This is a genomic window from Mumia spirodelae (genome assembly GCF_050632745.1).
Lineage (GTDB): Bacteria > Actinomycetota > Actinomycetes > Propionibacteriales > Nocardioidaceae > Mumia.
On record NZ_JBODSD010000004.1, the window covers coordinates 168918 to 280870 of the forward strand.

Consider the following 111953-nt stretch of genomic DNA (forward strand, 5'->3'; position numbering starts at 1 on the left):
ACGGGCATGATGTCGCCGCCCTCGAACGTCGCCTGGCCCCAGTCCTGCTCCGGGTCGCCCCACCACACCGTCGAGCCCACGAAGTCGGGGTGGAACGTGTAGATCGCCTTCATCAGCAGGGTCTCGTCGTGCCGCGCGGGCCAGTACAGCGGGTTCAGGGTCACCCCGCCGTACAGCCAGCACGTCGTGTCGCGGGTGTAGAGCGTGTTGGGCAGCGGCGGCATCAGGTACTCCTGGACGCCGGTCGACTCGCGCGCCATCGCGACGTACGGGGTCCGGTAGTCCTCGGGCAGGTCCACGGTCGCCATGCCCCCGATGAGCAGCTCGGCGAGCGGCGCCGGCTCCAGCGTCTCCAGGTAGTCCCGGGTGCTGTCGATCAGGCCCAGCCCGACCTCGTTCGGGACGATCTTGCGGTCGAGCAGCCAGTCACGCGCCGCGGGGATGGCGACCGTCTGCGCGAGCAGGTCGTGCAGCTCGACGACGTCGACGCCCCGGTTGGTGAGCTTGTTGACGAAGTCGGCATGGTCGCGCTGCGCGTTCTCGACCCACATCACGTCGTCGAACAGCAGGTCGTCGGCGTTGGTCGGGGTGAGCCGGCGGTGCGCGAGGCCGGGGCGGCACACGAGGACCTTGCGGAGCCGGCCGACCTCGGAGTGGACGCCGTACGAGGCTGAGGGTGCCGGGTCGGTCATGACGATCGCCTTTCTGGAGGACGGGTCGGAAGGTCAGAGGCTGATGCGGCCGGTCCACAGGGCCACGGCGCCGGCGATCGCCGACACCATGATGATCACGAACAGCGCGATCTCGGTGGGGCTGAACAGGCGTCGTCCGTTCTCGGTGCGCGCCTTCACGTAGAGCACGGTCGCAGGGGCGAGGATCAGCGCCGACAGGATGAGGAACTCCAGCCCGGCGGCGTCGAAGAGGAACAGCGTGTACGCCGTCGCGACGCCGGCGATGATCGTCTCCTTGCGCCGGACCCGTGAGGTCTCGCCCTCGTACGACTCCCCCGTGAGGCCGAGCTTGAGTGCGTACGCGGCCGCGAGGAAGTACGGCAGCAGCGCCAGGCTCGTACTCAGGTCGAGCATGAAGTTGAGCGCGTCCTCGATCACGAGGGTAAGCGCGAGCAGGGCCTGGACCCCGAGCGAGGTGACCACGAGCGCCGTGATCGGGGTGCCGTTGGAGTTCTCCTGCCCGAGGAAGCGGGGGAAGTCGTCGTTGCGGGCCGGGATGTACATCACCTCGGCCGCCATCAAGGTCCACGCCAGGTAGGCGCCGAGGACCGACACGATGACGGCGACGCTGATGAAGACCTCGCCCCAGTCGCCGACGACCGACTCGAAGACGCCGACCATCGACGGCTGCCGGGTGTCGGCGAGCTCCGGCTGCGGCATGACCGAGTAGCTCGACAGCGTGACCAGCGCGAACAGCGACAGGACGCTGAGGAACCCGAGCACCGTGGCGCGACCGACGTCCGAGCGCTTCTTGGCGTAGCGCGAGTAGACGCTCGCCCCCTCGATCCCGATGAACACGAACGTCGTGATGATCATCGTGTTGCGGACCTGCTCGTCGAGGTTGCCGAGGTCGCCGTAGCCGTACGCGGTCCAGTTGTCGGCGAAGACGCCCGCGTCGAAGTTGACGAACAGCACGATGATGAAGACGACGATCGGGAGGATCTTGAAGACCGTGACGATCCGGTTGATGATCGCCGCGTCGCGCACCCCGCGGGCGATGAGCGTGTGGAAGAACCACACTCCCGCCGTCCCGAGAGCCACCGCCAGGACCGTGTCGCCGTCGCCGAAGCCCTCGAAGAACGCGCCGAGGGTCGCGGTGATGAAGACCCAGTAGAAGGTGTTGCCCGCGACCGCGCTCGCCCAGAAGCCGATCGCCGAGTTGAAACCCGCGTAGTCGCCGAACCCGGCCTTGGCGTAGATGAAGACGCCGGAGTCGAGCTCGGGCTTGCGGATCGCGAGGTTCTGGAAGACGAACGCCAGCATGAGCATGCCGGTGCCGGCGATCGCCCACGCGATGAGCGAGCCGAGGATGCCGGTCGCGACGCCGAACCGCGCCGGGAGCGAGAACACCCCCGCGCCGACCATGCTCCCGACCACCATGGCGGTGAGGGTCGGAAGAGTGAGCTTGTTCGCGGTGGAGGGTGCTTCGGCCTCGGTCGCGCTCATCCGGTCTCCCTGCGTCGTGCCATCAGGGGTGACAGTAGGGGCCTGCACCGTTCGTCGCACGGCAGAATCCGGCGCGTCGCCCGAGAACCACCCTCCACGTACTCCTCGTACTGCGTAGGCGTGAGGTCCGACGGTGCGGATCGTCCTGCCGAAGGAACGCCGTCGATCGGTGCCAGATGCGAGCACCGATCGACGGCACTCCGATCGCCGTGCCGGCGAACGCCGTCATGCCGCGGGCGCGTACGCCTTGCCGCGCGCGTCGAGGAAACGGCGTACGACGAGGCCGGTGAGCCGCGCATCGGGCTCACCGCCGTCGAGCAGCGGGGCGCTCAGGAGATCGGCACCGACGTCGTCCAAGCGGTCCCGGAACCAGCCGGGAGCGAGCAGGTACGGAGAGACCACGACGCGACCGCCGTGCGGGTCCTGCCGGAGGTCCGCTACCACGGCCGCGACCTGACGCTGCGGGCCGCCGACGTGCCCGAGCGCCACTCGGGTCCCCAGCGCGGTCGCCAGCAGGCTGGCCGCGCGCTCGGTGTCACGGCGCGCGCGCGGGTCGGACGAGCCGGCGGCCGCGAGGACGACACGATCCCCCCGACGCAGTCCGGCCTGACGGAGCCGCTTCGCGAGCAGACCGGCGAGCACCGGGTCCGGTCCGAGCGCGGGCGCCGCCACGACCTCCGCGCGCCCAGCCACGGCGGCCGCGATGTCGACGTGCACGTGGTAGCCGGAGGACAGCAGCAACGGCACCACCACCGTCGGACCGGCGGTCTCCCCCACCACCTCCGCGACCTGCGGGTGCTGGACGTCGACGAAGGTCGGAGTCACGGCGAGCCCGGGCAGCGCCCCCGACACGGCGTCGACGAGTCGGCCGATCGCCGCCTGGCCGGCCGGGTCGCGGGTGCCGTGGCTGCAGGCGACCAGCGTCGTCATCGCACCGCTCCGTTCCCGAGCGCCTGGTGGTCGAGGCTGATCCGGTATCCCCGCTTCACGACCGTCTCGACGACCGGGCGGCCACCGAACGCGTCCCGCAGCCTCGCCACGGCGACCTCCGCGGTGTGCGGGTCGGTCGAGCATCCCGGCAGCACCTTGAGCAGCGCCTCGCGCGGGACCACCGCGCCGGGCACCGCCACGAGCGCACGCAGCACCGCCAACCCGCTCGGCGAGACGCCGACGACCTCGTGGTCGAGGGTCGCCGTGCGGGCCCGCAGGCGCAGGGCGCCCGCCGTGGTCGGCGTGGGCTCGTGGTCGTCGCCGAGATGCATGATCAGCGTGCGGACCAGCGACCCGAGGCGGCCCCGGTCGGGCACGAGCGGGTCGATGCCCACGACGCGCAGCGGCTCGGCCGTGACCGGACCGACCGCCGCGACGGTGAGCAGCCCGCCGCGCGCGAGCGCGACGATGTCGTCCCGTACGCCCTCCGCCAGCGCCGCGTCCAGCCACGCGGCAGCACCCGGGGCCGAGGTGAAGACGACCGCGTCGTACGCCCCCGCGGCGGCGTCGCGCACGGAGGCGGCGACGGCATCCGGATCCGGCGGAGGGCCCCAGCGGTAGACGACCAGCCCGACGGGGTGTCCCCCGGCCGCACGCAGGCGGACCTCGAGTCCGTCGTCGCCCGCGCCGTGGTGCTGGACGAAGATCCGCTGCCCGTCGACGCCCTCGGTGCACAGGAAGTCGGCGATCTCGGCCGAGGTCTCCGACTCCGCCACCCAGTCGGGGACAAGCCCGGCGGCCTGGAGGGCACCGCGGGCCTTGGGGCCGCGCGCAACCAGCCGCGTCCGCGCGAGCGCGTCGACCAGCGCCTCCCCCAGACCAGCGGCCTCGGCGGTCTCGAGCCACGAGCGGAAGCCGATCCCGGTGGTCACCACGACGACGTCGGCGGACTCCGCCACGAGCTCCCGGGTGCGCGCGAGGAGGGTGTCCTCGTCGATGTGCGACTCCACCCCGAGCGCGGACGCGACCGACACCACGGCGCCGCGCCGGCCCAGCGCGAGCGCCAGGTCGTCGGCGCGGCGCTGCGCGGTGACGAGGACGGAGGTGCCGGCGAGGACCGGGCCGAGCGGCGTCACGGGCCTGCGGAGGGCTCGACCAGCGGCGCGCAGGCGACCTCGACCGCCCCGTCGACGACGCGCGTGGCCCACACGCCGACCGTGACCGACGGGTCGTCGACCGCCGCGCCGTCCTGGAACCGGAAGCGCTGCTTGTGCATCGGCGACACCACGACAGCGACGTCGCCGACGGTGCCCACGAGGCCGCGGGCCATCACGTTGGCGCCGCTGTACGGGTCGCGGTGGCCGATCGCGTGGACCGTGTCGGCGTCGCCGGCCAGCCGGAACAGCGCGACCTGGCGGCCGCCGACGAGCGCGGCGGCCCCGCGGTCGGGGAACAGGGCGTCGAACGCGCAGACGCGTACCCACGTCGCGGTCGACACGTCGGTCACGGGAGCAGCGCTCACGAGCGGACCTCCAGGGTCGTCCCGGCGATCAGCGTCGCCCGCTCCTGCGGGCTGGCGGGTCGGCGTTGACCGCGCTCGGCGACGTAGACCAGGTCCGGGTCGGGGGTGTCGGGGCTGTTGACGAAGCTGGCGAACTTCTGCAGCTTGTCGGGATCGGCGAGAGTGGCGGCCCACTCGTCCTCGTACTTGTCGACGTGCACCGCCATCGCTGCGTCGAGATCAGCGGCGATCCCGAGACTGTCGTCGAGCACCACCGATCGTACGTGATCGATGCCGCCCTCCACCGACTCCAGCCACGGAGCGGTCCTCTGGAGCCTGTCGGCGGTGCGGATGTAGTACATGAGGAAGCGATCGATCGTCCGGACGAGCTCGTCGGTCGAGAGGTCCTCGGCGAACAGCTGTGCGTGCTTCGGGGTGAAGCCGCCGTTGCCGCCGACGTACACGTTCCAGCCCTTCTCGGTCGCGATCACGCCGACGTCCTTGCCGCGCGCCTCGGCACACTCCCGTGCACAGCCGGAGACGCCGAGCTTGAGCTTGTGGGGTGAGCGGAGCCCGCGGTAGCGCAGCTCCAGGGCGATCGCCAGGCCGACGGAGTCCTGGACCCCGAAGCGGCACCACGTCGAGCCGACGCACGACTTCACGGTGCGCAGGGACTTGCCGTACGCGTGGCCGGACTCGAACCCGGCATCGACGAGCCGCTTCCAGATCGCGGGCAGCTGCTCGATCCGCGCCCCGAACAGGTCGATCCGCTGTCCGCCGGTGATCTTCGTGTAGAGCCCGAAGTCGGCGGCGACCTGCCCGATCGCGATCAGGCCCTCTGGCGTCACCTCTCCCCCGGGGATGCGCGGGACGACGGAGTAGGTGCCGTCCTTCTGCATGTTGGCCATCACGTGGTCGTTCGTGTCCTGCAGCGCCGCCGCCTCGCCGTCGAGCACGTGCCCCGTCTCCAGCGACGCCAGGATCGAGGCCACGACCGGACGGCAGATGTCGCAGCCACGTCCGGTGCCGTGACTCGCGACGAGGTCGGAGAACGTCCGGATGCCCGTCACGCGTACGACGTCGAAGAGCTGCGCCCTGCTCATCGCGAAGTGCTCGCACAGGGCGTTCGAGGTCTCGATGCCGGCTGCGGTCAGCTCCTCGTCGAGCAGCTTCTTGACGAGCGGGAGGCACGAACCGCAGCTCGTGCCGGCCTTGGTGCAGCCCTTGAGCGCCCCGAGGTCGTGGCACGGTTCGCCGTCCTCGCCCCGCACGGCGCAGCGGATCGCTCCGGCGGTCACGTTGTTGCAGGAGCACACCGCCGCCGCGTCCGGGAGCGACCCGCCCGACACCGGCGTCACGCCGTCCGGGACCAGCCACGCCGTCGGGTCGGCGCCGAGCTCGCTGCCGACCATCGGGCGCAGGGACGCGTACGCCTCCGCGTCGCCGACGAGGATGCCCCCGAGCAGCGTCTTGGCATCGTCGGACATCACGAGCTTCTTGTAGACACCGCCGACCGGATCGGCGTACACGACCTCGAGGCTCCCCTCGGTCCCGGCGAAGGCGTCGCCGAAGCTCGCCACGTCCACGCCGAGCAGCTTCAGCTTGGTCGAGAGGTCCGCTCCGGTGAAGGTCGCGTCGCCTCCGAGCAGCCGGTCGGCGACCACCTCGGCCATCGTGTACCCGGGTCCGACGAGCCCCCAGGTGCGTCCGGCGACGTGCGCGACCTCGCCGATCGCGTACACGTCCGGGTCGTCGGTCCGGCAGGCCTCGTCGCACACCACGCCGCCACGCTCGGCGATCGTGAGACCGGCGTCGCGCGCGAGCTCGTCGCGAGGCCGCACACCCGTCGCGAACACCACCACGTCGGCGCCGATGCTCCCGCCGCCGTTCGCGAACTCCATCGCCCGCACCGTGCCGCTGCGGCCGGCGCGCACGCGTGAGGTCGCCGTCGCGGTGCGGACCTCGACACCGAGCTGCTCGATGATCCGGCGCAGCGTACGACCGCCCGCCTCGTCGACCTGCATCGGCATCAGCCAGGGCGCGAACTCGACCACGGTGGACTCCGCACCGAGCGCCTGGAGCGCCCCCGCGGCCTCGAGGCCCAGCAGGCCGCCACCCACGACGGCGCCGCGCACCGGTCGACCGAGGCGCTCCGCCCGGTCGTTCACCCATGCACGGAGCTCGGCGACGTCGTCCACGGTCCGGTAGACGAAGCAGCCCGGCGTCTCCTTGCCCTCGATCGGCGGGACCATCGCGTACGACCCGGTGGCGAGCACGAGCGCGTCGTACCCGTAGGTGCGTCCGCGCGCGGCGACCGTGCGGGCGGTGCGGTCGAGCGCCGTGACGCGGACCCCGCGGTGGAGCCGGACGCCCTCGTGCGCCCACAGCGACCCGTCGCCCAGCACGAGGTCCTCGGGGTCGCGGTCGGAGAAGAACGACGTCAGCGCGACCCGGTCGTACGGCGGCCGCGACTCCTCACCGAAGACGTCGATGGTCCACGAGCCGGTCGCGCCGCGCTCGACCAGGGCCTCGACGAGTCGGTGGGCGACCATGCCGCCACCGACGACGACGAGGCGCTTGCGGGTGTCTTCGGTGTCCATGTCGGTCACCGTAGGAACGCGGTGTTTCGGGTCCTCGTTCATAGAGTTACGCACCCTTCACAACGGGCTCACGGTCGGCCGGGACCGGCTGTGAGCCGTCCTCCCCGCCGGTCGAGCGAGCGGCGGTGGTCGAGACCCCCGGGTCCGACGCCTGCAGCCAGTCCGCGATCCCGCGGACGAGCGAGACGCACCCTCCGCACCCGGTGGTCGCCCGGGTGCTCGTCGCGAGCGCCGGCACCGAGCAGGCGCCGTCTTCCCACGCGGACACCAGGTCGCGCTTCGTGACGCCGTTGCAGCGGCACACCGTCGTGCTGCCGGGCATCGTCGTCGGCGATCCCGCCGTGGCGTCGCCGGAGCCGGCGCTCGGCGCGAGGAGCTGGAGGGGGTCGAGGGGGATGATGCCCGGCCTGCCGAGCTGCACGCTCAACGACGACGCCAGCTCGGCGGCACCGAGGCAGGTCATCCCGACCAGCGTGTCGCCGTCGACCACCACCTCGACGAACCGGCGGGCGTGCGGGTCGCTGACGGTCAGGACGCGCGCCCCGTCCGCCGTGGAGGCCTTGCGCCCCTGGGCGACGAGGCTCACCCCGGCCGCCTTGAGGCGCATCGCCGCGCCGTCGACGACGACGGGTACGGGTGCGGCCGCGGTCCCGCCGGCGAGCGCGGCCGCGAGGGCGCGGGCCTGCTCCCAGCCGGGTGCGACGAGCCCGGACACGCCCGAGGGGGTCTGCGCGCAGTCGCCGATCGCGTGGACGGCGGGGTCCGCGGGCGTGGCGAGGTCGTCGCCGACCACGACTCCGTGGGCGACGTCGAGACCCGCCGTGGCAGCCAGCGCCGTCTCGGGGACCGCCCCGCACGCGAGGACGACGAGGTCGGCCGGCAGCGTACGCCCGTCGTCGAGGACCACCGCGTCGACGTGACCACCGTGGTGGGTGACGCCGGCCAGCGACGCGTTGCCGTGGAACCCGACGCCGAGGTCCCCGACGGCCTCAGCGAGAAGGCGGCCCGGCTCCGGGTCGAGGTCCCGGTCGAGGAGATGGCCCGCGAACGAGACGACCTCGACCTTCACGCCGCGCAGGCGCAACCCGCACGCCGCCTCGACGCCGAGCGGTCCCCCGCCGACGACGACGGCACGGCGCGCGTTGAGCGCCGCAGCGGTGATGCCGCGCGCGTCGTCGACGTTGCGCAGGACGAAGACGCCTCCCGGCAGCGCCTCCCCGCGAGCCGGCCCGTCGAGCCCGGGGACGCCCGGGACGCGGGCGCGGGCGCCGGTGGCGAGGACGAGATGGTCGTACGCCACCTCTTCCGCGCCGACGTGGACCGTGCGGCTCTCGCGGTCGATCCGGTCGACCCGCGCACCGTTGCGGACGGTGACGCGGTGCGGGCGCGCGAGCGCGAGGCCGCCGAGCTCGGCCCTCCCGGCGACGAGCTCGGTGAGGAGGATCCGGTTGTACGGCTCGTACTCCTCCTCCCCCAGCAGCGTCACCGCGAACCGGCCTTCGGGGTCGGCCCGGACGAGCTCCTCGGCGAACCGGGTGCCGACCATGCCGGCGCCCACCACCACGACGCGGGTCCTGCTCGGGTGCCTCGTCATCGCACGACCTCCTCGAGATCCTCCGTACGCGGCGACGCCCCCGCGTCGGCGCGCTCCACGGTCACCGCGCAGACCTTGAACTCGGGCATCCCCGAGATCGGGTCGGTAGCAGCGTTGGTCAGGGTGTTCACGCGGCCGAGGCCGGCGAAGTGGAACGGCGCGAACACGGTGTCCGGCCGGATGTCGGCGCTGATCCGCGCCTGCGCCACCATCGAGCCGCGGCTCGAGGTGACCCGGACGTCCTCGGTCCCCTCGAGACCGAGGCGCGCGGCGAGGTGCGGGTGGAGCTCGACGTACGCCGCGGGTGCGGCGTCGCGCAGCCTCCGGACGCGCCGGGTCTGGGCGCCCGACTGGTAGTGGGCGAGCAGCCGTCCGGTGACGAGGTAGATCGGCGCGTCGTCGCGCACGCCGTCGTCCGGCCCGCTCGGGGTGACGGCGACCAGGTGCGCCCGCCCGTCGGCGTGGGCGAACCCGTCGGCGAACAGCCGCGGCGTCCCCGGGTGGTCCTCAGCCGGGCACGGCCAGTACAGCGCCTCGCCCGTGTCCAGCCGGTCGTACGAGATGCCGGCGTAGTCGGCCCTGCCGCCGGCCGAGGCGCGTCGCAGCTCCTCGAACACCTCGCGGGGCTTGGTCGGCAGCGCCACCGGCGACCCGAGCCTCTCGCCCAGGCCGGCGAGGATCTCGAGCTCGCTGCGCACCCCGCGCGGAGGCGTGAGCGCTGCGCGGCGCCGGAGGACCCGGCCCTCGAGGCTGGTCATCGTGCCCTCCTCCTCCGCCCACTGCGTCGTCGGCAGGACGAAGTCGGCGAGCACCGCGGTCTCCGACGGCACGAAGTCGGACACGACGAGCAGGTCGAGCGCGTCCAGGCGTGCGGTGACGGCGGCGGCGTCCGGTGCGCTCACGACGAGGTTGGACCCGTGGACGAGCAGGGCCCGCGGCCCTTCCTCGGTCCCGAGGCGCATCAGCAGGTCGACCGCGGGGACGCCCTTGCCCGGCAGCGAGTCGGGCGCCACCCCCCACACGGACGCGACGTGCTCGCGGGCGGCCGGGTCGTCGATCATCCGGTATCCGGGCAGCTGGTCGGACTTCTGCCCGTGCTCGCGCCCACCCTGGCCGTTGCCCTGCCCGGTGATGCAGCCGTAGCCGCTGCCGACCCGGCCGGGCAGACCGAGGCAGAGCGCGAGGTTGATCGCCGCGGTGACGGTGTCCGTCCCGTCGACGTGCTGCTCGGCTCCACGGCCGGTGAGGACGTACGCGCCCGCGCCGCCGCGGCTCGGGGAGGCTGCCGCGAGCCGGCGCGCGACCCGGCGCAGGCGTCCCTCGTCGATCCCGGTCACCGACGCGACGCGCTCGGGCCACCAGGCGGCCACGCTGCGGCGTACGTCGTCGAGGCCGCGGGTGCGCTCCGCGAGGAAGGCTTCGTCTGCCAGCCCCTCCGCGAGCACCACGTGCGTGAGGCCGAGCAGCAGGACGAGGTCCGTGCCCGGGACGAGCGGAAGGTGCTCCCCCGCGCCGTCGTCGCACAGCCGGGCCGTCGCGCTGCGGCGCGGGTCGACGACGACGAGACCGCCGCGCTCCCGCACGCCGCCGAGATGCTGCACCGCGGGCGGCATCGTGTCGGCGAGGTTGCTTCCGAGCAGCAGCACCGCGTCCGCGCCCGCGAGGTCGGTGAGCGGGAACGGCATCCCGCGGTCGATGCCGAACGCGCGGTTGCCCGCCGCCGCTGCCGACGACATGCAGAAGCGGCCGTTGTAGTCGATGAAGCGCGTCCGGAGCACCGTGCGGGCGAACTTCCCGAGCGCGTACGCCTTCTCGTTCGTCAACCCGCCGCCGCCGAAGACCGCGACGGTGTCGTGCCCGTGCGCCGCCTGGAGCGCGCGCACCCGGTCGGCGATCTCGTCGAGGGCGTCGTCCCAAGACACCTCGCGGAACGTCCCGTCCTCCTCGCGGCGCAGCGGCGCGGTCAGCCGGTCGGAGACCCGCAGCAGCTCGGCGCTGGTCCATCCCTTCTGGCACATGCCACCGCCGTTCGTCGGGAACTCCCGAGGCGAGGCAGCGAGATCGCCGCCCGCCTCGGGAGCCAGCCGCATCGCGCACTGGAGCGCGCAGTACGGGCAGTGCGTGTCCGTGGAGTCCGGCGCAGCCGTCGAGTCCGTCGCGGCGGTGGACTCCGGCGCGGCGGTCGGCGTCACACGCGCGCCTTCGTCATCGCCGCACCGGGCCGCAGGTAGAACGCCCAGGTGACCGCGAGCATCGCCGCGTACACGCCGACGTAGACGAACATCGCCGGCTCGATCGACCCCGTCGCCTCCGACGCCCACGAGTAGATGCGCGGGACGAAGAAGCCGCCGAACGCGCCGACCGCGGAGATGATCCCGATCGCGGCCGCCGCCTCGCGCTTGGCCCGCAGCGTCGCCGCCGGGTCGTCGCCGGCGTTCGCACGGAAGATCGCGGGGATCATCCGGTACGTCGAGCCGTTGCTGACGCCGGTCGCGACGAACAGCACCAGGAAGGACGCCAGGAAGAACCCGAACGACCCTGCCCGCAGCGCGAAGACGGCGGCGAGGACGCCGACGCCCATCACGACGAAGCTCGCGGCCGTCACCACAGCCCCGCCGACGCGGTCGGAGAGCCGGCCACCGAACGGCCGTGCGAGCGAGCCGACCAGCGCACCGAGGAACGCCCACGAGGTCGGGTTCACCTCGGTGAACTCCATCTTGATCAGCATCGGGAACGCAGCGGCGTACCCCATGAAGGAGCCGAACGTGCCGATGTAGAGGAAGGACATCACCCAGGTGTGCGGGCGTCGGGCCGCGGCAGCCGACGTCGAGAAGTCGGCCTGCGCGGCGCTCAGGTTGTCCATCGCCCTCCACGCGAGGAAGGCCGCGAGCAGGACCAGCGGGACCCACATGAGCCCGGCACGCCAGAGGACGAGGCCGCCTCCGGCCGTGACGACCGCGGTCACCACGAACGGCGCCTGCACCACGGCGACGCCGATGTTGCCGCCGGCGGCGTTGAGGCCGAGCGCCCAGCCCTTCTCCTTCTCGGGGAAGAAGTACGAGATGTTCGTCATCGACGAGGCGAAGTTGCCGCCGCCGAATCCCGCTGTCGCTGCCACCGCGAGCAGGACCGCGAACGGCGTGTCCGGGCGCTGGACCACGACCGCGAGCCCGATCGTCGGGATCAGCAGCAGGAGGGCCGACACGATCGTGAAGTTGCGGCCGCCGAAGAGCCCCACCGCGAACGTGTACGGCAGACGGAGCGTCGCGCCGACGAGGCTGGGCACGGCCACGAGCCAGAGCAGCTGCGAGTTCGTGAGGGAGAACCCCGCGTTGTTGAGGTTCACCGCGACGATGCTCCAGAGCATCCAGACGGAGAACCCGAGGTGCTCGGCGAGGATGGAGATGATCAGGTTGCGCCGGGCGACCGGGCGTCCGGTGGACTCCCAGAACGCGGGGTCCTCAGGGTCCCAGTGGTCGATCCAGCGGCCGGTACGCCGGCGTACCGGGGTCGTTGTCGTGGTGCCCGGAGGGGTGCCGGTGGTCGAGAGCGCCATGACGAGCTCCTGGAGGAGGTGGGGACCGGCCGGATGCCGGACACCGTGCGCCTGACGCTAGGGACGCGGTGTTTCCCCCTCGGTTCCTCTGCGGTGCCGCAGGCGTAACCGTTCACGCACAGCCTCCCGCCGAGCCGTGTGAGACGCGCCGGGACCCGGGGCGACGGCGTACGCGCCCCGGGTCCCGAACGGTCCTACGGCCTCATGCGCTGATCGCGCGGTTGCTGCCCTCGCCGTGCTGGATCTCGACCTTGCGCGGCTTCGCCCGCTCCGACACGGGGATCGTCACGCGCAGGACGCCGTCGGTGTAGCGCGCCTGGACGGCATCGGTGTCCAGCGTGTCGCCGAGGATCAGCTGCCGGCTGAACACACCCCGCGGGCGCTCCGCCGCGATCAGCTCCGCGACGCCTTCGCGAGCCGGACGGTCCGCCCGGACGGTCAGGACGTTGCGCTCCACGTCGATGTCGATCGAGCCCGGGTCGACGCCGGGAAGGTCGAGCTCGACCACGAAGGCGTCGCCCTCCCGCCAGGCGTCCATCGGCATCGCGGCCGGCCGGGCGGCAGTCCCGAAGACCTGCTGGGTCAGACGGTCGATCTCACGGAACGGGTCGGTGCGCATGAGCATGGCCATCACCTCCACAGAACCTCGTCATGCTGTCGCATGACCTCTATTTGCTGCTACAGTTTTTATATAGCGCAGGCGACACAGGGATGCAAGAGGTGACGAGCGAGATGGTGACGCGAGGGCCGGCACACGCGGTCTATGCGATCTCGGTGGCGGCCGAGCTGGCAGGCACGGCGGTGCAGAACCTGCGCGTCTACGAGCGCGAGGGACTGCTGACGCCGCAGCGCACCAGCGGCGGCACGCGCCGCTACAGCGAGGACGACGTCGTCCGCCTCCGCCGGATCGTCGCCCTCCTCGCCTCGGGGCTCAACATCGCGGGCGTGACGATGGTGCTCTCGCTGGAGGACGAGAACGCCCGCCTGCGCGCTGACATCGCAGCGGCAGACGGGCGTGACCGGTGAGGCTCAGGCCTCCAGGACGACCGGCACGATCATCGGGCGCCGCCGGTGCGCGCCCGAGACCCAGCGGCCGACCGTCCGGCGGATGACCTGCTGGAGCTGGTGCGTGTCGTACGTCCCGTCGCTGACCGCGTCCGCGAGCGCCTGCTCGATGCGCGGGACGATCTCGGTGAAGATCGAGTCGTCCTCGGCGAAGCCGCGGGCCTGGATCTCGGGGCCGCTGACCACCTTGCCGGTCGTGGAGTCGATGACCACGATGACCGAGACGAAGCCTTCCTCGCCGAGGATCCGGCGGTCCTTGAGCTCGGACTCGGTGATGTCGCCGACCGACGAGCCGTCGACGTAGACGTAGCCGCAGTCGACCTTGCCGGTCACGCGCGCGCGACCGTCCACGAGGTCCACGACGAAGCCGTCCTCGGCGATCACGACGCGGTCGTGCTCCACCCCGGTCGCCCGCGCGAGCGCGGCGTTGGCGTGCAGGTGGCGCATCTCGCCGTGCACCGGCATCACGTTGCTCGGCTTGACGATGTTGTAGCAGTAGAGGAGCTCGCCGGCCGAAGCGTGGCCGGAGACGTGGACCAGCGCGTTGCCCTTGTGCACCACGCGGGCGCCGAGCCGGATGAGCCCGTCGATCACGCGGTAGACGGCGTTCTCGTTGCCCGGGATCAGCGAGCTCGCGAGCACGACGGTGTCGCCGGGCTCGATGCGGACCGAGTCGTGCGAGTTGGCCGCGATGCGCGACAGCGCCGCCATCGGCTCGCCCTGCGACCCCGTCGAGACGAGCACGAGCTCCTCGGGGCGGTAGTCGGAGATCTTGCGCCCGTCGACGATCACGCCGTCGGGCACGTGGAGGTAGCCGAGCTCGCGGGCGATCTGCATGTTGCGGATCATCGAGCGCCCGATGTACGCGACCTTGCGGCCGTGCTTGACCGCAGCGTCGAGGATCTGCTGGACGCGGTGCACGTGCGAGGCGAAGCAGGCGGTGATGATGCGCTGCTGGCTCTGCGCGAAGACCCGGTCGAGCACCGGCGAGATGTCGCGCTCGGTGGTCGTGAAGCCGGGGACGTCGGCGTTGGTGGAGTCGGTGAGGAACAGGTCGACCCCGGCCTCGCCCAGGCGCGCGAACGCCCGGAGGTCGGTGATGCGGCCGTCGAGCGGCAGCTGGTCCATCTTGAAGTCGCCGGTGTGGATCACCAGGCCGGCCTCGGTGCGGATGGCGACCGCCAGCGCGTCCGGGATCGAGTGGTTCACGGCGACGAACTCGAGGTCGAACGGCGCGAGCGTCAGCGTGTCGTCCTCGGCCACCACGTACTTCGGCACGTCCTTGAGCCGGTGCTCGCGCAGCTTGGAGTCGACCAGCGCAAGGGTCAGCCGGGAGCCGACGAGCGGGATGTCGCCCCGCTCGCGCAGCAGGTACGGGACGCCGCCGATGTGGTCCTCGTGACCGTGGGTGAGGACGATCGCGACGATGTCGTCGAGCCGGTCCCGGATCGGCGCGAAGTCGGGAAGGATCAGGTCGACGCCGGGCTGGTGGTCCTCGGGGAAGAGGACGCCGCAGTCCACGACGAGGAGCTTGCCGGCGTGCTCGAACACGGTCATGTTGCGACCGATCTCGCCGAGGCCACCGAGCGCGATCACGCGCAGGCCGTCGGCGGGAAGCTCCGGCGGTGCGCCGAGCTCGGGGTGCGGATGGCTCATGAATCAGTCCTTCAGCAGGGAGGCGTCGCGCAGCACACGTGCCAGCTCCGCCACCTGCTCGTCGGTCGCGTCCACGTAGGGCGAACGCGTGGTCCGGTTGTCGATCACGCCGAGCAGCTGCATCGCTGCCTTCGACATGATCGCTCCCTGGGAGGTCGGTGACATGATCGCGGCGACGACGTCGAGCAGCTCCTCGTTGATCGCGCGCGCGTCCTTGAGGCGTCCGTCGTCGACCGCGCGCACCATCGAGGCGTACTGCGCGGCGGCGACGTGGCTGACGACCGACACGACGCCCGCGGCGCCCGTGACGAGCCACGCGAGGTTGAGCGCGTCGTCGCCCGAGTAGAGCGCGAGGCCGGTGTCACGCATGACCGCGGCGCCTCCGGCGAGGTCGCCGACGGCGTCCTTCACCGCGACGATGGCCTCGTGCCGGGCCACCTCCGCGTACGTCTCGGGCGAGATGCGGACGATCGCGCGACCCGGGATGTCGTACAGCATCACGGGCACGCCACCGCCGGCGTCGGCGACGGTCGTGAAGTGGCGGACGAGCCCGGCCTGCGGGGGCTTGTTGTAGTACGGCGAGACGAGGAGCATGCCGTGCGCGCCCTCGGCGGCGGCCTGGCGGGCGAGACGGGCGGAGGCCTGCGTGTCGTTGTTGCCGACACCGGCGACGACGGAGGCGCGGTCGCCCACGGCCTCGAGCACGGCGGCGAGGAGGCGCCCGTCCTCCTCAGGGTTGGTCGTCGGGGACTCACCCGTGGTGCCGCTCACGACGAGGCCGTCGGAGCCTTCGTCGACGAGGTGCGCCGCCAGCTTGGCCGCGGCGTCGAGGTCGAGGGCGCCGTCCGGGGTGAACGGCGTCACCATGGCGGTCAGCACCCGGCCGAACGGGGCCGAGGGTGTGGCGAGCGGTGAGGTCATGGGCACCACGCTACCGCCTGGGCGCCGCTGGAGTTCCGCCGGTCGAATGCGACATATCCGTCCGTCGGACCGACCGCGTCCGGACATGGAAGGTCCCGATCCTGTCCGCTCGGGGGCCCGGACAGGACCGGGACACACATGAGATCGTCCAGGGCCACCCGGGTGTTACAGCCGATCGCGATCTGTCTCATGTGATCTAGGTCACACCAGGCCTTCCCTAGACTGCGCGGCGTGAGCAGTCCCTCCGCGTTCGACCGCGACACCGCCTCCCGACCCGCGTCCGATCCCCCCTCGGAGTCACCGTCCCGTACGAGACTGGCGACCCTGACCGATCGGTGGCACACGCCGAACGCCACTCCGAACGGGGGCTACGTGCTCGCGACGATGCTGAGGGCGGTGGGTGCCGACGCCGCGTACCCCGACCCGCTCGTCGCGGCAGCGACGTACTTCAAGCCCGCGGTCGTGGGCGAGGCGACGATCACCACCGACCAGCTGCGGCGCGGGCGCCGGATCGCGACGTACGCGTCGACGCTCGCCCAGTCCGGAGGGCCGGTCACCCACCTGGTCGCGAGCTTCACCGACCGGGCGGCGACGGAGGGACCCAGCGTCGAGCTCGGCCGCGCACCTGACCTGCCCCGGCCCGAGGCCTGCCCGCCGTTCACCCCCGCGCCGGCCTTCGCCTCGGCGACGGTCGCCGAGCGCGTCGAGTACCGCTTCGTCGATCCCCCGGCCTGGGCCGGAGGTCTGCCCAGCGGCGACCCCATCGGGGAGTACTGGGTCCGCTTCACCGACGGTCGGCCGATCGACCTGTACGCCCTGGCGTTCCTGGTCGACGCGTACCCGCCTGCGGTGGCCGAGCTGGCAGAGGCGAGCGACGTCACGGTCCAGCTGACGATCCACTTCCACCGCGTGCCGACCTCGGAGTGGGTCGCGGGCCGGGTGAGCACGCGGCACCTCGTCGACGGCTACCACGAGGAGGACATGGAGCTGTGGGACGCGAGCGGCAACCTCGTCGCCCAGTCGCGTCAGCTCGTCCTGGTCACCTGAGCCGACGGACCCGCTCGTAGGTGACGACGCGGTAGCCGTCGTACGGGACCGCGTCGACCTCGCGCCACTGCGACCAGTCCACCTCGGGGAACCACGCATCGCCCTCCGGCGCCGCGTCGACGTGGGTGAGGACCATCCGGTCGGCCCGCCCGAGGGTCTGGGCGTAGATCTGCTCCCCGCCGATCACGAACACCTCGGCGTCGAGCTCGGAGGCAAGGTCGAGCGCGCCGTCGACGTCGTTGCTGACGACGACCTCGTCCGGCCCCTTCCACCCCGTGCGGCGCGTCACCACGACGGAGGTGCGGTGGGGCAACGGGCGGCCGATCGAGTCCCACGTCTTGCGCCCCATCACCAGGACGTGGCCGGTCGTCAACGCCTTGAACTGCTTGAGGTCGCCTGTCGGCGGCCAGGGCAGGCCGCCGTCGCGGCCGATCACGCCGTTGGTCCCGACGGCGGCGACGAGCGTGATGCGGGCCCGGTGACCGCCCGGCGCCTGCTCCTCGTCGTCCAGCAGGCGCTGCGTGGTGCGCTGGGTCATACGGCGATCGGGGCCTTGATGCCCGGGTGGGGGTCGTAGCCGGTGATCTTGACCGAGTCGAGCGTGAAGCCGTCGATCGAGGTCACGCCGGGGTCCAGCTCGAGCTGCGGCAGAGCGCGCGGCTCGCGCGACAGCTGCTCGCGCGCCTGGTCGAGGTGGTTCACGTAGAGGTGCGCGTCGCCCAGCGTGTGCACGAAGTCGCCGACCTCCAGGCCCGCGACCTGCGCCACCATGTGGGTCAGCAGGGCGTACGAGGCGATGTTGAACGGGACGCCGAGGAACACGTCGCCCGAGCGCTGGTAGAGCTGGCACGACAAGCGCCCCGGGCCTCCGTCGACGCCTGGCGCGACGTAGAACTGGAACATCGTGTGGCACGGCGCCAGTGCCATGTCGGGCAGGTCGGCGACGTTCCAGGCGCTCACCAGGTGGCGGCGCGAGTCGGGGTCGCGCGCGATCGCGTCGATGACGCCCTGCAGCTGGTCGACGTGCCGCCCGTCGGGGGTCGGCCAGGACCGCCACTGGTAGCCGTAGATCGGGCCCAGCTCGCCCTGGTCGTCGGCCCACTCGTCCCAGATCGAGACGCCGTTCTCCTTGAGGTAGGCCGTGTTGGTGCTGCCCGCGATGAACCACAGGAGCTCGGCGACCACCGACCGGACGTGGACCTTCTTGGTGGTGACGAGCGGGAATCCCTCGCGCAGGTCGAACCGCATCTGGTGACCGAACACGCTCAGCGTGCCGGTGCCCGTCCGGTCGTCCTTCCGGACGCCGTCGTCGAGGATCCGCTGGACGAGGTCGAGGTAGGCGCGCACCTGATCACGCTACGACACCTACCTGACAGAATCGAGCAGGTGACCACTGCCGACACCAGCGTCCGGGTCGCGTGGAGCGCCGACGCCGACGCCATCGCGACGCTCCAGGCGACGGCGTGGCGCGAGCGCTACGCCGACCTCCTCCCGCCCGAACTGATCGCTCAGATCGTGCCCGAGCTGTTCGCCGCCAAGTGGACCGCCTCGCTCGAGCGGCCCGGCGACGCGCGCAACCGCGTGCTCGTCGCGCTGGAGCACAGCACCGTCCGCGGGTTCGCCGTCACCGGTCCGTCCGCCGACGACGACGCCGACCCCGTCGCCGACGGCGAGGTCAGCGAGCTCACCGTCTCGCGCGAGCACCGGCGGGCGGGCCACGGATCACGGCTGCTGCAGGCAGCCGCGGACACGCTGCGCGCCGACCGGTTCACCCGCGCGACGATGTGGCTCGACGCGCGCGACGACGCGCTGAGGCAGTTCGTGCAGAGCACCGGCTGGGCGCCCGACGGGGCTCACCGCGAGGTCGATCCGGTCGGCGACGGCTCCGTACGGCTCAAGCAGGTGAGACTCCACACGACGCTCGGGGGCGACGATGGCTGAGACCGATCACGGGCCCGTCGGCTTCACCGTGGCTGCGGCCGACTTCTACGAGGACCTCGAGAACGACAACTCGCGGACGTTCTGGGCGGCGCACAAGGACGACTACGAGACGCTGGTGCGCCGGCCGATGCTCGCGCTGACCGCCGCGCTCGCGGACGAGTTCGGTCCGGCGAAGGTGTTCCGGCCCTACCGCGACGTGCGCTTCAGCGCCGACAAGACCCCGTACAAGACCCACCAGGGCGCGTTCGTGGCGACCTCGCCGGCGACGGGCTACTACGTCCAGATCGACGCGTCGGGGATCCGCGTCGGCGCGGGCTGGTACGACGCCAGCGCCGAGCGCAAGCACCGGTTCCGCCAGGCCGTCGACGACGGCCGCAAGGGCGCCGCGCTCCAGCGGCTGATCGACTCCCTGGTCGCCGACGGCTACGAGCTGCGCGGGGACAAGGTCAAGACGCAGCCTCGCGGCTGGTCGGCCGACCACCGCCGGATCGAGCTGCTGCGCCACAACACGCTGTCCCTGATGCGCTGGTACGGCACACCCGCCTGGATGAGCACCCCCGGGCTCGCGACGAGGGTCGCCGACGACTGGCGCACGCTCACCCCGCTCCTCGACTGGCACGCCCAGCATGTCGCCTGAGGCGACGGCGCCCACCGACCGCAGCGTCGTCGTCGACTCCCTCGGGGTCGGGCTCGCCACCGGCGCGTACGGCATCTCGTTCGGCGCGATCGGCACCGCGTCCGGGCTGACCGTCCTGCAGACCTGCGTCCTGTCGCTCCTGATGTTCAGCGGCGCGTCGCAGTTCGCCTTCGCCGGGGTCGTCGCCGCGGGCGGCAACCCGTTGACCGGCGGGGTCACGGCCGTGCTCCTCGGCAGCCGCAACATGTTCTACGGCCTCGGGCTGGCCCCCCGCCTGCGCGTCCACGGGTGGCGCCGCCTGGTCGCCGCCCAGCTGGTGATCGACGAGTCGACGGCGATGGGCGTCGCGCGCGAGAGCGACCGGCACGCACGGATCGGGTTCTACGTCACGGGGACCTCCATCTTCGTCCTCTGGAACCTCATGACGTTCGTCGGCGCCCTCGCCGGCAACGCGCTCGGCGACCCACGGACGTACGGTCTCGACGCGGCGGTCGGCGCGGCGTTCCTCGCGCTGCTGTGGCCACGCCTCACCGCGTGGCCACAGCAGCGTCTGGTCGCCGTCATCGGCGCACTCGTGGCGATCGGCACGGTGCCGCTCACACCGGCGGGCGCACCGATCATCGTCGGCGGCGCGGTCGCGGTCCTCGCGGGCCTCTGGCTGACCCGCCGGACCAGCGAGGCGGAGATCACCGAGGAGCTCGAGCACCCAGAGGACACGCATCACCACCATCCACCTCACCACGCCGAGCACCGCGAGGAGGGCACGCCGTGATCTGGTGGGCGGTGATCGCCGCGTCCGTCGCGTGCTACGGACTCAAGCTGGCAGGGCTGTCGGTGCCCGACCGCGTCCTGGAGCACCCCCTGACCGTGCGGGTGGCGGCGCTGATCCCGGTCGGGCTCCTGGGTGCCCTGGTCGCGGTCCAGGTGTTCGCCGACGGGCAGGCGCTCGTGGTCGACGCCCGGCTCGTCGGCCTCGGCGTCGCGGTGGTGCTGCTCCTCGTGCGCGCGCCGTTCCTCGTGGTGGTCGGCGCCGCGGCGCTCGCGGCCGCCCTCGTACGGCTCCTCTGAGCGGCTAGGGTTCGGACGCGTACGGGTGCGCGACGAGCGGAGCGGGCGGGATGGTCGAGACGGACGTCGTGGTCCGGCGGGGAGACGAGCGACTCCGCCGCGCCATCGCCGAGGTGTACGCGCGCAGCTTCGCGGCGGACTTCGTCGCGTTCTCGCGCGACACGGACAAGCTGGCGGACGCTTTCGAGCACATGCTGATCCCGGACCGGTTCTTCGTCGCGCTCGTGGGCGGGGAGCCCGCCGGGCTCGCCTCGCTCACCGAGGGCGACCAGACGCTGTTCGCCCCCCGCTGGCAGGAGATCCGTCGCCACCTCGGGCTGGTGCGCGGGTCGCTCTGCTACGTGGTGGTCCGCCGATGGTTCATGCGTCGCTCCGCCGACGCCCGGCCCGGCCTCGCCGAGATCGGGTTCGTCGCCACCGAGCCGGCGTACCAGGGCCGCGGTGTCGCGACCGCGCTGCTCCGCCGGCTGCTGGCGCTCCCCGGGTACCAGGAGTACGTGCTTGAGGACATCAAGGACACCAACGCCCCCGCGCTCGCCGTCTACTCCAAGCTCGGCTTCACGGTGTACAAGCGTCGCAAGGTGCGCTTCGCCCGTCGCGCGGGCTTCACCGAGCTCGTGTCGATGAAGCTCGTGCAGTAACTGCCGATCACTCCAGACCGAGCACCGCGTCGAGCCCGACGGTCACGCCCGGCCGCGCGCCCACGCCCCGGACCCCGGCGACGACACCGGGCATGAACGACTCCCGGTGCACCGAGTCGTGGCGGATCGTCAGCGTCTCCCCCACGTCGCCGAACAGCACCTCCTGGTGCGCGACCAGGCCGCGCGCACGGACGGCGTGCACGTGGATCCCCTCGACGACCGCCCCGCGCGCCCCGAGGGGGTCCGACGTGGTCGCGTCGGGCACCGGGCCGGTGCCGGCGGCCGCACGGGCCTCGGCGATCAGCTCCGCGGTGCGCGTCGCGGTTCCGGACGGCGCGTCGACCTTGTCCGGGTGGTGGAGCTCGACGACCTCGACGGACTCGTAGTACGGCGCGGCGATCTGGGCGAACCGCATCATCAGCACGGCGCCGATCGAGAAGTTCGGGACGATCAGCACACCGACGTCCGGCGAGGCGCTCGCGAGCTCGCGCACCTCCGCGATGCGGGCGTCGTCGAACCCCGACGTCCCGACGACGGCGTGGATCCCGTTCGCGAGGCAGAAGCGCAGGTTGTCCATCACGACCGACGGGCTGGTGAAGTCCACGACGACGTCGGCGCCCGCGTCGAGCAGCTGCTCGATCGGGTCATCGTGGTCGATCGCCGCGACCAGCGACAGCCCCTCGGCGGCCTCGATCGCCCGCACCGACTCCGACCCCATGCGCCCGCGCGCGCCCAGCACCCCGACCTTGATCTCGCTCATGCCCCGATCCTCTCACCGCCCGTCGCCCGCCCTCGTCCGGCAGACTGTCCACGAGACGCACTCGTCAGAAAGGCAGTCATGGCTGAACCCGGCGACACTCGCGTGGCCGTCTACCTCGACTTCGACAACATCGTGATCTCGCGGTACGACCAGGTGAACGGGCGCAACCAGTTCCAGCGCGACAAGGCGCGCGCCTTCTCGACGGCGGAGCACACCGCCGACGACGAGGTCATCGAGAAGCTCGCCCGCGCGACGGTCGACGTCGGGGCGATCATCGACTTCGCCTCGTCCTTCGGCACGCTGGTCCTCACGCGGGCGTACGCCGACTGGTCGGCTCCGGTGAACGCGGAGTACCGCGGCCAGCTCGTCAGCCGCGCCGTCGACCTGGTGCAGCTCTTCCCTGCGGCCGCGTACGGCAAGAACGGCGCCGACATCCGGCTGGCGGTGGACGCGGTCGAGGACATGTTCCGTCTGCCCGACCTCACGCACGTCGTGATCGTGGCCGGCGACTCCGACTACATCGCGCTCGCGCAGCGGTGCAAGCGGCTCGGCCGGTACGTCGTCGGCGTGGGCGTCGCCGGGTCGACGAGCAAGTCGCTGGCCGCGGCCTGCGACGAGATGGTCACGTACGACGCGCTGCCCGGCGTCGAGCCCCCTCCCCCGGCATCGGCGGCGACGGAGAAGCCGGCGAAGGCGACGCGCAAGCGCACCGCCAAGAGCACCCAGCCTGCCCCCTCGGAGGCCGCGACGGCCGACGAGGAGAGCGCCGCCTCCCCCGCCAAGAAGGCGGCCCGCAAGGCCCCGGCACGGTCGACGGTGCCGGTGTTCGCCGAGCCGGGCGCCGACGACGTGGGCGAGCCGGAGCCGGAGGACGCGCAGGAGGGGGCGACTCGGCTGCTCGAGCGCGCGCTGCGCCTCGGGCACGAGAAGGACGACGCGGACTGGCTGCACAGCTCCGCGGTCAAGAGCCAGATGAAGCGGATGGACCCGTCGTTCAACGAGAAGGCGCTCGGCTACCGCTCGTTCTCCGACTTCGTGAAGTCGCGCGACGCCGTGGCGGAGATGGACGACAGCAGCACGGCGCGCCTCGTACGCCTGCGCCCCGGACGCGGCCGCCGCTGACACCCCGCCGGACCGGCGCCGCGGTGGTAGCGTCGAACCTGTTGCATGACGTCACGGCCTCGGACCGGATCCTGACCTCGTCCTCGAGGCTTACGTTCGTCCCCAGGTCGATGTGCGCGCGACACCACCCGCACGCCGTCGCGGCGCGCACGACCGAGGGAGACACCATCATGGCTACCGGCACCGTCAAGTGGTTCAACGCCGACAAGGGCTTCGGCTTCATCGCTCCCGACGACGGGGGCGAGGACGTCTTCGCGCACTTCAGCGCGATCGCGTCGTCCGGCTTCCGCACCCTGGAGGAGAACCAGAAGGTCGAGTTCGACGTCGAGAAGGGGCCGAAGGGCCTCCAGGCCGCCAACATCCGGCCGCTCTGACCTGGGGCGCGGCGGCGCCGCACAGCGCCGCCGCGCTCAGAGTCCCTCGACGATCCTGCGGGTCACGTCCATCGCGGTCCACAGCTCGGCGTACGAGGTGGTGAGCGGCGAGAGCCCGAGCCGGATCATGTCCGGGTTGCGGAAGTCCGGGATCACCTTCGCCTCGTACATCGCCGCGGCGACCTCGCGCGCCCGCGGCCCCCGCACGGTGACGTGACCGCCACGCCGTGAGGGATCGCGCGGCGACGCGACCACGAACCCGTGCGGGGCGAGCCACGCGTCGGCGAGCTCGACGCAGGTCTCGGTGAGCGCGACCGCCTTCTCGCGGATCGTGTCGATCCCGGCCTCGGCGACCAGCGACACCGACGCGTCGACGGCCGCGATCCCGGGGACGTACGCCGTGCCGGACAGCATCGCGCGGATCGACGGGTCGGGCTCGTAGGTCGGGCCCATCGCGAAGCGGTCGGCGCTGCTCCACCAGCCCGTGATCGGCTGCCGTGCCGCGCCGAGGTGCCGCTGCGCGACGTACAGGAAGGCCGGCGCCCCAGGCCCGGCGTTGAGGTACTTGTAGGTGCAGCCGACGGCCAGGTCCGCTCCCGCCTCGTCGAGGGCGACCGGGACCACGCCCGCGGAGTGGCAGAGGTCCCAGATGGCGAGCGCACCGACCTCGTGGACCAGCGCCGTCACGGCCGGGAGGTCGAGCAGGACGCCCGAGCGGTAGTCGACGTGGCTGAGCAGCACCAGCGCCGTACGCTCCGACAGCACCTCCCGCAGCTGGGCGTCCGTCACGCCCTCCACGACGTCCGGACGCAGCCACCGGACGGTCATGCCGCGGGCCGCAGCGACCGACTCCACCAGGTAGCGGTCGGTCGGGAAGTCGGTGTCCGTGGCGACGATCTCGTCGCGGTCCGGGCGCAGGTCGCAGCCGGCGTTGACGACCTTGAAGAGGTTGACCGAGGTCGACTCGGCGATCACGGTCTGTCCCGGTGCGGCCCCGAGGCAGGCCGCCGCGAGCCGGTCTCCGACCTGCTCCGGGAGGTCGAGCCAGCCGTCCTCCCAGCTCCGGATCAGCCGCTCACCCCACTCGCGCCGCAGCACCTCCTCGACCCGCTGGAGGGTCCGCAGCGGCGGGCGGCCGAGCGAGTTGCCGTCGAGGTAGGCCACCGGGTCCTCGGCCCGCAGGAACTCCTCGCGGAACCGCGCCAGGGGGTCCTTCTGGTCGAGCGCGACCGCGTCGTCGAGCGTGAGCGTCATGGCTCGATCTCACCATGGACGCCGCGGAGCCGGTCCACCGCCTTGCCCGCCTCGACCAGGAGGAACACCGCGACCGCGAGCGCCGCGGTGTAGCCCCACACCTCGAGCCCGATCGGCGCGGACTCGAACCACGTGTTCATGAAGGGCAGGTAGACGAACGCGATCTGCGCCACGACCATCGTGGCGGCCGAGATCCAGATCGCCGGGTTGCCGCGCAGCACCGCCGGAGTGAGGCTCGAGGCGTCGAGGTAGCGGGTGTTGAACAGGTACGCGAGCTGGCCGAGCGCGAGCATCGTCACCGCGGCGGTCCGGGCCTCGTCGATCGGCACGCCCGCGCCGTACGCGAGGTTGAACACCAGCAGCGTGGCGCCGCCGATCAGCACCGAGACGACGAGGATGCGCCACCCGTACGCGAGGTCGACCACGGACGCGCGCGGGTCCCTTGGTCGGCGGTCCATGATCCCGGGCTCCGCCTTCTCGTACGCGAGGGCGAGCGACAGGGTCACGGCGGTCACCATGTTGATCCAGAGCACCTGGACCGGCTCGAGCGGCAGGGTCGTCCCGAAGATCACGGCGACGAGCATCACCAGCGACTGCCCGCCGTTGGTCGGGAGGAGGAACAGGACGGACTTGCGGACGTTGTCGTAGATCCGCCGCCCCTCCTCGACCGCGCGCTCGATGGTCGCGAAGTTGTCGTCGGCGAGGACGACGTCGGCCGCCTCCTTCGTCGCCTCGGTCCCCTTGATCCCCATCGCGACGCCGACGTCGGCCTGGGTGAGCGCCGGTGCGTCGTTGACGCCGTCGCCGGTCATCGCGACGACCTCGCGGTGGTGCTGGAGTGCGGAGACGATCCGGATCTTGTGCTCGGGGCTGGTCCGCGCGTAGACGTCGACGTCGCGGACGACGTCCCGCAGCTGCGAGGTGCTCATCTCCTCGAGCTCGGCGCCGGTGAGGACACCGACGCCCGAGCCGTGCACGATGCCCATCTCGCGCCCGATCGCGAGCGCGGTGCCCGCGTGGTCGCCGGTGATCATCTTCACCGCGATCCCCGCGCGGCGGCACTCCGCGATCGCCGCGACGGCCTCGGGACGGGGCGGGTCGACGATGCCGACGAGCCCGACGATCTCGAGACCTTCGCTGACGTCGCCGTCCCCGACGGTCTCGTGGCCGGGCTCGGGGACCGCCACGGCGGCGGCGAGCACCCGCAGCCCCTCTCCCCCGAGCGCGTCGATGTGCTCCTCCCACCACCGGCGGTCCACCGGCTCCGTGGACCCGTCGGCCGCGCGCTGGTGGGAGCACCGGTCGAGGATCCGGTCCGGGGCGCCCTTGACGAAGATGCGGGCGTCGCCGTCCGGCCCGTGGTCGAGCGTGGCCATGTACTTGGTCTGGGAGTCGAACGGCGCCACGTCGACGCGACGCCAGCCGGTGTCGTCGAAGGCGGCCTTGAGCGCGAGGGTCCGCAGCGCGCCGTCGGTCGGGACGCCGACGAGGGTCCAGCCGTCGGAGTCGTCGCGGCGGACGACCGCGTCGTTGCAGCGCGCCATCGCCGTCACCAGCGCGGCCAGGTCCGGGTGGTCGTCGAGGAGCGCGGGGGCGCCCTCGTGGCGGACCTCGCCGTCGGGGGCGTAGCCGATGCCGGTCACCTCGTACGACGCGGCGCGCGTCACGACGGACCGGGCCGTCATCTCGTTCTTGGTGAGCGTGCCGGTCTTGTCCGAGCAGATCGTCGTCACCGAGCCGAGCGCCTCGACAGCCGGGAGGTGGCGCGTGATCGCCCGCTGGCGCGCCATCTGCTGGACGCCCAGGGCGAGGATGATCGTGACCAGCGCGGGGAGGCCCTCCGGCACCGCGGCCACGGCGAAGCCGATCGTCGCCGAGACGAGGTCCGGCACGCTGAAGTCGTGGACGAGGCGCCCGACGAGCACCATCACGACCGCCATCACGGCGATCAGCAGGGCGAGCGCCTTGCCGAAGGCGTCGAGCTGCCGGCTGAGCGGCGTCTCCAACGGCTCGACCTCGTCGACGAGGGTCTGGATCTTGCCGACCTCGGTGCTCTGCCCGGTCGCGGTCACGACGCCGCGGCCGCTCCCCTGCGTCACCAGGGTGCCGGAGAACACCATGTCGCTGCGATCTCCGACGCCGGCGTCGGCGGCGACGACGGCGACGTCCTTGCTGGAGGGCACCGACTCGCCGGTGAGGGCCGACTCCTCCGCCTGGAGGTTCGACGCGCCCACGAGCCGCAGGTCCGCCGGCACCTTGTCGCCGCCGCGGAGCCGGACGACGTCACCGGGGACCAGCGCATCGGCGTCGACCCGTTCCCACCCGCCGTCGCGTCGTACGTCTGCCTGGACGCTCAGCATCGTGCGGATGCCGGCGAGCGCCTTCTCCGCACGCCCCTCCTGGACCAGCCCGATCACCGCGTTGATGACCGCGACCGCCAGGATCACGAAGAAGTCGACCCAGTCCTCGAGGACCGCCTTCGCCGCCGCCGACGCGAGCAGGATGTAGATGAGCGTGTCCTGGAACTGCGCGACCACTCGCTTCCACCACGGCGTCGGCGTCGGGGCCGGGAGGCGGTTCGGCCCGATCTCGTCCAGCCGCCGCTGGGCCTCGGCGGTCGTCAGCCCCTCCCGCGTGCTCCCGAGCCGTTCGAGCACCTCGTCGACCGGCGTCGCCCAGACCGGAGGCTCCTCGGTGATCTGCTGCATCCCCCTATCGAACCGTGCCCGGGCGGCACCCGCACCCCGCACACCGACGCGTCCGGGGTGGCGGGCACCACAGCGTCGGCTTCGGGCCTCCGCCGACCGCGCTACGGTCGAGCAGAGACGCCGGCGTGTGCCGGCGCGGACAGGGGGGAACCGATGACGAACGACGTGACGACGCTGTCCGCCGGGGTGCGCGAGCGGCTCGGGAGCGAGTACGTGGTGTGGCTGACGACCGTGAACGCTGCCGGAGAGCCGATCCCGACGCCCGTGTGGTTCGTCTGGGTCGACGACGAGGTCTGGATCCGCAGCCAGCCTGCCGGCGCAAAGCTCGAGCACGTCGCAGCCAACCCGCACGTGGCGCTCAACCTCAACGCCGACCGTACCGGCGGCGACGTCGTCGTCCTCAACGGCACCGGCAGCGTCGAGACGGTGATGTCCGACGCGGTGTGGGACGCGTACGTGCAGAAGTACGCCGACCAGATCTCCGGTCTCGGGTTCACGCCCGACTCGTTCGCCGCGTCCTACTCGGTCCCGCTGCGGGTGCGCGTCGACCGCGTCCGCGCCTGGTAGCCCGCGACCCGGGAGGTCAGCGCAGCAAGCCCGCGTCGCGGGCCGCCGCGACGGCCGCGGTGCGGCTGTCGACGCCGAGCTTGCCGAAGACGTGGACGAGGTGGGACTTCACCGTCGCCTCGCTGATGAACAGCGCTCGGGCGACCTCGCGGTTCGACAACCCGTCGGCCACCTTCGCGAGCACCTCGAGCTCGCGGGCTGAGAGCTCCACGGTCGGGTTCTTGAGCCGGTCGACGAGCCGCTGCTGCACGACCGGCGCGAGCACCGTCTCGCCGGCCGCGGCGCGCAGCACGGCGGACACGAGCTGGTCGGGCGGCGTGTCCTTGAGCAGGTAGCCGGCCGCTCCCGACTCGACGGCCCTCAGGATGTCCGCGTCCGTGTCGTACGTGGTCAGGACGAGCACGTACGGCGGGTCGGCCCGGCGTCGCAGGGCAGAGGTCGTCGCGACGCCGTCCATGCCCGCTCCGAGCCGGAGGTCCATCAGGACGACCTGCGGGCGGGTCCGGGCGACCACCTCCAGGGCCGCCTCCCCCGACGACGCCTCCCCGACGACCCGCACGGACCCGCTCGCGCCGAGCAGCGCACGCAGCCCCGCGCGCACCACCGGATGGTCGTCCACGAGCACGACGTCGACGGGGATCACCTCGCCTCCCGACCCGACGCGTGGGTGGATCCGACCGCCGGCAGCGGCAGCGTGGCGGCGACCGCCGTCCCGCGGCCCGGCGCGGACTCGACGTCCACCGACCCACCGAGCTCGGCGAGGCGCTCCTGCATCGCCCGCAGCCCGTAGCCGGACCGGGGCCCGACCGACGTCGCCCGGGGCTCGAAGCCGACCCCGTCGTCCACCACGTCGAGCCGGACCGCGTCGTCGGCGTAGGTCAACGTCACCTGCACCCGCGTGGCGCGCGCGTGCTGGCGCACGTTGGCCAGCGCCCCCTGCGCGAGTCGGAGCAGCGCCACGTCGTACGCCGTCGGCGTGGGCCGCGGGGTCCCGTCGACCGTCAGCCCGGTGGCGGGGCCCCCGGCGTCGGCGATGCGCTCGAGGAGCCGCGTCAGCGCCCCGGTGAGCGGCACGCTCCCGTCGAGGTCACGCGGCGCGAGGGCGTGGACGACCCGCCGGGCCTCGTCGAGGTTGTCCGACGCGGTCCGTTCGATGCGCCCGAGGACCTCCGTCACGTCCTCCGCTCCCGCGAGACCCGCACGCGCCAGCAGGACGATCGAGGAGAACCCCTGCGCGAGCGTGTCGTGGATGTCGCGCGCGAGTCTCGCCCGCTCGGCCTCGGCCCCGGCATCGCGCTGGGCGGCGACCAGGGCGTCCTGCGCGGCGATCAGCTCGTCGCGCGCGGCGACGAGCGCGCGCACCAGAGCACGACGTCGGGCGTCCTGCGCGACGAGCCGCTCGTAGAGCAGCCCCATCCCGACCGCGACGCCCGCACCGATGCACGGACCCAGCACCCGGGCGGCGACGTTGCCGTCGCCCTGCGCGAGCTGGGTCGCGACGACCGCGACGGTCATCAGCACGACGACGGCGACGGCCGGGATCACCGGCAGCACGTGGAGGCAGATGAAGAAGAGCGCGAAGGCCACCCACGCGAACTCGGCCGACCACAGCACGAGCAGCAGCCAGCCGACGACGAGACCCGCGAGCCACACCCGCGCACGCCAGGTGTCCGGCTGGCGGCGCACCATCGCGAACCCGCTCGCGTACCAGGCGCCGAGCAGCACCGCCCCGACCACGGCCACCACATCACCGGTCCGGACGGCGCCGATCGCGAGGAGCGCGGCGAACAGCACGTGCTGGCCGAGCTGCATGGTGCGCAGCACGGCGGTGTCGTCGGTGCCGTCTCGCCGGACGGCGTCGTCCACGTCGGTCATGGTCACCGCCACGGTAGCCGTCGAGCGCCCCGAACCCCCGGGATCCGGGACCCGATCCAACCTTCGATGGAGGCGGCACCCGTCCGCACGTGCGGCCCGGGATCGTGCCCGCGGACGATGTCCCGCCCCGGTCTGCCGGACAGGCTTGAAGCACCACCGATCGAAGGAGTGACCGTGTTCCTCGCCCTCCGCGAGCTGCGCAGCGCCCGAGGGCGTTTCACGCTGATGGCGGGTGTCATCGCCCTGCTGAGCCTGCTGGTCGTGATCCTCTCCGGACTGACGGCGGGGCTCGCCGCCCAGAGCGTCGGCGCGCTCGACCGCCTCCCGGCCGACCACGTCGCCCTCGCCACCGACGGAGCGGGCGAGGCCTCCTTCGCGACGAGCGCCGTCACCGCGGACGACGTCGCCCGCCTCGCCCGTACGCCAGGCGTTGACGACGCCGCCGCGTGGGGCGTGACCACCGACCGCGTCGGCGTCGACTCCGTGTCCGTCCTCGGCGCCGAGCCCGGGAGCTCCATCGCCCCCGACGCGCTCGCCCCGGGGACGATGGTGGCCGACCGTTCGCTCGGTCTGGAGGTCGGCGAGACCGTCAGCCTCGGTGCCACCACCCTGCGCGTCACGGCGACCGTCGACGGCGACTTCCTGAACCACCTGCCCGCGGTGTGGGTCCCGCTCGACGTCTGGCAGTCGCTCCCCGGCAGCGGCGGGAAGGACGCCACGGCCGTCGCCCTCACCACCGACGACGCCTTCCACGACGACGCGGTGCCGGACGGTCTCGACGTGCAGACCCGGACGGACGCGCGCGCCGCAGTCGGGTCGTACGCCGCCGAGAACGGGTCGCTCACCATGATCCGCGGTCTTCTGCTCGCGGTGAGCGCCCTCGTGGTCGGCGCCTTCTTCACCGTGTGGACGATCCAGCGCTCCCCCGACCTGGCGGTCCTCAAGGCGATCGGTGCCCGCACCGGCTACCTGGTCCGTGACGCGCTCGCACAGGCAGCGGTCGTCCTCGTCGTCGGAGCGTGCGCCGGCGCCCTGGTCGGAGGCGCCGCGGGGCTCGCGGTGTCGTCGCAGGTCCCGTTCGTCGTCGACGCCTCGACCACCCTCGTTCCCCTGCTCCTGCTCGTCGCGCTCGGGCTCGTGGGCGCCGCCGCCGCGGTGCGCCGCGTCGCCACCGTCGATCCCCTCACCGCCCTTGGAGGCTCCCGATGACCCGGCTCGCCCTCGACGACATCACGCTCACCTACCCCGACGGCGACCGTACGCTCGTCGCGCTCGACCGCGTCTCGCTCACGGTCGAGGCCGGCGAGGTCCGCGCGGTCACCGGGGCATCCGGATCGGGCAAGTCCAGCCTGCTCGCCGTCGCCGGACTCCTCCAGCGCCCCGACAGCGGGTCGGTCCTCCTGGACGGCGTGGAGCTGACGGGACGCACCCGCCGGGAGGAGACGCGGATCCGCCGTGAGCGCATCGGCTTCGTGTTCCAGCAGGCGAACCTCCTCAGCTCCCTGACCGCGCTCGAGCAGCTCCAGATGGCGGCCCGCATCACGGGCCGGCGCGGACCTGCGGTCGACGCCAGGTGCCGTGAGCTGCTGGCGGCCGTCGGCCTCGAGCGGGAGACCGCACGTCGCCCCCACCAGCTCTCGGGGGGTCAGCGCCAACGCGTTGCGATCGCCCGTGCACTGGTAAACGACCCGGCCCTGCTGCTCGTGGACGAACCGACGGCTGCCCTCGACTCCGCGCGGAGCCGGGACGTCGTCGCCCTGCTCGCGAGGATGACGCACGAGGAGCAGGTGGCGACGGTGCTGGTCACCCACGACCTGGACACGCTGGACCTCACCGACAGCCGGACCGAGCTGGCCGACGGCCGCGTCCTCGCCGCGCTCGCGTGAGAGCCGCCGGGCGGCACGGGCTGCAGGCGCCTCGGGGACGCGTCAGAGGTCGACGGCGTCGAGGGACTCGAACGGCCCGACCACGGCGAGCGAGGGGCGTCCGGCGAACATCCTCGCGACGTCGCGCGCATCGTCGAGCGTGACGTCGTCGATCCGGGCGAGCAGGTCGTCGAGGCTCGCCAGCTCCCCGTTGAGGAGGTCGGCCTTGGCGATGCGGCTCATCCGCGAGGCCGGGTCCTCGAGGCCGAGGACCACGCTGCCCTTGAGCTGGCCCTTGCCGCGCTCGAGCTCCTCCTCGGACGGGCCGCGCTCGGCGAACGTGGCGAGCTCGTCACGGACCACCTTGAGCACGTCGCCGAGCTTGCCGGGCGCGCAGCCGGCGTAAACGCCGAGCATGCCCGCGTCGGCGTAGTTCGCTCCGAAGGAGTAGACCGAGTACGCGAGACCGCGCTTCTCCCGGATCTCCTGGAACAGCCGCGACGACATGCCGCCCCCGAGGACGGCGTTGAGCACGCCGAGCGCGTGCCGGCGGTCGTCCCCACGAGACAGCCCGGGCAGCGCCGCGAGGACGTTGGCCTGCTCCGTCGGGCGCGAGACCAGGCCCCGCGCGCGACGGAAACGCACCCGGCTGCTGCCGGCCCGCGGTGGCGCAGGACGCGCGTCACCCGCGGCCGAGAGCACGGCGGCGAAGGCCTCCGCGACCTGGGCGACGACGCGGTCGTGGTCGACGTTGCCGGCCACGGAGACGACCGTCGCGGACGGCACGTAGCGGCGCCGGTAGTAGCGCAGGATCTGCGCGCGCGACAGCCCCCGGATCGTGTGGGGGTCACCGGCGACCGGACGGCCGAGCGGTGTCGTGCCCCAGGCGAGCGACGTCGCGAGGTTGTGGACGACGTCGTCGGGGTCGTCCTCGTTCATCGCGATCTCTTCGAGGATCACGTCGCGCTCGGCCTCGACGTCCTCCGCGGTGATCAGCGAGTCGGTGACCATGTCCGCGAGCACGTCGACCGCCAGCGGCAGGTCGTCGTCGAGGACGCGTGCGTGGTAGCACGTGTACTCCTTGCCGGTGAACGCGTTCATCTCTCCGCCGACCGCGTCGAGAGCGGCGGAGATCTCGAGCGCCGTGCGCTTCCTCGTGCCCTTGAAGAGCAGGTGCTCGAGGAAGTGCGAGGCACCGGACAGGGTCGGGGTCTCGTCGCGAGACCCGACCCCGACCCAGATGCCGATGGTGGCCGTCCGCACGCCCGGCATGGCCTCGGTCACCACACGCAGCCCGCCCTCGAGGACCGTGCGGCGGACGAGTCCGCCCTCGGTCAGGAGGGTGCGTGTGGTGCCCGGTGCCTGGTCCGGGTCGAGCGGGACGGTCACGAAGCGCTGTCGGCCTTGGCCTCGTCCGCGTCGGCGGCAGGAGCCTCGTCCGAGGACGACTCCTCCACGACGGGGATCAGCGACAGCTTGCCGCGGTCGTCGATCTCGGCGATCGAGACCATGACCTTCTGGCCGACCTTGACGACGTCGTCGACGTTCTCGACCCGCTTGCCGTCGTTGAGCTCACGGAGCTTGCTGATGTGCAGCAGCCCGTCCTTGCCCGGCATCAGCGAGACGAACGCACCGAAGTTCGTCGTCTTGACGACCGTGCCGAGGTAGCGCTCGCCGACCTCGGGCATCGTCGGGTTGGCGATCGCGTTGATCGCCGCCCGCGCCGCCTCCGCAGCCTCGCCCGACTCGGCCCCGACGTAGACGGTGCCGTCGTCCTCGAGCGTGATCTGGGCGCCGGTGTCGTCCTGGATCTGGTTGATGACCTTGCCCTTGGGGCCGATGACCTCGCCGATCTTGTCGACCGGGATGTGGATCGTGATGATCCGCGGCGCGTAGAGCGACATCTCGTCCGGAGCGGCGATGGCCTCGTTCATGACGTCGAGGATCGTGAACCGGGCGTCACGCGCCTGGGTCAGCGCCCCGGCCAGGACCGACGCCGGGATGCCGTCGAGCTTGGTGTCGAGCTGCAGCGCGGTCACGAACTCGCGGGTGCCGGCGACCTTGAAGTCCATGTCGCCGTACGCGTCCTCGGCGCCGAGGATGTCGGTCAGCGTCACGTACTCCGTCGAGCCGTCGACCTCGCCCGAGATCAGGCCCATCGCGATGCCGGCGACCGGGGCGCGCAGCGGCACGCCCGCGTTGAGCAGCGACATCGTCGACGCGCAGACCGAGCCCATCGAGGTCGAGCCGTTGGAGCTCAGCGCCTCCGAGACCTGACGGATCGCGTACGGGAACTCCTCGCGCGTCGGGAGCACCGGCACGAGGGCGCGCCCGGCGAGTGCACCGTGGCCGATCTCGCGGCGCTTCGGCGAGCCCACGCGGCCGGTCTCACCGGTCGAGTACGGCGGGAAGTTGTAGTTGTGGAGGTAGCGACGGCTGCGCTCGGGCGAGAGCGTGTCGAGCTTCTGCTCCATCGTCAGCATGTTGAGCGTGGTGACGCCCAGGATCTGGGTCTCCCCGCGCTCGAACAGCGCCGAGCCGTGGACGCGCGGGATCGTGCCGACCTCGGCGTGCAGGGTCCGGATGTCGGCCAGGCCGCGCCCGTCGATGCGGACCTTGTCGGTCAGCACGCGCTGGCGGACGAGCTTCTTGGTGACCGCGCGGACGGCCGCGCCGATCTCCTTCTCGCGGCCCTCGAACTGCTCGCCCAGCTTGTCGAGCACGTCGGCCTTGATCGCGTCGAGGCGCTCCTCGCGCTCGGCCTTGCCGGCGATCGTGAGCGCCTGACGCAGGTCGTCGGAGGCAGCGGCCTCGACGGCGTCGTACGCGTCGTCCTGGTAGTCGAGGAAGACCGGGAAGTCCTGCACCGGCTTCGCAGCCGACGCCGCCAGCGCGGCCTGGGCCTCGCACAGCGTGCGGATGAACGGCTTCGCGGCCTCGAGACCCTCGGCGACGATCTCCTCGGTCGGAGCCGTGGCGCCGCCGCGGACGAGGTCCCAGGTGGCCTCGGTGGACTCGGCCTCGACCATCATGATCGCGACGTCGTCCCCGGCGATCCGGCCCGCGACGACCATGTCGAACACGGCGTTCTCGAGCTCGGAGTGCTTCGGGAAGGCGACCCACTGGCCGTCGATGAGCGCGACGCGCACACCACCGATCGGGCCCGAGAACGGCAGACCCGAGATCTGGGTCGAGGCCGACGCGGCGTTGATCGCGAGGACGTCGTAGGCGACGTCGGGGTTGAGGGCGAGGACCGTGATGACGACCTGGACCTCGTTGCGCAGGCCCTTCTTGAACGAGGGGCGCAGCGGGCGGTCGATCAGGCGGCAGGTGAGGATCGCGTCCTCGCTCGGCCGGCCCTCGCGGCGGAAGAACGAGCCGGGGATGCGGCCCGCGGCGTACATCCGCTCCTCGACGTCGACCGTCAGCGGGAAGAAGTCGAAGTGGTCCTTGGGGTGCTTGCCGGCCGTCGTGGCCGACAGGAGCATGGTGTCATCGTCGAGGAAGGCGGTGACGGAGCCGGCGGCCTGGCGGGCCAGCACACCGGTCTCGAAGCGGATCTCCCGCTTGCCGAAGCGACCGTTGTCGATCACGGCAGTCGTGGAGTGGATCTCGGGTCCCGTCATGGGTACCCCTTTCTCACGCGCGTCCGGCGCGTGCATCTCGCGGAGCAGTCACGCGAGCGGGTGTGCACACCGTCTGGGTGCGCCATCGGCCCCGGTGGGCGCCGGTCTTCGATCGAGGCCCGCGAAGTGCTGCGTACGAGGTGTCGTACGGCGCCATCCGCGGACCACTACCGAGGACCGAGCGTCGTCCCGTGCGCTGCTCCGTCTGCTTGCGGTGGTGCGATGTGGAGTTGTGGGTCAAACGCTGTCGCGAGATGCCCTCGGGCTCAGTCTGCCCGAGCCCTGGCACCTGCTGCATGCGACGAGCGGCCCGTCCGTGGCGGAGGGGCCGCTCGTCGCAAGGGTCACCGTCGCAGACCGAGGCGCTCGATGAGGCTGCGGTAGCGGGTGATGTCGTTCTTCTGGAGGTAGTTCAGGAGGCGACGGCGCTGGCCGACCATGAGCAGCAGGCCGCGCCGGCTGTGGTGGTCGTGCTTGTGCGTCTTGAGGTGCTCCGTCAGGTGCGCGATGCGCGCCGTCAGGAGGGCCACCTGGACCTCCGGAGACCCGGTGTCGCCATCGGTCGTCGCGAACTCCGCGATGATGTCCTTGCGGTCGACGTCCTTGATCTCGGCAGGGGTGTACGTCTTGGTCGCGCTCACGCGGTCTCCTTCTGGTCGTTGCACGGCGCGCCGGGGCATGTTCACCCGGGCACTCTGGATCCGTGGCCGTTCTGACGGCAACGTTCAGGGTATCAGCGGGCGCACCGCTTCCCCAATCCGGCAGCGTCGGGCACCATCGAAGGGGTACCCCGATCACGGAGGTGGCTTGCATGTCCGAGTTCGAGACCGAGTACGACACCGAGGCGCCGCTGGACGTGGACCGCCCGGAGGAGCGCCTGACACCCGATCCCGACGTCGAGCCCGTGCCGCGGGTGGACGTCGACGAGGTCGATCCCGACACGGAGGCGGCGGAGGCCGACCTGGTCGACCAGGCGTGGGAGGTCGCGCTGGACGACGACTTCGACCGCGGCTGAGTCCGCCGCGCCGCGTCAGCCAGGCTGCGCCGGCGGGTCGGGGACCACCCGGAACGGTCCCTGACTTCGCCGCGCAGCCCTTGGAACACCGGCTCCGTCCCCTGACGCTGGGGGCGTGACCTTCTCGCCCCACCCCGCGCCGTACGCCGCGCCGGCCCGTCCGCGCCGCCGCCGGACGCTCGTGCTGGTCCTCGCGACCGTCTTCGCTCTCGTCGTGCTTGCGGTCGGCGGATTCGCCACGTGGATCGCGGTCAGCTTCGTGAACGCCCGCGTCGACACCGTCGGCAAGATCGCCTTCGACCGCCCGCTCGCGATCCCGCCGTTGGCCCCGTCCCGCGTCGAGGCCGACGGGACGCGCGTCTTCTCGCTGCGCATGCAGGAGGGCGAGGCAGACCTCGGCGGCCCCCAGCCGACACCGACGTGGGGGTTCGACGGCGCCTACCTCGGCCCGACGCTGCGGGCGACGCGGGGCGAGAAGGTGCGGGTCGAGGTCACGAACACTCTCGCCGAGGCGAGCACCGTGCACTGGCACGGCATGCACCTCCCGCCAGAGATGGACGGCGGGCCCCACCAGCCGATCGCGCCGGGAGACACGTGGTCGCCGCACTGGACGATCGACCAGCCCGCCGCGACCCTCTGGTACCACCCGCACCCGCACGGCGCGACTGCCGCGCACGTACGCCGGGGGCTGGCGGGGATGGTCGTGCTGGACGACGCCGTGGGCGCGGGCTCCGCCGACGACGCTGGTGCCCTCCCCCGGAGGTACGGCGTCGACGACGTGCCCGTGATCGTCCAGGACGTGCGGTTCGAGGACGACGGCCGCATCAAGGAGGGCGGGTCGCTCCTCAGCTCCGTCGGGCTGCTCGGCGACCGGGTCCTCGTCAACGGGACACCCGGGCCGTACCACGAGGTGACAGCGCAGCGGACCCGCTACCGGCTGCTCAACGCCTCCAGCGCCCGGACCTACACGTTCGCGTTCTCCGACCGGCGGGCGTTCGCGCTCGTCGGCACCGACGGCGGGCTCGTCGAGAGGCCGGTCGCGCTGGACGAGATCGTGCTGACGCCGGGAGAGCGGGCGGAGATCGTCGTCACGATGGAGCCCGGCGAGCGTACGGTCCTGCGCAGCGACCCGCTGCCCGAACGCCTCGGCGACCGCAACCGCTTCGCCGGGGACGCCGACAGCCTGGACGTCCTCGAGCTGCGCGCGGCGGACCGGCTGACGCCGTCGCCCCCGCTCCCCCAGCGGCTGGCTCCGGCCCCGGACGTCGATCCCGACGACGCCGTCCGGACACGGACGTTCCGCGTGAGCGGGAACGACATCAACGGCCGCGCGATGGACATGACCCGGATCGACGCCCAGGTGGAGTCGGGGAGCACCGAGATCTGGGAGGTGTCCTCCGGCGACGGCGGCACCCACAACTTCCACGTCCACGACGTCCAGTTCCGGGTGCTCGAGGTCGGGGAGCAGACGCCGCCTGAGGACCAGCGGGGCTGGAAGGACACGGTCGCCGTGCGTGCGGGGGCTCCGGTCCGCCTTGCCGTCCGGTTCGACCTCCCCGTCGGAGCGGGCACCGCGGACGACGTGCCGTACATGTTCCACTGCCACCTGCTGCGTCACGAGGACGCCGGCGCGATGGGGCAGTTCGTGGTGGTCGGTCCCGGTGAGGGCAGCGACGAGGACGCCCCGCCGCGCGCTCCCGCGTCGACGCACCACCACTGAGGGCGGCCCCCGGGTCAGCGGGGCGCGAGGGCGTCGCGCACCTCGGCGACGTCGTGGTGCATCCGCTGGATCAGCGCCTGCATCCCGTCGAAGCGCACCTGACCGCGGATGCGGTCCACGAACGACACCTCGACCTCCACGCCGTACAGCTCGAGGTCGTCGCGGTCCAGCACGTACGACTCGACCCGGCGCTGGACCCCGTCGAACGTCGGGTTGGAGCCGACGCTGATCGCCGCCGGCAGGACGTCACCGGTGTCCTCGCGGCGCAGCCATCCGGCGTAGACCCCGTCGGCCGGCACCGCGAACCCCACAGGCGGCAGCACGTTGGCGGTCGGGAAGCCCATCTCTCGCCCACGCTTGTCGCCCTCCACGACCACGCCGCGCATGCTGTGGGGGCGTTGGAGGACGCGCGCCGCCTCCTTGACGTCGCCGTCCGCCAGCAGGCGGCGGACGTACGTCGACGAGTAGACGACGTCGGCGGCGCCGTCGAGCGCGACCCCCTCGGCCACGAACCCGTGCTCGGGAGCGGTCGCGACGAGCGTCGAGACGTCGCCGGCGGCCTTGCTCCCGTAGGTGAAGTTGGCGCCGACGACCACGCCCGCGGCCCGCAGCTCGCCGACGAGGATGCGCTCGACGAACGCGTCCGGGGACCACGACGCCATCTCCGCGCTGAAGGCGAGCACGCGGACCTCGTCGGCCCCGGCCGAACGGAGCAGCTCGATCCGCTGCTCCACGGTGGTCAGCATCAGCGGAGCGCGGTCAGGGGCGAAGACGGCTGTCGGGTGAGGGTCGAAGGTGACCGCCACCACGGGGGTGCGGGACGCCCCGATCTCCGCCGCCACGTTGCGCGCCCGGGCCAGCACACGGCGGTGGCCGGCGTGGACTCCGTCGAACACGCCGATGGTCGCCACACTGGGTGCGTCGCGCGGGTCCACCTGCGCGCCGTCGATCGCTCGCCACACGTTCACAGGGCAACTGTGCCACGGACGCGGACCGGGCTCGCGCCCGTCCCCCCGCGGCATGAGAGTTCTCTCATCGCCGTTTCATGTTCCTGCGATGCTGCGTGATGATGCTGTCACCATGACGCTCTCGACGAAGATCGCGCTCGCCCTCCTCGGCGTGCTGGTCGCCGTCGTCGGGGGGACGGCGGCCTTCGCCGCGCTCGGCTCGGCCACTCCGGCCCCCGACGAGACGCAGCCCGTCCGCATCTCCCCCGCGGCGACGCCGACCACGGTGCCGTCCTCCGGCGCCACGCCGCCGACTCCCGCTCCGACGCCGACCCGGCCGACGGACGACGACGATGACGACGACGACTTCGAGCAGCAGCGCCCGACCCCGCGCGACGTCGACGACGACTCCGACGACGGCTCCGACGACGACGGTGGGGACGACGACGGCGACGACCACGGCAGGGACGACGACTGAGCGCGCGCACCGCCTTCTCCGTCCGGCAGCGCATCACCGCCACCGTCGCGCTGCTGACCGGCGTCGCCCTGCTGTCGGCGGGTCTGGCGGCGTACTTCGTCGAGCTCCGGCGCGTGGACGCCCACGTGCGCGAGCAGATCACGCAGGAGCTGCGGGAGTTCCAGACGCTGCAGGAGCGTGGCGTCGACCCGGCGACCAACGCTCCTTTCGCCGACCCCGACCGTCTGCTCGAGACGTTCATGACCCGCAACCAGCCGAACGCCCACGAGCGGATCATCACGTTCTCGAGCAACGGCGACCGTCGCTTCCTCGGGCGACGCGACTCCTCGCTGTTCTCCTCCGCCGCGTTCGCCCGCGAGGTGGAGCGCCTGCGGGTGGACGGGGGCAGCACCGTCGTGGAGACCAGCAGCGGCCGGCACGTGATCGCCGTACGCCCGGTGGTCGGTGGCGCCGACGGGAAGGAGGCGGCGTTCGTCGTCGCCTGGAACGTCACCGCGCAGCGCGCGGAGATCCGCAGCATGCTCCTGACCTTCGCCGCCGTGGCCATCGGCTCCTGGCTGGTCATCACGCTCATCGCGTGGCTCATCGCCGGGCGCCTGCTGCGCCCCGTCCGTACGCTGCGGACCGCCACCGAGCGGATCGCCGACGGCGGCGACCTCAGCCGGCGCGTCCCCGTCACCGGCAGCGACGACCTCACCGCCCTGACGATCACCGTCAACGAGATGCTCGGGCGGCTCGACGAGGCCTTCGCGTCGCAGCGCCAGCTGCTCGACGACGCCGGGCACGAGCTGCGTACCCCGCTCACCGTCCTGCGCGGCCACCTCGAGCTCCTCGACGTCGACGACCCCGCCGACGTCGCGGCGACGCGGGCGCTGCTGCTCGACGAGACCGACCGCATGAGCCTGCTCGTCGACGACCTCCTCGTCCTCGCGAAGGCGCGACGGCCCGACTTCGTCCGCCCGGAGCCGGTGGACGCCGGCGCGCTCGTGACCGGCATCCTCGAGAAGTGCCGGGCGCTCGGCTCACGGAGCTGGGTCCTCGACGTCGCCCCAGCGGACGGCACGCGCGCCTTCGTCGACCCGCACCGGACGACCCAGGCCGTCCTCCAGCTGGCCGAGAACGCCGTCCGCCACACCGACGAGGACGGCACCATCGCCGTCGGCGCGACCGTCGACAGCCGTGGGACGACCCTCTGGGTGCGCGACGACGGGCCCGGGGTGCTCCCCGAGGACCGCGCGGTGGTGTTCGAGCGCTTCAAGCGCGGCACCGCACCGCGCGGCGAAGGCTTCGGTCTGGGGCTCTCGATCGTCGCCGCGATCGCCGACGCCCACGGCGGGACCCTCGAGCTCGACCCGTACCACCCCGGTCAGGGAGCCACGTTCCGGCTCCACCTGCCCCCCGCCGACGACGAAGGAGATCGAGGTCCCCGATGAGCAGCATCCTGGTGGTCGAGGACGAGGACCGGATCGCGTCCTTCGTCGCGAAGGGCCTTCGCGCGGACGGCTACACCGTGACCGTCGTCGCGGACGGCGTCTCGGGGATGGACTACGCGCTGACCGGGGACTTCGACCTCGTCGTCCTCGACATCGGGCTGCCGCTCGTCGACGGCTTCACGATCCTCGACCGGCTCGCCGCCGAGCGGCCGTCGCTGCCGGTGATCGTGCTGACGGCGCGTGACTCGGTGACCGACACCGTCGCCGCGCTCGAGGGCGGCGCGGCGGACTACATGAGCAAGCCGTTCCGCTTCGACGAGCTCCTCGCACGCATCCGCCTGCGGCTGCGTGCCGCGCCTGCGAGCGGACCGACCGACGACGTCCTTGAGCGCGACGGCGTCCGGCTCGACCTGCGACGCAGGACGGTCACGGTCGGCGACCGCGAGGTCGAGCTGTCGTCGCGGGAGTTCCGGCTCGCCGAGGTCTTCTTGCGCAACCCTGGCCACGCCCTGTCCCGGGAGCAGCTGCTCTCGCAGGTCTGGGGGTACGACTTCGACCCGGGTTCGAACGTCGTCGACGTCTATGTCGGCTACCTGCGCAAGAAGCTCGGGGCGGACACGATCGCGACCGTCCGCGGGGTCGGCTACCGCTTCGGCGCGTGACGCGGACTCACGCGGTCGCGGAGATCTTGAACCCCGACAGCCGCGCCTTCGGCATGGCCTCCATCAGTGGCTCGATCATCCGGGCGACCTCCGCCGGCTCGGGACGGTCGTCCGGGTTCGGCGCCATGCACCGGTAGACGAGCTCGGCCACCTCGACCGGCACGAAGTAGGGCATGGGCCGCGGCCGGCTCACGAGCTGCGGGTAGCGCACCTCGAGCGGGTCCGACGCGTCGCCGACCTCGTACGGCGTGTAGCCGCATGTCGCGAGGTACAGCGTCGCGCCCAGACCCCACACGTCGCTGGCGGGTCCCACGACGCCGTAGCCCTGCGGGTCGGCCTGCTCCGGAGCGAGGTAGTCGTCGGTGCCGACGACGTAGGTCAGCGCGCGGGCGTCGTCGGTACGCCGGGCGATGCTCAGGTCGATCAGCTTCGCCGGGGAACCCATGATGACGTTGCTCGGCTTCACGTCGAGGTGCACGACGTCGCGGACCCGGAGGTAGTGCAGTGCCGAGGCGAGCTCGAGCCCGAGCGGCAGGAGCTGCTGGACGGGCAGCACGCCGTGCTTGCGGACGAGCGACGACAGCCGCGGTCCGTCGATGTTCTCGAGGATGAGGTACGGGCGGGGCCCGTCGAGGTCCAGGCCGAACTTGCGGACGACCGCGGGGTGGGCGAGCTCGTCGAGCATCTGCGCCTCCCGCGCGAGGCCACGAAGGGTGACCTCGTCGTCGACCTGGTCCGGCCGGACCACCTTGACGACCACCGGCGAGTGCAGCACCTCGTCGAAGCAGAGATAGGCCTCGTACGCGTTGCCGCCGCCGAGGAGGCGCATGGCGACGAGGTCGTCGGCGAGGGAGTCACCGCGGGCGAGCTCCCAGGAGGCGAGTGGTTCGGTCATGAGGTCCCTCTTCGGCTGGTGGTGAGGTGGTGAGGTGGTGGCCTGGGCGGCGTACCGGTTGCGGCGCGGAGGCGGGGAGGGCCGGGCGCGCGTGCGCCCGGCCCCTGGACTCGTCAGCCCCGACGCCAGCGGGTGTCGTTCTTGCTGCGGTCGTCGGTCCGGTTGGCGGTGCGGTCCCGCGTACGGTCCCCGCCGTCACGTGTCCAGTCGCGCGTCTTGTCGGCGCGGCTGATGTCGCGGTCGCGGCTCACCTTGGTCTTGCGGCTGTTCGTGCGGTCCCGGCTGCGGCCGGAGTTGCGGCTGTGCTGGGTGCCCCGGCTGATCTTCGACCGGGTCGCGCCGGTGCGGGTGTTGGTGTTCGTGTTGTCGGCCTTGCGCGCGCCCGCGTCGTCATCGTCGTCGTCGGCGACCAGCACCACGGCGTCGTCGCCGTCGATCCGCTTGGTGACGGCAGGCTGCGGCTCGGCGCTGGCGGTCGACATCGACGACGCGCCCCACGCGACGCCGCCCAGGGCGACCGTCGCGCCCAGGGCCGCGACCCCGGTCCGGATGATCCTGCTGCTCATGGTGTTCCCCTCTGATCTGGGCCGGCGACGCCGGCTCTGCGTGGTTCCTGACACCACTGACGATCGAGGGACGCGGTGAGACCTGTGTGAGTCGCGCGTGAGAGCGCTCTCATCGAGCGTTCACCGCGCGTTCACCCGCGCCGAGGGGGGTACGGTCCCACCCCACCGCCACAAACGCGCCGTGCGCCCCGCGCGGTGAGCACGGTCCCACCCCACCGCCCCGCGATCGGACCACACTCACCGCCGACCCCGTCTGCGCCCCGGACGTGGACCCGCGGCCGTCGCCGCGCGCGGTCCCTACAGCAGCGGGCGCAGCGGCACGAGCACGGCCTCGCTGAACCGAGCCATGGTGCGCCGGCTCGACCACTCCTCGAGGGTGAGCTCGCGGGTCGCCGAGCTGTCGTTCTCGAAGATGCGATCCATCATCGCGGCCACCCCCTCGTCGATGACCTCGGCGTTGACCTCGTAGTTGCCGGTGAGGCTGAGCCGGTCGATGTTGGCGGTGCCGATCGTCGACCAGCGTCCGTCGACCGTGGCGGTCTTCGCGTGGACCATCGCGCCCTGGAAGAGCAGGATCTTGACCCCGCCGCGCAGCAGCTGCGAGTAGAACCCGCGCGACAACCAGTCGCACAGGACGTGGTTGGAGACCTCGGGGACGATCACGCGGACGTCGACGCCTCGCCCGGCGGCCCTCAGGAGCGCGGCCAGGATGTCGCGGTCCGGAATGAAGTAGGCCTGGGTGATCCACACCCTGATGCTGGCCCGGTCGATCGCGTCGAGGTACATGTTGCGGATCGGGAACGACAGGTGGATCGGGGCGTTGCGGTGCGCCCGGAACCGTGGCTCCCACTCGATGTCGCCGGTGTCCAGCAGCTGCGGCTGGTCAGCCCTGCGGTGGGCGTTCCAGAAGTCGACGAAGGCGTTGTTGAGCTCCCACGTCAGCGGTCCCTCGACCCGCAGGTGGGTGTCGCGCCACTTCGTCGCGTAGTCCGACCCGATGTTGTAGCCGCCCACGAAGCCCACCTTGCGGTCGACCACGAGGATCTTGCGGTGGTCGCGACCGGTCTTGCGGATCCGCAGCACGAAGATCCACGGCGTGAACCACGGGTGGCGCATCACGTGCACCGACGGCGGGAACCTCTTGAAGGAGCGCCTCACGACGAGGTTGGCGAACACGTCGTAGATGACGTGGACCTTGACGCCCCGCTCGGCTGCCGCGATCAGCTCGCGCTTGAACTCCTCGCCGAGCGCGTCGCCCTTCCAGATGTAGGACTCGAGGTGGATCTCGCGCTGCGCTCCCCTGATCTCGGCGAGCATCGCGCCGAAGAGGTCGCGCCCGTAGGTGTAGAGCGTGACGGTCGAGTCACCGAGCTTCTCCGAGATCGGTGGCAGGCGCGGGAAGGTCACCTCCTCGGTCACGTCGACCCGGTGCTTGCGCCGCGCATCGACGGCCATCAGCACGGCCGTCACCACGACGATCAGGGCGAACCAGATCACCACCACCCACAGCGCGATCTGGAACAGCGTCGACATGGGCACCAGCGTAGGGGTGTCAGCCGACGAACACCGCGACCGACCGCGCGTCAGACCCGCGCTGCTCGTACAGCGCGAGGAAGGTCCCGTCCGGGTCGAACACCGCGACGGGTCCGGGGCTCGGGAGGTCGTACGACGCCAGCGCGCGTCCGTGCCGGACGAGGCGGGCCGCCTCGGGGTCGAGGTCGACCGACGGGAACGCCGACCGTGCGGCGTCCTCGAGCGAGACCACGACGAGCTCCTCGGCCAGCTGGTCCAGCGTCCGCGCGACGTCGAGGGTGAACCCTCCGACGCGGGTACGGCGCAGCGCCGTGAGGTGGCCCCCGACGCCCAGCGCGGCGCCGAGGTCGCGCGCCAGCGCACGGACGTACGTCCCGCTCGAGCACGTCACGTGCGCGTCGACGTCGACCGTGCCGTCGGGGCCCGCGCGCAGGTCGGTCAGCTCGAACCGCGCGACGGTGACACGGCGCGCCGCGAGAGCGACGTCCTCTCCCGCGCGGACCCGCGCGTACGCCCGCCGACCGTCGACCTTGATCGCCGACACCGCCGACGGCACCTGGTCGATCTCGCCCACGAGCGGGCGGGCCGCGGCGCGGACGGTCTCCAGGTCGAGCCCGGAGGCGTCTGCTGTCTCCACCACGTCGCCCTCGGCGTCGTCGGTCACCGTCGTCGCGCCGAGCCGTATCGTCGCGTCGTAGTCCTTGTCGTGGCCTGCGACGTGCCCGAGCAGGCGCGTCGCCCGCCCGACACCGAGGACGAGCACGCCGGTCGCCATCGGGTCGAGCGTGCCGGCGTGCCCCACCTTGCGGGTGCCCGCGAGCCGGCGGATCCGACCCACCACGTCGTGCGAGGTCCAGCCCGCCGGCTTGTCGACGACGACGATCCCCGTCGGTGGCTGGGGTGTGCTCACGCCTCGGGATCGCGGTCGAGCCGCGGGGGCTGGTCCTCCAGCGCGACCTCGTCCTCGAGGTCCTCGGACTTCACCTTGTACGGGTCCGGGTCGCCGGCGTACTCCGCACCGGCGGCCTTCTCCGCGACCCGGGCGTCACGCTCGCGCGCACGCGTGAGCAGGTCCTCGATCTGACGTGCGTTCTCCGGAACGGCATCGCGCACGAACTCCAGCGACGGCGTGTGGCGCATGCCGAGCTGCTTGCCGACCTCGGAACGGATGAGTCCCTTGGCGCTCTCCAGCGCCGCCGCAGTGCCCTCGAGCTCCTCGGCGTCGCCCATCACCGTGTAGAAGACGGTCGCGTGCTGCGTGTCGCCGGTGACCCGGACGTCGGTGACCGTGACGAAGCCGATCCGCGGATCCTTGATCCGCCGGTCGAGCATCTCCGCCACGACGACCTTGATCCGGTCGGCGACCTTGTTGACGCGCATGCTTCCCATCAGTCACTCCCTCTCGAACGAGCGGTGGGTGCCGCACGCGTACGCGCGGCACCCACCTCACTCAGCCATGACCGTTCGGTCTCAGCCCCGTGGAATCTCTCGCATCTCGAACGTCTCGATGATGTCGCCGATCTTGATGTCGTTGAACCCCTTGAGCGTCATGCCGCACTCGAAGCCCTCGCGGACCTCGGTGACGTCATCGCGCTCGCGGCGCAGGCTCGAGATGTCGAGGTTGTCCGCGACGACAGCGCCGTCACGCAGCAGCCGCGCCTTGGAGTTCCTGCGGATCGAGCCGGAGGTGACCATGCAGCCGGCGATGTTGCCGATCTTGGACGAGCGGAAGATCTCGCGGATCTCCGCACGGCCGAGCTGGGCCTCCTCGAACTCCGGCTTGAGCATGCCCTTGAGCGCCGCCTCGATCTCGTCGATCGCCTGGTAGATGACCGAGTAGTAGCGGATCTCGACACCCTCGCGGTCGGCGACCTCGGTCGCCTTGCCCTGCGGACGGACGTTGAAGCCGATGATGACGGCGTTCGACGCGGCCGCGAGCATCACGTTGGTCTCGGTGATCGCACCGACACCGCGGTCGATGACCCGCAGCGCGACGTCGTCGCCGACGTCGATCTTGCTCAGCGCGTCCTCGAGGGCCTCGACCGAGCCGGATCCGTCACCCTTGAGGATGAGGAGCAGCTCGTCGGTCTCGCCCTTCTCCATGTGCTGCATGAAGTCCTCGAGCGTCCGGCGGCCGGCACGCTGCGCGAGAGCGGCGTTGCGCTCGCGCGCCTCGCGCTTCTCGGCGATCTGCCGGGCCATCCGGTCGTCGGAGACCACCATGAAGTTGTCACCGGCGCCGGGCACGGCCGTGAGGCCGAGCACGAGGACAGGACGGGACGGGTCGGCCTGCTCGACGTTGTCACCGTGCTCGTCGAGCATGGCGCGGACGCGGCCGTGGGCCGGGCCGGCGACCATCGAGTCGCCGACCTTGAGCGTGCCGCGCTGGACGAGCACCGTGGCCACCGGACCACGACCGCGGTCGAGGTGCGCCTCGATCGCGATGCCCTCCGCAGCCTGGTGCGGGTTGGCGCGCAGGTCGAGCGACGCGTCGGCGGTCAGCACGATGGACTCGAGCAGCCCGTCGATGTTGAGCTGCGACTTCGCGGAGACGTCGACGAACATCGTGTCGCCGCCGTACTCCTCCGGCACGAGGCCGTACTCGGTGAGCTGGCCGCGGACCTTGGTCGGGTCCGAGTCGGGCTTGTCGATCTTGTTGACCGCGACGACGATCGGCACGCCGGCCGCCTTCGCGTGGTTCAGCGCCTCGACCGTCTGCGGCATCACGCCGTCGTCGGCCGCGACCACCAGCACCGCGATGTCGGTCGCCTGGGCACCGCGGGCACGCATGGCGGTGAACGCCTCGTGACCCGGGGTGTCGATGAAGGTGATGCGACGCTCGGCGCCGTCGACCTCCGTGGCCACCTGGTAGGCACCGATGTGCTGGGTGATGCCGCCGGCCTCCTTGTCGACCACGTTGGCCGAGCGGATGGCGTCGAGCAGCTTGGTCTTGCCGTGGTCGACGTGACCCATGACGGTGACCACCGGCGGACGCGGGGCGAGGTCGGCCTCGTCACCCTCGTCGTTGCCGAACTCGATCTGGAACGACTCGAGCAGCTCGCGGTCCTCGTCCTCGGGCGAGACGACCTGGACGTCGTAGTTGAGCTCCTCGCCCAGGATCTGCAGGACCTCGTCGTTGACCGACTGGGTCGCGGTGACCATCTCGCCCAGGGCGAACAGCACCTGCACGAGCGACGCCGCGTCGACGCCGATCTTCTCGGCGAAGTCGGTCAGCGACGCACCGCGCGGCAGCCGGATCGTCTGGCCCTCGCCCTTGCGGACGCGGACACCGCCGACCGCGGGCGCCTGCATCTGGTCGAATTCCTGACGCTTCGCGCGCTTGCTCTTGCGTCCGCGGCGCGCCGGGCCGCCGGGGCGACCGAACGCTCCCTGCGTGCCGCCACGACCACCGCGACCGGGACCGGGACGGCCACCGCCACCGGCGAAGCCGCCGGGACGCGGACCGCCACCGCCGGCACCGCCGCCGGCACCGGGACGACCGCCGCCGCCACCGGGGCGACCGGCGCCCGCCGGGGCACCACCGCGGCCGCGACCACCGGCACCGCGTGCGGGGCCGCCGATCGAGCTCTGCTTGGGCATCATCGCCGGGTTGGGGCGCGGCATGCCCGGACGCGGTGCCGGGGCACCGTCGCGCGAGGCCGGCGGGCGCGGCGGCATGCCAGGACGGGGACCGCCCTCGCGCTGACCGTCACGCGGGGCGCCCTCGCGGGTGCCGCCGCCGTCGCCACGACCCGGGCGCTGCATGCCCTGGGTCGACGAGAACGGGTTGTTGCCGGGACGCGGACCACCCGGGCGGCCAGCGCCGCCGGCGCTGCCACCGGGACGCGGACCCGGACGGCCGGGCGCGCCAGGACGCGGCGCGGGCGCACCGGGGCGCGGGGCCTCGGAGCGTGCGGCCGGGGCCTCGGGACGCGGCGCCGGGCGAGGTGCCGGACGCGGGCCGCTGGGCTTCGGTGCGGCCGGGGCCGCGGGAGCCGCCGGCTCCGCGGGCGCAGCCACGGGTGCCTCGGGGGCTGCAGGCGCAGCCGCCGGGGGTGCCTCGGCCGCGGGGGCCTCGGCCTTCTTGCGGGGACCCGGCGTCGGCGCACCAGGCGTCGGCGCGGGCTTCGTCGCGGGCTCGGCCGCCGCAGGCGCGCCGGACTCGGCCACGGGCGCCGGCTTGGCCGGCGCGGGCCTCTTGGAGGTCTTCTTCGCGCCCTTGGCGCGGAAGTCGTCGCCGTACTTCTCGGTCAGTCGCCGGATCACCGGCGGCTCGACGGTCGAAGAGGCAGAACGGACGTACTCGCCCATGTCGTTCAGAGCCGACAGGACTTCCTTGCTGGTGACTCCGAACTCCTTGGCGAGTTCATGGACTCGGACCTTTGCCACTGCTCTCCTTCAGGGGCGGTCCGAGCCCGCAGGCGCAGACCGCTAGTTGATGTGCATGCTCATCGAACGGAACTCATCGAGTGCTCATGAGCGCGTGCTCCACTTCTGTCTATGCGCCACCTGTCGGCGGCGCCGGCTGCGTCTTTCTGGTCGATTCTCGGACGTACGCGTCCAGCGGCCCGGTGTCCAGCGGTCCCTCCACCCGGAGGGCCCGTGCGAACGCCTTGCGCTGGGTCGCGCGGTCGAGGCACGCGACGTCGAGGTGCAGGTGCGCCCCGCGTCCCGGTGCCGAACCGCGGAGGTCTGGCGTGACGAGGGTGCTCGTCTCACCGTGGACCGCCACGACCCGAACCAGATCGGATCTGTCGACTCGAGCTCGGCACCCGATGCAGGTACGGACAGGCCGCACACGTACCGGGATGTCCGACGACACGCCTTGCGCCGCGCCACCGGACGGAGTCGAGTGATTCACCGTCATTCAGTCTAGCGGGTCGGCCATGGGACTGTCGCGCACCCCGTGGTGCACGGACGATCGTCGACCGTGGATCAGGCGCTCGCGCCGCCCTCCGGAACCTCGGTGTCCGGCCGGATGTCGATCCGCCAGCCGGTCAGCCGCGCGGCGAGCCGGGCGTTCTGGCCCTCCTTGCCGATCGCGAGGGACAGCTGGAAGTCGGGGACGACGACCCTCGCGGCCTTCGCGTCGGCGTCGACGACCGTGACCGACGTCACCTGCGCCGGCGAGAGCGCGTGCGCGATGTACTCGGTGGGCTCCTCGGAGAAGTCGACGATGTCGATCTTCTCGCCGTGCAGCTCCGACATCACGTTGCGGACGCGCTGGCCCATCGGACCGATCGACGCGCCCTTGGCGTTGACGCCCTGAACGGTCGAACGCACCGCGATCTTGGTCCGGTGCCCCGCCTCGCGCGCGATGCCCGCGATCTCGACGGTGCCGTCGGCGATCTCGGGGACCTCGAGGGCGAAGAGCTTCTTCACGAGGGTCGGGTGCGTGCGCGAGACCTGGACCTGCGGGCCGCGCGGTCCCCGCCGCACGCTCGTGACGAGCGCCTTGATGCGGTCGCCGTGGTCGTACGACTCCCCCGGCACCCTTTCGGCGACCGGGAGGAGGGCCTCGACGCGCCCGAGGTCGACGAGTACGTCGCCGGGCTCGCGTCCCTGCTGGACCACGCCGGAGACGACGTCGCCCTCGCGTGCCGAGAACTCGCCGAACCGCTGCTCGTCCTCCGCGTCGCGCAGCCGCTGCAGGATGATCTGCTTCGCCGTGGTGGCCGCGATCCGGCCGAAGTCGCTCGGGGTGTCCTCGAACTCCTCGGTGAGCGTGAAGCCCGTCTCGCCCTCGACCCGGTCCCGCGCCCACACGACCACGTGGCCGGACTTGCGGTCGAGCTCGACGCGGGCGTTGCTGCGGGCACCCGGCGTCCGGTGGTACGCGACGAGGAGCGCCTGCTCGATGGCCGTCACCACGACGTCCAGCGGCAGGTCCTTCTCGTGCTCCAGCGTGCGGAGCACCGCCATGTCGATGTCCATCAGACGTCCTTCCGATTGAGCTCGGGCTCGATCTTGGCCTTCTTCACGTCCGCGTACGCGACGTCTCGATCCCCAGTCTCGGTGCGGACGACCGCTCCCGCATCGTCGGCGGAGACGATGCGGCCGGTGAGCTGGGCGCCTTCGACCGGCGTGACCTTCACCAGGCGGCCGACGTTGCGGGCCCAGTGACGGGGCAGGGTCAGCGGGCGGCTGGTGCCGCGCGAGGTGACCTCGAGCGTGTACGGGCTGGGACCGAGCGGGTCTGTCGAGTCCAGTGCTGCGGAGATCGCGCGGGTGACCTCGGCCAGATCGTCGAGCGTCAGCCCACCCTCGGCGTCGAGCACGACGCGCAGCACGCGTCCTCCGGTGAGCTCGACGGCATCGAGGTCCATGCCGTGGGAAGTGGCGATCTCGTCCAGCAGCTCCTGGAGGCTGTCGGGGACCGGTGTCGTAGCCAAGGCACGCCTCCGTCTTCTGTTGTGCCGCGAGGGTCGTCCTCACGGGTGCCGCTGCATCGATCTGAGCCAAGTCTAGGCGGTCCCGACGCGTGCGCACCGCCGGGCGACCCGGTGCGCGCCCCCGCTCCGGTAGGTTCGCCCCGTGAGTCTCGGATCGTCGCCGCCGCGCCCTGGGGTCGGACGCCGCCCGCTGCTGGTGGGCGCCGGCCTCGCCGCCCTCGCGTCGGCGACGGGCTGCTCCTGGCTGGACCGGACACCCGAGACGCCGGCACCGGAGGTGCACCCGGACCGGGCGCTGCTCACGGCCGCCCGCGAGGACGAGTCCACCCTGCTCGCCGCGGTGCAGCAGACGGCGCAGACGCACGCAGGTCTCGCGGCGACCCTCGCTCCCGTCACCGCCCGCACGCAGGAGCGCCTGGCCGCGCTCGACCGTGCGCTCGGCGCCGAGGCCGGGGGCGCCCCCACCGCGAGCTCCGAGGACACCACGTCCCGCGCCACCGCTCCCCCGACCCCTGCCGTCCCCGCGCGTCCCGCCGCGGCCCTGAACGCCCTCGCGACGCAGAGCCGTACGGCGCAGCAGGCACGCGCCGCCGACTGCGTGCGCGCGACCGACCAGGGCGTCGCGCGCCTGCTCGCCTCGGTCGCCGCCGGCGACGGGCAGGACGTCCTCGTCCTCCGCTCAGCGAGGAGCGCGCTGTGAAGACGCACGACGAGGATCCCGACGCGGTCGAGACCGATCCGACCGACGCGCTCCAGAACGCCCTCGCCGGCGAGCACGCGGCGGTCTACGCCTACGGCCTCGTCGCCGGCCGGCTCGACGCCCAGACCCCCGTCCAGCGCCAGGCGGCCACCGCGTTCACCCTGCACCGCAAGCGCCGCGACGACCTCATCGCCTGGCTCGTGAAGGACGAGCAGGCGCCGGTCGACGCCGAGCCCGCGTACACGACCGGACCGGTGAACACCGCCGCCGACGCGCGCCGCGTCGCCCAGCAGGTCGAGTCCGGACTCGTCCGCAGCTGGCTGGCTGTCGTCGGACCGACCGAGGGCGAGCGACGGGCGTACGCGTGCGACGCCGTGAGCGAGTCCGCTTCGGCGCTTCTCGCCTGGGGCGGCGACCCCACGGCGCTTCCCGGCACGGAGTGACGCCGGCCCGGGGACGACGCCGGCACCACGGCCGTACCCCCGTGCGAGACTGCACGGCATGCCGTTCGAACCCCTCCGCTTCCCTGAGGACGTGCCGGTCCTCACCGACGGCGGCGTGACGCTGCGGGCGCACCGCACCGCCGACGTCGACGCCCTCGTCGAGCAGTGCCGTGACATCGAGACGCTGCGGTGGACGACGATCCCGCTCGGGTACGACGCCGCGATGGGCACAGGGTTCGTGACCGAGATGGTGCCCGACGGGTGGCGCACGGCGACCGAGCACGCCTTCGCCGTCGAGGCACCGGGCGCCGACGGCGTGCCGCGCTACGCCGGGACGGTCACGCTCCGCGACGCCGGTTCCGGGCGTGCCGACATCGGCTTCGTGGCCCACCCCTCGGCGCGCAGGCGCGGTGTGATGACGTCGGCGCTGCAGCTGCTGCTCGGCCACGCGTTCGACACGCTCGGCCTGCACACGGTGATCTGGTGGGCCGACCACGGCAACTGGGCGTCGCGCAAGCTGGTCTGGAGGTGCGGCTTCACCTTCGGCGGGACGGTGCGCCGCTGGTTGTACGAGCGCGGCGACTACTGCGACGGGTGGGTCGCGACGCTGCACCGTGACGATGCGCGGGAGCCGTCCACGCTCTGGTGGTCGCTGCCGACGCTGCGCGGTCCCCGGGTGTCCGCGCGCCCCCTCGACCCGGTCGACGACGAGCGGGTCGTCGAGGGCGGCAACGACGACGCCGTCCAGCGCTGGATGCCGTCGTTCCCCTCGCCGTACCGGCTGCGCGACGCCGAGGAGTTCCGCACGTCGACGCTCGACGCGGCAGCCAGCGGCGCCGCGTTCTCCTGGGCGCTGGTCGACTCCGTGACCGACGAGCTGCTGGGCGCGGTGGGGATCCCCCACCGCGGCGACACCGGCGTCGAGATCGGCTACTGGCTGCACCCTGAGGAGCGCGGCAAGGGCTACGCCCGCGACGCGGTCGAGCTCGTGGTCGAGCACGCCTTCACGCCGCGCGACCGCGGCGGGCTCGGGGCGCTGCGCGCGTACGTGCGCATCGACGAGGGCAACCGGGCCTCGCTCGACGTGGCACGCGCGTGCGGGTTCGAGATGGCGGGGTCCGAACGTGCCGGCACGGTGCGTCGCGACGGCACGGTCGCCGACATGCTCGTCCTCGACCGGGTCAACCCGCTCCTCGGGATCTGAGGAGCGGGCGGCGGCTCAGCGGGCCACGCGCTCCCGCAGCACCGCGACGACGTCGTCCAGCGGCACGTTCTCGCGGACGCCCGTCTTGCGGTCCTTGACCTCGACGACGCCCTCGGCGAGACCCCGCCCGACGACGACGATCGTCGGGACGCCGATCAGCTCGGCGTCCTTGAACTTGACGCCGGGCGAGACCTTGGGACGGTCGTCGTAGAGGACGTCGATCCCGGCCGCCTCCAGGTCGCCGGCGAGCTCGGCCGCGGCGTCGAAGACCTCGGCGTCCTTGCCGGTCGCGACCAGGTGGACGTCGTACGGCGCCACCTCGGCCGGCCAGACGATGCCCGCCTCGTCGTGGCTGTTCTCGACGATCGCGGCGACGGCGCGCGAGACACCGATGCCGTACGAGCCCATCGTGACCGTCACGAGCTTGCCGTTCTCGTCCAGCACCTGGAGACCGAGTGCGTCGGCGTACTTGCGGCCGAGCTGGAAGATGTGCCCCATCTCGATGCCGCGCGCGAGCTCGAGCGGTCCGGAGCCGTCGGGAGCCGGGTCCCCCGGGCGCACCTCGGCCGCCTCGACGACGCCGTCGGGCGTGAAGTCGCGTCCGCACACGAGGTCGAACACGTGCTTGCCGGGCTCGTTGGCCCCGGTGAGCCACGCCGAGCCGCGGACGACCCGCGGGTCGGCGAGGAAGCGGATGCCGGAGTCCGACTCCTCCCCCAGCGCCTGCGGGCCGATGTAGCCGCGCACGAGCGCGGGGTGCTTGGCGAAGTCGCCGTCCTCGAACGCGTCGATCTCGCCGGGAGCGAGCTGCGCCTCGAGCCGCTTCACGTCGAGCTCACGGTCACCGGGGATGCCGACGACGAGGACCTCGCGGCTGCCGTCGGGCTGGCGGACCCACACGACCACGTTCTTGAGGGTGTCGGCGGCCGTCCAGGGGCGGTCCTCACGCGGGAACCGCTCGTTGGCCAGCGCCACGAGCGTCTCGATCGTCGGGGTGTCCGGCGTGTCCTCGACGTGCGCGGCCGGGAGGGCCGCGATCGCCTCGTCGTCGAGCGGCGCGGGCGCGACGGTCCGGACCGCCTCGACGTTGGCCGCGTAGCCGCCCGGCGAGCGGACGTAGGTGTCCTCCCCGTTGACCGCGTTGGCGAGGAACTCCTCGCTGGCCGAGCCGCCCATCGCCCCCGACATCGCCTGCACGATCACGTAGTCGAGGCCGAGGCGGTCGAAGATCCGGATGTAGGCCTCGCGGTGCTCGGCGTACGAGCGGTCGAGACCGTCGTCGGTCACGTCGAAGGAGTAGGAGTCCTTCATCACGAACTCACGTCCGCGCAGCAGGCCGGCACGAGGACGCGCCTCGTCGCGGTACTTCGTCTGGATCTGGTAGATCGAGAGCGGGAGGTCCTTGTACGACGAGTACAGGTCCTTGACGAGGAGCGTGAACATCTCCTCGTGCGTCGGACCGAGCAGCATGTCGACGTCGCGGCGGTCCTGGAGACGGAAGAGGTTGTCGCCGTACTCCTCCCAGCGGCCGGTCGCCTCGTAGGGCTCCTTCGGCAGCAGCGCCGGGAACGACACCTCCTGCGCGCCCATCCGGTCCATCTCCTCGCGCACGATCGTCTCGATCCTGCGCAGCACCTTCAGGCCGAGCGGCAGCCAGGAGTAGATGCCGGGCGCCGCGCGGCGGACGTAGCCCGCGCGGACCAGGAGGCGGTGGGACGGGACCTCCGCGTCCGCCGGGTCCTCGCGAAGGGTGCGCAGGAAGAGACGAGACATGCGGGTGACCACGGGCGTACTCCTGGATCGGGTGAGGCGGTGAAGGCGACGTGCGGTGCCCAGCCTAACGGCCGGTCGCGCCGGTCAGCGGCGACGGACCCAGGGCGACAGGCCCGTCCTGCTGTCGGGATAGGTGTCGCTCGGGACCCCCGTCGCGGGTGCCGGGTCGCCGAGCTGCGAGACGGAGGCGCGGCTCAGCACCTCGGCCCGAACGCGGACGGCCCTTCGTGCACCGCCGAGGCAGCGGTGCGGGACGCGCACCGTGATCGAACGCTCGCCGAAGGACACCCGGTCGTCGCGACACCGGACGACCGCGCCGACGTCCCGGCGGACGAGCGACACGCGGTGCCAGCGGCCGTCGAACCGGGCTTTGGTCACGACGAACACCGGACGGTGGCGCGCCTTGACCGCGACGGAGACGAGTCCGACCTGCGAGCGGCGCAGCCCGGGCACCGTCAGGCGCACGACGACGGCATGCTTCGTGTTGGCGACCTTCACCTTGGTGATGTCGAGCGCGGCCGGGACGTCGCCGGGCTCGTCGGTGAACGCACGAGGCTTCGCGGCCGCCGGCGCCGTGGTCGCGGTGACGACCAGGGCGCTGGCGCCCAGGGCCGCGGCCGCCGCGCCGACGACGGCGCGGCGCAGCGTCCGGGTCATCGGTAGCGGACCCACGGGGAGAGCTTGTCCGAGGTGAGCTTCGGGTAGACGTCGAGAACGGCGTCCGGCCCCTCCTTCGGCTCCTCCTCCATCGTGAGCCAGTCCCGGCCGGCGAGCGCAGCCCCGACCCGTACCGCCTTCTTGTTGAGGCCGAGGCAGCGCTGAGGCACCCGCACCGTCACCGACCGCTTGCCGAACGAGACCCGGTCGCCCTTGCACGGGAACGACGTGCCGTCCTCGCCGACGAGATCCACCGGCGCCCACGCGTCCGTGCGGAGCTTCATCGCGGTGAACATCGGGCGTCCCGCTCCCTTGGTGCGGATGGCGACGATCACGCCGCCGAGCTGCGACTTCTTGAAGCCCGGCACGGTCATCCGGACCACGACGGCGTGCTTCTTGTTGGTGACCTTGACCTTGGTGATGTCGAGAGCGGCGACGGCGTCCTCGCTCTTGTCGGCGAACGTGCGGGTCTTGGCGGCCGCCGGCGCGGCGGTGGCCGTCACGACGAGGGCGACGGTGGCCGCGGCGACGGCAGCGGTCCGAAGGGTACGGATCATGGGGGTGCTCCTGGGGATGGCCCGGCGGGGGTCGCGGGTCGCCGCATCCTAGCGGAGGTCGCGGGTCGCCTTCCACGAGATCCGGATCAGCGGCAGCTGGAGCGGCAGGCGCGCGATCGTGCCGACCTTGAACGCCGTCGACGCGCGGCGGCTGCGCGACACGTCCGCCGCCATCTGGACGTTCGCCGGGAACACCGCGACGAGCAGGGCCGTCGTCGCATAGCCCGCCGCCCTGCGCGTCCGCGGGTGCAGAAGTCCCGCCGCGCAGGCGACCTCGGCGACGCCGCTCGCATGGACCAGCGCCCGCTTGGCCGGCAGCGCCCTCGGGACGATGCGCTCGAAGGGCTTCGGCTTCGCGAAGTGCGCGACCCCCATCCCAGCCAGCAGGGCAGCGAGCGCGGTCACGTCACGGGCAGGTCGGGTCATCGTGTCCTCCGGGGGTCAGCGGTACGCGACCCAGGGTGTCATCCGCGTCCCCTGGACCTTCGGCACCCCGTCGATCGGGAGGGTCGGGCTCGGCCGGGGGTCGAGCAGGACCTCGTCCGGGACGTCGCCGCGGAGGTACGCCCGGGTGAACACGGCGACCTGCACCCGCACCGCCGCACGGTTGGCGCCGAGGCAACGCTGCGGGACCGACAGCACGATGCGACGCGGGGCGGTGCGCCAGCGCAGACCCTCGCAGCGCAGGCGGCTCTCGCCGAGCTCCTGCCAGGTCGCACGCCAGCCGTCGCCACGGCGGACACGCGACGCCGCGTACTCGGGCCGGCCGGCCACCTTGCGGCCGAGGAAGATCGTGACGCCGCCGACGCGGCGACGCTCCAGGCGAGGGATCCGCAGCGTGACCGTGACGCGGTGCTCGGCGTTGCGGACCCGCAGCGAGGAGATGTCGAGGGCCGGCAGGGCGTCGCCCCGGGCGTCCTTCACCGTCCGCGCCGCAGCGTCGGCGGGCGACGCCACGAGCCCGCTCGCGAGGACGAGCGCGGTCACGGCGCCGACCAGAGGCGTACGACGCATCAGAACAGCACCGAGGCGAACGTCGCCGTCTGGACGAAGCCCACCCGGTCGTACACGGTGCGGGCGGCCACGTTGTAGTCGTTCACGTACAGCGACACCACCGGGGCGACGTCGCGGCGCGCCCGCTCGACCACTGCGGCCATGCCCGCAGTGCCGAGGCCGCTCCCCCGGTGCTCCGGAGCGACGTACACGCCCTGGATCTGGCACCCCTTGGCGGAGGCCGAGCCGACCTCCGCCTTGAACAGCACCTGGCCGTCCTCGATGATCGCGTACGCCCAGCCGCGCGCGACGAGCTGCGTGACCCGCGCACGGTAGCTGTTGCGTCCGGGAAGCTCGGGGCTCTCCCCGACCTCCTCCTCGAACATCGCGACGCTGGCGGGATAGAGGATGTCGACCTCGTCGATCAGGACGGGGCGCACGCGCCAGTCGGGCGTGACCAGCGGCGCCCCGGCGATCTGGAGGAACGGCTGGTTCATCCGCAGCGACCGCGCCGGTCCCCACGTGTCCTCGAGGCGCTCCCACAGCCCGACGGCGGCGTCGCGCGGGCCGACGATCGACGACGACAGCCTCCCCATCACGCGCGCCCGTTCGGCGAACGCCTCGACGGCCTGCGGGGTGGCCTCGACCGGGACGAAGTTGGCGGCGACGTGGCAGGCCGACACGAGCGCGTCGTCCTCGAAGTAGCCCCACATCTCGCCGCCCAGCCACCGCGGCGACAGCCGGGTGCTGCTGGTGCGGTGGTCGACGAAGAGGTTGACGATCGCGTCGCGGTCGATGAGCTCCTGCAGCGCGGGGATGTCAGCCTCGCGCAGGACGCGGACGCCTGCGGCCGTGCTCAGCACCGGGCCTCCTCCCGCCGTTGGTGGGACGAGCCTATCCGCCCGTGTCCCCGACGACCACGGGTCCCGGCCCGGCGTAGGGTGCGCACCATGACCTCCGAGCCGCTCGGTGAGCCGCCGACGACCGTACGCGACCCGCACGCGATCGTCGAGGGTCAGCTCGACCACTACCGCGACGCGCTCCTCCGCAAGCTCGACCCGCTCCCCGAGACCGACCGCGTCCGAAGCCGCGTGCCGTCGGGCTGGACCCCGCTCGGCCTGCTCAAGCACCTGACCGCCGTCGAGCGGCGCTGGCTCGAGTGGGGCTTCCTCGGCGTCCAGGTCGACGACCCGTGGGGCGACCAGCAGCCCGGGACCGAAGGCTGGTTCGTCGCCGACGACGAGTCGTACGCGGTGCTCCGGGAGCGGTTCGAGGAGCGGGTCGCCCGGTCGCGCGAGATCACCGCCGCAGCGTCGCTGGACGACGTCGCCGCGCTCGGAGGGCGGTTCGAGGCAGACCCGCCGAACCTCGCGTGGATCCTCCTGCACCTCGTCCAGGAGTACGCACGGCACGTCGGGCACCTCGACATCGCCGTGGAGATCGCCCACGGCGACGTCGGCGAGTGACCTAGGAGATCGCGACCTCGGGCGACGCGCCCTCGACCGGCTCCATCTCCTCGGCGATCCGCATCGCCTCCTCGATCAGCGTCTCCACGATCTTGGACTCCGGCACCGTCTTGATGACCTCGCCCTTGACGAAGATCTGGCCCTTGCCGTTGCCCGACGCCACACCCAGGTCGGCCTCGCGGGCCTCGCCGGGACCGTTGACGACGCAGCCCATGACCGCGACGCGCAGCGGCACCTCCATGCCCTCGAGACCGGCGGTGACCTCCTCGGCGAGCGTGTAGACGTCGACCTGCGCGCGGCCGCACGACGGGCACGAGACGATCTCGAGCTTGCGCGGCCGCAGGTTGAGCGACTGCAGGATCTGGATGCCGACCTTGACCTCCTCGACCGGCGGGGCCGACAGCGAGACACGGATCGTGTCGCCGATCCCCTGGCTCAGCAGCGCGCCGAACGCGGTCGCGGACTTGATCGTGCCCTGGAACGCCGGGCCGGCCTCGGTGACGCCGAGGTGCAGCGGCCAGTCGCCCTTCTCGGCGAGCAGCTCGTAGGCCCGGACCATGACGACCGGGTCGTTGTGCTTCACCGAGATCTTGAAGTCGTGGAAGTCGTGCTCCTCGAACAGCGACGCCTCCCAGACGGCGGACTCCACGAGCGCCTCCGGGGTCGGCTTGCCGTACTTCTCGAGCAGCCGCTTGTCGAGCGAGCCCGCGTTGACGCCGATCCGGATCGACGTGCCGTGGTCCTTCGCGGCCTGCGCGATCTCCTTGACCTGATCGTCGAACTTGCGGATGTTGCCCGGGTTGACGCGGACGGCGGCACAGCCGGCCTCGATCGCTGCGAAGACGTACTTCGGCTGGAAGTGGATGTCCGCGATCACCGGGATCTGCGACTTGCGGGCGATGTCGGGCAGCGCCTCGGCGTCGTCCTGGCTCGGGCAGGCGACGCGGACGATGTCGCAGCCGGCCGCGGTGAGCTCGGCGATCTGCTGGAGCGTGGCGTTGACGTCGACCGTCGGGGTCGTGGTCATGGACTGCACCGAGATCGGCGCGTCTCCCCCCACCTCGACCTTGCCGACCTTGATCTTGCGGCTGGGTCGACGGGGCCGGAGCACCGGCGGCGGGGCGGCCGGCATTCCCAGGTTGACGTCCATGCGGCTACGAATCTCCTCGAGTGCGGTCGGTCCGGGCCTCAGGTGAGGCGTACGGGGTTCACGATGTCGACGTAGACAAGGATGACGCCCATCACCAAGAGGACGGCACCCACGGCGTACGCGACGGGAAGCATCTTGGCGACGTCGACGGGTCCAGGGACGGGCCGGCGGCGCAGGCGCGCGATCGCGTTGCGCAGCCCCTCCCACAGCGCGCCGGCGATGTGGCCGCCGTCGAGCGGGAGGAGCGGGATCAGGTTGAAGAGACCGATGAAGAGGTTGAGCCCCGCGAGCAGCATCCCCACGCTGAAGACGCGGTCGGTCCAGGTCGCCCCGTCGGCGGAGGTCAGCTCGCCGGCGACCCGGCTGGCACCGACCGGGCTCATCGGGGTGTCCTGACCGCGCTCGGCGCCGAAGGCGGCCTTGGTCACCTCGACCATCTTCTCGGGCAGCGAGCCGATCGCCTTGACCGTGGTCACGGTCATGTCGCCCATCGTCGCGACCGCGAAGCCGAGGTCCTCGCGTTGCGCGGGGATGACGGGGCTGACGCCGAGGAACCCGACGCGCTCGGTCTTGTCGGGGTCGCCCTGGCTCGGGCGCGGCTGCACCGACGTGTTGACGGTGACGGTCTGGTCGACGCCGTCGCGGACGTACTCGATCGTGGCGGCGTTGTTGCCGTTGGAGCGGATCAGCGTGGTGAGCTGGTCCCAGCTGGTGATCGGCGTGCCGTTGAAGGACGTGATCTCGTCACCGGGCTGGAGATCGGCCTGCTTGGCAGGCGTGACCGGGTCCTCGTCGGTGCACTTGCGCCCGGCCTCGTCGGCCGGGATCGCGCAGTCGGACACGGTCTCGACCGTGGTGGTCGCGTTCTCGACGTTCTGCGAGGGGATCGTCATGAACAGCGCGGCGAACAGCACGAACGCGATCACGAGGTTGACGACCGGTCCCCCGGCCATCACGATCGCCTTCTTCCACCAGGGCAGCTTGTAGAACAGGCGCGGCTCGTCCGCGGCGGTCACGTGCTCGTACTCCGCCGTCCGGGCGTCGGAGACGAGCTGGGTGAACATGCCGGTGTTGGACTGGCGCACGGTGCCCGGGTCGTCGCCGGGGTGCGGCGGCAGCATCCCGACGATCTTGACGAAGCCGCCGAGCGGGATCGCCTTCACGCCGTACTCGGTCTCACCGCGCCGGGTGGACCAGACCGTGCGGCCGAAGCCGATGAAGTACTGGGTGACCTTGGTGCCGAACAGCTTCGCCGGGACCAGGTGCCCGAGCTCGTGGAGCGCGATGGAGACGGCGATCCCGACGAGCAGGACGACGACGCCGAGGGCGTACAGCCACGGTGTCGCGCTCATCATGCCTCCAGTGAAGTGCGGACGTCGTCCGCCATCAGCTCCTGCGCCCGTACGCGGGCCGCGGCGTCCGCTGCGAGGACGTCGTCGGCCGTCAAGGGCCCCGAGGCCGAGCGTACGCCCGGGTCGGTGAGGTGCTCGGACAGAACGGCACCCACCGTGTCCACGATCGAGAGGAAGGGAAGGTTCCCGGCAAGGAACGCGGCGACGCACTCCTCGTTGGCGGCGTTGTAGACCGCCGGCGCCGTACGCCCGAAGGCCCCTGCCTCGCGGGCGAGCCGGACGGCCGGGAACGCCGTGTCGTCGAGCGGCGCGAACTCCCACGACGACGCCTGCGTCCAGTCGCATCCCGGCCCGGCGTCGGGGACGCGGTCCGGCCAGCCCATGCCCAGGGCGATCGGGATCAGCATCGACGGCGGCGACGCCTGGGCGAGCGTGGAGCCGTCGACGAACTCGACCATCGAGTGGATCATCTGCTGCGGATGCACGACGACGTCGACGCGGTCCATCGGCACGTCGAAGAGCAGGTGCGCCTCGATGACCTCGAGCCCCTTGTTGACCAGGGTCGCGGAGTTGACCGTGATGACGGGGCCCATCGCGAAGTTGGGGTGGGCCAGCGCCTGGTCCGGCGTCACGTCGCGGAGCTCGTCACGGCTCCGGCCGCGGAAGGGGCCGCCGCTCGCGGTGAGGACCAGGCGGCGCACCTCGGCCGCGGTGCCGCCGCGCAGCGCCTGCGCGATCGCGGAGTGCTCGGAGTCGACCGGGACGATCTGACCGGGCCGCGCCAGCGCGGTCACGACCGGGCCGCCGATGATCAACGACTCCTTGTTGGCGAGCGCGAGCGTCGTCCCGGCCTCCAGCGCCGCGATCGTGGGTCCGAGGCCGACGGCGCCGGTGATGCCGTTGAGGACCACGTCGCACGGGGTGGCCGCCAGCTCGGTCGCGGCGCCGGGTCCGGCGAGGATGCGCGGGAGCCGGTACTGCCCCTCGGCGTAGCCGCGGCGCTGCGCCTCGGCGTACAGCGCGAGCTGTACGTCCTGGGCCGCGGTGGCCTGGGCGACGGCGACGACCTGGACCTCGTGCGCGATGGCCTGCTGTGCGAGGAGGACGGGGTCGCTGCCCCCGGCGGCGATGCCGACGACGCGGAACCGGCCTGGGTTCGCGGCGACGATCTCCAGCGCCTGCGTCCCGATCGAGCCGGTCGATCCGAGCACGACGACGTCGCGGGGTTGCACCATGAGGCCAGTGTCTCAGGTGCCACCGCCGTGACGTCGTCGTGGGCAGTCGGCGGGAGACGCGACTACTTGATCTCGCTCCGCAGCACGCGTCGCGCCCCGATGACGAACGGGATGAGCAGCCAGATCGCGCCCGACACGAAGAGCTGGGCGACCTTCTCGCCGGTCCAGCCGCCGTCGAACAGCGGCACCTGAGCGGTCGCGAAGTCGATCCACGGGAGCAGGTCCTCGAACCAGCTGATGAAGACGACCGCGACCTGGAAGATCGTCGGCACGACGAAGGCCCAGGCGAAGTAGACGACGATCGCGGCGGGCGAGTTGAGCAGCAGCGCACCGAATGTGAGGCCCATCAGGATCCCGAGCGCCTGCATCGCCCAGAAGCCGAGGAGCTCGAGCGCGTTGACGTTCCAGACGGTCGTGTCCGATGCCGCCCCGGCAATCACGTTGCCGAAGGCGCCCGCGATCGCGGCCACGACGACGGCGAACACGGCGACGATCAGGGCGACCGCGACCTTGGCCGCCAGGACGCGCCCGCGGTGCGGCTCGAGCGTGAACGTGACGAGCGCCGTGCGCTGCGACCACTCGCTCGTCACCGACAGCACGCCGAGCACCGGCAGCAGCACGCCCATCGGGATGCTCATGGCGAACAGGAAGTCGCGGAAGCTCACCGAGATGTCGTTGGCGAGCACCACCCAGAGCATGATCACCATGACGACCACGCTGATCACGCCGATCGCGCCGAGCAGCCACTTGCCGGCACGGGTGTCGGCGAGCTTGCGCAGCTCGACGGCCACCAGGCGGGTGAACGGGACGCGGGGTCGGTTGAGGTCGATGCCGACCTCGGGGGCGACGGCGGTCATGCCTGGCCTCCAAGCTGTTCGGCCGGACCGAATCCGGCGGTGGTGGCGGGGGGCGCGGCGGCGAGCGGGTCGCGCTGGTTGTTCGCGGTGAGCTGGAGGAAGAGGTCCTCGAGGCCAGCGCGGTCGCCTGGCCGGAGCTCGACGAGCGCCACGCCTGCGACGGCGGCGGCCTTGCCCACGTCGGCCGGGTCCGCGTCGGTGGTGAACCCGTCGGCGGTCGCCGGCGTCATGTGGATGCCCGCGACCGACAGAGCGCGGGCGAGCGCGTCGGGCTCGAGGGCGCGGACGTAGGTGCCGGCACCGGCGAGCAGCTCCTCCTTGAGACCCTGCGCCACGATCTTGCCGTTGCCGATGACGATGATCTCGTCGGCGATGACCTCGATCTCGTGCAGCAGGTGCGACGACAGGAGGACCGTGCCGCCACGGTCGGCGTAGTGGCGCAGCAGCTGGCGCATCCAGTGGATGCCGGCCGGGTCGAGCCCGTTGGCCGGCTCGTCGAGGATCAGCACCTGCGGGTCGGCGAGCAGCGACTGAGCGATGCCGAGGCGCTGGCGCATGCCGAGCGAGTAGTTGCCCACCCGGCGCTTGGCCTCCTTGGGCGACAGGCCGACGAGGTCGAGCATCTCGTCGACCCGCTTGCGGTCCAGGCCCATCGTCTGCGCGGCGATCGTGAGCACCTCACGGCCGGTGCGGCCGCTGTGCTGGGCCGAGGCGTCGAGCAGGACGCCGATCTGCGCGCCCGGGTTGGGGATGTCGGTGTAGCGGTGGCCGCCGATGGTCGCCGAGCCCGCCGTCGGGATGGTCAGGCCGGTGAGCATCCGCAGCGTCGTCGACTTGCCCGCACCGTTGGGGCCGAGGAACCCGGTCACCGAGCCGGGCCGGCAGGCGAAGCTGATGTCGTCGACCGCGAGGTGGTCGCCGTACCTCTTCGAGAGGTTCTGGACGTTGATCATGGTCTCAGCATCGCCCCGGACGAGGGTCACGTGCATCGGTCCATGGGCTGGACGTGACTAGCCGAAAGTAGGGGGTCGGCCGCGCGACGTCGACCTTCGGCCGGTACGACGCGGGGCAGGCACTGCCTAGGCTTGGGGCGTGGACAGGGTCGACCCCGCGGCGTACCAGCCGCAGCTGCGCTGGTGGAGCCACCTCTGGCGCATCGTGGCGATGCTGGTGATGTCCGCGAGCGTGTGGTTCAGCGGGGTCGCGGAGTTCCAGGCCCAGCATGCACCGATCTGGTTCTGGGCCGACATCGCCGGCGGCGTCGCGGCGTTCGTCCTCGTCTTCTTCCGGCGCCGCCACCCGGTCGCGGTCGCCGTCGCGACCACCCTGCTCGCTGCGTGGTCGTTCACCGCCGCCGGCCCGCAGGTCCTCGCGCTCGTCTCGCTGGCGACCCGTCGTCGGTGGAACGAGATCATCGGCGTCGGGGTGCTGACGCTCGCGCAGACGGTCATGGTCGTGCTGATCGACCCCACCATCGGCAACGACTGGCAGATCATGCTGGCCCTCAGCGTGCTGGCGATGACGACGGTCTTCGCGATCGGGATGTACATCGGCTCGCGCCGAGAGCTGCTCTACACGCTGCGCGAGCGCGCCCGCGTGGCCGAGGCCGAGCAGGCCAGCCGCGTCGCCCAGGCCCGGATCGCCGAGCGCGCCCGGATCGCGCGGGAGATGCACGACGTCCTCGCCCACCGGATCTCGATGGTCGCGATGCACGCCGGCGCCCTGTCGTACCGGACCGACCTGCCGGCCGAGCAGGTCCGCGAGGCGTCGGAGGTGATCCGGGACAACGCGCACCTGGCCCTGACGGACCTCCGCGAGGTTCTGGGCATCCTGCGGGCGGAGGAGGACACCGGAGCGCCCGACCGCCCGCAGCCGTCGTGGGGCGACCTCCCCGACCTCGTCACGGGCGCGCGCTCGGCGGGGATGCGCGTCGCCCTGACCGACGGCCTCTCGCCCCAGGACCCGCCCGAGCGGCTGGGCCGGACGGCGTACCGGGTCGTGCAGGAGGCGCTGACCAACGCCCACAAGCACGCTCCGGACACGATGGTGAGCGTCACCCTGCGTGGGGGCCCCGGAGACGGGATCGTCGTCGAGGCACGTAACCCGCTGCGCGTGGGCTCGCCGCAGCAGCGTCTGCCCACCTCGGGGCTGGGGCTCGTCGGCCTGTCCGAGCGCGCCGCCCTGGTCGGGGGCACGCTGACCCACCGGGTGGCCGGAGACGAGTTCGTGCTGACGCTGGCACTACCGTGGCCGGCATGATCCGGGTCGCCCTCGTCGACGACGACGCCCTCGTCCGTGCCGGCCTGCGCCTCATCCTCGGCGGCGCCGACGACGTACGCGTGGTGGCCGAGGCCGGCGATGGTGCCGAGGCGCTGCGGGCGCTCCGTACGACCCCGGTCGACGTCGTCCTGATGGACATCCGGATGCCGCGGATGGACGGGCTCTCCGCCACCGCGGAGATCCAGCGGACCCCGTCGCCGCCGCAGGTGATCGTGCTGACGACGTTCGACGCCGACGACTACGTCCTGCGTGCGCTGCGCCTCGGGGCGAGCGGCTTCCTGCTCAAGGACACGCCGCCCGAGGTGCTCGTCGACGCGGTCCGCAAGGTGGCCGCCGGGGAGCCGATGCTGTCGCCGAGCATCACCGAGCGCCTGATCCGACGGGTCCGCGACTCCGGGGACGGCGACGGGGACGCGCAGGCGCGGCTCGCGGTGCTCAGCGAGCGCGAGACCGAGGTCGCGGTCGCGGTCGGGCGCGGCCTGTCCAACGCCGAGATCGCCACCGAGCTGCACATGAGCCTGGCCACGGTGAAGGCCCACGTGTCCCGGATCCTCACCAAGCTCGACGCCGCGAACCGCGTGCAGGTCGCGATCGCGGTCCACGACGCCGGCCTCGTCTGAGTCCGCCCCGCGATGTGACGCGTTATCCACCCGATCTGCGTCGCAGAACGTGGATGAGGCGTCAAATCGCGGGGCGGAGCGGGTCAGGCCTCGATGTTGCTCATCACGTGCTTGACGCGCGTGTAGTCCTCCAGGCCGTACATCGACAGGTCCTTGCCGTACCCGGAGTGCTTGAAGCCGCCGTGCGGCATCTCCGCGACGAGCGGGATGTGGGTGTTGATCCAGACGCACCCGAAGTCGAGCCGCTTGGCCATCCGCATCGCGCGACCGTGGTCCTTGGTCCACACCGACGACGCGAGGCCGTACTGGACGCCGTTGGCCCAGCGCACCGCCTCGTCCTCGTCGGAGAACTGCTGGACGGTGATGACCGGCCCGAAGATCTCGTTCTGGATCGCGTCGTCCTGCTGCTGGAGGTCGGCGAGCACTGTCGGCTCGAAGAAGTAGCCGTTCGCGAGGTCGCCACCGGGCCGCGACCCACCGGCCGCCACCTTGGCGTGGTTCGGCAGACGGTCGACGAAGCCGGTCACCCGCTCGAGCTGGTTGGCGTTGTTGAGAGCGCCGTACAGCGCGTCCTCGTCGTCCGGCAGGCCGGTCTTGAGGCCCTTCGCCTGCTCGGAGATGGCGTCGACGAAGTCGCCGTAGACGCGCGGCGAGGCCAGCACGCGCGTCGCCGCGGTGCAGTCCTGGCCGGCGTTGAAGTAGCCGCCGACCGCGATGGCCTCGGCCGCCGCTGCGACGTCGGCGTCGTCGAAGACCACGACCGGCGCCTTGCCGCCGAGCTCGAGGTGGACCCGCTTGACGTCCTCGGAGGCCGAGCGGGCGACCTCCATGCCGGCGCGGACCGATCCGGTGATCGCGACCATCGCGGGCGTCGGGTGCGCCACCAGGGCGCGCCCCGTGTCGCGGTCACCGCACACGACGTTGAGGACGCCCGGCGGAAGGATGTCGGCCGCGATCTCGGCCAGCAGCACCGTGGACGCGGGCGTGGTGTCGCTCGGCTTGATCACGATGGTGTTGCCGGCGGCGAGCGCGGGGGCGATCTTCCAGATGCCCATGAGGAGCGGGTAGTTCCACGGCGTCACCTGGGCGACGACGCCGATCGGCTCCCGGCGGATCATCGAGGTGTGCCCGGCCATGTACTCGCCCGAGGCCCGGCCCTCGAGGACGCGAGCCGCACCGGCGAAGAACGTGAGCGCGTCGTCGACCATCGGCATCTCCTCGCTGACGGTGAGTCCGCGGGGCTTGCCGGTGTTCTTGACCTCGGCGTCGACGATGTCGTCGAGGCGGTCGTGGATCGCCTGGTTCAGCTTGTTCAGTGCGGCCTGGCGCTCGCGCGGCGTGGTGTCACGCCATCCGTTGTCGAAGGCGTCCTGCGCCGCCTTCATCGCCACGTCGACGTCCGCCTCGCGTGACATCGGGGCACTGGCGTACGCCTGTCCGGTCGTCGGGTCGATCACGTCGTACGTGGCGCCGTCGCGGGCCGCCACCTTCTCTCCGTTGACGAAGTTCGCGATGGTTTCGGTCATGTCCTCAATCTGGCACAGTCCCAGGGAGGTGACAATGGATTGAATGGTCAAGCAGCGTTGTCGCTGCGGATTTCGTACCTGTAACGGCCTTCGGCAACCGAAAACCTTTGCCTGTGGCCGGTTCCTGAGCGATACTCGGAGGCATGAGCGAACAGTGGGACGACGCGCACCTGCAGCGCGCTGCCAAGGACCACCTCTGGATGCACTTCACGCGCCACAGCACGTACGAGACCTCGGACGTGCCCGTGATCGCGAAGGGGGAGGGCGCATATCTCTTCGACACCGCAGGCAAGCGCTACCTGGACGGGCTGGCGGGCCTGTTCGTCGTGCAGGTCGGGCACGGCCGTGAGGAGCTGGCCGAGGCGGCGGCGAAGCAGGCCCGCGAGCTCGCGTTCATGCCGCTGTGGTCCTACGCCCACCCGCCGGCCGTGCAGCTGGCGGAGCGCGTCGCGTCGTACGCGCCCGGTGACCTCAACCGTGTCTTCTTCACCACCGGCGGCGGCGAGGCCGTCGAGTCCGCGTGGAAGCTCGCCAAGCAGTACTTCAAGCTGACCGGCAAGCCGACCAAGCACAAGGTCATCAGCCGCAACATCGCCTACCACGGCACTCCGCAGGGCGCCCTGTCGATCACCGGCATCCCCGACATGAAGGCGCCGTTCGAGCCGCTCGTGCCGAGCACGTTCCGCGTCCCGAACACCAACATCTACCGCGCTCCCGAGCACGGCGACGACCCCGAGGCGTTCGGCCGCTGGGCCGCGGACCGCATCGCCGAGGCGATCGAGTTCGAGGGTCCGGACACGGTCGCCGCGGTGTTCCTCGAGCCGGTGCAGAACGCCGGTGGGTGCTTCCCGCCGCCGCCGGGATACTTCCAGCGGGTCCGCGAGATCTGCGACGAGTACGACGTGCTGCTGGTGTCCGACGAGGTCATCTGCGCGTTCGGGCGGCTCGGCGAGATGTTCGGCGCGGTGCGCTACGGCTACCAGCCGGACATCATCACCTGCGCGAAGGGCCTCACGTCGGGCTACTCCCCGCTCGGTGCGATGATCGCGTCCGACCGCCTCATGGAGCCGTTCCTCAAGGGCCACGAGTCCTTCCTCCACGGCTACACCTTCGGCGGCCACCCGGTGTCGACGGCCGTCGCCATGGCGAACCTCGACATCTTCGAGCGCGAGGGCATCAACGAGAACGTCCGCGCCAACGAGGACGGGTTCCGCTCGACGCTGGAGAAGCTGCTCGACCTGGACATCGTCGGCGACGTCCGCGGCGACGGCTACTTCTACGGGATCGAGCTCGTCAAGGACAAGGCGACCAAGGAGACGTTCAACGAGGACGAGTCCGAGCGCCTGCTCCGCGGGTTCCTCTCCAAGGCGCTGTACGACGCGGGCCTCTACTGCCGCGCCGACGACCGTGGCGACCCGGTCGTGCAGCTCGCTCCCCCGCTGATCTGCGACCAGGAGCACTTCGACGAGATGGAGCGGATCCTGCGCCAGGTGATCTCGGAGGGCCAGAACCTGCTCTGACCCACAGGCGCGTGCGGAGGCCGTCGTCCCAGTACCCCGGGGCGGCGGCCTTCGTCGTACGCGCTCGCTCCGCGCCCGCTCGGGTACCCCGGCGGAGGAGCGCGCCGCTCCCCCGCGTCTGCCACGCCCGCACCGCACGTACCCGTCATGCACCGCAGATCCGCGGTGCACCGGAGGCGTTTGCGGTGCGGGCGTGGCAGACGCGGCACCCGGTCGGCATCCCTGCCGCCGCCGGGGTACCCGAGCGAGACGTCACTGCCCCGAGTGTGTGCGGTAGGGGCAGACGGGTTCCGCTGGGGTACCCGAGCGGAGGGGACCGCCGGTGCCGCACCACGGGACCGGAGCGCGCCCGGGTTCCGGTCGGGGCGAGCGCAACGACCCGGATCGCGTTCGCACTGCGGTACGAAGGTGGTCCTGGCCGACCGCCGCCTACGCTCCACACCACGGCGAACGGCGCCGGGTCGTCCGAGCGAGGGAGGTCCACCATGACGGCGATCGACCGCGTCCCTGCGAGCCGCTCCGTCGACGACGTCCTCGCCGACGCCAGGCGGACCTTCACGCGCCTGCACCCCGCGGAGGCGTACGAGGAGCTCCTCGACGGCGCGCTGATCATCGACATCCGCCAGGAGGCGTTCCGCCGGACGGGCGAGCAGATCTTGGGCTCGCTCGTCCTCGACCGCAACGTGCTCGAGTGGCGCCTCGATCCGACGAGCGCCTACCGCATCCCGGAGGCGACGAGCCACGACCGGCGCATCGTACTGATCTGCCCGCACGGCGACGCGTCGTCACTGGCAGTCGCCACGCTCCGCACCATGGGCGTGCACCGCGCGACCGACGTCGTCGGCGGCTTCGTCGGGTGGAAGGAGGCGGGCCTGCCGCTCGTCGCCGGATTCACCCAGGCCGGCTCCTACGTGCAGGACGGCTCCGCGCCCATCACGATCGACCTCCACGCGCAGGAGGTGACCGTGCTCGGCCGCAGGGTGGTGCTGTCGCGGATGGAGCTGATCGTCCTCAGCGAGCTCCACCGCGCGGGCGGGCGGGTCGTCACACGTGAGGAGCTGAACCACGCGGTCGGCAGCTGGGACGGCAGCAGCAGCAGAGCCGTCGACCTCACGGTGCACCGGCTGCGCCGCAGGCTGGGGGCGCGCGCCGCGCAGTGCATCGAGACGGTACGCGGCGTCGGGTTCCGCCTCCTCACCTCGGCGTCCGGCTGCCCCGAGTGAGGACTACCGCTCCCCCGCCGCCGTGAGTCCGGCGTCGGCGCGCTGCCCGTCGAACAGCCGCTGGTAGGGACCTCCGGCCGACGCCAGCACGGACGGCGCGCCGTCCTCGACGACCGTGCCGTCCTCGACGACGACCACCCGCGCCGCGCTCTCCACGGTCTCGCGGCGGTGCGCGACGACGACCACGGTGCGGTCGGCCGGCAACCGGGACAGCAGGACGTCGACGGCACGCGACGAGTCCTCGTCCACGTCGGCGGTCGCCTCGTCGAGGACCAGCACCGCCGGCTCCAGCAGGAGCGCCCTCCCGAGGCTCACCAGCTGGCGCTGCCCCGCGGAGAGCCGGACCGGACCGTCGTCGTTCGCACGTCCTGTCGGAAGCGCGACGCCGAGCGCCGCCAGCCGGTCGAGGGTCACGGTGAGTGTCGCGTCGTCGAGGTCGTCGCGCACGAGGCGGAGGTTGTCCTCGACCGTGCCGGCGAAGAGGTGTCCTTCCTGGGTGACCGCCACGATCCGCGTGCGCAGCTGGGCGGTGGTCACGTCCTGCAGGTCGACGCCGCCGAAGGTGACGCGGCCACGTTGCGGCAGGAGCGAGCGCGACAGCAGCCGGGCGACGGTCGTCTTGCCCGCGCCGCTCGCCCCGACGAGGGCGACCCGCTCGCCGGGGTCGACGACGAGGTCGAGCCCCTCGACGATCGGAGACGCGTCCGGGTCGTACGCGAACGTGACCCGTTCCAGCCGGAGCGCACCGGTCGCCGGCAGGCTGGCGGGCACCGCTGGCTCCGTCACCTCGGGGTGGGTCGCGAGGAGCTCCGCCGTACGCCGGAGCGCGCTGCGGGCGGCCTGCGCCTGGGCGAGGATCTGGGTCAGCGACTGCACCGGCTCGAAGAAGCTCCCGACGTAGACGACGAATCCCACGAGGACCCCGGCCGACAGCGTCCCGGCGTCCAGCAGGATCGCACCGCCCACGATCACCGGGACGTACGCCAGCACCCCGATCGCGTCGATCACCGCCGAGTAGACGGCCGCCTGCCGATAGCTGCGCGCCGCGACGTCGAGGCGATCCTGGTTGCGACGCCCGAAGCGCGCCACCTGGTCGTCGTCGCGCCCGAACCGTCGGACGACCGCGATCCCGCGCACTCCTTCGTTGAGCTCGGCACCCGCGTCGGCCACCGCCCGGCGCAGCGCGTCGTTCGTCGGTCGCGCACGGCGGAGGAAGATCCAGGTCGCGAGCACGGCGAAGGGGACCACGGTGCCCAGCACGACGGCGGCGAGCGCAGGCGACAGGACGACGAGGAAGACCGTCGTCACCACGAGCACGAAGACGTTGGTGATCGCCATCACCAGCCCGGTGCGCAGGAAGATCGCGATGACCTCGACGTCGGTGGTCAGCCTGCTGATGACCGCACCGTCCGACGTCCGCTCGAAGTACCTCACGTCGAGCCCGAGCGTGTGCGCGTATAGGCGCTCGCGCAGCCGTGCCAGCACGTCCTCGCCGAGCCGCGACGTGAGCCCGATCTGGGCGCGGCTCACGAGGGCGCCGACGACGTTGAGGAGCAGGTACGTCGTCGCGGCCGCCGCGGCCAGGGCGAGCGCATGCGGACTGCCGGCGTGGTCGATCGTCCACGCCATCAGCAGCGGCCCGGCCTGGACGCACGCCGTGGTCAGGACTCCGAGGAGGAGCACCGCCGCCACGCGGCCGCCCGATCCGCGCAGCAGGTCGCGGGCGAGCCGGAGCTCGGCACGCGACACCGGCTCAGTCGGCGCGTGGGTCATGATCCGCCTCCGTGAGCTCGGTGAGGCGCTTGTCCGTGAGGACGAGGACCCGGTCGGCGGCTGCGATCAGCTCCGGCTGCGCGGTGACGACCACGATCGTGCGGTCGCGGCGGACCTGGGCCATCGACCTCGCGAACGCGGCCCGCGTCTCCTGGTCCAGGGCGGAGGTGACGTCGTCCAGGAGGAGGAGGCCCGCGGGTGCGAGGAGGCCGCGGGCCAGCGCCGTACGCTGCCGCTGCCCGCCCGAGAGCCGGGCGGCACGCTCACCGACGAGCGTGTCCCACCCCTGAGGCATGCGGGCGACGACGTCGTCGAGGACGGCCAGCGAGGTCACCGTCCGCAGTGCCTCGTCGGCCGCCTCGGGGTGGGCCATCCGGAGGTTGTCGCGCAGGCTGCGGGAGAACAGGAACTCGTCGTCGGACACCACCGACACCAGCCGGGCCCGCTCGCGCGGCGCGACGTCCGCAAGCCGGTGGCCTCCGACGACCACCGTCCCCCGGTCCGGCGCACGCTCTCCGCTGATCAGGCGCAGCAGGGTGGTCTTGCCCGATCCCGTGGCGCCGGTGATCGCCACCAGCTCCCCCGGTGCGACGTGGAGGTCGACGCCCTCGAGCACGGCGTCACCGGCCCCGTAGGCGAACGCCACCCCGTCGAGCCGCAGCGACACCGGTGCCGCCTGCTCCGGCCACGGCGCGTCCGCACGAGGCACGTCCGTACGGCGCCGGGGCCGGGTGGGTCCCTCGAGCCCGGCGATCCGGCCGATCGCGAGCCGCGCACGCGAGGCACCGCTGACGGCGTTCGCGGTGAAGCGCAACGGCCAGACTGCCATCACCACGTAGGCGTTGAACGCGGTGAACTCGCCGATGGTGAGGTCCCCGGAGCCGATGCGCGCCGCGCCGACCACCAGGACCGCAGCGATGCTGACGGTCGGCACGAGCTCGATCAAAGCGGTGTAGCGGGCCCGGATCCGCCCGACCTCCACCGCACTTGCCCGCGAGCGGTCGCTCGCCGCGACCAGCCGCCGTACGAACGCGTCCTCGAGTCCCAGTCCCTTCACGACCGCCGCCCCGGTCACGGCGTCCGCGACCTGCCCGACGATCGCCACGCTCTCGCGCCGCAGCGCGGCGTCGGCCACCCGCAGCGCCGCGAGGAACCGGACCGACAGCACGAGGACGAGCGGCAGCGGGGCCAGGGCGACCAGGGCGAGCGGCAGGTCGATCCAGACCAGGACGGCGACGATCAGGCCGGTCCACACCACGTTGTTGAGGAGCACCTGGACGCTGATCGCGAACTGCTCGACGTACTCGGAGTCATCACCGAAAGCACCGAGCACCTCACCCGGCGGCGTCTCGTCGAAGAAGCGAGCGTCCCGTTCGTGCAGGGAGGCGTAGAGCCCGCTGCGCAGGTGCCCGCCGAAGCGCGCGCTCGAGGTGAACGTCAGGTAGCGACGGACGCGCAGGGCCGCCGCCTTGCCCGCGGCTAGGGCGACCACGGCCACCACCAGCCACGTCGTCGTGGTGGCGTCGGAGCCGTCGGTCAGCCGGTCCACCGCGGCCCCGGCGACGACGGGGACGCCGACCGCGGCGGTGGACCAGGCCATCCCCATCACGAAGGCGACGACGACGTGCCGGCGCTCGCGACGGGGGACGCGGGTCCACAGCTCCCGCCACGGCGATGCCGGGATCGCGACGCCGCTCACCCCCGCGCTCGCGTGGAGACGAGGTCCGGGCGCGGGAGCCCGAGGTGGTCGCGCAGGGTGGTCCCGGTGTACTCGCGCCGGTGGAGGCCGCGCTCCTGCAGGAGCGGCACGACGTGGTCGACGAAGAGCGCGAGCGAGTCCGGCAGCGTCGTCGGGAGCAGGGTGAAGCCGTCGCTGGCGCCCTCGGTGACCCACTCCTCGACGAGGTCCGCCAGCTGCTCTGGCGTCCCGGTGAACTCGAGCTGGCCCGGCAGCACCGCGATCTCGTCGGCGATCTCGCGGAACGTCTGCCCCGTCCGCTCGGCGATCTCGAGCACGCGGGCCGTCGTGCTGTTCGCGCGCGGCGCGGCGGAGATCGCCTCCGCCGACAACGGACGGTCGGGCTCGATCAGCGCGAGGTCCAGACCGGCGAGGTACGCGAGGTTGCGCCACCGGAACTCCGACTTCGCCCGGTCCTCGAGGTCGGCGCGTCGCGCCCGAGCCTCCGCCTCGGTGCTGCCGAGCACGAACGCGAGGCCGGGCAGTGCGAGCACGCTGTCGGCCGGGCGACCGTGGTTCGCGGCGGCCTTCTGCAGACGGTCACGGAACGCCCGGCCCGCGGCGACCGTCGGCTGCGGGGTGAACACCAGCGACGCCACCCGACCCGCGAGGTCGATGCCGGCGTCGGAGGACCCCGCCTGCGCCAGCACGGGATGACCCTGCGGCGACCGCGGGACGGGGAGCGCACCCGCGACGTCGTAGTAGTCGCCGTGGAAGCCGGCGGGCCGGATCCGCCCGGGCTCGGCCCAGACGCCACTCGCTCGGTCCGCCACCACCGCGTCGTCGTCCCAGGTGTCCCACAGCGCACGGACGACGTCCACGAACTCGCCCGCCCGGGCGTACCGGTCCTCGTGCTCGGGATGGACCGTGCCGAAGTTCTTCGCCGTCGCGGCGTAGCTGGTGGTCACGACGTTCCACCCGGCCCGTCCGCCGCTGAGGTGGTCGACGGTCGCGATGCGGCGCGCGAGGTCGTACGGGGCGTTGTACGTGGTGGACGCGGTCGCGATCAGCCCGAGCCGGGTGGTCACCGACGCGAGCGCCGCGACGAGGTCGAGCGGGTCGAACCCGACCTGGGGGAAGAAGCCGGCGCGGAAGGTCTCCAGGCCGGGGCGGTCGGCGAAGAAGATCGAGTCGAACAGGCCCCGCTCGGTGGTGCGCGCGACGTCGACGTAGTGGTCGAGGGTCGCGGACGCCGCAGGGTCCTGGTCGAGCACGAGCCACGCGGACTCGTGGTAGCCGTCGTTCATCACGAGGGCGTTGAGGTGAGCCTGGCGACGGGACATCGGCTGCTCCTCTCAGGCGCCCGCGGCGACAGCGCCCGCGGCGGTGTCCCCGGTCGGCTGGGCCGGCAATGGGAGGTCGAGGTGGTCGCGCAGAGTCGTGCCGGCGTACGCGGTGCGGTGCCGCCCACGCTGCTGCAGGATCGGCACGACGTGGTCGACGAAGTGCTCGAGCGAGTCCGGCAGGGTCGTGGGCTGCAGCGTGAACCCGTCGCTCGCGCCCGCGTCCACCCACTCCCCGATCAGGTCCGCCAGCTGCTCCGGCGTGCCGGTGAACTCCAACCCTCCGGGCAGCCCGGTGATCTCCCGCGCCAGCTCGCCGAACGGCTTGCCCGTCTCCCGCGCCCGTCCGACGATGTGCTGCGCGAACGTCGAGCCCTCCGCGGTGGCGGCGACCTCCTCGCTCAGCGGGCGGGTCGGGTCGATGCGCGCGTGGTCGAGACCGGCGTTGAAGGCGAGGTTGCGCCACCGCAGCTCGGGGTCGACACGCTCCTCGAGCTCGGTGCGCAGCGCCTGCGCCTCGGCCTCGGTGCTGCCGAGGACGAACGCAAGACCCGGCAGGATGCGGACGCTGTCGGCCGGGCGGCCGTGCCGCAGCGCCGCCGCCTCCAGCCTCGCCCGGAACGCCTGGCCCGCCGCGACCGTGGGCTGCGGGGTGAAGACGACGTCGGCGACGCGGCCGGCCAGGTCGATCCCCGCCGGTGAGGATCCCGCCTGGGCCAGGACCGGGTGGACCTGCGGCGAGCGCGGCACCGGCAGCGCGCCCTCGACGTCGTAGTACGTGCCGTGGAACCCCGCGGGACGGATCCGGTCGACGTCGGCCCACACTCCTGCCGCCTTGTCGCCGACCAGCGCGTCCGGCTCCCAGCCGTCCCAGAGCCGACGCGCGACCTCGACGAACTCCGCGGCCCGGGCGTACCGGTCGTCGTGCTCCGGGTGCGCGGCCGTGCCGAAGTTCTTCGCGGCGTCGGCGTGCCCGGTCGTCACGACGTTCCAGCCGACCCGTCCGCCCGTCGCGTGGTCGGCTGTCGCGAGGCGGCGGGCCAGCTCGTAGGGCGCGTTGTACGTCGTCGACGCGGTCGCGAACAGGCCGATCCGCTCCGTGACGGCGCCGATCGACGCCAGCAGCGTGATCGGGTCGAAGCGGACCTGCGGGAAGTAGCCGGCGCGGAACAACGTGAGGTTGGGCGAGTCGGCGAAGAAGACCGAGTCGAGGAGGCCCCGCTCGGCGGTCTGCGCCGACCTCCGCAGGCTCTCGACCGAGGCGGCCTCGACCGGGTCGTGCTCCTGGACGAGCCAGCCGGACTCGTGGTAGCCGCCGACGGTGAGGAAGACGTTGAGGTGGGCACGGCGTCGGGTCATGGCGGTCTCCTGGTTCAGGCCGGGGCGGCGGACGGGGTGCGGGTGAGGGACGGCCGGGCGAGGCCGAGGTGGTCGCGCAGGGTCGACCCGGCGTACGCGGTCCGGTGCAGCCCGCGGCGCTGCAGGATCGGGACGACGTGGTCGACGAAGAGCTCGAGCGAGTCCGGCAGGGTGGTGGGCTGCAGGGTGAAGCCGTCGCTGGCCCCCGCGACCACCCACTCCTCGACCAGGTCCGCCAGCTGATCCGGCGTGCCGGTGAACTCCAGGCCGCCCGGCAGCCCGGTGAGCTCGGCGGCGAGGGCGCGGAAGGTCTTGCCCGTGTCCTGGGTACGCCGCAGGAGGTCGTCGGTGCGGCTGGTGCGGGTCGCGCGGGCCACCGCCTCCTCCGACAGCGGGACGTCCGGGTCGAGCGTCGTCAGGTCGAGACCCGCGTTGAAGGCGAGGTTGCGCCACCGGAACTCGGGGTCGACGAGCCCCTCGAGCCGCTCGCGCCGGGCCAAGGCCTCGGCCACCGTGCTGCCGAGGACGAATGCAAGACCGGGCAGGACGCGGACGTCGTCGCCGGTCCGCCCGTGGCGGCGTGCCGCGGCGTGCACGACGTCACGGAACTCACGGCCTGCGGCGACCGTCGGCTGCGCGGTGAAGACGAGGTCGGCGATGCGCCCGGCGAGATCGATCCCCGCCGCCGACGAACCCGCCTGGGCCAGGACCGGGTGGCCCTGGGGCGAGCGCGGGAGCGGCAGGGGGCCCGCGACGTCGAAGAAGGCGCCGTGGAAGTCCGCGGGGCGGATCCGCGCGACGTCGGCCCACGTCCCGGCGGCCTTGTCCCCCACGACTGCGTCGTCGTCCCAGGTGTCCCACAGCGCGCGGACCACGTCGACGAACTCGCCCGCCCGGGCGTACCGGTCCTCGTGGGCCGGGTGCTCGTCGAGCCCGAAGTTGCGCGCGACCCCGGCGAGGCGCGTGGTCACCACGTTCCAGCCGGCGCGTCCGTGCGTCAGGTGGTCTGCCGTCGACAGCCGCCGGGCGACCTCGTACGGGCTGCCGTACGTCGTGGACGCGGTGGCGACCAGCCCGATGCGCTCGGTGGTGGTGGCGAGCGCCGACACCAGGGCGATCGGGTCGTAGCGGACCTGCGGGAAGTACCGGGCGCGGAAGGGCTCCAGCATCGGCGAGTCGGCGAAGAAGACCGCGTCGAGCAGTCCTCGCTCGGCGACCTGTGCCGCGCGGAGCACCGGGATCGTCGCAGCGGCTCCGGTGTCCGGCGGGGCGTCGTCAACGACCCGCCAGGCCGACTCGTGGTAGCCGACCTCGGTCAGGAACGCGGTGAAGTGGGCGTGCCGTCCTGTCATGGTCGCCTCACGCCGCCGCTCGGACCGCGTCGCGCGCGGCGACCGCCCGCTTGATCAGCCGCAGGGTCTCGGCGCGCAGCTCGGCGTCACGGGGGTCGGTCACGTGGCTCCCGAGCGTGATGATGCTGACGCCGAGGTCCTCGTAGGCGAGGACGGCGTCGGCGATCGTCGACGGCGACCCGACGAGCGTCGCCTCCCCTCCCCCGAGCCGCTGCAGGCCCAGGTAGAGCGCAGTGTCGACGACGTCGGGCACGTCGGCGTCGAAGAAGCCCTTGCGGTGCTCGCGGATCGAGGTCACCTCGCTGCGGCCGTCCCCGCGGTAGGCGATCAGGGTGCGCACGGCGTCCTCGAGCCGGCGGACGTGGTCCCACGCGGCCTCGTCGGTCTCGCCGACGACCATGTTGAGGTTCACCCAGAACCCCGGATCGCGGCCGTGCGTCGCCGCGATCGTCCGCGCCTGCGCGACGGCCGCACCGACCGCCTCGAGCGGCTGCCCGCGGAACGCGACCACGTCGGCGTACCGGGCGGCCAGGTCCACGCCGAGCTCGGACCCCCCGGGGATCGAGAGGACGGGCCGCGGGGACTGGACGGGACGGACGCCCGAGAACGCGCCTTCCACGCGGTAGTAGCGCCCCTCGTAGTCGAACGGCTCGGTCCGCGTCAGCACGCCCGTGAACACGTCGAGGTACTCCGCGGCACGCGCGTACCGCTCCTCCCTGTCCAGGAAGTCCCCGTCCCGGGTCAGGTCGCCGTGCCCGAGGATCAGGTGCACCGACGTACGTCCGTCCGACAGCCGGTCGAGCGTGGCGATCGCCCGGGCCGCGGCGGTCGGGGCCTGCACGCCCGGACGGTGCGCGAGCACCAGCGAGAGCCTGCTCGTCGCCGCCAGCGCCCACGCCGCGGTCGCCGCGACGTCGGGCCAGGTCGCGCTCTGCGGGACGGTGCTCGAGTCGTACCCGGCCGCCTCGTACTCGCGAGCCTCCGCGGTCACGTACTCCGGGTCGACCGTGACCGGCTCCGGCACCGTGGTGAAGTAGGACGCCTCGCGGGCGATCCCGCTGGTGGAGTAGCTGTTCGTGTACGGCTGGTGGTTGATCCACGAGCGCAGCTCGAGGGGCATCGGTGGTCTCCTTGTCATCGGTCGAGGTCGGCCGAGGCGAGCTTCTCCGCGGCAGGCTCGTAGCGGGCGGCCGCGAGCAGGGCCTTCGTGTAGGGGTGCTGGGGTGCGTCGTAGATCTGGTCGGCGGGGCCGGTCTCGACGATCCGGCCGTGCCGCATCACGGCGATCCGGTCGGCGAGCGCGCGAACGACGGCGAGGTCGTGGGAGATGAACAGGTACGAGACGCCCGTCGTCACCTGCAGCTCGCGCAGCAGGGCGAGGATCCGCGCCTGGACCGAGACGTCGAGGGCGGACACCGGCTCGTCGCAGACCACGAGGCTCGACGGGCCGGCGAACGCCCGCGCGATCGCCACCCGCTGCTTCTGCCCGCCGGACAGCTCGCCCGGGTAGCGGTCCAGCAGCTCCGGGGCCAGACCCACCCGCTCGACGAGCTCCTCGACCGTGCCGGTGCCGCCGAGGAGCCGGATCGAGCGGGTGAGGATGCGGCGGACCGTACGCCGTGGGTTCAGGGTCGCGTCGGGGCTCTGGAAGACGACCTGCACCGGTCGGCGCTGCTCGGCGGGGGCGTCGAGCGCGATGCTCCCCTCGTACGAGGTCAGTCCCGCGACCGCCCGTCCCAGCGTGGTCTTGCCGCTGCCTGACTCGCCGACGATCGCGAGCACCTCGCCCTGGCGGACCTCGAGGTCGAGGCCGTCGACCGCCGCCGTCGCACCGTACCGCTTGCGCAGGCCGCGGACCGACAGCACGGTACGGGCGCCGTCCTGCACGACCCATTCCGGCTTCGGCTCGTCGATGTCGGGGAGCGCGTCGAGGAGCGAGCGCGTGTAAGGGTGGTCGGGCGACCCGAGCACCGTGGTCGCCGGTCCCTCCTCGACGAGGCGCCCCTTCTCCAGGACGCCGACGCGGTCGCACCGCGCGGCGACCAGCGGGAGGTTGTGACTGATGAGCAGCACCGCGGCGTCGAGCTCCTCGCGAAGGTCGTCGATGAGGCCGAGGACCGACGCCTCGACCTGCACGTCGAGGCCCGTGGTCGGCTCGTCCAGGACCAGCAGCTCGGGGCGCGTCGCCAGCGCCATCGCGATCACGACGCGCTGCGCCTGCCCACCCGACAGCTGGTGCGGGAACCGGCGGGCGATGCCGTCGGCGCGGGCGAGGCCCACCCGCTCGAGCAGCGAGAGGACCTCGGACGAGCCGGCGGCCGGCCGCTGCGACGCCAGCCCGGCGGTGAACGCCTCCGCGACCTGCGGACCCACGCGCATCGTCGGGTTGAGGGCGCGCGCCGGCTCCTGGTAGACCATCGCGACCCGCCGCGCGCGGAGCTCCCGCAGCGGCTCGTCGCCGAGGGCCAGCACGTCGGTGTCCCCGAGGGTGATGCCGCCGGAGCGCACTCGCCCGTTGCGTGCCAGGTAGCGCACGACCGCGAGCGCCGCGGTGGACTTGCCCGAGCCGGACTCCCCCACGAGCCCGTACGACTCCCCGCGGGCGATCGTGAAGCTCACGTCCTCGAGGGCGGTCTGCGTGCCGCGGGGGGTGGCGTAGTCGACGGTGAGCGAGCGGACGTCGAGCGTCATCGGCTCAGCACCTCCCGCAGGTTGTCGGCGAGCAGGTTGATGGCGACCACCAGCGAGATGATCGCCAGCGCGGGGAACGCGATGCTCCACCACGAGGTCTGGATGAAGATGCGGTTCTGGGAGACGACCAGGCCCCAGTCGGCCGAGGGCGGCCGGGCACCGAGCCCGAGGAACGACAGGCCGGCGGAGACGAAGATCGCGTAGCCGAGGCGGATGGTCGACTCCACGACGAGAGCGGGCGCGACGTTCGGCAGGATCTCGGCGAGCAGGATGCGGCGGGTGGACTCGCCCTGGGTCCGCGCGGCCTCGACGTACTGCTTGTTGGTCTCCACCAGCACCGCGGAGCGCACGGTGCGCGCGATCAGCGGGGTGAAGAACACCGCGATCGCGATCACGATCGTCACTGGCGAGCGCCCGAACGCGGCGGCGACCAGCAGGACGGCGACGATCCCCGGCAGCGCGTTGAGGATGTCGAACGAGCGCATCAGCAGGTCGTCGACGATCCCGCCGTGGTAGCCGGCGACGAGGCCGAGGACGGCCCCGAGGACCGACGCGAGCAGCGTCGCGGCCGGCGCGACGACCAGGATCGGGCCCGCGCCGGCGAGCAGGCGCACGAAGACGTCGCGGCCGAGGTCGTCGGTGCCGAGAAGGTGTTCCGCCCCCGGCGGCTGGTGCGGCTCCCCCGCCTGCCCGTACGCGTCGAGCCCGAGCGCCAGGACGGCGAGCGGGGCAGCTGCCCAGAAGAGCAGGACGGCGATGCTCAGCACGAAGGTCGGTCGGCGCACGAGGGCGGCGACGACCCGTCGGTTGCCGCCCGTCGGCGCGGCGAGCGCGACAGCGGGGGTGGTTTCGGTGACGGTCACGGCTCAGGCCTTCTGCGAGAGGTCGATGCGGGGGTCCAGTGCCATCGACACCAGGTCCGTCACCAGGAGGACGAGGATCGAGGCGACGGCGGTGAGCATGATCGCGGCCTCCAGCAGCACGAGGTCCTTCTTCTGGACGGCCTCGACGATCGTGAGCCCGATGCCGGGATAGCTGAAGAGCGTCTCGACGACGATGCTGCCGCCGACGAGGTACGCGAGCTGGTTGCCGAGGACGGCGACCGACGGGACGAGGGAGTTGCGCGTGACGTGCGCGGTGAGGACGCGCCGGCGCGGCAGGCCCTTGAGCACGGCCGTGCGGTAGTGAGGGGCCTCGAGCGTCTCGATCGTGCCGGCACGGGCCATCCGCGCGACGTAGCCGACCGACGCCGCCGCCAGCGTGATCGCCGGCAGTGTCATCACGGTGAGTCGTGCCGGGACACCGGCGCCCTCCGGGATGCCCGAGTGCACGGGGAACCACCCGAGGAACACGGCGAACACGACGAGCAGCACGGTCCCCACCGCGAACTCCGGCGTCGACGAGAGGGACACCATCGTCACCGTGATCGACCGGTCGCTGCGCCGTCCCTGCCGGAACGCCTGGAACAGGCCGAGTGCGATCCCGACGACCGCCACGATCACGAACGCGTACAGCCCGAGGAGGACGGAGTTGAGGAACCGCTCGGCGACGAGCCCGCGGACCGGCACGCCGTACGCGAGGCTCGTCCCCCAGTCGCCCGTCACGAAACCCCCGAGCCAGGCGAGGTAGCGCTCGGCCGTCGACCCGTCGAGCCCGTTCTCGGCCTTCCACAGCGCAACCTGCTCGTCGGTCGCGAACTGTCCGAGCGCCGCCCGGCCGGGGTCCCCCGGGACGACCTGGACGAGCCAGAAGACCGCGGCCGACACGATGAGCAGGACGACCGGGACCTGCAGCAGGCGGCGGGCGACGATGCGGCCGACCGGACGGCGCGACGTCGTCGTCCGCGCCGGTGCCGCAAGCGCGTCGGCAGCGGCGGTCACAGCGCGAACCCTCCGCCGGGCTCGGCCGCCGCCAGCGCCGGGAGCGCGACGCTCCACGCCCGGTAGTCCTCCTCGAGCGCGCGGCTGCCCTCGGGCGGTGCCGCCGGATCGGGCCGCGGCGTTGGCTCCGGGATGGTCCCCCGGCGGAACGTGTGGCTGCGGGAGGTGTCCAGCACGTAGACCTCCAGGAGCCGCGACGCGGTGAGCCACCGCGCGATCGCGTGGGCGCGCAGGTGCGGCGCCTCGTCCACCAGAACCACCCGCGCCCGCAGGACCGGCAGGTGCTCGTCGACCGCCTCGACGAGCTGGCCCGCCGGCACGTGGTGCACCTCCACCCCCGGCACCGGGTCGGGCCCCGGGACGAGGCGCGGGTCCACGACGTACGTGGTCCGGTCCTGCTCGGCGAGGAGCAGGTCGAGCCCGTCGCGGTCGACGACGGTCACGAGGTCGGGGCTGCGGGCCCGGAGCGCGGCGACGAGGTCGGCCGCGTGGTCCGCGGCCGGGAGCGGGGCGTCGGCGCCGTGAGGGGTCGCGCCCCGCTCGAGCGGCCGTCCGGACTCCGCCCACGCGGTCGTGCCGCCCTCGAGGAACGTGACCGGGTTCGGGAGTCCGGCGTCGCGCAGCGATTGGGCGCCGAAGATGGCGCGGGTCCGCCCGGCGCAGGTCACCACCACGGGACGGCGGTCGTCGCCGAGGTGGGCCGCGATGCGGGCGACCAGCTCGCCTCCCGGGATGCTCGTGGCCCCGGGCACCGTTGCCTCGCCGTACTCCTCCGGACTGCGGACGTCCACCAGGAGCGGGGCCCGCGACGGGTCCGCCAGGGCGGAGGCGAGCGCATCGACGGAGACCGACGGTGTCGCGTACGCCGCGCGGGCCGACTCGGCGAGCGCCTTGCTCGGCACGCACAGGTTGCGGAACGCCCGGCCGCCGTCGCGCGCCCACGCCGGGGTGCCGCCCGCCAGCACGGCGACGTCACGGTAGCCCCAGGAGCTCCAGGTCCGCGCCTCCGCCTCGACGACCCCGGGCGGGCCGACGAGAACAACGGGCGTGTCGCGCCGAGGCACCCAGGTCTCGACCCGCCGTCGGCGGCCCTCGGTCCACGACGCCGGCAGGTACGCGGCGGCGTACAGGTGGCCGGCCCGGAAGTCCTCGAGCTCGTGCACGTCGACGAGCGCGAGCTCGTCGGATCCTTCGAGCAGGCGACGGAGCCGCTCGGGCTCCAGCGTCGCGGGTGTCATGGGTCTCCGATCTGGCGTGAGGGGTGTGCCGCCCCCGGCCGTTCGCCGGGGACGGCACCCGTCATCAGGACTTGTCGATCCAGGCGCCGGTGTAGTCGACCACCCCCGGCGAGACCGGGAGGTGGAGCTTCGGGTCGAGGTAGCGGCGGGTGTTGCCGTACGCGGTCACGATCACCGGGACGTCCGTCCACGCGAGGGTGGCGATCTGGTCGACGATCTTCTGCCGTTCCTTCGCGTCCGTCGACGCGTCGTAGGCGTCGGAGAGCGAGTCGAGCTCTGCGTTGGCATAGCGCGAGGCGTTCCACGCAGCGCCGGAGCGGTAGAGGTAGTCGATGTACTGGGAGGGCGAGGGGCGCGACGCCCAGTACGTGATCGTCGCGTCCGCCGTCAGCCAGGGCGAGTTGTCGCCCTCGGCGTAGTACTTCTCACCGGTCTGGATGTCGACGTCCACGTCGAAGTTCGGGTACTCCTCGAGCTGCTGCTGGATGAGCAGCGCGTGCGACTCCTCGGTGGAGCTGGTGGTGATCGTGAACGCCACCTTCCGGTCGCCGAGCAGCTCCTTCACCTTGTCGGCGTCGGGCTTGCGCTGCTCGAGCGACGACGGACGCACCGCGTACGTGGGGCCGTAGATGGTGTCGTTGCCGAGGTCGGCCTGGCCGCCGTACACGGTCTTGACGATCGCCTCGCGGTCGAGCGCCCAGGCGATCGCCTGCCGGACCTTGACGTCGTCGAACGGCGCCTTGTCGACACGGAAGACGAGGGCCGAGAAGCCCGCTGCGGGCTCGCTGTCGACGGTGTACTTCGAGTCGTCGATGGCGGAGGTGAGGTTGGCGGGCACAGGCTCGCCGTACAGACCGTCGATCTCCCCGCTCTGCAGGGCGAGCACCCGCGCCTGCTGGTCCTTGTAGAACGTGTTGACGATCCCGTCGAGATAGATCTCGTCCTTGTTCCAGTACGTGGGGTTCTTCTCGAACGTCACCCGCTGGCCGGTCTGGTAGGACTTCACCACGAACGGGCCGGTGCCGACGTAGCTGTCCTGCCAGGTCCCGAGCTGGTAGTCGGCGGGCAGGATCTGCGTGTTGCTGCCGGCGACCAGGAACGGGAAGTCCGAGAAGGGCTTCAGCAGCGTGAAGTCGACGTTCTTGCCGGACGCGCTCACCGACTTCAGGACGCCCTCGAGCGACCCCTTGGCAGGCGAGGTGCTGTCCGGCGCGAGGATCCGCTGGAAGGTCGCGACGACGTCGGCGGGCGTGAGCGCCCTCCCGTCGTTGAAGGTCACTCCCTCGCGGATCGCGAAGGTCCAGGTCAGGCCATCGTCGGACACCGACCACTCGGTCGCGAGGACGGGTGACGCCTCGTAGTTCTCGTCGACGCGCACGAGCTTCTCGGCGACGGTGTCCACGATCGCGGTGCCCCCGGGGCTCGCGACGGTCACCGGGTCGACCTCGCCACCGGGATCGACGACGCTGGTGCGCAGGGTGCCGCCGGCGACGGGATCGCCGGAACCCTCACCTCCACCGCTCTCGTCGACGGTGCCGGCGCACGCGGACAGGACCAGGGCGGCAGCCGCGAGCGCGCCGGCGAGGGCGCGGGAACGGCGCCGGACGGTGGGGTGGGTAGCGGGCAAGGTCATCTCGTCACTCCTGGTGGGAAGGGTCGGGCATGGGGAGACAGCAGTGGTGAAGGGTCAGAAGACGGTCCGGCGGTTGCCGAAGTAGTAGGCGCCGCTCAGCAGCGCGTCACCGGACTGGTGGAGCTTCCAGATCATCGTGTCGTGGAGGCTGTGGGTGCGGACGTCACGCCAGTAGCGGTCGAGACCCAGCTCCGACCGGCTCGAGCTCGCCCCCGAGAGCGCGAACAGCTCCGAGGCGATCTCGAGCGCGACCTCGCTCCCGAGGGCCTCGGTCTCGGCGGCGGCGACCGTGGCCGCCGAGATGCTCTGCGGCGTCCCGGCGCGCTCGGCGTCGTCGACGAGGTCGGCCGCCCGGGCGAGCGCGCTCTCGGCCAGCGCGAGCCGGGTCGCCAGCCGGCCGAACCGGCGGACCACGTGCGGGTCCTCGACGACGGACTCGATCCCGAGGTCCTTCGACGGACGCGCCTTCGTGACGACGTAGCGGTGCGTCGCCTCGAGCGCGCCCGCGGCGACCCCCACGTTGACCGCGCCGTGCACGATGTTGCCCTTGGCGCCGGCGAGGTGGGCCCCCTCCCCTGCGCGCCACTGGGCGATCACGTGCTCCTCGAAGACGCGGACGCCGTCGAGCGTGGTCGTCCCGCTCGCCGTGGTGCGCTGCCCGATGCCGGACCAGTCGTCCACGATCTCGACGCCCTCGGCGTCGCGGCGCACCAGCGCCGACGCACGGTTGCCCGCGGGGTCGCGGACGCTGACGGGGATCCAGTCGGCGCTGTACGAGCCGGTGGTGTACGCCTTCACGCCGTCGACGGTGAACCCACCGTCGGGTGCGTGCAGCAGCCGCGTGCGGATGTCGCCCGCCGACTTGGTCCCGAGCTCGGCGTTCGCGTTGCCGAAACGCGCTCCCGCGAGCGCCTCGGCGAAGAAGTGCTCCTGCTGGGAGGGGGTGCCCGAGAGCCGGATCGTCTCGAGCGCGCTGAAATGTGGCTGGAGGATCTGGGCGATCGAGGCGTCGGCGGCGGCGATCAGCCGGACGACCTCGGCCACGACGGCCGTACCCGCCTCGAGGCCGCCGAACGCGACGGGGACGGTGACGCCCAGCAGGCCGGTTCGAGCGAGTACCTGGAGTTCCGCCGTCGGGTGGCGCCGATCCCGGTCGCGTTCGGCCGCACCCTGGGCGAGGAACCGCGCGACGTCGGCCGCGGTCGCCAGCACGGCGTCGACGTCGGGGAGGACCGGCACGTCGGCCGGGCCCGGCACGACGACGGACCCGGGATCGGCGGGGGCCGCTGCGAGGAGCGCCTGGCCGACGACGGCCTCGTTCCATGCCGTCGAGTCGGACAGCACGTGGGTCCGGGCGGCACGGGTCGCCTCCCAGAGCGCGTCGTCGTCGGTGCTCGTCGCGCCGGCGAGGTCCGGGAGCTCGGTCACGACCCCGACGAGCGCCGCTGCGGCGGCGGCCTTCGCGATCACCGCCCCGCTGGGGCGACCGCGGCGTGCTCCGGCGGCCGTGTCGTCGAGCAGCCGCAGGGCCGCGTGCAGCTCGGCCCGCAGGCGTCCGAAGCGCACGATCACGTACGGGTCGTCGATGAGGCGGTCGTAGGTGCGTCCCGACCAGGGGCGGCCGGACCGGGTGTGGTGGGCCGCCGCGTCGAGCAGCCGGGACGCGACTCCGAGGCTGACCGCTGCGTGGGTGAGCGCATCGACCGCGCGGGCCGCGTCCCCTGTGGGGCCGTGGGGCGACCGCAGCAGGGCGTCAGGCCCGAGCGCGACATCGGCGACGATCCGACCCTCGGGCGCCGGGACGAGCGCGTCCGCACGGGAGCCGTCCGCGCCGTCGACCGGGGCGACGTACGCCCCGAGCCGCAGGGCGCTCGTCAGCCGTGCCGGCGCGAGTCGCAGACCGGTCCGGTCCCCGGGCGCCCGCCCACCCTCGGCGACCCGTTCGGCCCACCCCAGGGCGAGCCCGTCGTGCGCGGCGGACCGGGCCAGCGCGCGCTGGGCGTCCGTACCGAGGTCGCGGACACGCACGGCGGCGCGGACGTGGGCCGCGAGCGCGCTCCCGACCTCCGGGGACACCGTCGACACACGACGGACCAGCGTCACCGCGTGCGCGTCCTCGTCTGCGTCGACGACGCGGGCGAGCGTCGACAGCGCGCCGGCTCCGACGATCTCGTCGGCGAACGCCACGGACTCGTCGCCCGTGGGTCGGTACGCCGTCGTCCGCGCCGCCCAGCGGTCGAGCGTGTTCTCCAGCCGGACGTCGTCGGGCGGGGGGACGTCCGCTCCAGGCAGCGCATCTCGGGTTGCGGTCACGGTGAGCTCCTCGGTGCTCTCACGGGTCGGATCGAGTCCCGAGTCTGCAAACGGGCGGCCGTGCTCGAAGCCCGGTTCTCAGGTTCTGGATGCTCCTGACGTCTGGCGAGACGCCTTCTCAAGCGCTCCGATCCCTGTGATGGCGGGGATCTGGGGCCGTCGCGCGCGGAAAGTGATGTTTCAGGATTGAAACACTTGACTTACTCGACTATGTTTCGGTCTTGAAACGCAAGGCCCCCATCGGCCGCCTCAGCGGTCGCCAGGCGAGACGCCGCCGCGCGGGACGCAGCCGCGTCGTTCACTCGAGACCACCTGCCACCCGCGAGCGACCTGGAGGAGCCCATGGCCGACACCCCGCCCACCCGTGAGATCACCCGGCTCGACTTCGGGCCACGTCTGCGCGGCTACGTCGCCGGCACGCTGCTCGTCGACACCGAGCGCGCCCTCGTGATCTCCGAGCCCGGCAAGGCGGTCACCTTCTTCGCGGTGCCGGCCGACGACGTACGCTCCGACCTCCTCTCCCCCGCCGAGCCGTCGCCGACCGCCCTGCACCCGGGCGCCGCGCACGGGTGGGACCTGGTCGTCGACGGTGACCGCAGGGCCGCTGCCGCGTGGGAGTACGCGATCGACGGACTCGACGGCTACGTCGGTCTCCGCTTCGACGCGTTGGACTCCTGGCTGCAGGAGGACGAGCCGGTCGCCATCCACCCGCGCAGCTCTCGCCACCGCGTCGACGCCGTACCCAGCACGCGCCACGTCGTGATCCGGGTCGGCGACCAGGTCGTCGCCGACACCCGAAGGCCGGTCGCGGTGTTCGAGACGGGTCTGCCGACGCGGTGGTACATCCCCCTGGCCGACCTCGACCGGGCCGCCCTGGTCGATCTCCCCCTGCACACCGGTTGCCCCTACAAGGGCACCGCCTCCTACTACGCCCACGCCTCCGACCCCGAGCGCGCTGTCGCCTGGTACTACCCCGACCCCCTCCCGGAGGTGGCCGGGATCGCCGGCCACGTCGCCTTCTTCGACGAGCTCGTCACCACCGAGGTCGACGGCGGACGCCGCGAGCCGCCCGTCACGCAGTGGACCTACGGCCTGCGCGACAACCTCCGCGGCGGAGGCAGCGGCGCCCACCAAGGCACCGACTCGCCCCACGACCACCCCCGTACCCGACCAGAGGAGACCCCCGTGTCCATCACCGTCACCGACCTCGACGCCGACGGCGCGCTGTCACGCCGCCACCCGGTGCCGCCCGGCGCCTTCACGTACGAGCCGAGCGAACGACGCGTCCGCGGCACCATCGACGGACTCGACGTCGTCGACAGCCTCGCGCCGCTGCTCGTCTGGGAGCCCGGCAGCGCCGTGCCCGGCTACGTGTTCCCGCGCGCGGACGTGCGTACCGACCTCCTCGCGCCCACCGCTCCGCCGGCGCACGGCCGGCACCCGCAGGTCGCCCAGTGGTACAACCTGCACCTCGGCGAGGAGGTCTACGAGGCGCTCGTGTTCGCCTACGACGTCGACGGGCTGCGCGACCACCTCGGCGTCGACTGGTTCCGGCGCCGCGAGGCCGGCGTCGAGCACTGGTACGAGGAGGACGAGGAGATCTTCCGCCACCCGCGCGACCCCTACAAGCGGGTCGACCCGATCAGGAGCTCGCGGCACGTCGAGGTGTTCGTCGAGGGCGTCAAAGTCGCCGACAGCCGGCGCCCCGTGCTGCTGTTCGAGACGCGGCTCCCGGTCCGCTACTACCTCCCCGCCGAGGACGTCGACTTCACGCACCTGCGCGAGACGAGCCTGTCGACCACCTGCCCGTACAAGGGTGACGCCCGCTACTGGTCGTACGACGACGGCACGACGACGCGGGAGAACATCGTGTGGTCCTACCCGACACCGATCCGCGCGGCCGAGGCGATCACGGACCTGGTCGCGTTCTACAACGAGGTCGTCGACATCGTCGTGGACGGGGTGCCGCTCGAGCGGCCGGAGTCGGAGTTCAGCGCCGCGCTCGGGGCCGGCGCAGCCCCAGCAGCGGCGACCCCCGTCCCGGCTGCGACCCCCTGACCGCTAGGGCCGCCCGCCGCTGGGGTACCCGAGCGAGACGTCACTGCCCCGAGGCTGTGCGGTAGGGGCAGACGGGTTCCGCTGGGGTACCCGAGCGGAGGGGTGCGCCCGTGCCGGCGGGACGAGGCCTCGTACGCCGCCCCGCCCCGCCGCGCGCGCCCTCGGCCGGCGGCGCTTGCCACGCTCGCCCCGCAAACACCGCCCATGCACCGCAGATCTGCGGTGCACCTGAGGCACTTGCGGTGCGGGCGCGGCAAACGCGGCGTACGGCGCCACGCGGCGACCTTGCGGTGGGTCGGGGCCCTTCGCACCGGTCGCCATCCCTGCCGCCGCTGGGGTACCCGAGCGGGACGCCACTGCCCCGAGTGTGTGCGGTGGGGGCAGACGGGTTCCGCTGGGGTACCCGAGCGGAGGCGGTGGGCGGGCCGGCGGCGCTTGTGAGTACGGCGCTAGGCCGCGACCTTGGACTGGCGGCGGCGCGCCACCTCGTTGCCCACGACGATCACGACCGCGATGAGGAACATCGCCGTGCCGATCACGTTCACCTGCATCGGGATGCCCCGCTGCGCGACACCCCAGACGTACATCGGGAACGTCACCGTCTGACCCGCGTTGAGGTTCGTGATGATGAAGTCGTCGAACGACAACGAGAAGCTCAGCAGGGCGGCGCCCATGATGCCGGGGAACACCAGCGGGAAGGTCACCCGCCAGAACGTCTGGTTCTCCGTCGCGTACAGGTCCATCGCGGCCTGCTCGAGGTTGTCGTCGAGCCCTGACAGCCGTGCTCGGACGGTGATGATGACGAACGAGAGGCAGAACGTGACGTGCGCGATGAAGATCGTCACGAAGCCCAGCTTGCCGCCGAACCCTGCCGACACGAACAGCGCCAGCATGGACGAGCCCAGCACGATCTCCGGCGCGGCCATCGGCAGGATGATCAGCGTGTTGAGCGGCCCGCGCCCGGCGAAGCGGTGCCGGACGAGCGCGAACGCCGCGAGCGTCCCGAGGATCGTCGCCACCAGCGTCGCCAGCAGGCCGATCTCGATGCTGCGGACCACCGACGAGCACATGCCCGACGGCTCGCACGGGTTGAGCCAGTTGTGCAGCGTGAACCCGTCGAACTTGTAGACGTTGCGCGACGACGGGTCGTTGAAGCTCATCAGCGCCACGATCGCGATCGGCACGAACATGTAGATCAGGACGAGGATCCCGAGGGCGAGGACGAGGTGCTCGCCGATCCAGCGGCCGAGCCTGTGGAGCGGGCTCATACGAGGTCCTCCGTCCCTGCGCGCCGGATGTAGAGCACGACGCCGATCGTGATCACGATCATCAGCGTCATCGACAACGCACCGGCGGCCGCGTAGTCGCCCTGGTTGGTGAACAGGTTCTGGATGATGTTGCCGATCATCCGCTGGTTCGGGCTGCCGAGGAGCTCGGAGTTGATGTAGTCACCGGCCGCCGGGATGAACGTCAGCAGCGTGCCGGCCACGACACCCGGCATGGACAGCGGCAGCGTGACCTTGAAGAACGCCCGCGCCGGCGACGCATACAGGTCTCCGGCGGCCTCGACGAGCCGGTGGTCGATCTTGTCGAGGCTGGCGAACAGCGGCAGCACCATGAAGGGCAGGAAGTTGTACGTCAGGCCCGCGACCACCGCGAACGGCGTCGCCAGGAGCCGCCCGTCGGCGCCGAGGATGTTGACCGCCTGGAGCGTGTTCACGATCCAGCCGTCGTCGGCGAGGATGAGCTTCCACGACAGCGTCCGGATGAGGAAGCTGGTGAAGAACGGTGCGATGACCAGCACCAGCATGAGGTTCTTCCAGCGGCCGGCCTTGAACGCGATCGCGTACGCCAGCACGTAGCCGAGGAAGAGGCACGCGACGGTGGCCAGCGCGGCGTACCAGAACGACCGCAGCAGTGGCTGCCAGTACTTCTGGATCACGTCGACGTAGTTGGCGAAGTGCCACGTCATGTCGTACCCGGTGAGGTTCGAGCCCTCCGGGTCGTACAGGCTCATCGCGATCAGCGAGTAGAACGGGATGAGGAAGAACAGCGCGAGCCACAGCGCCGACGGCAGCATCAGCCAGTAGCCGGTGAAGCGCCCGCTGCGTCGCCGCGCGGCCGCGCCGGACTCCCCCGACTCGTCCCCCGACGGGCCGAGGCCCACGGCCTCCGGCTCGACGACCGCCTCTTGCGGTTGGTGGGTCATCACTCGTCCCCGTCCTCGACGCCCGCCATCGCGTCCTGGCTCGCGTCGAGGAGGAACGCGTACTCGGGCCGCCACGAGAGGTCGACCGGCGTGCCGACCGCGAAGATCGGCCGCCGTCCGGTGTTCTGCTCGAACACCATGAGCTCCTGGCCCCACGGCATGCGGACGAGGTACTGCGTGCTGACGCCGACGAAGCTCACGTCGGTGACCACTCCGCCCTCGAACCGGTTGCCCGGCGCGTCGATCTCCCCGCCGACCTCGGCGATCATGACCTTCTCCGGGCGTACGCCGACCCAGCCCTTGCCACCCTCGGAGTGGCAGCGTCCGGTCGGGATCGAGACGGTCGTGCCCTGGACCGACACCTTCACGACGTCACCGTCGGGTCCGAGGATGTCGCCCGCGAGCAGGTTGGACTGGCCCAGGAAGTTGGCGACGAACGTCGTCTCGGGGTTGTCGTACAGCGCGGCAGGGGCGCCCATCTGCTCGATCACTCCGCCGTTCATCACCGCGACCGTGTCGGCCATGGTCATGGCCTCCTCTTGGTCGTGGGTGACGTGGACGAAGGTCAGGCCGACCTCGGTCTGGATCCGCTTGAGCTCGATCTGCATCCCGCGGCGCAGCTTGAGGTCGAGCGCGCCGAGCGGCTCGTCGAGGAGCAGCACCTCAGGGCTGTTGATGAGCGCACGCGCGAGCGCGACACGCTGCTGCTGGCCGCCGGAGAGCTGGAACGGCTTCTTCTGGCCCTGCCCGCCGAGCTCGACCAGGTCGAGCATCTCGGCGACCTTGGCCTTGGTGTCCTTGACGCCCCGACGCTTGAGCCCGAACGCCACGTTCTCGGCGATGTCGAGGTGCGGGAAGAGCGCGTAGCTCTGGAAGACGGTGTTGACCGGCCGCTTGTACGGCTTGTCGTACGTGATCTCGCGATCGCCCAGCGAGATCGTGCCCGACGTCGGCGTGTCCAGCCCCGCCACCATGCGCAGGGTCGTGGTCTTGCCGCACCCGGACGGGCCGAGCAGGGCGAAGAAGGAGCCCTGCGGGACGACCAGGTCGAGGGAGCGTACGGCGGTGAACGCGCCGTACGACTTCGTGACGGCCGAGAGCCGCAGGTCGCGACCCGTCGACGCCTGGTCGCGCGTGGTCGTGTCGTCAGCCACCAGTGACATCGGCAAAGTCTCCTTCGTACTCGCGCATCTTGAACTCTTCGAGGGCCATGAACGAGTGCGTCATGGCCAGGGTCTCGTCGTCGGGGAAGATCAGCGGGTCGGCCGCCAGCTCGGGGTCGATCTTCTCCATCTCGGCCTGCGCTCCGACCACAGGGCAGATGTAGTTCACCCACGCCGCGAGCTTCGCCGCGACGTCGGGCCGGTAGTAGTAGTCGATCCACTTCTCGGCGTTGGCGACGTGCTCGGCCTGGTTGGGGACGAGCATGTTGTCGGCCCAGATCATCAGGCCCTCTTCCGGCACGACGAACTCGATGTTGGGGTCGGCCGCGGCCAGGATGTCGCCCGACCACGCCTCGCACGCGACGATGTTGCCCGCCGCAAGGTCCTGGACGTACTCGTTGCCGGTGAACGCCCGGATCTGCCCGGCGTCGGAGGCACGGCGCAGGTCGTCCATCGCCGTCTGCCACTGGTCGTCGGTGAAGTCGGCCGGGTCGGCGCCGTTCTTCAGCAGCAGGAAGCCCATCGTGTCGCGCATCTCGGTCAGCAGCGTCACGCGGCCCTTGAGGTCGGGCCGCGTCAGCAGGTCCGTGAAGGAGCCGACCTCGTCCACCTTGGACTTGTTGTACGCGATGCCCGTCAGGCCGGCCTGCCACGGCGCGGAGAACTCGCGCTTGGGATCCCACGAGAGCCCCTGCAGCGACGAGATGAGGTTGTTGTGCAGGTTCGGGACCTTCGCCGCGTCCAGCGGCTGGATCCAACCCATCTGGATCATCCGCGCCGCCGCCCAGTCCGTGAGCATGAACATGTCGCGGTTGACCGGCTCGCAGGCGCCGAGCTGGTTGACGACCTTCGCGAAGAACTCGTTGTTGTCGTTGACGTCGGCGGTGTAGTCGACCTGGATCCCGAACTCCTTCTGGAACTCGTCCATGGTCGTCACGTAGCCCTCGTCCGGCTGGTCGATGTACTCCGGCCAGTTGGAGACGATCAGCCGACCGTCCGAGCTGCGGTCCGTCGCCGCGCAGTTCGCCGGGTCCTGCCGGCGGTCGGGCGTCCCGAAGAGCGGGAGCACGGCGGCGCTCCCTGCCAGGAAGGCCGCCCCTCCCACCCCCCGGAGCATCGTCCGGCGACTGATCTGCCTCACCACGATCTCTTCACCACCGTGTGCGACCTCATTCCGTACGAGGCGCCTCGCGGGCGCCCTGGTCGGCGTTCGACTTGCGGAATCCTCACACGGGGTTGGCAGCCCAGACAAGGGATTCCGTATCTTGTTTACGCTCTCGCAACGAATTCAGGAAGTGAAACTCCCAAATCCGGTCCGAAACCGTGAATACTCACCTCGTGGCATCGAACAGGCACGAGACCCCCGGCTCCGGCAGGATTGAGCGCATGACCGAGCGCAAGACCACCAACGGCGTCATCCTCGACGAGGTCTCCAAGCGCATCATCGCCGAGCTCCAGGTCGACGGACGACGGTCGTACGCGGCGATCGGCAAGGCGGTCGGGCTCTCGGAGGCGGCCGTCCGCCAGCGGGTCCAGAAGCTCACCGACGCCGGCGTGATCCAGATCGTCGCGGTCACCGACCCGCTCGAGCTCGGCTTCGCCCGGCAGGCGATGGTGGGGATCGGGGTCGACGGCGACGTGTTCGCGGTGACCGACGCGCTCGCGGCGATCCCCGAGCTCGACTACCTCGTGATCACGACGGGGCGGTTCGACGTGCTGGCAGAGATCGTGTGCGAGAGCGACGACGACCTGCTCGACGTCATCACGAGCAAGATCCGCGCGATCCCGGCCGTGACCCAGACGGAGACGTTCGTGTACCTCCGGTTGCGCAAGCAGACCTACGCCTGGGGCGTGCAGTAACCCCTCAGCCGTCGAGCGCGACCCCGCCCGCGCCGAGGGACGCGACCAGGTCCCGTACGAGCTCGCCGGTCCAGGCAGCACCCTCCGCACCGTCGAGCGCCCCGGCCGGCGGCGTACCGGCGACACCGTCGTGGTCGTGGGATGCGTACGTGGCGCCCGCCGGGGCGACGACGAACGGCGTCCCGGCGACGACGGGCTGAACCGCCGCGGGGTCCGTGCCCCCGGCCTTGAGCGCCGGCGCCCAGGCGACGTCCCGCGTCTCCAGCAGCGTCCACTCCCCCGGCCGGACTACCACGATCGCGCGCGGCCGCTGCGGGTCGAGCGCGTCGACGGCAGCCGCGACCGACTCCATCTGGACGCCGTCTGCGACGACCAGCGCGGGGTCGCTGGTGCTGACGAGCCCCGCCGGGTCTCCCCCGACCCACGGCGTGGCCCCGATCCGAGCCGTTGCGAGCAGCGCGACCACCGTCTCCGTGGACACCGGCGCCGTCACGGCCACGGCGTCGCCCGGGCGGACGCCGAGCGCGCGGAGCAGCCCGCCGAACGCGGCGACCTGCTCGAGGAGGACCGCGTACGACAGCGCACCGTCCGAGCCCGACACCGCCGTCGCGTCCGCACGGCCCAGGACGACCGGCCGGTCCAGGAGGTCGTAGACGGCGTTGAGCGTGCCAGGCGCCCCATCGCTCGGTCGGGTGAACCAGGTGGGCTCGGTCATCGCACGCCTCCGCCCGCCGAGCCCTGCGGAGTCGCCGGCGGCAGCGCGCACTGCGGGGTGCCGCCGGGGAGCTGGTGACGGTGCGCCGCGATCCACCGGTACGCCGGCCACGCCAGCGCGGTGGCCACCCGGGTCGCGAGGATCCGGCCGACGACGGGCCACGGCGGGCGAGCCGTCCGCAGGTAGGCGGCGACCGCCTCCGGGCCGGCAGCGTGGTCGGGCCCGACCCACTGGACCGCCGTCGAGCACTCCTCGACGGTCAGTCCGAGCGCGCCGAGGTCCGCGTGCTGCCACGCCACGACCTGCGCCCGCGAGGACGGGGCCCAGCGCTGCAGCCAGCGCGCGGAGGTCGAGCAGAACGCGCAGTCTCCGTCGAAGACGAGCACCTGGGCCGGCATCAGGCCCCCCGGAACACCGGAGCGCGCTTCTCGGTGCGGGCGAGGGCGGCCTCACGGACATCCTCGCTGCCCCAGCAGGCCTCCCAGCCCTTCGCGATCCGCGCGTCGGTCGCGGGGTCGGAGGGGTCCGCGTTGAGCACGAGCTTGTTGTAGGCGAGCGTCAGCGGCGCGAACCCGGCGATCTCCTGGGCCCACGCGTTCGCCGCAGCCGTGTCGCCGAGGCGGTCGACGAGCCCGCGGGCGTACGCAGTCTCGGCGTCGAGCATGTCTGCTCCGAGCATCAGCGCCTTCGCGGTGCCCGCACCGGCCACCGCCGCCAGCGTACGGATCGTCCACGCGTCGACGGCCATGCCGTTGCGCGCGGTCGGCACGCCGAACTTCGCCGTCGGTGCGGCCACCCGGAGGTCGCACGCGAGCGCCAGCTGTGTGCCGGCGCCGATCGCCGGTCCGTTGACGGCCGCGACCACCGGGATCTCGACCTCGGTCATCGCGCGCAGCATCGCGTAGAGGGCCTCGATGAACGCATCGCCGTACACGCCCGTCAGGTCCGCGCCCGCGCAGAAGCTGGTGCCCTCCCCGGTGACGACGACCGCACGCGAGCCGTCCGCTGCCGCACCCACGACCACCTCACGGATCTCGACGCAGGTGTCGAGGTCGAGGGCGTTGCGGCGCTCGGGCCGCCGCAGCTCGACGGTCGTCACGGCGCCGTCGCGGGTCACGCTGATCACGGGTGCTCCTGTCGGTCGAGGGGACGAGGCTGGGCGATCCGGTCCAGGATGGCAGCCACGCCGTCCTCGTCGTTGGTCGGCACCACCTCGTGGACCGACCCGAGCACGTCGCGGTGGGCGTTCGCCACGGCGAACGATCGCGCCGCCCAGCGGAGCATCGGGAGGTCGTTGGGCATGTCGCCGACGGCCCACACCCGGTCCTGCGCGATGCCGTTCTCGGCGCACCACGCGGCCAGACCGCTCGCCTTGGTGACGCCCGGCGCCGTGATCTCAGCCAGGCCGACGGCGCCGGAGAAGCCGAGCTCGGCGCGCCCCTCCAGCACGGCGGCGACCTGGGCGTGGAACTCGTCGGGGTCGCTGCCGTCCAGGCGGGCGAGCAGCTTGCCGGCGGGCGCGGAGGCGATCGCGTCCCAGTCGTCGAGGTTGTGCGCCTCGGGCGCCTCCCGGCGGTACGCGAAGCGTTCCTCGCGCCGCATCCCGTCCGCGCGCTCGACCGCGAAGGCGATGCCGGGCAGGGCCTCGCGCAGCAGTGTCCCGAGCTCGCGCAGCACGTCCGGGGCGATGGTGCCGCGGTCGGTGACGGTCCGGCTCGCGACGTGGTAGACGAAGGCACCGTTGGCGCTCAGCGCCACTCCCCCGGTCGCGTCGCCGACCGCGTCGGCCAGCACGTCCAGCCAGCGGGGCGGCCGCGCGGTGACGAAGACCGTCGGCACCCCCGCCTCCTCGGCGCGCCGGATCGCCTCGCGGGTGCGCGGCGACAGCGTCCCGTCCGAGCGCAGCAGCGTGCCGTCGAGATCGGTCGCCAGCAGCGACGGCACCCGCACCGGCGGCGGACCGCCGGCCGGCCCGTGATCAGGCATCGGCCGCCGCGAGCTGGCCGCAGGCGCCGTCGATCTCCTGGCCGCGCGTGTCACGCACCGTGGTCGGGATTCCCTTGGCCTCGAGCCGCCGGACGAACTCGCGCTCGTCCGCGGGGTCGGACGCCGTCCAGATCGAGCCCGGCGTGGGGTTGAGCGGGATCAGGTTGACGTGCACCCAGCCCCAGTCGCCGTACGACCGCAGCAGGTCGCCGAGCATGTCCGCGCGCCACGCCTGGTCGTTGATGTCCTTGATCAGCGCGTACTCGATGGACACGCGACGCTTCGTCGTACGGGCGTACTCCCACGCGGCCTCGACCGCCTCCGCGACCTTGAAGCGCGTGTTGATCGGGACGAGGTCGTCGCGCAGCTCGTCGTCGGGTGCGTGCAGCGACAGCGCGAGCGTGACGGGGATGCCCTCCGTGGTCAGCTGCTTGATCCGCGGGACCAGGCCGACGGTGCTCACGGTGATGTTGCGGGCCGACATCCCGAGCCCCTCGGGGCCGTCGTCGACCATCCGGCGGACGGCTCCGATCACGGCCTTGTAGTTGGCCATCGGCTCGCCCATACCCATGAACACGACGTTGGAGAGCCGGCCGGGTCCGCCAGGCACCTCGCCGCGCGCCATCGCCCGGGCTCCGTCGACGACCTGCTCGATGATCTCGCCCGTCGACATGTTGCGCTGCAGCCCGCCCTGTCCGGTCGCGCAGAACGGGCACGCCATGCCGCAGCCGGCCTGGCTCGACACGCAGATCGTCGCGCGATCGGGGTAGCGCATGAGCACCGACTCGACGAGCGCGCCGTCGAAGAGCTTCCAGAGCGTCTTGCGGGTCGTGCCGCGGTCGGCCTCGAGCGTGCGGACGGGGGTGATCAGCTGCGGCATCAGACCGGCGACGAGCTGGTCGCGGATGCCTGCGGGAAGATCCGTCATCTCCGCCGGGTCGGACACGAGACGCGTGAAGTAGTGCGTCGAGAGCTGCTTGGCGCGGTAACCGGGAAGCCCGAGAGCCTCGACCGCCTCCTTGCGTGCGGCGAGGTCGAGGTCGGCCAGGTGGCGCGGCGGCTTGCCCCGCCCCTTGGGCTGCTCGAAGACGAGCGGGAGCGGGTTCGGGTTCACGTGAGACATGTCGGTCTCATTCTCCCATCACGAGCCAACCGCGCGCGCCGTCCCCCGCCGCCCCGTCCCCGTTGTGAAGGGTTGGACGGGGTTCTGGAGCGGAGATTCCGACCGGAACCCTGCACAACGGGGACGGAGCGGACGCGAGGGCAGCGTCAGGAGACGGGGACGAGGAAGTGCAGCACGAGCCAGCAGACCGGGGCGACCGCGAGGAGCGAGTCGAGGCGGTCCATGAGGCCGCCGTGGCCCGGCAGCAGGTCGCTCATGTCCTTGATGCCGACGTCCCGCTTGATCATCGACTCGGAGAGGTCACCGAGCGTCGCCATCGCGACCGCGACCAGGCCGAGCAGCACGCCGACCCACCAGCGACCCTCGAGCAGGAAGACGACGCACAGGACACCGGCGAGGACGCACCCCACGACCGAGCCGCCGAAGCCCTCCCAGGACTTCTTCGGGCTGATCGTCGGCGCCATCGGGTGCTTGCCGAGCTTGTAGCCGGCGGCGTAGCCGAAGATGTCGGACGCGATCGTGACCACGATGAAGGTGACGATCCGCCAGGCGCCGTCCTCCTCGGCCGTCATCAGGACGACGAACGACCCCAGCACCGGGACGTACCCGAAGATGAAGACCGCCGCGGACGCGTCGCGCACGAAGCCCTCGGCCCCCTGCGGCATCCGGTAGACGAAGACCCCCAGGACCGTGAGCGCCGCGCCGATCGCGACCGCCTCGGTGCCGCCGACGTACGCCGAGGCGAGCGTTGCGAGACCGCCCGCCATCAGCGGGGGCAACGGCACGGCGATGCCGGCCTTCGCCAGCGCGCCGCACAGCTCCCAGATCGCCACCGCCGCCGCCGCGAGCACGACGACGACGAAGAGGGCCTTGACGAAGAACAGCGAGAGGACGACGGCGGCGCCGAGGCCGACTCCGACACCGATCGCGGCAGGAAGATTGCGCCCGCCGCGCTGCCGGGGCGCTGCGGGGACCTCAGATGCGCTCATCAGACCTCGAGCAGCTCCTGCTCCTTGTTCTTGACGAGCTCGTCGATGTGGTCGACGTGCTTCTTGGTGAGTCCGTCGAGGCGCTTCTCGGCTCCGGTCACGTCGTCCTTGCCGACCTCGCCGTCCTTCTCAGCCTTGTCCATCGCCTGCTTCGCGGAGCGGCGGATGTTGCGAACCGCGACGCGGCCCTCCTCCGCCTTGGACTTGGCGAGCTTGATGTACTCCTTGCGACGCTCCTCGGTCAGCTGCGGCAGCACCAGCCGCAGGACCTTGCCGTCGTCGGTCGGGTTGACACCCAGGTCGGAGTCGCGGATGGCCTTCTCGATGGCGCTCTTGGCGCCCAGGTCGTACGGGCTCACGATGACGACCCGCGGCTCGGGGATCTGGAACCCGGCGAGCTGCTGGATCGGCGTGGGGGTGCCGTAGTAGTCGGCCGTGATCTTCGCGAACATCGCGGGGTGCGCACGCCCGGTGCGGATCGCGGCGAACTCCTCGCGCGCGTGCTCGACGGCCTTCTCCATCTTGGAGTCGGCGTCGCGCAGGGTCTCGTCAATCACTGGCCTGCTCCTTCGTTGAGGTCTCTGGTCGGTCAGTCTGCGAAGACCAGCGTGCCGATCTTCTCACCTCTCAGGACCGAGGAGATGTTGCCCTCTCCCTCGATCCCGAAGACGCGCATCGGCAGCTTGTTCTCCATCAGCAGCGCGAACGCGGTCGCGTCGGCGACCCGCAGGCCGCGCTGCAGCGCCTCGGCGTACGAGATGGAGTCGATCTTGGTGGCGCTGGCGTCCTTGTGCGGGTCTGCGGTGTAGACGCCGTCCACGCCGTTCTTGCCCATGAGGACCTCGTCGGCACGGACCTCGAGCGCCCGCTGGGCGGAGACCGTGTCGGTGGAGAAGTAGGGCATGCCGGCGCCGGCGCCGAAGATGACGACCCGGCCCTTCTCCAGGTGGCGGATCGCGCGGCGCGGGATGTAGGGCTCGGCGACCTGGCCCATCGTGATCGCGGTCTGGACGCGGGTGTCGATGTCCTGCTTCTCCAGGAAGTCCTGCAGGGCGAGGCAGTTCATGACGATGCCGAGCATCCCCATGTAGTCGGCGCGCGCCCGGTCCATCCCCCGCTGCTGCAGCTCGGCGCCGCGGAAGAAGTTGCCGCCACCGATGACGATGGCGATCTCGACGCCCGCTGCGACGCCCTCGGCGATCTGGCGGGCGATCGTGTTGACGACGTCCGGGTCGACGCCCAGGCTGCCGCCGCCGAACGCCTCGCCGGACAGCTTGAGGAGCACCCGGCGAGGACGCTCGGCCGACGCACCGCGCTCCGCGAGCGCCTCGGACGGCACGGAGGCCGGCGGGTCGACTGTCTCGTTCTGGTCCACCACACCGGCCTCCGTATCGCGCGTCGTCGTCAGATCATCCTCGCAAATCGAGGGCGTCAGGCGCCGATCTCGATGTGCGCGAAGCGCGTCACCGTGAGGCCGGCCTCGTCGAGGACCTGCTTCACGGACTTCTTCTGCTCGGTGACCGACGGCTGGTCGAGCAGGACGAAGTCCTTGTAGAACGCGTTGACCTTGCCCTCGACGATCTTGCTGATCGCCTGCTCGGGCTTGCCCTCCTCGCGGGCCGCGGCCTCGGCGATCTCGCGCTCCTTGGCCACGACGTCGGCCGGGACCTCGTCGCGCGTCAGGAAGCGGGGACGCATCGCGGCGACCTGCATGGCCACGCTGCGCGCGACCTCCTCCTCGCCGTCGCCCTCGTACTCGATGAGCACGCCGACGGCCGGCGGCAGGTCGCTCGCACGGCGGTGCAGGTAGGTCGCGACCCGACCGGTGCCCTCGAGCACCTGGACGCGGCCGAGCTCCAGCTTCTCGCCGATGATGGCCGCGAGGCCCGAGATCTTCTCGGCGACGGTCTTGCCGTCACCGGCGTCGGTGGCCGCGAAGGCAGCGGCGTCGGCCGGCTTCGTACGGTCGGCCAGCTCGGCGAGCTCCTCGGCCAGGGCGACGAACTGGTCGTTCTTGGCGACGAAGTCCGTCTCGGCGTTCAGCTCGACGATCGCGTTGCCCGACGCGGCGACGAGGCCGGCGGTGGCCTCGCGCTCCGAGCCGCGCTTCTCGGCCTTCGCCTGACCGTGGACCCGCAGGATCTCGACGGCCTTGTCGTAGTCGCCCTCGGCCTCGGTGAGCGCCTTCTTGGCGTCCATCATGCCCGCGCCCGTGGCGTCGCGGAGCTTCTTCACCTCTGCTGCGGTGATTGCCATCTGTGTCTCTTCTCGTCCGTATCCGTGTCCGGTCGAGCCGGACGGTTGATGCTGGTCGGGCGGGGTCGCGACGCGGGTGCGTCCCGTCCCCGCCGACCGGTGTGCGGGTGACCTGTCGCCGGGGCGATCAGGCGTCGGCGGGCTTCTCCTCGGCGGAGCCGGTCTCGGCGAGGTTCTCCTCGGCCGCGGCGGTCTCCTCGACGACCTCGGCCGGGGTGTCGTCGGCGCTGGCCGACGACTGGACCTCGGCCTCGGCGGCCTCGGTGGTGACGGGGTCGGTGCCCTGGGCGAGCTCGCGCTCCCACTCCGCCAGCGGCTCGCCGGCGGCGACGGTGCCCGCAGCCTCGGGCGCCTCGGCGCTCTCGTCCTTGCCGGCGCCGCGCGAGATCAGGCCCTCGCCCACCGCGTCGGCGACGACGCGGGTGAGGAGCGTGACCGAGCGGATCGCGTCGTCGTTGCCCGGGATCGGGTAGTCGACGTCGTCGGGGTCGCAGTTGGTGTCGAGGATCGCGACGACCGGGATGCCCAGCTTCTTGGCCTCGTCGACCGCCAGGTGCTCCTTCTTGGTGTCGATGACCCACAGCGCCGACGGCGTACGGCTCATGTCGCGGATGCCGCCCAGGGTGCGGTCGAGCTTGTCGTGCTCGCGCTTGAGCTGCAGGAGCTCCTTCTTGGTGCGGCCCGAGCCGGCGACGTCGTCGAAGTCGACCTCGTCGAGCTCCTTGAGGCGCTTGATCCGCTCGTGGACGGTCGAGAAGTTGGTGAGCATGCCGCCCAGCCAGCGGTGGTTCACGTACGGCATGCCGACGCGGGTCGCCTGCTCGGTGATGGCCTCCTGCGCCTGGCGCTTCGTACCGACGAAGAGCACCGTGCCACCGCGGGCGACGGTCGTCTTGACGAAGTCGTACGCGCGGTCGATGTAGGCCAGCGACTGCTGCAGGTCGATGATGTAGATGCCGTTGCGCTCGGTGAGGATGAAGCGCTTCATCTTGGGGTTCCAGCGGCGGGTCTGGTGCCCGAAGTGGACACCGCTCTCGAGCAGCTGGCGCATGGACACGACGGCCATGACGTTCCTCTTTCGTACGAGGGCGCACGGGTGCACCCGATCCTGGTTGACGTGCCGGCGGCGCCGACACCCTGGCGCCCTTGCGCGGACCGCCTCCCCGTGTGGAGAGGACCAGGGCCGCGCATCCCGGCGGGGCCGGGCGAAGAGCGCGCGAAGTCACCCGTCGCGCCGCTGGCTCCCGTTGAGGGGGTCAGAAGACGGTCGAGGTGCTCCTCTCAGTCTAGGCCACCCGCCCCAGCGGGCGAAATCCCGGCCCGGCCGTCCTCAGCGGCGGTAGGCGAAGACCTGGCTCACCCACACGACGCCGTCGCCGTCGCGACGGACGCCGCCGCCGATCCGCCGGTAGCGCGGCTCGAGGATGTTGGCCCGGTGCCCCGGCGAGTCCATCCACGCCCGGACGACGGAGATCGGCCAGCGGTAGCCGTACGCGATGTTCTCCCCCACCTTCCAACCCCCGCAGCTGCGCAGGACCGGCCGCAAGTTCTGGTGCGTCAGGCGGCCGGTGCGCGCGATCCGGTTGGCGCTGCGCTGCGCGAAGCGGTCGAGGCACGCCGAGCGGGTCAGGCGCCGCAGGTCGTGGGCCGCTCGCGCGCGGTTGGTGTGGCGGACGACACGACGCTCGTAGACGACGGGCCCGGGCGGGACCGACGCTCTCGCGGCGGTCAGGGCCGGTGCGGCGGTCAGGGCCGGTGCGGCGGTCCTTCCCGTGGCGGGCGAAGCTCCCTGCGCCGGGACGATCGCCGCCCCCGGGGCCAGCAGGAGCGCTGCGGTCAGAAGCACGACAGGACCGATCTTTCTCATGGGTTCTCCCACTCCCCCGCGAGCGGACCCTCGGTCGTCCCCAGGTCCCCGCCCGACGTGTTTGTCCCCAGATGTTCGACTCGCCCCCACGCTAGCCGCGTCGCCCGCGATTGCATCTCCAGATGACTTCCGGTCGGCTCGTGCTCCTCCTGCTCCTGCTGCTCCCGTCGGCCGCCTCCCCCGTGGTGGCCGACGACGTCTCATGGGTGTGGCCGCTGGATCCCCGGCCCGCCGTCGTCCGGGCGTACGAGGAGCCCGCAGGCCCGTACGCCGCCGGCCACCGCGGCCTCGACGTGGCCGGCAGTGCCGGGGCGCCGGTGCGGGCGGTCGACGACGGGGTGGTCGCGTTCGCCGGCCGGGTGGCCGGAGTGGAGGTGGTCAGCGTCGACCACGGGGGTGTCCGCTCGACCTACCAGCCCGTCGGCGCGCTGGTGAGGAGCGGAGACGCGGTACGCCGCGGCGCGATCCTCGGGCGGCTGCTGCTCGCGGGGAGCCACTGCCACCCACGCGCGTGCCTGCACCTCGGACGGCGCCACGGGACGGCGTACGCCGACCCGCTCGCGCTGCTCGACCGCGCGGCGGCGGTGCGGCTCGTGACCCCGTACGGCCCTCCGCCGGTCCCACCGCCCGATCCGGCGCCCGTCCTCGGCGGGCCCGGGAGCCTCGCTCCTCCCGTCGACGGCCCCGTCAGCTCGCCGTTCGGGATGCGGGTCCATCCGGTGACGGGTCAGCTGGGGCTGCACGACGGCACCGACTTCGCCGTGCCGTGCGGCACCCCCGTCCGGTCGGCGGCCGACGGACGGGTGGTCGGCGTCGACTACGACCCGGTGTACGGCAACCGGGTGGTGGTGGACCACGGCGGGGGGCTCACCACCCGCTACAACCACCTGACCCGCGCCGACGTCGCGACCGGCGACCGCGTGGGAGTGGGCGACGTGGTCGGCGCCGTCGGGTCGACGGGGCTGTCGACCGGCTGCCACCTCCATTTCATGGTGCTCGACGGCGACCGCCCGGTGGACCCGATGGGCCTGCTGTGAACGACGACGAGGCCCGCCGGGGTCTCCCCGACGGGCCTCGTGCGCGGTCCGACTCAGCCGAGCGAGGCGACCGCGTCGTTGAGCGTCTTCGACGGGCGCATCACCTGCGAGGCGAGCGCGTCGTCCGGACGGTAGTAGCCACCGATCTCGACCGGGGAGCCCTGGACGCCGATCAGCTCGTCGTTGATCGTCTGCTCCTGGGTGCTCAGGGTCTCGGCGAGCGGGCCGAACGTCGCGGCGAGCGCGGCGTCCTCGGTCTGCTTCGCCAGCTCCTGCGCCCAGTAGAGCGCCAGGTAGAAGTGGCTGCCGCGGTTGTCGATGCCACCGACGCGACGGCTCGGCGACTTGTTCTCGTCGAGGAACGTCGCGGTGGCGCGGTCGAGGGTGTCGGCGAGCACCTGGGCCTGGGCGTTGCCGGTCACCTGGGCGAGGTGCTCGAAGCTGACCGCCAGCGCGAGGAACTCTCCGAGGCTGTCCCAGCGGAGGTAGTTCTCCTTGACCAGCTGCTGGACGTGCTTCGGTGCCGAGCCGCCGGCGCCGGTCTCGAAGAGGCCGCCGCCGTTGATCAGCGGGACGACGGACAGCATCTTGGCGCTGGTGCCGAGCTCGAGGATCGGGAAGAGGTCGGTCAGGTAGTCGCGCAGGACGTTGCCCGTGACCGAGATCGTGTCCTCGCCCTTGCGGATGCGGTCGAGCGAGAACTTCGTGGCGTCGGCCGGGCTCAGGATCTCGATCTGCAGACCCTCGGTGTCGTGCTCCGGCAGGTAGGCCTTGACCTTCGCGATCAGGTTGCGGTCGTGGGCCCGCGACTCGTCGAGCCAGAAGACCGCCGGCGAGCCGGTGGCGCGGGCGCGCGTCACGGCGAGCTTGACCCAGTCGCGGATCGGGACGTCCTTGGTCTGGCACGCACGCCAGATGTCGCCCTTGCGGACCTGGTGCTCCAGGAGCACGTCACCAGCCGTGTTGACCACGCGCACGGTGCCGTCGACCGGGATCTCGAACGTCTTGTCGTGGCTGCCGTACTCCTCGGCCTTCTGCGCCATCAGACCGACGTTGGGCACCGAGCCCATCGTCGACGGGTCGAACGCGCCGTTGGCGCGGCAGTCGTCGATGACGGTCTGGTAGACCGACGCGTACGAGCTGTCCGGGATGGTCGCGATCGTGTCGGCCTCGACACCGTCAGGACCCCACATGTGGCCCGAGGTGCGGATCATGGCCGGCATCGACGCGTCGACGATCACGTCGCTCGGGACGTGGAGGTTGGTGATCCCGCGGTCGGAGTCGACCATCGCGAGGGCCGGGCCGGCCGCGATCGCGGCGTCGATGGCCGCCTTGATCTCGTCGCCGCCCTCGAGGGCGTCCAGGCCGCCGAGGATCGCGCCGAGGCCGTCGTTGGGGCTCAGGCCGGCCGCCGCCAGCTTCTCGCCGTAGGCGTCGAAGACCGGACGGAGGAACGTCTTGACGACGTGGCCGAAGATGATCGGGTCCGAGACCTTCATCATCGTGGCCTTGAGGTGGACGCTGAAGAGGACGCCCTCGCGCTCGGCACGCGCGATGGCGTCGGCGAGGAAGGCCTGCAGCGCGGCGACGTCCATGTAGGTCGCGTCGACGACCTCACCGGCGAGCACCGGCACCGCGTCGCGCAGCACCGTCGTCGCGCCGTCGGCGGTGACGAGCTCGATGCGCAGGGTGTCGTCGGCCTCGATGACCACCGACTGCTCGTTGGAGCGGAAGTCGTGCTCGCCCATCGTGGCGACGTCGGTCTTCGAGTCAGAGGACCAGGCACCCATCGAGTGCGGGTGCTTGCGGGCGTACTGCTTGACCGACGCGGGCGCGCGGCGGTCGGAGTTGCCCTCACGGAGCACCGGGTTGACGGCACTGCCCTTGACCTTGTCGTAGCGCGCGCGGACGTCGCGCTCGTCGTCGGTCGATGGCTCGTCCGGGTAGTCCGGGAGCGCGTAGCCCTGCGCCTGCAGCTCGGCGATCGCCGCCTTGAGCTGGGGCACCGAGGCGCTGATGTTGGGGAGCTTGATGATGTTGGCCTCGGGGCGCTTGGCGAGCTCGCCCAGCTCAGCCAGGGCGTCATCCACCCGCTGCTCCGGCGAGAGGCGGTCCGGGAACTGCGCGAGGATGCGGCCCGAGAGCGAGATGTCCCGGGTCTCGACCGTGACGCCGGCCTGTGCCGCGTAGGCCTGGATGATCGGGAGGAACGAGTACGTCGCGAGCAGCGGCGCTTCGTCCGTGTGCGTGTAGATGACCTTCGAGTCCAACTCCGAGGCTCCGTTCCTGCGTTCGACCATCCCGCTTCCCAGGATGGTTCGGCGTGCTGGGGTCTTGTCCTACAGCCGTGCTCCACGGCACGGGACGGGGACGCACCAGATGCTGGTCGTCCGCCCTGAGGTCAGGCGCTCCGTAGAGGAAGCCTACTTCGTCACGCCTATCGGACCGGACGCGGGCGGAGCCCAAGGGCACCCGGGATCGGGTGCCCCGTCACGCGCGCGGGTGTGCCTGGGCGTACGCGCTGCGCAGGCGCTCGGAGCTCACGTGGGTGTAGAGCTGGGTGGTCGCGAGCGACGCGTGCCCGAGGAGCTCCTGGACGCTGCGGAGGTCGGCACCACCCTCGAGGAGGTGCGTCGCGGCGGTGTGGCGGAGGCCGTGCGGCCCGAGGTCGGGCGCGTCGTCGACCTCCGCGAGCCGGGCGTGGACCATACGCCGGACGGTGCGCGGATCGACCCGTCCACCGCGTCGCCCCAGGAACAGGGCGGGTCCGCTGCCCGCCACGACCAGCACGGGCCGGACGGCCATCCACCGGTCGATCGCTCGCGCGGCCGGGCGCCCGAACGGCACGCTCCGCTCCTTGTCGCCCTTGCCGATGACGCGCACGACGTCGCGGGACCGGTCGACGTCGTCGACGTCGAGCCCGCAGAGCTCCCCGACGCGGATGCCGGTCGCGTAGAGCAGCTCGAGCACCGCCACGTCTCGGACCGCCACCGGGTCGCTCGAGGCTCCGTCGGCGGCCGAACCGGTCGCGGCCTCCGACGCTGCGTCCAGCAGTGCCCGCACCTCGTCCTGGCGCAGGACGCCCGGGAGCTCGCGATGGCGCTTCGGGTTGGCCAGGAGCGCCCCGGCGTCGTGGTCTGCCCGCCCGGTGCGCACCATCCACGCGGTGAACCTCCGGACGGCCGCGGCCCGGCGTGCCAAGGTGCTCCGCGCCCGCCCGCGGACCTGCTGGGCCGCGAGGTAGCTGCGCAGCGACCGCAGCTCGAGCGCAGACGGGTCGTGGACGCCCAGGGCCTCCGCATGCTCGGCGAGCAGCTCGAGGTCGCCGCCGTAGGCGCGCACCGTGTGCTCGCTCAGGCCGCGCTCGGACCGCAGGTGGCGCGCGTACGCCTCGAGGGCGTCGGACCAGGCCGGGCTGCGGTCGCTCGAGGTCATGCCCCGAGTCTGGCGCCGGCGCCGGTGGTGACCAAGCGGGCACGCCGTCGCCGGACCGGCGCGGACCAGCGCCGGTCCGACCCGAACCGGCGCCGACAGGCTCGGACGCCAGGATCGATCCACCGGGTCGCACGGCCGGGTCACGACACCGGCGCACCGTCGCCGGTGGCGTCCGGATGCTCTGCGGCCGGCTCCGGACGCCCCACCGCCGCCCCTGTCCGCTGCACGGCAGCAGCCGGGGCGGCGAGGTCCGCCCGTCGTACGAGGTGCCAGCCCTGGCCCGACATCCGGACGAAGCCGGCGCGCTCCAGCTCGTCCAGCGCGGCGTCCGTCGCCTCGGCGGCGAGCCCGGCGTGCCAGGCGATCTCGTCGGTCGTGCGCGGCCCCTGGGCAGGCAGCGCCTCGATCACCGCACGCGACGCCGGGTCGAGACCGTCCCACACGGTCGGCGGCGCCGACGGCGGGCTGGCGTCCCGGCGACCGAGGACGTCGAGGTCCTCGAGCACCTCCGCACCGTTGGTCACCAGGACCGCGCGACCCTGCCGGATCGCGTGGTGGACGCCGACGGAGGACTGGCTGACGACCGGGCCGGGAACGGCCATGACGAGACGTCCGAGCTCGTTGGCCCAGCTGAGCGTGTTGAGGGCGCCGCTGCGCCGGGCGGCCTCGACCACGACGGTGCCTTGGCTCAGCCCGGCGATGATCCGGTTGCGGGTGAGGAAGCGCGCCCGGGTGGGCGTCGTGCCCGGCGGGTGCTCGCTGACGACGAGCCCATTCTCGGCGATCGCGTGCAGCAACCCGGCGTGCGCGCGGGGGTAGTCGACGTCGACGCCGCAGGCCAGCACGGCGATCGTCGGTCCCCCGAGCGCCAGCGCGCCCCGGTGGGCCGCGGCGTCGATGCCGAACGCGGCCCCGCTCACCACCGTCGTGCCGGCGTCGACGAGGTCGGCCGCGAGGTCACTGGCCACGTCGCAGCCGTACGTCGTCGCGTCCCGCGCGCCGACGACCGCGGCCGATCGTGCGGTCAGGGCCGCGAGGCCACCGCGTCCTCGGACCCACAGCCCGAGCGGCCTCCCTGCGACTCCGGACACGGCCTCCACCTGGTCGAGGTCGTCGAGCTGTTCCGGCCACGACGGATCCCCGGGACAGATCCACCGCAGCCTCGCGCCACGCGCCGCCGACACCACCGCGTCGAGGCGCGCGTCGAGGCCCGCCGCCCGCGCTCGCCATCCCTCGGGCAACGCGGCGTCGGCGCTCACCACCGCTCGCGCCAGCTCGACGGCCGTGCGCTCGGCGAGGGCGGCGCCCAGGCGCGGATCACCTGGCTCGACGACGAGGCTCAGCGCCAGCCGTGCCCGCCGGTCGTCACGCCGAGCGCGCCGCCCGTCACTCCCCTGGGCCGACGCAGTCATGCCGTCACCCGCGGCCACAACGCCCCGACCTCCTGGGTGTCGAGCCTGAGCGCCCGGGCGGTCGCGAGGTCGTCGGCGTCCGGTGCGGGGCGCCCTCTGAGGTCGGCCACCGTCCACGCGACCCGGAGCAGCCGGTCGGCGGTCCGCGCGTTGACCTTGCCGGACCTGACCAGCCGGTCGACCGCGAGGACCACGCGGTGCGGCGTGCCGAGGTCACCGCGCAAGACCGCGCCGGGGACGGCAGCGTTGGTCCGCCACGACGTGCCCTCGAGGCGCCGACGCTGGCGCTCCCGGGCGAGCGCCACCCGCTCGGCGACGACGCGGGAGGGCTCGGGCTTCTCAGCGCCGGGCCCGTAGTGCCGGGAGGCCACCGGCCCGACCTCGCGCTGGAGGTCGATGCGGTCGCGTATCGGAGCCGACAGGCGCTCTCGGTAGCGTCGCTTCACCAGGGTCGTGCACTCGCACCGCTCGCCCGACCGCCGGCCGCACGGGCACGGGTTGGCGGCGAGCACGAGCAGGAACCGCGCCGGGAACTCGGCGGTCTGCGCCGCTCGCGCCACCGTCACGCGCCCGCTCTCGAGGGGCTGACGCAGTCCGTCGATCACGTCGCGACGGAACTCGGGTGCCTCGTCCAGGAAGAGCACGCCGTGGTGCGCGAGCGACATCGCGCCTGGCCGGACGCTGCGGCTGCCTCCGCCGACGAGGGCCGCGGCCGATGCCGTGTGGTGCGGATCGACGAACGGAGGCCGGCGCAGGAGTGGCGCGTCCGGCGAGACCATCCCGGCGACGGAGTAGATCGCGCTCGTCTCCATCGCCTGCTCGTCGTCGAGATCGGGCAGCAGCGACGGCAGCCGCTGCGCGAGCATCGTCTTGCCCACCCCGGGCGGACCCGAGAGCAGCAGGTGATGACCACCGGCGGCCGCCACGAGGAGGGCCGCCCGTGCGTCGTCCTGACCGGCGACGTCGGTGAGGTCCAGGTCCGCGAACCGGTCGGTGCCCGCCACGGTGTCGCCGACGAGTGCCTCGACGGGGGGATCGTCGGGCGGGTCCTCGCCCCGCAGCACGGCGGCCGCCTGCCGGAGCGAGCGCACCCCGAGCACCTGGGCTCCCTCGACGACGGACGCCTCGGTGGCGTTCGGCTCCGGCACGATCACGAGGGTGCATCCCGCGGCGACGGCCGCGGCCGTCGCCGGGAGGACCCCTGCCGTGGCCCGGAGCCGGCCGTCGAGCCCGAGCTCCCCGAGGACCGCCGCGCAGGACAGCCGCTCCTGCGGGACGAGGCCCTGGCTGGCGAGGACGGCGAGCGCGATGCCGAGGTCGAAGTGGGATCCCGCCTTCGGGAGCCAGGCGGGCGACAGGTTGATCGTCACCTTGGTGTCGGGCCACGAGAACCGGCTGTTCGCGATCGCGGCACGGCAACGGTCACGGGCCTCGGCCAGCGACGCGTCGGGCAGACCGACCAGGGTCGTCCGCGGCAGGCCGGGGCTCACGTCGGCCTCGATGTCGATCACGCGACCCCGCATCCCCTCCAAGGACACCGACCTGGTCCGGCCCAGCCCGATCACGCGGCACCCACCACGTGGGTCACCGTGGCGGCCCCGCGAGCCGGGACGAGCACCGCGACGACGTCGATGCGCACCAGGCCGGCGTGCGGGCGGTGCTCGGCGAGATAGAGGCCGGCGAGCCGGCGCAGGCGTGCGGCCTTCTGCGGGGTCACCGCCTCCGACGGGGTCCCGTAGGCCGTGGTGCGCCGGGTCTTGACCTCGCAGAACACCAGTGCGTCGGCGTCCTGCGCGACGATGTCGATCTCTCCCCACCGGCACCGCCAGTTGCGGTCGAGGACCTGCATGCCCTGGGCACGCAGGTAGTCCGCGGCCACGTTCTCCCCGTGCACGCCCACC

The 111953-nt window shown here is 72.3% G+C and carries 104 protein-coding genes (2 of these 104 cut by a window edge); 28 read left to right on the forward strand and 76 right to left on the reverse strand.

Features of this window, described 5'->3' with window-relative positions; translation table 11 throughout:
* The 10 genes from ACQSSQ_RS18730 to ACQSSQ_RS18775 all read right to left on the reverse strand — a co-directional run.
* Window positions 1-692, reverse strand: the 5' portion of a protein-coding gene (locus ACQSSQ_RS18730; protein ID WP_431328638.1) for an arginine deiminase. Its footprint begins 565 nt before the window's first position; the window shows 692 of its 1257 coding nt (coding positions 1-692); the start codon lies at window positions 690-692; its stop codon lies beyond the left edge, outside the window.
* Between the two features lie 33 nt (window positions 693-725).
* Window positions 726-2177 (reverse strand): basic amino acid/polyamine antiporter, encoded by a 1452-nt coding sequence (locus ACQSSQ_RS18735; RefSeq protein WP_431328639.1) that lies wholly within the window; start codon window positions 2175-2177, stop codon window positions 726-728.
* Between the two features lie 225 nt (window positions 2178-2402).
* Window positions 2403-3107 (reverse strand): sirohydrochlorin chelatase, encoded by a 705-nt coding sequence (locus tag ACQSSQ_RS18740; protein ID WP_431328640.1) that lies wholly within the window; start codon window positions 3105-3107, stop codon window positions 2403-2405.
* Complete coding sequence (locus ACQSSQ_RS18745) at window positions 3104-4243, reverse strand: uroporphyrinogen-III synthase (protein ID WP_431328641.1); 1140 nt, start codon at window positions 4241-4243, stop codon at window positions 3104-3106. Before ACQSSQ_RS18745 ends, ACQSSQ_RS18740 begins: the two co-directional genes overlap by 4 nt.
* Complete coding sequence (gene nirD / locus ACQSSQ_RS18750; RefSeq protein ID WP_431328642.1) at window positions 4240-4629, reverse strand: nitrite reductase small subunit NirD; 390 nt, start codon at window positions 4627-4629, stop codon at window positions 4240-4242. Before nirD ends, ACQSSQ_RS18745 begins: the two co-directional genes overlap by 4 nt.
* Window positions 4626-7208: a nitrite reductase large subunit NirB gene (gene nirB, locus ACQSSQ_RS18755; RefSeq protein WP_431328643.1), complete on the reverse strand. Its 2583-nt coding sequence runs from the start codon at window positions 7206-7208 to the stop codon at window positions 4626-4628. The genes nirD and nirB overlap by 4 nt, the downstream gene beginning before the upstream one ends.
* Window positions 7209-7254: 46 nt before the next feature.
* Entirely contained in the window at window positions 7255-8802 is a 1548-nt protein-coding gene (locus ACQSSQ_RS18760; protein ID WP_431328644.1) for an FAD-dependent oxidoreductase, read from the reverse strand.
* Window positions 8799-10994, reverse strand: coding sequence for a molybdopterin oxidoreductase family protein (locus tag ACQSSQ_RS18765; RefSeq protein ID WP_431328645.1), 2196 nt, complete (start codon window positions 10992-10994; stop codon window positions 8799-8801). Before ACQSSQ_RS18765 ends, ACQSSQ_RS18760 begins: the two co-directional genes overlap by 4 nt.
* The gene (locus ACQSSQ_RS18770; protein ID WP_431328646.1) at window positions 10991-12358 is read right to left on the reverse strand and encodes an MFS transporter; all 1368 of its coding nucleotides are present in this window, start codon (window positions 12356-12358) and stop codon (window positions 10991-10993) included. The genes ACQSSQ_RS18765 and ACQSSQ_RS18770 overlap by 4 nt, the downstream gene beginning before the upstream one ends.
* Before the next feature lie 202 nt (window positions 12359-12560).
* Window positions 12561-12983, reverse strand: a complete 423-nt coding sequence (locus ACQSSQ_RS18775; protein WP_431328647.1) for an Hsp20/alpha crystallin family protein — start codon at window positions 12981-12983, stop codon at window positions 12561-12563.
* A 95-nt stretch (window positions 12984-13078) separates the two neighbouring features.
* Here ACQSSQ_RS18775 and ACQSSQ_RS18780 point away from each other — a divergent pair, with 95 nt between their 5' ends.
* On the forward strand, window positions 13079-13384 hold the full coding sequence (locus tag ACQSSQ_RS18780) for a MerR family transcriptional regulator (RefSeq protein ID WP_431328648.1): 306 nt from the start codon (window positions 13079-13081) through the stop codon (window positions 13382-13384).
* Window positions 13385-13387: 3 nt separating this feature from the next.
* Here the strand turns inward: ACQSSQ_RS18780 and ACQSSQ_RS18785 are convergent, their stop codons facing one another.
* Together ACQSSQ_RS18785 and dapA are read right to left on the reverse strand one after the other, a co-directional pair.
* Complete coding sequence (locus ACQSSQ_RS18785) at window positions 13388-15079, reverse strand: ribonuclease J (RefSeq protein ID WP_431328649.1); 1692 nt, start codon at window positions 15077-15079, stop codon at window positions 13388-13390.
* 3 nt (window positions 15080-15082) lie between these two features.
* Window positions 15083-16000, reverse strand: coding sequence for a 4-hydroxy-tetrahydrodipicolinate synthase (gene dapA / locus ACQSSQ_RS18790; protein WP_431328650.1), 918 nt, complete (start codon window positions 15998-16000; stop codon window positions 15083-15085).
* A gap of 231 nt (window positions 16001-16231) precedes the next feature.
* Between dapA and ACQSSQ_RS18795 the strand changes: the two genes are divergently transcribed.
* On the forward strand, window positions 16232-17047 hold the full coding sequence (locus ACQSSQ_RS18795) for a thioesterase family protein (RefSeq protein WP_431328651.1): 816 nt from the start codon (window positions 16232-16234) through the stop codon (window positions 17045-17047).
* Here ACQSSQ_RS18795 and ACQSSQ_RS18800 read toward each other — a convergent pair.
* On the reverse strand, window positions 17040-17585 hold the full coding sequence (locus tag ACQSSQ_RS18800) for a dihydrofolate reductase (protein ID WP_431328652.1): 546 nt from the start codon (window positions 17583-17585) through the stop codon (window positions 17040-17042). The two genes, ACQSSQ_RS18795 and ACQSSQ_RS18800, sit on opposite strands and share 8 nt — an antisense overlap.
* Window positions 17582-18394 (reverse strand): thymidylate synthase, encoded by an 813-nt coding sequence (locus ACQSSQ_RS18805; protein WP_431328653.1) that lies wholly within the window; start codon window positions 18392-18394, stop codon window positions 17582-17584. Before ACQSSQ_RS18805 ends, ACQSSQ_RS18800 begins: the two co-directional genes overlap by 4 nt.
* Before the next feature lie 39 nt (window positions 18395-18433).
* Here ACQSSQ_RS18805 and ACQSSQ_RS18810 point away from each other — a divergent pair, with 39 nt between their 5' ends.
* From ACQSSQ_RS18810 to ACQSSQ_RS18830, 5 genes are read left to right on the forward strand one after another with little or no spacing between them, the layout of a single operon-like run.
* Window positions 18434-18988, forward strand: coding sequence for a GNAT family N-acetyltransferase (locus tag ACQSSQ_RS18810; protein WP_431328654.1), 555 nt, complete (start codon window positions 18434-18436; stop codon window positions 18986-18988).
* Window positions 18981-19625, forward strand: coding sequence for a DUF2461 domain-containing protein (locus tag ACQSSQ_RS18815; protein WP_431328655.1), 645 nt, complete (start codon window positions 18981-18983; stop codon window positions 19623-19625). Before ACQSSQ_RS18810 ends, ACQSSQ_RS18815 begins: the two co-directional genes overlap by 8 nt.
* Window positions 19615-20397 (forward strand): AzlC family ABC transporter permease, encoded by a 783-nt coding sequence (locus ACQSSQ_RS18820; protein ID WP_431328656.1) that lies wholly within the window; start codon window positions 19615-19617, stop codon window positions 20395-20397. The genes ACQSSQ_RS18815 and ACQSSQ_RS18820 overlap by 11 nt, the downstream gene beginning before the upstream one ends.
* On the forward strand, window positions 20394-20693 hold the full coding sequence (locus tag ACQSSQ_RS18825) for an AzlD domain-containing protein (protein WP_431328657.1): 300 nt from the start codon (window positions 20394-20396) through the stop codon (window positions 20691-20693). The genes ACQSSQ_RS18820 and ACQSSQ_RS18825 overlap by 4 nt, the downstream gene beginning before the upstream one ends.
* 50 nt (window positions 20694-20743) lie before the next feature.
* Window positions 20744-21334: a GNAT family N-acetyltransferase gene (locus ACQSSQ_RS18830; RefSeq protein WP_431328658.1), complete on the forward strand. Its 591-nt coding sequence runs from the start codon at window positions 20744-20746 to the stop codon at window positions 21332-21334.
* Window positions 21335-21341: 7 nt separating this feature from the next.
* On the opposite strand, the gene dapB is transcribed toward ACQSSQ_RS18830, so the two are convergent.
* On the reverse strand, window positions 21342-22094 hold the full coding sequence (gene dapB / locus ACQSSQ_RS18835) for a 4-hydroxy-tetrahydrodipicolinate reductase (protein ID WP_431328659.1): 753 nt from the start codon (window positions 22092-22094) through the stop codon (window positions 21342-21344).
* 78 nt (window positions 22095-22172) lie between these two features.
* On the opposite strand from dapB, the gene ACQSSQ_RS18840 reads away from it, so the two are divergent.
* Both ACQSSQ_RS18840 and ACQSSQ_RS18845 read left to right on the forward strand, forming a co-directional pair.
* Window positions 22173-23216 (forward strand): NYN domain-containing protein, encoded by a 1044-nt coding sequence (locus tag ACQSSQ_RS18840; protein ID WP_431328660.1) that lies wholly within the window; start codon window positions 22173-22175, stop codon window positions 23214-23216.
* Between the two features lie 170 nt (window positions 23217-23386).
* A complete protein-coding gene (locus ACQSSQ_RS18845; protein WP_431328661.1) occupies window positions 23387-23590 on the forward strand; it encodes a cold-shock protein in 204 nt (67 codons plus the stop codon).
* Window positions 23591-23626: 36 nt separating this feature from the next.
* Here ACQSSQ_RS18845 and kynU read toward each other — a convergent pair whose 3' ends face one another.
* Together kynU and ACQSSQ_RS18855 are read right to left on the reverse strand one after the other, a co-directional pair.
* Window positions 23627-24844: a kynureninase gene (gene kynU, locus ACQSSQ_RS18850; protein ID WP_431328662.1), complete on the reverse strand. Its 1218-nt coding sequence runs from the start codon at window positions 24842-24844 to the stop codon at window positions 23627-23629.
* Window positions 24841-27552, reverse strand: a complete 2712-nt coding sequence (locus ACQSSQ_RS18855; protein WP_431328663.1) for a cation-translocating P-type ATPase — start codon at window positions 27550-27552, stop codon at window positions 24841-24843. Before ACQSSQ_RS18855 ends, kynU begins: the two co-directional genes overlap by 4 nt.
* A gap of 153 nt (window positions 27553-27705) precedes the next feature.
* On the opposite strand from ACQSSQ_RS18855, the gene ACQSSQ_RS18860 reads away from it, so the two are divergent.
* Window positions 27706-28119, forward strand: coding sequence for a TIGR03667 family PPOX class F420-dependent oxidoreductase (locus tag ACQSSQ_RS18860; protein ID WP_431328664.1), 414 nt, complete (start codon window positions 27706-27708; stop codon window positions 28117-28119).
* Window positions 28120-28135: 16 nt separating this feature from the next.
* Here ACQSSQ_RS18860 and ACQSSQ_RS18865 read toward each other — a convergent pair whose 3' ends face one another.
* Together ACQSSQ_RS18865 and ACQSSQ_RS18870 are read right to left on the reverse strand one after the other, a co-directional pair.
* The gene (locus ACQSSQ_RS18865) at window positions 28136-28759 is read right to left on the reverse strand and encodes a response regulator (RefSeq protein WP_431328905.1); all 624 of its coding nucleotides are present in this window, start codon (window positions 28757-28759) and stop codon (window positions 28136-28138) included.
* A complete protein-coding gene (locus tag ACQSSQ_RS18870) occupies window positions 28759-29994 on the reverse strand; it encodes a sensor histidine kinase (protein ID WP_431328665.1) in 1236 nt (411 codons plus the stop codon). The genes ACQSSQ_RS18865 and ACQSSQ_RS18870 overlap by 1 nt, the downstream gene beginning before the upstream one ends.
* 174 nt (window positions 29995-30168) lie before the next feature.
* Here ACQSSQ_RS18870 and ACQSSQ_RS18875 point away from each other — a divergent pair, with 174 nt between their 5' ends.
* Window positions 30169-31203 (forward strand): ABC transporter permease, encoded by a 1035-nt coding sequence (locus ACQSSQ_RS18875; protein WP_431328666.1) that lies wholly within the window; start codon window positions 30169-30171, stop codon window positions 31201-31203.
* Window positions 31200-31880 carry an ABC transporter ATP-binding protein gene (locus ACQSSQ_RS18880; protein ID WP_431328667.1) on the forward strand — a complete coding sequence of 227 codons (681 nt, stop codon included), beginning with the start codon at window positions 31200-31202 and terminating at the stop codon, window positions 31878-31880. The genes ACQSSQ_RS18875 and ACQSSQ_RS18880 overlap by 4 nt, the downstream gene beginning before the upstream one ends.
* Window positions 31881-31922: 42 nt before the next feature.
* Here the strand turns inward: ACQSSQ_RS18880 and ACQSSQ_RS18885 are convergent, their stop codons facing one another.
* The 3 genes from ACQSSQ_RS18885 to rpsO all read right to left on the reverse strand — a co-directional run bounded on the left by ACQSSQ_RS18885 (window position 31923) and on the right by rpsO (window position 36093).
* Window positions 31923-33248 (reverse strand): M16 family metallopeptidase, encoded by a 1326-nt coding sequence (locus ACQSSQ_RS18885; RefSeq protein ID WP_431328668.1) that lies wholly within the window; start codon window positions 33246-33248, stop codon window positions 31923-31925.
* A complete protein-coding gene (locus ACQSSQ_RS18890) occupies window positions 33245-35485 on the reverse strand; it encodes a polyribonucleotide nucleotidyltransferase (RefSeq protein ID WP_431328669.1) in 2241 nt (746 codons plus the stop codon). Before ACQSSQ_RS18890 ends, ACQSSQ_RS18885 begins: the two co-directional genes overlap by 4 nt.
* A 344-nt stretch (window positions 35486-35829) precedes the next feature.
* On the reverse strand, window positions 35830-36093 hold the full coding sequence (gene rpsO / locus ACQSSQ_RS18895) for a 30S ribosomal protein S15 (protein ID WP_431328906.1): 264 nt from the start codon (window positions 36091-36093) through the stop codon (window positions 35830-35832).
* 203 nt (window positions 36094-36296) lie between these two features.
* Between rpsO and ACQSSQ_RS18900 the strand changes: the two genes are divergently transcribed.
* Both ACQSSQ_RS18900 and ACQSSQ_RS18905 read left to right on the forward strand, forming a co-directional pair.
* Window positions 36297-36500, forward strand: a complete 204-nt coding sequence (locus ACQSSQ_RS18900) for a hypothetical protein (protein WP_431328670.1) — start codon at window positions 36297-36299, stop codon at window positions 36498-36500.
* Window positions 36501-36615: 115 nt separating this feature from the next.
* Entirely contained in the window at window positions 36616-38220 is a 1605-nt protein-coding gene (locus tag ACQSSQ_RS18905; protein WP_431328671.1) for a multicopper oxidase family protein, read from the forward strand.
* A 14-nt stretch (window positions 38221-38234) separates the two neighbouring features.
* Here ACQSSQ_RS18905 and ACQSSQ_RS18910 read toward each other — a convergent pair whose 3' ends face one another.
* Window positions 38235-39188 carry a bifunctional riboflavin kinase/FAD synthetase gene (locus ACQSSQ_RS18910; protein WP_431328672.1) on the reverse strand — a complete coding sequence of 318 codons (954 nt, stop codon included), beginning with the start codon at window positions 39186-39188 and terminating at the stop codon, window positions 38235-38237.
* A gap of 112 nt (window positions 39189-39300) precedes the next feature.
* Here ACQSSQ_RS18910 and ACQSSQ_RS18915 point away from each other — a divergent pair, with 112 nt between their 5' ends.
* The 3 genes from ACQSSQ_RS18915 (at window position 39301) to ACQSSQ_RS18925 (ending at window position 41740) form a co-directional block, all read left to right on the forward strand.
* Window positions 39301-39645 carry a hypothetical protein gene (locus ACQSSQ_RS18915; protein WP_431328673.1) on the forward strand — a complete coding sequence of 115 codons (345 nt, stop codon included), beginning with the start codon at window positions 39301-39303 and terminating at the stop codon, window positions 39643-39645.
* Between the two features lie 125 nt (window positions 39646-39770).
* Window positions 39771-41078 carry a sensor histidine kinase gene (locus tag ACQSSQ_RS18920; protein ID WP_431328674.1) on the forward strand — a complete coding sequence of 436 codons (1308 nt, stop codon included), beginning with the start codon at window positions 39771-39773 and terminating at the stop codon, window positions 41076-41078.
* On the forward strand, window positions 41075-41740 hold the full coding sequence (locus tag ACQSSQ_RS18925) for a response regulator transcription factor (protein ID WP_431328675.1): 666 nt from the start codon (window positions 41075-41077) through the stop codon (window positions 41738-41740). Before ACQSSQ_RS18920 ends, ACQSSQ_RS18925 begins: the two co-directional genes overlap by 4 nt.
* Window positions 41741-41747: 7 nt before the next feature.
* Here ACQSSQ_RS18925 and ACQSSQ_RS18930 read toward each other — a convergent pair whose 3' ends face one another.
* The 9 genes from ACQSSQ_RS18930 to rimP form a co-directional block, all read right to left on the reverse strand.
* Entirely contained in the window at window positions 41748-42635 is an 888-nt protein-coding gene (locus ACQSSQ_RS18930) for a serine/threonine-protein kinase (RefSeq protein ID WP_431328676.1), read from the reverse strand.
* Window positions 42636-42748: 113 nt separating this feature from the next.
* Window positions 42749-43201 carry a hypothetical protein gene (locus ACQSSQ_RS18935; RefSeq protein ID WP_431328677.1) on the reverse strand — a complete coding sequence of 151 codons (453 nt, stop codon included), beginning with the start codon at window positions 43199-43201 and terminating at the stop codon, window positions 42749-42751.
* Between the two features lie 297 nt (window positions 43202-43498).
* Complete coding sequence (locus ACQSSQ_RS18940; protein WP_431328678.1) at window positions 43499-44734, reverse strand: phospholipase D-like domain-containing protein; 1236 nt, start codon at window positions 44732-44734, stop codon at window positions 43499-43501.
* 19 nt (window positions 44735-44753) lie between these two features.
* Window positions 44754-45644 carry a tRNA pseudouridine(55) synthase TruB gene (gene truB / locus ACQSSQ_RS18945; RefSeq protein ID WP_431328679.1) on the reverse strand — a complete coding sequence of 297 codons (891 nt, stop codon included), beginning with the start codon at window positions 45642-45644 and terminating at the stop codon, window positions 44754-44756.
* Window positions 45641-46123, reverse strand: a complete 483-nt coding sequence (rbfA, locus tag ACQSSQ_RS18950; protein ID WP_431328680.1) for a 30S ribosome-binding factor RbfA — start codon at window positions 46121-46123, stop codon at window positions 45641-45643. Before rbfA ends, truB begins: the two co-directional genes overlap by 4 nt.
* 81 nt (window positions 46124-46204) lie before the next feature.
* A complete protein-coding gene (infB, locus tag ACQSSQ_RS18955; protein WP_431328681.1) occupies window positions 46205-49123 on the reverse strand; it encodes a translation initiation factor IF-2 in 2919 nt (972 codons plus the stop codon).
* Between the two features lie 109 nt (window positions 49124-49232).
* Entirely contained in the window at window positions 49233-49601 is a 369-nt protein-coding gene (locus ACQSSQ_RS18960; protein WP_431328682.1) for a YlxR family protein, read from the reverse strand.
* 68 nt (window positions 49602-49669) lie between these two features.
* On the reverse strand, window positions 49670-50668 hold the full coding sequence (gene nusA, locus ACQSSQ_RS18965; protein ID WP_431328683.1) for a transcription termination factor NusA: 999 nt from the start codon (window positions 50666-50668) through the stop codon (window positions 49670-49672).
* Window positions 50668-51126: a ribosome maturation factor RimP gene (gene rimP / locus ACQSSQ_RS18970; protein ID WP_431328684.1), complete on the reverse strand. Its 459-nt coding sequence runs from the start codon at window positions 51124-51126 to the stop codon at window positions 50668-50670. The genes nusA and rimP overlap by 1 nt, the downstream gene beginning before the upstream one ends.
* A gap of 142 nt (window positions 51127-51268) precedes the next feature.
* On the opposite strand from rimP, the gene ACQSSQ_RS18975 reads away from it, so the two are divergent.
* The 3 genes from ACQSSQ_RS18975 to ACQSSQ_RS18985 are packed head-to-tail and all read left to right on the forward strand — an operon-like array spanning window position 51269 to window position 53473.
* Window positions 51269-51826, forward strand: a complete 558-nt coding sequence (locus tag ACQSSQ_RS18975; protein ID WP_431328685.1) for a hypothetical protein — start codon at window positions 51269-51271, stop codon at window positions 51824-51826.
* The gene (locus tag ACQSSQ_RS18980) at window positions 51823-52269 is read left to right on the forward strand and encodes a ferritin-like domain-containing protein (RefSeq protein WP_431328686.1); all 447 of its coding nucleotides are present in this window, start codon (window positions 51823-51825) and stop codon (window positions 52267-52269) included. Before ACQSSQ_RS18975 ends, ACQSSQ_RS18980 begins: the two co-directional genes overlap by 4 nt.
* A 58-nt stretch (window positions 52270-52327) precedes the next feature.
* Window positions 52328-53473 carry a GNAT family N-acetyltransferase gene (locus ACQSSQ_RS18985; RefSeq protein ID WP_431328687.1) on the forward strand — a complete coding sequence of 382 codons (1146 nt, stop codon included), beginning with the start codon at window positions 52328-52330 and terminating at the stop codon, window positions 53471-53473.
* A 15-nt stretch (window positions 53474-53488) separates the two neighbouring features.
* On the opposite strand, the gene ACQSSQ_RS18990 is transcribed toward ACQSSQ_RS18985, so the two are convergent.
* From ACQSSQ_RS18990 to ACQSSQ_RS19015, 6 genes are all read right to left on the reverse strand, one after another.
* Window positions 53489-55258, reverse strand: coding sequence for a proline--tRNA ligase (locus ACQSSQ_RS18990; RefSeq protein ID WP_431328688.1), 1770 nt, complete (start codon window positions 55256-55258; stop codon window positions 53489-53491).
* A gap of 72 nt (window positions 55259-55330) precedes the next feature.
* Complete coding sequence (locus ACQSSQ_RS18995) at window positions 55331-55918, reverse strand: hypothetical protein (protein WP_431328689.1); 588 nt, start codon at window positions 55916-55918, stop codon at window positions 55331-55333.
* Window positions 55900-56460 (reverse strand): hypothetical protein, encoded by a 561-nt coding sequence (locus ACQSSQ_RS19000; RefSeq protein ID WP_431328690.1) that lies wholly within the window; start codon window positions 56458-56460, stop codon window positions 55900-55902. The genes ACQSSQ_RS18995 and ACQSSQ_RS19000 overlap by 19 nt, the downstream gene beginning before the upstream one ends.
* A 48-nt stretch (window positions 56461-56508) precedes the next feature.
* Entirely contained in the window at window positions 56509-56886 is a 378-nt protein-coding gene (locus ACQSSQ_RS19005) for a DoxX family protein (RefSeq protein ID WP_431328691.1), read from the reverse strand.
* A 15-nt stretch (window positions 56887-56901) separates the two neighbouring features.
* Window positions 56902-57474, reverse strand: a complete 573-nt coding sequence (locus ACQSSQ_RS19010; protein ID WP_431328692.1) for a hypothetical protein — start codon at window positions 57472-57474, stop codon at window positions 56902-56904.
* On the reverse strand, window positions 57474-58316 hold the full coding sequence (locus ACQSSQ_RS19015) for a GNAT family N-acetyltransferase (protein ID WP_431328693.1): 843 nt from the start codon (window positions 58314-58316) through the stop codon (window positions 57474-57476). Before ACQSSQ_RS19015 ends, ACQSSQ_RS19010 begins: the two co-directional genes overlap by 1 nt.
* Before the next feature lie 87 nt (window positions 58317-58403).
* Between ACQSSQ_RS19015 and ACQSSQ_RS19020 the strand changes: the two genes are divergently transcribed.
* Entirely contained in the window at window positions 58404-58919 is a 516-nt protein-coding gene (locus tag ACQSSQ_RS19020; protein WP_431328694.1) for a DinB family protein, read from the forward strand.
* A 1-nt stretch (window position 58920) separates the two neighbouring features.
* On the opposite strand, the gene ispG is transcribed toward ACQSSQ_RS19020, so the two are convergent.
* From ispG to ACQSSQ_RS19045, 5 genes are all read right to left on the reverse strand, one after another.
* Window positions 58921-60069, reverse strand: coding sequence for a flavodoxin-dependent (E)-4-hydroxy-3-methylbut-2-enyl-diphosphate synthase (gene ispG / locus ACQSSQ_RS19025; protein ID WP_431328695.1), 1149 nt, complete (start codon window positions 60067-60069; stop codon window positions 58921-58923).
* Between the two features lie 38 nt (window positions 60070-60107).
* A complete protein-coding gene (locus tag ACQSSQ_RS19030; protein ID WP_431328696.1) occupies window positions 60108-61421 on the reverse strand; it encodes a M50 family metallopeptidase in 1314 nt (437 codons plus the stop codon).
* Window positions 61421-62656 carry a 1-deoxy-D-xylulose-5-phosphate reductoisomerase gene (dxr, locus tag ACQSSQ_RS19035; protein WP_431328697.1) on the reverse strand — a complete coding sequence of 412 codons (1236 nt, stop codon included), beginning with the start codon at window positions 62654-62656 and terminating at the stop codon, window positions 61421-61423. The genes ACQSSQ_RS19030 and dxr overlap by 1 nt, the downstream gene beginning before the upstream one ends.
* 62 nt (window positions 62657-62718) lie before the next feature.
* A complete protein-coding gene (locus ACQSSQ_RS19040; RefSeq protein WP_431328698.1) occupies window positions 62719-63513 on the reverse strand; it encodes an ABC transporter permease in 795 nt (264 codons plus the stop codon).
* Window positions 63510-64466 (reverse strand): ABC transporter ATP-binding protein, encoded by a 957-nt coding sequence (locus ACQSSQ_RS19045; RefSeq protein ID WP_431328699.1) that lies wholly within the window; start codon window positions 64464-64466, stop codon window positions 63510-63512. Before ACQSSQ_RS19045 ends, ACQSSQ_RS19040 begins: the two co-directional genes overlap by 4 nt.
* 139 nt (window positions 64467-64605) lie before the next feature.
* Here ACQSSQ_RS19045 and ACQSSQ_RS19050 point away from each other — a divergent pair, with 139 nt between their 5' ends.
* Complete coding sequence (locus ACQSSQ_RS19050) at window positions 64606-65772, forward strand: sensor histidine kinase (RefSeq protein ID WP_431328700.1); 1167 nt, start codon at window positions 64606-64608, stop codon at window positions 65770-65772.
* A complete protein-coding gene (locus ACQSSQ_RS19055; protein ID WP_431328701.1) occupies window positions 65769-66413 on the forward strand; it encodes a response regulator transcription factor in 645 nt (214 codons plus the stop codon). Before ACQSSQ_RS19050 ends, ACQSSQ_RS19055 begins: the two co-directional genes overlap by 4 nt.
* 83 nt (window positions 66414-66496) lie before the next feature.
* On the opposite strand, the gene ACQSSQ_RS19060 is transcribed toward ACQSSQ_RS19055, so the two are convergent.
* The gene (locus tag ACQSSQ_RS19060) at window positions 66497-67939 is read right to left on the reverse strand and encodes an aminobutyraldehyde dehydrogenase (RefSeq protein ID WP_431328702.1); all 1443 of its coding nucleotides are present in this window, start codon (window positions 67937-67939) and stop codon (window positions 66497-66499) included.
* Between the two features lie 143 nt (window positions 67940-68082).
* On the opposite strand from ACQSSQ_RS19060, the gene ACQSSQ_RS19065 reads away from it, so the two are divergent.
* Both ACQSSQ_RS19065 and ACQSSQ_RS19070 read left to right on the forward strand, forming a co-directional pair.
* A complete protein-coding gene (locus tag ACQSSQ_RS19065; RefSeq protein ID WP_431328703.1) occupies window positions 68083-69459 on the forward strand; it encodes an aspartate aminotransferase family protein in 1377 nt (458 codons plus the stop codon).
* Between the two features lie 485 nt (window positions 69460-69944).
* The gene (locus tag ACQSSQ_RS19070) at window positions 69945-70682 is read left to right on the forward strand and encodes a winged helix-turn-helix domain-containing protein (protein ID WP_431328704.1); all 738 of its coding nucleotides are present in this window, start codon (window positions 69945-69947) and stop codon (window positions 70680-70682) included.
* A gap of 3 nt (window positions 70683-70685) precedes the next feature.
* On the opposite strand, the gene ACQSSQ_RS19075 is transcribed toward ACQSSQ_RS19070, so the two are convergent.
* The 12 genes from ACQSSQ_RS19075 to ACQSSQ_RS19130 form a co-directional block, all read right to left on the reverse strand.
* On the reverse strand, window positions 70686-72455 hold the full coding sequence (locus ACQSSQ_RS19075; RefSeq protein ID WP_431328705.1) for an ABC transporter ATP-binding protein: 1770 nt from the start codon (window positions 72453-72455) through the stop codon (window positions 70686-70688).
* On the reverse strand, window positions 72436-74154 hold the full coding sequence (locus tag ACQSSQ_RS19080) for an ABC transporter ATP-binding protein (RefSeq protein WP_431328706.1): 1719 nt from the start codon (window positions 74152-74154) through the stop codon (window positions 72436-72438). The genes ACQSSQ_RS19075 and ACQSSQ_RS19080 overlap by 20 nt, the downstream gene beginning before the upstream one ends.
* Window positions 74151-75476: an NtaA/DmoA family FMN-dependent monooxygenase gene (locus ACQSSQ_RS19085; RefSeq protein WP_431328707.1), complete on the reverse strand. Its 1326-nt coding sequence runs from the start codon at window positions 75474-75476 to the stop codon at window positions 74151-74153. Before ACQSSQ_RS19085 ends, ACQSSQ_RS19080 begins: the two co-directional genes overlap by 4 nt.
* Before the next feature lie 12 nt (window positions 75477-75488).
* Window positions 75489-76835 carry an NtaA/DmoA family FMN-dependent monooxygenase gene (locus ACQSSQ_RS19090; RefSeq protein WP_431328708.1) on the reverse strand — a complete coding sequence of 449 codons (1347 nt, stop codon included), beginning with the start codon at window positions 76833-76835 and terminating at the stop codon, window positions 75489-75491.
* 14 nt (window positions 76836-76849) lie between these two features.
* Window positions 76850-78187: an NtaA/DmoA family FMN-dependent monooxygenase gene (locus tag ACQSSQ_RS19095; protein WP_431328709.1), complete on the reverse strand. Its 1338-nt coding sequence runs from the start codon at window positions 78185-78187 to the stop codon at window positions 76850-76852.
* Between the two features lie 7 nt (window positions 78188-78194).
* A complete protein-coding gene (locus tag ACQSSQ_RS19100) occupies window positions 78195-79307 on the reverse strand; it encodes an LLM class flavin-dependent oxidoreductase (protein ID WP_431328710.1) in 1113 nt (370 codons plus the stop codon).
* A 14-nt stretch (window positions 79308-79321) separates the two neighbouring features.
* Complete coding sequence (locus ACQSSQ_RS19105) at window positions 79322-80878, reverse strand: ATP-binding cassette domain-containing protein (protein ID WP_431328711.1); 1557 nt, start codon at window positions 80876-80878, stop codon at window positions 79322-79324.
* Window positions 80875-81741 carry an ABC transporter permease gene (locus tag ACQSSQ_RS19110; protein WP_431328712.1) on the reverse strand — a complete coding sequence of 289 codons (867 nt, stop codon included), beginning with the start codon at window positions 81739-81741 and terminating at the stop codon, window positions 80875-80877. Before ACQSSQ_RS19110 ends, ACQSSQ_RS19105 begins: the two co-directional genes overlap by 4 nt.
* A gap of 3 nt (window positions 81742-81744) precedes the next feature.
* The gene (locus ACQSSQ_RS19115; RefSeq protein WP_431328713.1) at window positions 81745-82758 is read right to left on the reverse strand and encodes an ABC transporter permease; all 1014 of its coding nucleotides are present in this window, start codon (window positions 82756-82758) and stop codon (window positions 81745-81747) included.
* Complete coding sequence (locus ACQSSQ_RS19120) at window positions 82755-83996, reverse strand: rhodanese-like domain-containing protein (RefSeq protein WP_431328714.1); 1242 nt, start codon at window positions 83994-83996, stop codon at window positions 82755-82757. Before ACQSSQ_RS19120 ends, ACQSSQ_RS19115 begins: the two co-directional genes overlap by 4 nt.
* 64 nt (window positions 83997-84060) lie before the next feature.
* Window positions 84061-85629: an ABC transporter substrate-binding protein gene (locus tag ACQSSQ_RS19125; RefSeq protein WP_431328715.1), complete on the reverse strand. Its 1569-nt coding sequence runs from the start codon at window positions 85627-85629 to the stop codon at window positions 84061-84063.
* Window positions 85630-85683: 54 nt separating this feature from the next.
* Window positions 85684-87942 carry an acyl-CoA dehydrogenase family protein gene (locus tag ACQSSQ_RS19130; RefSeq protein WP_431328716.1) on the reverse strand — a complete coding sequence of 753 codons (2259 nt, stop codon included), beginning with the start codon at window positions 87940-87942 and terminating at the stop codon, window positions 85684-85686.
* 342 nt (window positions 87943-88284) lie between these two features.
* Here ACQSSQ_RS19130 and ACQSSQ_RS19135 point away from each other — a divergent pair, with 342 nt between their 5' ends.
* Complete coding sequence (locus ACQSSQ_RS19135; protein ID WP_431328717.1) at window positions 88285-90000, forward strand: DUF427 domain-containing protein; 1716 nt, start codon at window positions 88285-88287, stop codon at window positions 89998-90000.
* A 449-nt stretch (window positions 90001-90449) separates the two neighbouring features.
* Here the strand turns inward: ACQSSQ_RS19135 and ACQSSQ_RS19140 are convergent, their stop codons facing one another.
* From ACQSSQ_RS19140 to ACQSSQ_RS19155, 4 genes are read right to left on the reverse strand one after another with little or no spacing between them, the layout of a single operon-like run.
* A complete protein-coding gene (locus ACQSSQ_RS19140) occupies window positions 90450-91268 on the reverse strand; it encodes an ABC transporter permease (RefSeq protein WP_431328718.1) in 819 nt (272 codons plus the stop codon).
* Window positions 91265-92209, reverse strand: a complete 945-nt coding sequence (locus ACQSSQ_RS19145; protein WP_431328719.1) for an ABC transporter permease — start codon at window positions 92207-92209, stop codon at window positions 91265-91267. The genes ACQSSQ_RS19140 and ACQSSQ_RS19145 overlap by 4 nt, the downstream gene beginning before the upstream one ends.
* A complete protein-coding gene (locus ACQSSQ_RS19150; protein ID WP_431328720.1) occupies window positions 92209-93372 on the reverse strand; it encodes an ABC transporter ATP-binding protein in 1164 nt (387 codons plus the stop codon). The genes ACQSSQ_RS19145 and ACQSSQ_RS19150 overlap by 1 nt, the downstream gene beginning before the upstream one ends.
* Window positions 93356-94513, reverse strand: a complete 1158-nt coding sequence (locus ACQSSQ_RS19155; RefSeq protein ID WP_431328721.1) for a polyamine ABC transporter substrate-binding protein — start codon at window positions 94511-94513, stop codon at window positions 93356-93358. Before ACQSSQ_RS19155 ends, ACQSSQ_RS19150 begins: the two co-directional genes overlap by 17 nt.
* A gap of 245 nt (window positions 94514-94758) precedes the next feature.
* Between ACQSSQ_RS19155 and ACQSSQ_RS19160 the strand changes: the two genes are divergently transcribed.
* Window positions 94759-95232, forward strand: coding sequence for an Lrp/AsnC family transcriptional regulator (locus ACQSSQ_RS19160; RefSeq protein WP_431328722.1), 474 nt, complete (start codon window positions 94759-94761; stop codon window positions 95230-95232).
* Between the two features lie 4 nt (window positions 95233-95236).
* Here ACQSSQ_RS19160 and ACQSSQ_RS19165 read toward each other — a convergent pair whose 3' ends face one another.
* From ACQSSQ_RS19165 to ACQSSQ_RS19215, 11 genes are all read right to left on the reverse strand, one after another.
* Entirely contained in the window at window positions 95237-95947 is a 711-nt protein-coding gene (locus ACQSSQ_RS19165) for an AMP-binding protein (RefSeq protein WP_431328723.1), read from the reverse strand.
* Window positions 95944-96345 (reverse strand): thiol-disulfide oxidoreductase DCC family protein, encoded by a 402-nt coding sequence (locus ACQSSQ_RS19170; RefSeq protein ID WP_431328724.1) that lies wholly within the window; start codon window positions 96343-96345, stop codon window positions 95944-95946. The genes ACQSSQ_RS19165 and ACQSSQ_RS19170 overlap by 4 nt, the downstream gene beginning before the upstream one ends.
* Window positions 96345-97073: an enoyl-CoA hydratase gene (locus tag ACQSSQ_RS19175; protein ID WP_431328725.1), complete on the reverse strand. Its 729-nt coding sequence runs from the start codon at window positions 97071-97073 to the stop codon at window positions 96345-96347. Before ACQSSQ_RS19175 ends, ACQSSQ_RS19170 begins: the two co-directional genes overlap by 1 nt.
* Window positions 97070-97933: an HAD family hydrolase gene (locus ACQSSQ_RS19180; protein ID WP_431328726.1), complete on the reverse strand. Its 864-nt coding sequence runs from the start codon at window positions 97931-97933 to the stop codon at window positions 97070-97072. Before ACQSSQ_RS19180 ends, ACQSSQ_RS19175 begins: the two co-directional genes overlap by 4 nt.
* Entirely contained in the window at window positions 97926-99056 is a 1131-nt protein-coding gene (gene rlmN / locus ACQSSQ_RS19185) for a dual-specificity RNA methyltransferase RlmN (protein ID WP_431328727.1), read from the reverse strand. The genes ACQSSQ_RS19180 and rlmN overlap by 8 nt, the downstream gene beginning before the upstream one ends.
* A 146-nt stretch (window positions 99057-99202) precedes the next feature.
* Entirely contained in the window at window positions 99203-100045 is an 843-nt protein-coding gene (locus ACQSSQ_RS19190; RefSeq protein ID WP_431328728.1) for a phosphatidate cytidylyltransferase, read from the reverse strand.
* The gene (frr, locus tag ACQSSQ_RS19195) at window positions 100045-100599 is read right to left on the reverse strand and encodes a ribosome recycling factor (RefSeq protein ID WP_431328907.1); all 555 of its coding nucleotides are present in this window, start codon (window positions 100597-100599) and stop codon (window positions 100045-100047) included. The genes ACQSSQ_RS19190 and frr overlap by 1 nt, the downstream gene beginning before the upstream one ends.
* 35 nt (window positions 100600-100634) lie before the next feature.
* Window positions 100635-101384, reverse strand: coding sequence for a UMP kinase (gene pyrH, locus ACQSSQ_RS19200; protein WP_431328908.1), 750 nt, complete (start codon window positions 101382-101384; stop codon window positions 100635-100637).
* A 92-nt stretch (window positions 101385-101476) separates the two neighbouring features.
* On the reverse strand, window positions 101477-102301 hold the full coding sequence (tsf, locus tag ACQSSQ_RS19205) for a translation elongation factor Ts (RefSeq protein WP_431328729.1): 825 nt from the start codon (window positions 102299-102301) through the stop codon (window positions 101477-101479).
* A gap of 127 nt (window positions 102302-102428) precedes the next feature.
* Window positions 102429-103367, reverse strand: coding sequence for a 30S ribosomal protein S2 (rpsB, locus tag ACQSSQ_RS19210; protein WP_431328730.1), 939 nt, complete (start codon window positions 103365-103367; stop codon window positions 102429-102431).
* Window positions 103368-103631: 264 nt separating this feature from the next.
* Entirely contained in the window at window positions 103632-104168 is a 537-nt protein-coding gene (locus tag ACQSSQ_RS19215) for a CAP domain-containing protein (protein ID WP_431328731.1), read from the reverse strand.
* A gap of 122 nt (window positions 104169-104290) precedes the next feature.
* Between ACQSSQ_RS19215 and ACQSSQ_RS19220 the strand changes: the two genes are divergently transcribed.
* The gene (locus ACQSSQ_RS19220; RefSeq protein WP_431328732.1) at window positions 104291-105205 is read left to right on the forward strand and encodes a peptidoglycan DD-metalloendopeptidase family protein; all 915 of its coding nucleotides are present in this window, start codon (window positions 104291-104293) and stop codon (window positions 105203-105205) included.
* Window positions 105206-105258: 53 nt separating this feature from the next.
* Here the strand turns inward: ACQSSQ_RS19220 and ACQSSQ_RS19225 are convergent, their stop codons facing one another.
* The 5 genes from ACQSSQ_RS19225 to ACQSSQ_RS19245 form a co-directional block, all read right to left on the reverse strand.
* A complete protein-coding gene (locus tag ACQSSQ_RS19225) occupies window positions 105259-107475 on the reverse strand; it encodes an NADP-dependent isocitrate dehydrogenase (protein ID WP_431328733.1) in 2217 nt (738 codons plus the stop codon).
* Window positions 107476-107695: 220 nt separating this feature from the next.
* The gene (locus tag ACQSSQ_RS19230; RefSeq protein ID WP_431328734.1) at window positions 107696-108640 is read right to left on the reverse strand and encodes a tyrosine recombinase XerC; all 945 of its coding nucleotides are present in this window, start codon (window positions 108638-108640) and stop codon (window positions 107696-107698) included.
* A 140-nt stretch (window positions 108641-108780) separates the two neighbouring features.
* Window positions 108781-110052, reverse strand: coding sequence for a DNA-processing protein DprA (gene dprA, locus ACQSSQ_RS19235; RefSeq protein ID WP_431328735.1), 1272 nt, complete (start codon window positions 110050-110052; stop codon window positions 108781-108783).
* Window positions 110049-111617, reverse strand: coding sequence for a YifB family Mg chelatase-like AAA ATPase (locus tag ACQSSQ_RS19240; protein ID WP_431328736.1), 1569 nt, complete (start codon window positions 111615-111617; stop codon window positions 110049-110051). The genes dprA and ACQSSQ_RS19240 overlap by 4 nt, the downstream gene beginning before the upstream one ends.
* Window positions 111614-111953, reverse strand: partial view of a YraN family protein gene (locus ACQSSQ_RS19245; RefSeq protein WP_431328737.1) — the 3' portion only. It continues 29 nt past the right edge of the window; 340 of the gene's 369 nt are visible here — the last part of the coding sequence; the start codon falls outside the window, past its right edge — the gene reads right to left on this strand; its stop codon occupies window positions 111614-111616. Before ACQSSQ_RS19245 ends, ACQSSQ_RS19240 begins: the two co-directional genes overlap by 4 nt.

What these genes read in the sequence shown, in the direction of transcription:
- ACQSSQ_RS18735 (WP_431328639.1), bottom strand. Translation starts at nt 2,177, where the DNA reads ATGAGCGCGACCGAGGCCGAAGCACCCTCCACCGCGAACAAGCTCACT.
- ACQSSQ_RS18740 (WP_431328640.1), bottom strand. Translation starts at nt 3,107, where the DNA reads ATGACGACGCTGGTCGCCTGCAGCCACGGCACCCGCGACCCGGCCGGC.
- nirB (WP_431328643.1), bottom strand. Translation starts at nt 7,208, where the DNA reads ATGGACACCGAAGACACCCGCAAGCGCCTCGTCGTCGTCGGTGGCGGC.
- ACQSSQ_RS18760 (WP_431328644.1), bottom strand. Translation starts at nt 8,802, where the DNA reads ATGACGAGGCACCCGAGCAGGACCCGCGTCGTGGTGGTGGGCGCCGGC.
- ACQSSQ_RS18770 (WP_431328646.1), bottom strand. Translation starts at nt 12,358, where the DNA reads ATGGCGCTCTCGACCACCGGCACCCCTCCGGGCACCACGACAACGACC.
- ACQSSQ_RS18775 (WP_431328647.1), bottom strand. Translation starts at nt 12,983, where the DNA reads ATGCTCATGCGCACCGACCCGTTCCGTGAGATCGACCGTCTGACCCAG.
- ACQSSQ_RS18785 (WP_431328649.1), bottom strand. Translation starts at nt 15,079, where the DNA reads ATGAGCCATCCGCACCCCGAGCTCGGCGCACCGCCGGAGCTTCCCGCC.
- dapA (WP_431328650.1), bottom strand. Translation starts at nt 16,000, where the DNA reads ATGACCTCACCGCTCGCCACACCCTCGGCCCCGTTCGGCCGGGTGCTG.
- ACQSSQ_RS18800 (WP_431328652.1), bottom strand. Translation starts at nt 17,585, where the DNA reads ATGACCCAGCGCACCACGCAGCGCCTGCTGGACGACGAGGAGCAGGCG.
- ACQSSQ_RS18815 (WP_431328655.1), top strand. Translation starts at nt 18,981, where the DNA reads ATGGCTGAGACCGATCACGGGCCCGTCGGCTTCACCGTGGCTGCGGCC.
- ACQSSQ_RS18820 (WP_431328656.1), top strand. Translation starts at nt 19,615, where the DNA reads ATGTCGCCTGAGGCGACGGCGCCCACCGACCGCAGCGTCGTCGTCGAC.
- ACQSSQ_RS18830 (WP_431328658.1), top strand. Translation starts at nt 20,744, where the DNA reads ATGGTCGAGACGGACGTCGTGGTCCGGCGGGGAGACGAGCGACTCCGC.
- dapB (WP_431328659.1), bottom strand. Translation starts at nt 22,094, where the DNA reads ATGAGCGAGATCAAGGTCGGGGTGCTGGGCGCGCGCGGGCGCATGGGG.
- ACQSSQ_RS18840 (WP_431328660.1), top strand. Translation starts at nt 22,173, where the DNA reads ATGGCTGAACCCGGCGACACTCGCGTGGCCGTCTACCTCGACTTCGAC.
- ACQSSQ_RS18845 (WP_431328661.1), top strand. Translation starts at nt 23,387, where the DNA reads ATGGCTACCGGCACCGTCAAGTGGTTCAACGCCGACAAGGGCTTCGGC.
- kynU (WP_431328662.1), bottom strand. Translation starts at nt 24,844, where the DNA reads ATGACGCTCACGCTCGACGACGCGGTCGCGCTCGACCAGAAGGACCCC.
- ACQSSQ_RS18855 (WP_431328663.1), bottom strand. Translation starts at nt 27,552, where the DNA reads ATGCAGCAGATCACCGAGGAGCCTCCGGTCTGGGCGACGCCGGTCGAC.
- ACQSSQ_RS18860 (WP_431328664.1), top strand. Translation starts at nt 27,706, where the DNA reads ATGACGAACGACGTGACGACGCTGTCCGCCGGGGTGCGCGAGCGGCTC.
- ACQSSQ_RS18870 (WP_431328665.1), bottom strand. Translation starts at nt 29,994, where the DNA reads ATGACCGACGTGGACGACGCCGTCCGGCGAGACGGCACCGACGACACC.
- ACQSSQ_RS18880 (WP_431328667.1), top strand. Translation starts at nt 31,200, where the DNA reads ATGACCCGGCTCGCCCTCGACGACATCACGCTCACCTACCCCGACGGC.
- ACQSSQ_RS18890 (WP_431328669.1), bottom strand. Translation starts at nt 35,485, where the DNA reads ATGACGGGACCCGAGATCCACTCCACGACTGCCGTGATCGACAACGGT.
- ACQSSQ_RS18900 (WP_431328670.1), top strand. Translation starts at nt 36,297, where the DNA reads ATGTCCGAGTTCGAGACCGAGTACGACACCGAGGCGCCGCTGGACGTG.
- ACQSSQ_RS18915 (WP_431328673.1), top strand. Translation starts at nt 39,301, where the DNA reads ATGACGCTCTCGACGAAGATCGCGCTCGCCCTCCTCGGCGTGCTGGTC.
- ACQSSQ_RS18925 (WP_431328675.1), top strand. Translation starts at nt 41,075, where the DNA reads ATGAGCAGCATCCTGGTGGTCGAGGACGAGGACCGGATCGCGTCCTTC.
- ACQSSQ_RS18930 (WP_431328676.1), bottom strand. Translation starts at nt 42,635, where the DNA reads ATGACCGAACCACTCGCCTCCTGGGAGCTCGCCCGCGGTGACTCCCTC.
- ACQSSQ_RS18935 (WP_431328677.1), bottom strand. Translation starts at nt 43,201, where the DNA reads ATGAGCAGCAGGATCATCCGGACCGGGGTCGCGGCCCTGGGCGCGACG.
- ACQSSQ_RS18940 (WP_431328678.1), bottom strand. Translation starts at nt 44,734, where the DNA reads ATGTCGACGCTGTTCCAGATCGCGCTGTGGGTGGTGGTGATCTGGTTC.
- rbfA (WP_431328680.1), bottom strand. Translation starts at nt 46,123, where the DNA reads ATGGGAAGCATGCGCGTCAACAAGGTCGCCGACCGGATCAAGGTCGTC.
- ACQSSQ_RS18960 (WP_431328682.1), bottom strand. Translation starts at nt 49,601, where the DNA reads ATGACGGTGAATCACTCGACTCCGTCCGGTGGCGCGGCGCAAGGCGTG.
- nusA (WP_431328683.1), bottom strand. Translation starts at nt 50,668, where the DNA reads ATGGACATCGACATGGCGGTGCTCCGCACGCTGGAGCACGAGAAGGAC.
- ACQSSQ_RS18985 (WP_431328687.1), top strand. Translation starts at nt 52,328, where the DNA reads ATGCCGTTCGAACCCCTCCGCTTCCCTGAGGACGTGCCGGTCCTCACC.
- ACQSSQ_RS19000 (WP_431328690.1), bottom strand. Translation starts at nt 56,460, where the DNA reads ATGATCCGTACCCTTCGGACCGCTGCCGTCGCCGCGGCCACCGTCGCC.
- ACQSSQ_RS19005 (WP_431328691.1), bottom strand. Translation starts at nt 56,886, where the DNA reads ATGACCCGACCTGCCCGTGACGTGACCGCGCTCGCTGCCCTGCTGGCT.
- ACQSSQ_RS19010 (WP_431328692.1), bottom strand. Translation starts at nt 57,474, where the DNA reads ATGCGTCGTACGCCTCTGGTCGGCGCCGTGACCGCGCTCGTCCTCGCG.
- ACQSSQ_RS19020 (WP_431328694.1), top strand. Translation starts at nt 58,404, where the DNA reads ATGACCTCCGAGCCGCTCGGTGAGCCGCCGACGACCGTACGCGACCCG.
- ispG (WP_431328695.1), bottom strand. Translation starts at nt 60,069, where the DNA reads ATGGACGTCAACCTGGGAATGCCGGCCGCCCCGCCGCCGGTGCTCCGG.
- ACQSSQ_RS19030 (WP_431328696.1), bottom strand. Translation starts at nt 61,421, where the DNA reads ATGAGCGCGACACCGTGGCTGTACGCCCTCGGCGTCGTCGTCCTGCTC.
- dxr (WP_431328697.1), bottom strand. Translation starts at nt 62,656, where the DNA reads ATGGTGCAACCCCGCGACGTCGTCGTGCTCGGATCGACCGGCTCGATC.
- ACQSSQ_RS19040 (WP_431328698.1), bottom strand. Translation starts at nt 63,513, where the DNA reads ATGACCGCCGTCGCCCCCGAGGTCGGCATCGACCTCAACCGACCCCGC.
- ACQSSQ_RS19045 (WP_431328699.1), bottom strand. Translation starts at nt 64,466, where the DNA reads ATGATCAACGTCCAGAACCTCTCGAAGAGGTACGGCGACCACCTCGCG.
- ACQSSQ_RS19055 (WP_431328701.1), top strand. Translation starts at nt 65,769, where the DNA reads ATGATCCGGGTCGCCCTCGTCGACGACGACGCCCTCGTCCGTGCCGGC.
- ACQSSQ_RS19060 (WP_431328702.1), bottom strand. Translation starts at nt 67,939, where the DNA reads ATGACCGAAACCATCGCGAACTTCGTCAACGGAGAGAAGGTGGCGGCC.
- ACQSSQ_RS19065 (WP_431328703.1), top strand. Translation starts at nt 68,083, where the DNA reads ATGAGCGAACAGTGGGACGACGCGCACCTGCAGCGCGCTGCCAAGGAC.
- ACQSSQ_RS19070 (WP_431328704.1), top strand. Translation starts at nt 69,945, where the DNA reads ATGACGGCGATCGACCGCGTCCCTGCGAGCCGCTCCGTCGACGACGTC.
- ACQSSQ_RS19075 (WP_431328705.1), bottom strand. Translation starts at nt 72,455, where the DNA reads ATGACCCACGCGCCGACTGAGCCGGTGTCGCGTGCCGAGCTCCGGCTC.
- ACQSSQ_RS19085 (WP_431328707.1), bottom strand. Translation starts at nt 75,476, where the DNA reads ATGTCCCGTCGCCAGGCTCACCTCAACGCCCTCGTGATGAACGACGGC.
- ACQSSQ_RS19090 (WP_431328708.1), bottom strand. Translation starts at nt 76,835, where the DNA reads ATGACCCGACGCCGTGCCCACCTCAACGTCTTCCTCACCGTCGGCGGC.
- ACQSSQ_RS19095 (WP_431328709.1), bottom strand. Translation starts at nt 78,187, where the DNA reads ATGACAGGACGGCACGCCCACTTCACCGCGTTCCTGACCGAGGTCGGC.
- ACQSSQ_RS19100 (WP_431328710.1), bottom strand. Translation starts at nt 79,307, where the DNA reads ATGCCCCTCGAGCTGCGCTCGTGGATCAACCACCAGCCGTACACGAAC.
- ACQSSQ_RS19105 (WP_431328711.1), bottom strand. Translation starts at nt 80,878, where the DNA reads ATGACGCTCGACGTCCGCTCGCTCACCGTCGACTACGCCACCCCCCGC.
- ACQSSQ_RS19120 (WP_431328714.1), bottom strand. Translation starts at nt 83,996, where the DNA reads ATGACACCCGCGACGCTGGAGCCCGAGCGGCTCCGTCGCCTGCTCGAA.
- ACQSSQ_RS19125 (WP_431328715.1), bottom strand. Translation starts at nt 85,629, where the DNA reads ATGACCTTGCCCGCTACCCACCCCACCGTCCGGCGCCGTTCCCGCGCC.
- ACQSSQ_RS19135 (WP_431328717.1), top strand. Translation starts at nt 88,285, where the DNA reads ATGGCCGACACCCCGCCCACCCGTGAGATCACCCGGCTCGACTTCGGG.
- ACQSSQ_RS19140 (WP_431328718.1), bottom strand. Translation starts at nt 91,268, where the DNA reads ATGAGCCCGCTCCACAGGCTCGGCCGCTGGATCGGCGAGCACCTCGTC.
- ACQSSQ_RS19145 (WP_431328719.1), bottom strand. Translation starts at nt 92,209, where the DNA reads ATGACCCACCAACCGCAAGAGGCGGTCGTCGAGCCGGAGGCCGTGGGC.
- ACQSSQ_RS19150 (WP_431328720.1), bottom strand. Translation starts at nt 93,372, where the DNA reads ATGTCACTGGTGGCTGACGACACGACCACGCGCGACCAGGCGTCGACG.
- ACQSSQ_RS19160 (WP_431328722.1), top strand. Translation starts at nt 94,759, where the DNA reads ATGACCGAGCGCAAGACCACCAACGGCGTCATCCTCGACGAGGTCTCC.
- ACQSSQ_RS19165 (WP_431328723.1), bottom strand. Translation starts at nt 95,947, where the DNA reads ATGACCGAGCCCACCTGGTTCACCCGACCGAGCGATGGGGCGCCTGGC.
- ACQSSQ_RS19170 (WP_431328724.1), bottom strand. Translation starts at nt 96,345, where the DNA reads ATGCCGGCCCAGGTGCTCGTCTTCGACGGAGACTGCGCGTTCTGCTCG.
- ACQSSQ_RS19180 (WP_431328726.1), bottom strand. Translation starts at nt 97,933, where the DNA reads ATGCCTGATCACGGGCCGGCCGGCGGTCCGCCGCCGGTGCGGGTGCCG.
- rlmN (WP_431328727.1), bottom strand. Translation starts at nt 99,056, where the DNA reads ATGTCTCACGTGAACCCGAACCCGCTCCCGCTCGTCTTCGAGCAGCCC.
- ACQSSQ_RS19190 (WP_431328728.1), bottom strand. Translation starts at nt 100,045, where the DNA reads ATGAGCGCATCTGAGGTCCCCGCAGCGCCCCGGCAGCGCGGCGGGCGC.
- tsf (WP_431328729.1), bottom strand. Translation starts at nt 102,301, where the DNA reads ATGGCAATCACCGCAGCAGAGGTGAAGAAGCTCCGCGACGCCACGGGC.
- rpsB (WP_431328730.1), bottom strand. Translation starts at nt 103,367, where the DNA reads ATGGCCGTCGTGTCCATGCGCCAGCTGCTCGAGAGCGGTGTCCACTTC.
- ACQSSQ_RS19215 (WP_431328731.1), bottom strand. Translation starts at nt 104,168, where the DNA reads ATGAGAAAGATCGGTCCTGTCGTGCTTCTGACCGCAGCGCTCCTGCTG.
- ACQSSQ_RS19220 (WP_431328732.1), top strand. Translation starts at nt 104,291, where the DNA reads ATGACTTCCGGTCGGCTCGTGCTCCTCCTGCTCCTGCTGCTCCCGTCG.
- ACQSSQ_RS19230 (WP_431328734.1), bottom strand. Translation starts at nt 108,640, where the DNA reads ATGACCTCGAGCGACCGCAGCCCGGCCTGGTCCGACGCCCTCGAGGCG.
- dprA (WP_431328735.1), bottom strand. Translation starts at nt 110,052, where the DNA reads ATGACTGCGTCGGCCCAGGGGAGTGACGGGCGGCGCGCTCGGCGTGAC.